Source organism: Marinihelvus fidelis (assembly GCF_008725655.1).
In the GTDB taxonomy this organism is placed as follows: Bacteria; Pseudomonadota; Gammaproteobacteria; order Xanthomonadales; family SZUA-36; genus Marinihelvus; species Marinihelvus fidelis.
The window spans coordinates 1-109858 of sequence record NZ_VYXP01000003.1; the positions used below are offsets into that span (position 1 = coordinate 1).

The window sequence follows — 109858 nt, forward strand, 5'->3', positions numbered from 1 at the left end:
GGGGCGTTATCAATCTGGTCGTAAGCCTTGAACTCACCGCCACGCGCCTCGGCGCACACCTTGGTCAGCGCCGCCGTCAGCGTCGTCTTGCCGTGGTCCACGTGACCGATCGTGCCGACGTTCACGTGGGGCTTGTTACGTTCAAACTTTTCCTTGGACATGGGTGTCTCCGCTAATACCTTTCAGTATCGAATGAAATCTGGTGCCCACAACTGGAATCGAACCAGTGACCTCTCCCTTACCAAGGGAGTGCTCTACCGCCTGAGCTATGCGGGCATAAAAACTGTCTGTCACTTCGCCAGGCGCGTATCACGCCATCCAGGCAATGGAGCGGGTGATGGGGATCGAACCCACATCATCAGCTTGGAAGGCTGAGGTTCTACCATTGAACTACACCCGCAAGCGTCGCCTTCCACACTTGCCTGCGGGTCAACTACCGCCATCAATAGATGGTGGAGGGGGGAGGATTCGAACCTCCGAAGGCATAGCCAGCAGATTTACAGTCTGCCCTCGTTGACCGCTTGAGTACCCCTCCCGCAAGCAAGCCGCCTATTTTGTCTCAGCACCCTGGCCGAGTCAATACAGATGGCGAAAAATCAGCGCGAGATTGTAATGGTGAAACGACCTGCAGGCAAGGCCGAAAACCGGCCTGGTCGCAATTAATTTCAACCCGTGCCAGCCGGGACCCGACCGCACTCAGTCTTCGTCGAATTCCTCGTCGACGTAGTCATCGTCTTCGAGTTCGCCGGATGACAACTCGTCGCCGGTGACGGGCGGCACGTAGAGCTCTTCATCCTCTTCCGCGCCGAACACCTCGCCGTCGAAATCGAAGTCAAAATCATCACCGCCGAAATCGTCCAGCATGTCGCGTAGCGCCTGGCGCTCGCGCATGATCTCGATCTGGCGCCAGCGCGGCGTCTGCCGCAACGACGAATGCCCCCGGCTTTCGCCGTCACGGGACCTGTCCCGCTCACGACGCGAATGTTCCGGCGCTGACGCGTCGGACTGCGACGACTTCCGTGAACCCTGATGTGAACCAGACACCACGACAACCACCTCGCTCTGCGTAGGCAGGAAATTCGGCGCCTTTATACCCCAAAAACCGGGGTGATAAAACCTTTTTTTAACCTGTGACGGAACCGTTACACGTTGAAGCGGAACAGGATGACATCACCCTCACAGACGCGGTATTCCTTGCCCTCGGCACGCAGCCGCCCGGCATCCTTCGCGCCCTGCTCGCCGCCGAATTCGACATAGTCATCGAAGGCGATGACCTGTGCGCGGATAAACCCACGCTCGAAGTCGGTATGGATTCGACCCGCCGCCTGCGGCGCACTGGCGCCACGCCGCACGGTCCAGGCGCGAACCTCTTTCGGCCCGGCGGTAAAGAACGTCTGCAGGTTGAGCAGGTCGTAGCCCGCGCGAATCACGCGATTCAGGCCCGGCTCATCCTGGCCAAGCTCGGCCAGGAACTCGTCGCGCTCTTCCGGTTCCAGGCCGGCCAGCTCCGACTCGACGGCGGCACACACCGGCACCACTTCGGCGCCTTCGCTGGCCACGTGCTCGCGCAGGCGATCCAGCAGCGGGTTGTTTTCCAGCCCGGATTCGTCAACGTTGGCGATATACATGGTGGGTTTGGCGGTCAGCAGGTTCAGGCTCCTGACCAGCGGCGCATCGGCATCGCTGAGCTCCAGCGCACGGATGCCACCGGGTGCATCCAGCGCCTCTTTCAGGCGATCCATCAGCGCAACCGCGCGGGTGGCGTCCTTGTCGCCGGAACGGGCCTTCTTGGCCGCGCGATCCTGGGCGCGCTCGATGGCTTCCAGGTCAGCAAGCTGCAGTTCCGTGCGGATGACATCCAGGTCGGCCACCGGGTCAACCCGGCCGCCCACGTGGACAACATCATCATCTTCGAAACAGCGCACCACGTGCGCGATGGCGTCGGTCTCCCGAATGTTGCCCAGGAACTGGTTACCCAGGCCCTCGCCTTTCGAGGCGCCTTCCACCAGCCCAGCGATATCGACAAACTCCATGGTGGTCGGGACCACGCGCTCGGGAGTCACTATCGATGCCAGCTGCTGCAGGCGCGGATCCGGAACCGGGACGATACCGACATTGGGGTCGATAGTGCAGAACGGGTAGTTCTGCGCGTCGATGCCCGCCTCGGTCAGCGCGTTGAAAAGAGTCGACTTGCCCACGTTGGGCAGGCCAACGATACCACATTTAAAACCCATCAGGATGCTCCCCGAGCAGGCGGAGCCGGCTCCGCCGAGGTATGTAATGCCGTCATGGCGTTCTGCAATCGACCGTCCAGCACCAGGGGCAGGACATCGATCGATCGGCTTATCGCGTTATCAATGGCGCAGCGGTCATCACGACCGGGCCGCCCGAGCACGTAGCCGGTCACCGCGTCACGGTGGCCCGGATGGCCAATGCCCAGGCGCAACCGGGTAAACCCCGGATCACCCAGGTGCCTGCAGATATCCCGCAGACCGTTGTGACCACCATGGCCGCCGCCGGACTTCAGTCGCGCCACGCCGGGATCAAGGTCGAGCTCGTCGTACGCCACCAGCAGGCGCGTCACCGGGATATCGTAATAATCCAGCAGCGCGCGCACGGGCTGGCCGCTGTGATTCATGAAGGTGGTTGGCCGCGCAAGGATCAGGTCGTGCTCACGCCAGCGCGTGCGCAGCACCTCGGCCTGTAGTCGCGAGACCGTACGCAGGCCGGCCGCGGAGCCACCCAGCAACTCGTCCAAAAACCAAAACCCGGCATTGTGCCGGGTTTCGGTGTACTTGGGGCCCGGGTTACCGAGCCCAACGACCAGATGCATGAACGGTGCTCCGTCCGTGAACCGGCCTTACTCTTTGTCGTCGCCGGCTTCAGCTTCGCCGTCTTCGGCATCAGCATCGCCCGCGTCTTCAGCGGTGGCCTCTTCACCAGCCGCCTCGAGCGCTTCGGCTTCTTCGGCTTCGGCAGCAGCGGCCGCACCAGTACCCTGCGACTCACTGATGTGGATCGCGTTGGCCACCATCACGTTGCTGTCCTCGTCATCGGTCAGCGACGGAACTTCAACGCCTTCCGGCAGCTTGATGTCGGCCAGCATGACCGCGGAGCCCGGCTCCAGGCCGGACAGGTCGACTTCCAGGAACTCCGGCAGGTTTGACGGCAGCGCCTCGACTTCGATTTCCGTCATCTGGTGCTGGATGACCACACCGGCGGACTTGCCCGCCTCGGATTCTTCTTCGCCGATGAAGTGCAGCGGCAGGGAGATACGCAGCTTTTCCTTGTCGGAAACGCGCATGAAATCCAGGTGCATGATCAACTGCTTGTACGGGTGACGGTGCATATCACGCACGACAACCTTCTGCGTGCGACCGTCAGCCACCTTGATCTCCAGGATGCTGGAGAAGAAGGACTCGTTCTCCGTAGCGTGCAGGATCTCGCGATGCTCAAGCGTCAGGGTAACGGCGTCTTTCTCGCCGCCGTAGATGACCGCGGGGATTTTACCCGCGCGACGCAGGCGGCGGCTCGCACCTTTCCCCACGTCCTCACGGATTTCCGCGCTGATATAAGTGTTATCAGACATTGCCTATTCCTCAAAAATAAAGAAACCGCTCTAAGCGGCTTGTTCACCCGCCCCCGCGACCAGGGACGGCATTAAAATGCAAGCCGCCTATTATGACCCAGGACATTGCGCCCTGGCAAGATGGCTCTTTTCAGTTTCAGTCGACGTAAAGCGAGCTGACCGACTCCCCCTGGGACATGCGGCGAATGGTCTCGGCCAGGATCTGGGCGACGCTTAGCACGCGGATACGGTCACACTTGCGCGCGGCCTTGGCCAACGGGATCGTGTCGGTCACCACCAGTTCGTCCAGCGACGACGCCTCGATGTTCTTGATGGCCGGGCCGGACAGCACGGGGTGCACGCAGTAGGCGACGACCCGCTTGGCACCCTGCTCTTTCAGTGCGCCCGCTGCGGAACACAGCGTTCCGGCGGTATCGACCATGTCATCCACCAGCACACAGGTCTTACCCTCGACCTCGCCGATGATGTTCATGACTGTTGCCACGTTCGCGCGGGGGCGACGTTTGTCAATGATGGCCAGGTCGGCCTCCAGGCGCTTGGCGATGGCGCGGGCCCTGACGACGCCACCCACATCAGGCGACACCACGACCAGCGGCTGGGCCTGCCGCTGCCAGATATCCGCCAGCGTCAACGGCGAGGCATAAACGTTATCCACGGGGATATCGAAGAAACCCTGGATCTGGTCGGCGTGCAGGTCGATGGTCACGACCCGGTCGGTGCCGACGGCGCTGATCATCGTTGCCGCCACCTTGGCCGTGATCGGCACACGCGCAGAGCGCGGCCGGCGGTCCTGGCGTGCGTAACCGAAATACGGCATGACCGCGGTCACACGGCTGGCGGACGCCCGCTTCAGCGCATCGACCATGACCAGCATCTCGATAAAGTTATCGGCGGTTGGTGCGCAGGTGGGCTGGATCAGGTAGACGTCGCGACCACGGATGTTCTCCATGATCTCGACCATGACTTCTCCGTCGGAAAACCGACCGACGTTGGCTTTCCCCATGGGAACGCCGAGTTCATGTGCGATGTCCTGGGCCAGCGTGGGATGCGCGTTACCCGTAAACACCATGAGGGAAGGACTGGCCAATGTTCTGTTCCCCATTGAGTTTGGCTGGGACGGCAGGATTCGAACCTGCGAATGCGGGGATCAAAACCCCGTGCCTTAACCAGCTTGGCGACGTCCCAATCGTGATTTTTTATCGGCCGCCAGCGGCAACCATTTCGAGCCGGTCAAGCAAAGCGGAGCGATCCACCCCTCTCGCGGCGCGTGCATTATATCGGGTTTCCAACCGCGTTGTGACCCGCAAAGCGGCTTCTTCGTCGTCAAACGGGATAAAAAACGCACTGCCGGTGCCGGTCATGCGGGCGGGGCCCAGCTCACCCAGTTCGCGCGCCAGTTCGTCGAGTGCGGGAAGCTGCCGGCGCACGACCGCCTCGCAGTCGTTGCGGGTACCTGACATCCATGCGCGGGCATCCTGGTCACAGGTAACAGGCGCCAGGCGGGGCGTCGATCGCGACAGCGCCGGCTCGGCGAAAACCTGCGCGGTCGACACGTGAACGCCCGGCGTGACAACGACGAAATGCGCGTTTCCCAGCCGTACAGGCCTTAGCACTTCGCCCACGCCCTCGGCCCAGGCCGAGTACCCGCGAACGAAGACCGGCACATCCGCTCCGAGGCACAGGCCCAGTTGCGCCAGATCATCGTTCGGCAGGTGGCAGCCCCAGAGCCGGTTCAGCGCCACCAGCACCGTGGCCGCGTCACTGCTGGCGCCGCCCAGGCCGGAACCCATGGGAATGCGCTTTTCGATGCCAATCCGGGCACCGGCGCGGACCCCGCATTCTGATTGCAGCAAGCGGGCGGCACGCAGCGAAAGGTCCTGTTCCTCGCTGACCCCGGGCAGGTCGCGGGCACGGGTGACGTAGCCGTCTTCACGGACTTCGATGTGCACATCGTCACCCCAGTCCAGCAACTGGAAGACGGTCTGGAGCTCATGATAGCCATCGGCGCGCCGGCCGGTGACGTGCAGGAACAGGTTGAGCTTGGCCGGGGCCGGCCAGGGTCGCTCAGTGTCCGGCACCCGGCTCACCGCTGGAGAACCGCCACCGGCTGATGGCCAGGCGTACCCGGTTGTCACCCCGGGAGGCTTCGACCTTGCGGGGCAGCCAGGCGCCCGATTCTTCGCTGTAGCGTTCGAAAAGGACCTGCCAGTCACCCTGGTCCAATGAGACCGGCAGCCCCCGCACATCAAGCGCCACGCCGACGGGCAGGCGGCTGACGTCATCACCCTGGTGGACCAGCCCCCTGACCCAGCGGGACAGTTCCGCCACGGGTACAGGCCAGCCGACTTCGGCCATCGCCAGGGCGTCGGCCGTGGGCGCACGCAGGACACTACCATCGGACCGCGTCAGTTCTGCGCCATCGTCACTGGTGACGAGCTGCCACGCACCCTGCCCCAGGGCACCACGAAAACTGAGCACCGCGCGGTCCGGCGTTTCCTCCCACTCGATCTGGCCGCTACCGCCATCGCCATCGATGCGCAGCCCCAGCCTGCCGGTGAATGACCACTCCGTCCAGGCCGCCAGTTCGGCCGCCCGTTCGACATAAAGCTGCCGGGCCTGCCCGTCATCCACTGGCGTGGGCGTCGGTGCCCTGCCCGCACAGCCGGCAAGTAGCGCGCAGGCTGCTACCAGCGCCCACCGCAGTTTCACTGCGGCGGGTCCAGCCGCTTCCGGGTTTCGATCAGGGCGGCATCCTCGGGGTCAATGACCGCGCCTTCGCCCCACACTGCACGTGCGTCATCCTTGCGACCCTGCGCCCACAGCACTTCGCCCAGGTGGGCCGCGATCTCCGCATTCTGTTCCATCGCGAAAGCCCTGCGCAGGTACTGTTCGGCCTGCTCAAGTCGTCCGCGTCGGAAGGCGATCCAGCCCATCGAGTCGATAATCGCAGCCTCCTCGGGCGCCAGCGCATAGGCCGCGTTAATCAGCGTCTCGGCTTCGTCCAGGCGATCCGTCCTGTCGGCCAGGGTGTAACCCAGCGCGTTCAGTGCGTTGGGGTTGTTCGGGTCCATGTCCAGTACGAACCGCAGGTCCGCCTCGGCGGTCTCGATATCGCCCGCCTGGACCGAGATCAGTGCGCGCGTGTAATGCAGTGGGACGCTGTCAGGGGCCATGTCGATGCCCTGCCCGAGCAGGTCGATGGCCTCCTGGTACTGTTTCGCGTCGGACAGTAACTGCGCTTCCAGCAGGGTTGTCTCCAGGCGCACGTCAACACGCCCGGAATTGCGGGCCGACTGCAGCAAGGCACGTGCCTCGTCCAGCCGCCCGTCCTGGGCCATCAATACGGCGCGCCGTCGGGTCGCCACGGCATCATGCTCGGTACCGGCTAACTGCGTATACCAGTCGATGGCGTCCTGGTTCAGCCCCAGCAACTCGGCCGACTGCGCACCCGCGACCGCCCTTGCGGTGGCGTCCGCATCCGCCATGGTGGCGAATCCGCCATAGAGTTCCATGGCTGCCGCCCTGTCCATGTTCTTGCTGGCAAACACCACGCGGTTGAAGCGGTTGGCGGGCGTGTCTGGCAGGGCCGCCAGCACCTCCGCCGCTTCATCCACCTCACCCTGTTGCGCCAGCAGTTCTGCCAGTGCGAATCCGGTGCCCGCGTTGTCCGGGTCCAGCTTCGCGGCGGCCCGGAATGCCTCCAGGGCTTCCGCCTGCTGGCCCTGTGTTAATGCCAGGCGGCCCATCCATACATGCAGCGGTAATTCGTCGGCCCCCGCATCGACGGCCTGTTGCGCCAACGTGGTTGCCCGGGCCATGTCGCCCGAGCGCGCGACCGCCTGGCTCTGTGCCAGCAAGGCGTAGGGGTTTCCGGACGCGCCCTGCTCTTCCACCAGCCGTTGCAACAGGTGCTCCGCCTTTTCCGCGTTGTTGGCGCGCTCCACCAGGTTCGCCACCTGTGGCCAGCCCTGCCAGGCGGTATCAGCGGTGAGCTCTAGCAGCCTGGACAGCTGCCACGCGGCCTGCTCGTAATCACCCGCAATCAGGAACGTCCGAACCGCGGTCTGGCGCGCATCGATCCGGAAGGGCGCCAGCTGGGTCCAGCGGTCGGCCGCCATGCCGGCGTACTGCCAGGCCTGGGCCTCGAGCGCGACGCGGGTGGCGCGTTCCGCGATTCCCGGCTCTTCCGACATCAGCGCAGCCTGCAGGTAGTGCTTCGCGGCTTCCTGGCCATCGCCGTCGGACGCCGCAAGCTCTGCGGCCAGCACATGGGTCATGACCGGGTCGCCCTGCACTTCTGGCGTGTCATCAGCTGCGCAAAGGGTCGGCGAGGCGCCAATCAGAAATAGCAGGGACGCAAGCCACCAGCCCATCCGCGAACGGGTCGTCAAATTCATGAAACAATATCCGCTGGAATCACCAGGACACAGGATACGCTGTTGACCCGCCCGAACCAATCCACGGGGCCAAACACGAGACCCGCCAAGCTTGATATCGGCGCCCCGCGACCCCAGAATTCATCCGCGTCGCGTTCCTGAGTCTTTCCATGCCCCTGCTCGCCGTCGGCATCAGCCACCACACTGCGCCCCTGGACATCCGTGAGCGCCTGGCCATAGGCGAGGCGGAGCACGAGGCAGGTTTGCGTGAGCTGTCTTCGCAGCCCGGCGTGGCCGAAGCCGTCATTGTCAGCACCTGCAACAGGACGGAGATCTACGCCGTGGTCGCCGAGGACGCGTTGTCACGGCCCGCGCAATGGCTGACCACCCGTGGCGGCCTGTCCATGGACGACGACCATCTTTATGTCTACCGGGGCGACGACGCCGTCCGTCACCTGTTTCGTGTCGCCAGCGGGCTCGATTCCATGGTCCTGGGTGAGCCGCAGATCCTGGGGCAGCTGAAGAAATCATGGCAACTGTCCCGGGACATCGGCGCCGCCGGCCGCTTGACCGATCGACTGTTCCAGAATGCCTTTGCCATCGGCAAGAATGTCCGCACCCATACCGGAATCGGTGAACACCCGGTCTCGGTCGCCTATATCGCCACGGTGCTGGCCCGGCAGATTTTTGGCGCCCTCGGCGACAAGACCGTCCTGCTGGTGGGGGCCGGCGAAATGATCGAGCTGTGCGGGCGGCATTTTCGTGAGCACGGCATGGGCCGGTTGCTGATCGCCAATCGCACCGTGTCCCGTGCCGAGCGTGTCGGCGCCGGCTTCGGTGCCCAGGCGCTGACGCTGGACGACCTGCCGGGGCGACTCCACGAGGCCGATATCGTCATCAGCAGCACGGCGGCCACCGAGCCGGTACTCACCACGCCGATGGTCCAGGCCGCGCTCCGCGCGCGCCGCCGCGAGCCGGTATTCATGATTGACCTGGGCGTGCCCCGGGACGTGGCCCCTGATGTCGCCGACCTGAATGATGTCTACCTCTACACCATCGACGACCTGCGCCAGGTCGCCGACGAAAGCCAGTCACGCCGCCAGCAGGCGGCCGACGAGGCCACGGACCTGGTCAGCCAGGCCGTGGACGAGTTCCGTCGCTGGCGCCTGGGCAGGCGCGCGGCCAGCGGCCTTCGACGCATGCGCCAGGGCGCCGAGGACCATGGCACCCGCTTGGCCGAGCGCGCCATCAACCAGGTCGAGGCCGGCGCCGACCCCGCAGAGGCCATCCGGCAACTTAGCCACGCGCTGACACGAAATATCCTGCACGGCCCCAGCACGCGCCTGCGCCAGGCCGCGGAAGAAGGCCAGGACGATGTCCTGAAAGCCGCCGACTGGCTCTTCGGCCACCACGACGATAATGACGACGGAAGCAGCGAGACATGAAAGACAGCATTCGCACACGCCTGGCCCAGGTGGCCGGCCGGTTCGAGGAAATCGGCCTGCTGCTGTCACAGCCCGAGGTGATGGCCGACCAGTCCCGTTTCCGTGAACTGTCGCGTGAGTACGCGAGCCTGGAGGAACTGGTGCGCGCCTGGGAGCAATGGAATGACTGCCGCCAGCGCATGGCCGAGGCCAGCGACATGGTCGACGAAGCCGGAGAAGACCGGGAGATGCGCTCAATGGCCGAAGACGAGCTGGCACTGGCCAGCGATGAAGCCGAGGAACTGGAGCAAAGCCTGCAGATCCTGATGCTGCCGAAAGACCCGGACGATGAGCGCAACCTGTTTATCGAGATTCGCGCCGGCACCGGCGGCGACGAGGCGGCACTGTTTTCCGCCGACCTGTTCCGCATGTACAGCCGCTACGCGGAACAGCGCGGCTGGCAGGTCGAGCCGTTGGCCCGCAACGCCAGCGACCTGGGCGGCTACCGGGAAGTGGTCGCGCGGATCGTCGGCCAGGGCGCCTATTCGCGGCTGAAGTTTGAATCGGGCACCCATCGCGTCCAGCGCGTACCCGAAACCGAATCTCAGGGCCGCATCCATACTTCCGCCTGCACCGTCGCCATCCTGCCGGAGCATGATGAGATCGAGGATGTGTCCATCGACCCCGGCGACCTGAGAATCGACACCTTCCGCTCCTCAGGCGCAGGCGGCCAGCACGTCAACACCACGGATTCGGCCATCCGAATCACCCACCTGCCGACCGGCATCGTGGTCGAGTGCCAGGACGAGCGCTCGCAACACAAGAACCGCGCGCGCGCCATGTCGCTGTTGCACGCGCGACTACTGGAGCAGGAACGAGCCCGCCAGTCGGCTGCGGAAGCCGCCTCGCGCAAATTGCAGGTGGGTAGCGGCGACCGCTCGCAGCGCATTCGCACGTATAACTTTCCGCAGGGACGTGTCACCGACCACCGCGTGGGCCTGACGCTGTACAAACTCGATGAAATCCTGGCCGGCGAACTCGACCTGGTGGTTGAGCCGTTACTGCAGGAGCACCAGGCGGAACTGCTGGCGGAAGTGGAGCGCTAAGTCCCCGGAACCGTTGCCGGTCTCGATTCGCCGCCGGCCCGCCGCGGCGCCCGCCACACGATGGCTGCCGCGACCAGGCTGACCGGCGCAACCAGGGCCAGGACGTCGACGACATACTGGCCGCCCGGCCAGGCCGCGATCGCGGTCACGGCGATCACGCCGAAAACCACCACCATTACGGCGAATCGGCGCCAGGCCGGGATCAGCGCCAGCACCCACGCCGGGTTCAGCAACAACGGATTGATATTCGGGCGCGTGATCGCGTGGTCCGTGGCCAGCATCAACGCGAGCAGGCCCAGCCCCGCTGTCGCCAGCACCAATCCCCAGGCCAGCGCCACACCGGTCCCAAGCGCCGTCGGTGCGAACCTCGCCAGCAAGATCAGCAGCACGGCCAGCAACAGGCCTACGCCGAGATAACGCGGCCAGACCACTGCCGGCTCGGCCGGCATGGCCGGTAGACGGCCCTCGGACAATACCCGGTCGCTGCTGACCAGCGGCGCCAGCCCCTGCCCTTTCAGGCGCGTGACTTCGAGCAGGCTATCCGCCAGCACGGACGGCAGGAACATCTCGTCCCAGCGCGTGGCATGGCGGTCGACCGGCTCACCCAGGCCGATTTCCAACCCCAGGTAATACACCGGGTCCACCTGGGTGGCGCGCCGGGTATGTTCGCGCAGGGTCTGGACCTCGGCCTGGTCCTGGAACTGTTGCGCCAGCAAACCGTCCAGGGCCATGTTCAGCACGTCCCGTAACCGCGTGGAGCAGTTGTCGTAGTAATAGTCGTACAGGTAGTCGCGGTTGGCCGCATCGACCTGCGCCAGCAGGATGTCGCGCAGGTGCGCGTACTCCAGGGGCCCCAGGTCAATGGACTGCACCCGGACCGAGCGCCCGGCCTGTCGATACCAGTCCAGTTCCTGCGCGGTGGGCACCGCGGCGGCAAAATACAGCATCCGGCCCTGCACGAAACGACGCAGGAAGTTGGGTTGCTCGAAATCGAAGAAACCGAAGTTGAAGGCGTGGTCCAGGCCGCGGGCGGGCTCACGCAACCACAAGGCGTTGTGGCCGAAGCGCTCCCATATTTCGGCGCCGGGACCGTAAGTCACCAGTAGGACTTCGTAATCCCCCTCCGGAGGTGCCGGGGGCAGTGACTGGGCCTGTACCGGCGCGGTCACCAGGCCGGCCATGCACAGGAGTGCCGCCAGCCAGGCCCGCTTAAGAAGCCAGCGGCGTCCGTTCCAGGACATTCATTTCCATGGAGATGATGCGGCGCGAATCGGAGTCCGTCACCCGGAACTCGAAGCGGTCGTCGAGGATCATGCTTTCACCGTCCTCAGGCACCCGGCCAAACTCGGCCAGCAGCAGGCCGCCGACGGTATCGAATTCCTCGTCCGGCAACTGGCAGTGGAACACCTCGTTGAACTCGTCGATGGGCGTGAGCGCGTTGACGCGGTAGCGGTTATCGCCCAGCGTGGTCACCGGCGCCGCCTCTTCCTCGTCATGCTCGTCGTCGATCTCGCCGACGATTTCCTCGAGCACGTCTTCCATCGTGATCAGGCCGGACACGCCGCCGTACTCATCGACAACAATAGCCAGGTGGTTTCGCGACAGGCGGAAGTCACGCAGCAGCAGGTTCAGGTGTTTGCTCTCGGGCACCACGAGCGCCGGGCGGATGAACTCGCCCAGTTCGAAGGGCTTGTCGCTGTCGGCGAAATAGCGCAGCAGGTCCTTGGCCAGCAACACGCCCTCGACCTCGTCGCGGTCTTCGCCGATGACGGGAAAACGCGAGTGGCCGGATTCCAGGATGCGCGGCAGGAAAGCCTGCAGAGGCATGTCACGCGGCACCACCACCATGTGGGAGCGCGGCACCATGGCGTCGCGGACCTGGGTCTCGGCGACTTCCAGCGCGCCTTCCATCATGGCCAGCGAGTCGGGGTCCAGCACACCGCGCTGGAGGGATTCGTTCAGTACTTCCTTCAGTTCGACGCGGTCCCGTGGCTCGGCCTGGAAAGCCCTGGAGAGACGCTCCAGGAATCCGACGCGCCCGGAACCGCTACTCGATTGGTCATCACTCATTTGCGTATGGCAGGCAGCGCTTATCGCGCTGTCCGGATATGGGGCCGTTTTATCCCCGTCCCAAGGTTTTACCAGAATGACGGAGTGATTTCAGCCCTGTTGAGGTGGAACGGCCGGTCAGCTTCGCCGGTCGATGTAAGGGTCGTCGATGCCCTGCCCCGCCAGGATGGCGATTTCCTCGGCCTCCATGCGCGCGGCGTCGGCCTCTTCGATGTGGTCATAGCCCAGCAGGTGCAGGGTGCCATGCGTGACCAGGTGGGCCCAGTGATGCGCCGGCGAAATGGCGCGCTCGGCCGCCTCTTCGCCCACCAGCGGCACGCAGATCACCAGGTCGCCCAGCGGCCGGCAGTCGAGCTCCGCGGCCACCGCTTCCGGCAGTTCGGCCGGGAAGGACAGCACGTTGGTCGGTTTGTCGCGATCCCGGTAACGCAGGTTGAAATCCCGACTTTCCTCCGCGCCGACCAGCGCGATGGCGACTTCAGCATGGTCAGTACGGCCCGCCAGCGCGGCCTCGACCCAGGCGACAAACGCGCCGTCGTCCGGCGTCTCTCCCAGGCCCTCGCTGCGGGAAACGAACACGTTATGGCCCATCAGCTGCCGGCCTGCTCGCGCGACGCCGGTGCGACACCGGTGGCGGCATCCATGTCGGCGCCGGCCGCGTCGTAGGCCTCGACGATTTTCTGCACCATCGGGTGGCGCACCACGTCGACCGACTTGAACCAGGTGAAGCTGACACCCTCGACATCACGCAGCACCTCGATGGCCTGCTTGATGCCTGACTGCTGCCGCGACGGCAGGTCGATCTGGGTGATATCACCGGTGATGACCGCCGTCGACCCGAAGCCGATGCGGGTCAGGAACATCTTCATCTGCTCGCGGGTGGTGTTCTGGGCTTCATCCAGGATCACGAAAGCATCGTTGAGCGTACGCCCGCGCATGAACGCAAGCGGCGCGACCTCGATGACATTGCGATCCTGCAGGCGCGCGACATGCTCGAAACCGAGCATTTCGTAAAGCGCGTCGTAGAGCGGGCGCAGGTAGGGGTCGACCTTTTGCGCCATGTCGCCGGGCAGGAAGCCCAGGCGCTCACCGGCCTCGACCGCGGGCCGCACCAGCACGATCCGCTGCACCTCGTCGCGCTTGAGCGCGGCCACGGCGCAGGCGACCGCCAGGTAAGTCTTGCCGGTACCGGCCGGGCCGATGCCGAAGTTGACCGCGTGCGCGGCAATGCGCTGCAGGTAGGCCTTCTGGTTCGGCCCGCGACCGCGGATCCGGCCACGACGGGTGTCGATGACGACCTCGCCCTGGCCCTTGCGGTCGGCGTCGTTCTCATCCGCCAGTTCGGCCACGCGCGAAGCCTGCAGGCTCAGGTTGATGGCCTCCGGCGTCAGCACCTCGCTGGCAGACTGCTCGTACAGGTCCTCCAGCAGCCGGGTGGCGGCACGGGCCGTCTTCTCGTCCTCGGCCTCGACGGTGAAAATATTGCCGCGGCAGAACAGGTCGACGCCCAGGCGCTGCTCGATCTGGCGCAGGTGCTGGTCGAACTGGCCACACAGGTTGGCCAGCCGCGCGGTATCCGCCGGTTCCAGCACCAGGGTCTGGTGATCGGCCATCAGGCCACCTGCTTCGCGGCGTCGTCACCGCCGGCCAGGCGGCCGCGAAGGGAATGGCTCAAGGCCTCGGTGATGACCACGTCGACGAAGTGCCCCACCAGGCGCGGGTGACCATCAAAATTGACCACGCGGTTGTTCTCGGTACGACCGGCCAGCACGTTCGGGTCCCTCTTGCTGGGGCCTTCCACCAGCACGCGCTCAACGGTGCCGACCATGGCGGCACTGATTTCCGCGGCCTGCTCGTTGACCAGCGCCTGTAAGCGAGCCAGCCGATCCTTCTTCACGGCCATCGGTGTGTCATCCGGGAACGACGACGCCGGCGTACCCGGGCGGGCGCTGTAGATAAAGCTGAAACTCATGTCGAAGCCGACGTCGCGGATCAGCTTCATGGTCTGCTCGAAATCGGCGTCGGTCTCGCCAGGGAAACCAACGATGAAGTCGGACGACAGGCAGATACCCGGGCGCGCTTCGCGCAGGCGACGGATCTTCTGCTTGTACTCAATGGCCGTGTGGCCGCGTTTCATCATCGACAACACGCGGTCGGAACCTGCCTGCACGGGCAGGTGCACGAAGCTGGCCAGTTCGGGGACTTCGGCAAAGGCGTCGATCAGGCTGTCGGAGAACTCCACCGGATGCGAAGTGGTAAAGCGGATACGGTCGATGCCGTCGATCGCGGCCACGTAGTGAATCAACAGCGCCAGGTCGGCGCGGCCGCCGTCATGCATAGGGCCCAGGTAGGCGTTGACATTCTGGCCCAGCAGGTTGATCTCGCGAACACCCTGCTCCGCCAGCAGCGCGCACTCGGCGACCACGTCATCCAGCGGGCGCGAGACTTCCTCGCCGCGGGTGTACGGCACCACGCAGAACGTGCAGTACTTGCTGCAGCCTTCCATGATGGACACGAACGCGGTCGGGCCCTGCGCGCCCGGCGACGGCAGCGCGTCAAACTTCTCGATTTCCGGGAAGGAAATATCGACACTGGGCTTGCCCTTGCCACGCGTCTCCTCGATCAGCTGCGGCAGCCGGTGCAGGGTCTGCGGGCCAAACACGATATCGACCTGCGGCGCGCGCTTGACCAGCGCCTCGCCTTCCTGGCTGGCCACGCAACCACCCACGCCAATCACCAGGTTGGGCTTGTCGGCCTTCAGCTGCTTCCAGCGCCCCAGCTGGGAAAACACTTTTTCCTGCGCCTTCTCGCGGATCGAACAGGTGTTGAGCAGGATCACGTCCGCCTCGGACTCATCGTCCGTCAACTCCAGGCCATGCGACGCCGCCAGCACGTCCGCCATCTTGTCGGAATCGTACTCGTTCATCTGGCAACCGTGGGTCTTGATAAACAGCTTGCCGGCCATGGTGTTCGCTCGTGTCCTCGCCCAACCGGGCGCTCTGAAAAGGCGCAATAGGATACACTCCCCGGCGCTTATAAGCTATTGGAATTGATTGAAATGAACGGGGAAAGCGCACCCGGATGGCCGAACGATGCCGTGCGCCGGATTGCCGCGGCAAACAACGTGCTGGTGCTGACCGGCGCAGGCATGTCGGCCGAGAGCGGCATCGCCACCTTCCGTGACGCGCAGACCGGGCTGTGGGCGAAGTTCAGGCCGGAGGACCTGGCCACACCGCAGGCGTTTCATGAACATCCGCGCCGGGTCTGGCAGTGGTACGACGGGCGTCGGCAACAGGTCGCCGCGGCCGAGCCACATGCCGGCTACCGCGTTCTGGTCGAACTTGAGAAACGTTTCCGGCACTTCGCCATCGCCACGCAAAACGTCGATGGCCTGCATCAGCGCGCCGGAAGTCAGCGCGTGTTTGAACTGCACGGGAATATCATGCGCACGGTGTGCGCGCAAACAGGCCGACCCATTGACGACGAGTGGCTGTGTGAGCATCCCGGCGAACCGCCACCCTCCCCTTACCAACCCGGCGTATTGGCCCGCCCGGACGTGGTCTGGTTTGGTGAAACCCTGCCCGAAGGCGCCCACCGGGCGGCCGTGCGGAGTGCGGCGCAGGCCGACATCTGCCTGGTGATCGGCACATCGTCGCTGGTCTACCCGGCCGCGGGCCTGCCGGCGATCGCCGCGGAGCGCGGCGCGATGGTGATCGAGGTGAATCCCGATGAGACGCCATTAACTGCCAGCGCCGATGTCATCATTCGAGCGCCAGCCAGCGCCGCGCTGGTGGCCCTGGCAAGTCACCTGGGCCACTAACGCGGCTAAGCGTCCGGGTGCTTCAGCGGTTGGGAGCGGGCGCTAACGCGTAGCCGGCCATGTTCACCGGTGGCCCCGGGTTGACCAGGCTCGTGTCGCGCAGGTTGTCGACCAGCAGGACCAGGTCGTCATCACCGGACTGCTCCGGAAACACCAGGGTCACAGACTGGCTGCTCCAGCCCTGGAAGGCAAAGCTGCCGTCACTTTCCCAGGCGCCGCTCTTGACGCGAATGTCCTCCAGCGCGGTCACGTCATAATGCTGTTCGTTCAGCCAATCGGTGACCACGACGCGCGAGTCCCAGCGGCCGAAGCGGTCGTCGTATAGGTAGGTCACCGACCAGGCGCCGTCATCCCGACGCTCGGTCAGAGTGACCTTCTTGCCCTTCAGTGCACGGTCGTCAATGCTGACTGCCTTCAATTCCACCGCCGTATCCGCCACTGGCCCAGCGACCGGTGTCGTGGTGCAACCGGTCGCGGCCACCATCACCATCACGCCCGCGAACATCATCCCTTTCATTCCTGCCTGCATCGTCCACACCCTCCTTTGCCAACCCAGCGAAACCATTCTTCCCGAGTATAATAGCCCCCCCTGTTTTTGCGAGTTGCCCCATGCCCCGTACCATGCGCGCACTGGTCAAGAGAGACCCCACCGAAGGCATCTGGATGGAGGATGTCCCCGTGCCGTCACCCGGCACCAACGAGGTGCTGGTCAAGCTGGAAAAGACCGCCATTTGCGGCACCGACCTGCACATCTACAAGTGGGATGACTGGTCGCAGCGCACCATCAAGCCGGGCCTGGTCATCGGTCACGAGTTTGTCGGGCGCATCGTGGAACTGGGTGACGGCGTGACCGGCTACGAGGAAGGCCAACGCGTGTCGGCGGAGGGCCATATCGTCTGCGGTCACTGCCGCAACTGCCGCGCCGGGCGTCCGCACCTGTGCCCCAACACCATTGGCATTGGCGTAAACCGCGACGGTGCGTTTGCCGAGTACGTGGTGGTGCCGGCCAGCAACCTGTGGCCCATCCCCGACCGCATTGCGCCGGAACTGGCGGCGTTCTTCGACCCCTTCGGCAACGCCGCGCATTGCGCGCTGCAGTTCGACCTGGTGGGCGAAGATGTGCTGATCACCGGCGCGGGCCCCATCGGCATCATCGCCGCGGGCATCTGTCGGCACGTGGGCGCTCGCCACGTGATGATCACGGACGTCAATGATTACCGCCTGAAGCTGGCCGCAGACATGGGCGCGGATGTGACCGTCAACGTGGCCCGTGAATCGCTGACTGACCGCGTGAAGGCCATGGGCCTCGAAGGCTTCGATATCGGCCTGGAAATGTCCGGCCACCCGGCGGCCTTCAACGAGCTGCTGCGCAACATGTACCACGGCGGCAAGGTCGCGCTACTGGGCCTGCTGCCGAACGACACGCCGACGGACTGGGACCAGGTGATCTTCAAGGGCCTGGAACTGCACGGCATCTACGGCCGGCGCATGTACGAAACCTGGTACAAGATGACCCAGATGGTGCTGACCGGCTTCCCGCTGGAACGCGCCCTGACGCACCACATCCCCATCGAGGACTTTGAGCACGGCTTCTCGCTGATGGCCGCCGGCAACTGCGGCAAGGTGGTCTGTGACTGGACCGGCGAGATTAAAACGGAGGCGGCCTGATGACCGACCTGAAACGCCTGGACGACACCCTGGACGAGATCCGCGCGGCGGGCCTGTACAAGGACGAGCGCATCATCACCACACCGCAGGGCGTTGAGATCGCGGTCGCCGACGGCACCGAGGTACTGAACTTCTGCGCCAACAACTACCTGGGCCTGGCCGACCACCCGGACGTGATTGCCGCCGCCAAGCAGGCGCTGGACGACCACGGCTTTGGCCTGGCCTCGGTGCGCTTTATCTGCGGCACGCAGGACCTGCACAAGCAGCTGGAAGCCACGATCTCGGACTTCTTCGGCACTGACGACACGATTCTCTACACGTCGTGTTTCGACGCCAACGGCGGCCTGTTCGAAACGTTGCTGGGCCCGGAAGACGCGGTGATTTCCGACGCGCTGAACCACGCCTCCATCATCGACGGCATCCGCCTGTGCAAGGCGCAGCGCCATCGCTTCCCGAATTCCGACATGGCCGCGCTGGAAAAGGCGCTGCAGGACACGCAGGACTGCCGCACGAGGCTGATCGCCACCGACGGCGTGTTTTCCATGGACGGCTTCGTGGCGAAACTGGACGAGATCACCGCGCTGGCGGAAAAGTACGACGCGCTGCTGATGGTCGACGACAGCCATGCCACCGGCTTCATGGGCGCGACCGGCCGCGGTTCGGCCGAGCACCACGGCGTCATGGACAAGGTTGATATCTTCACCTCGACGCTGGGCAAGGCGCTGGGCGGCGGTTCCGGCGGCTTTACCACCGGCCGGCGCGAGGTCATCGAGCTGTTACGCCAACGCTCACGCCCCTACCTGTTCTCCAACACCCTGCCCCCGCCGCTGGTGGCGGCCTCAATCAAGGTGTTCGAGATGCTGTCGGCCACCACCGAACTGCGCGACCGCCTGGAGGACAACGCCCGCTACTTCCGCCAGGCCATGACCGAAGCCGGTTTCGACATCAAGCCCGGCATCCACCCCATCGTGCCGGTGATGCTCTACGACGCGCCACTGGCGCAGGAATTCGCCTCGGCACTGCTGGCCCAGGGCATCTACGTGATCGGCTTTTTCTACCCCGTGGTGCCCCAGGGCGAGGCACGCATCCGCGTGCAACTGTCTGCGGCGCATGAGCGGCGTCACCTGGACCAGGCGGTCGAGGCGTTCACCCGGGTTGGGCGCGACCTCGGCGTGATCGACTGACGGACTAATCCAGTTTGCCGGCACCGCGTAGCAACGCGTCGAGGCCCTGGCGGTCGAAGACCGTCAGGCTGTCGCGATCGAACAACCCGGACTGGTTGTTATCCAGTCCACCGGTATCCCAGTAGAACGGCACCAGGCCGTTGGCCAGTGACTGGCGAGTGACGTATTCCAGCCAGTCCGCACGCGACTTCAGGTTGCGCTCGCGTTGCTCACCGGCCAGGTTATCGCGCCGCTGGGCGCCATACTCACCGATGATCACCGGTATACCCTGTTCGACGAACTGCCGTCCCGCAACGGCCAGCAACTCATCAATGGTGTCTTCCTCGCCCCAGGTCGGGTTGCGGTCCGGCTCCGTGGGGGAATGGTTGCCCTGCCCCCAGTAATAGAATTGCTTGCCCCAGTCCTGGTCCTCGGTCATCAGCGTAAAGTTGTACGGCGTGTAGAAATGCAGTTCTGCCATCAGGCGGTTGGGGACGGTATCCACCGGCATGCGGGTAAACAGCGCATCGGTCAGCTCGATATCCGTCTTCGGCCCCTGGATGACCAGCGTGCGGTAGGCGTTGCGGCCGCCGGTGCAACGCACGGCATCGACGAAGGCCTGGTGGTAGGCCATCAGCACGGCCATCTGCTCGCCGTTCTCCACGTGCGGCTCATTGGCGCTGGCAAACAGCACGCGATCATCGAATTCGCGGAGGTGGGTGGCGATCTGCTGCCAGTAGGCACGCTGGCGCGCCTGTACCTCGGCGCGCTTGTCCGGGGTGACGTTGTTCTCCAGCCAGCCGCCGTCCCAATGGATGTTGACGACCACGTCCAGGTCGTTGTCGACGCCGTACTGAACCACGGTCCTGACGCGGTCCAGCCAGTCACGGTCGATACGCGCGGTGTCGGCATCGGCGTACTGGTCCCAGGCCGCGGGAATGCGGATGGCATCGAAGCCACTGGCCTTTACCAGCGCCAGCAACTCGCTTGTGACCGGCGGGTTGCCCCAGGCCGTCTCGCCGCCGATGGCCTCCATCGTGTTGCCGATGTTCCAGCCCAGTGTCATGTCGGCCGCCGCCTGGCGGGCGTCCCGTTCCATGCCGCTGACATCCGGCGCCAGCGGCGTGGTGTCGTAGTCGGGAAACGGTGACTGCGGGTCGGCGGCGCAGACCTGGCTGGCCGGTTGGCCAAACACCCGCGGCGCGGGAATACCGAACACCTTGCTGATTGCCAGGCTCTCGACCGGGCCATGCCCCCAGGCCTGGCGGGTAAAGTCTGATGGCGTGTAGCTGAATATGCCGGTTTCGTTGTCGCTGAACTCGAACACGCCACGCCCCCCGGGGTCGCGGGCCACGCTGGCCGCGTCAAACTCACCAAACAGCATACCCGTGGGCGACGTGAATTCGATGTCGACGCGGTTGCCCTGCGGCACACCGGTACCGGTGAGGAACAGGGGTTGTCCCTGGTCATCGTAGATGTACCAGTAGACGACGGCCAGGGGGTCGCCCCCGCCGGTGACCCCGAACTCGATGGAAAAGCCATGCCCGTTCTGTGGCGGGTTGTACCAGGAGCCCGAATGGGCCGGGCCGATGTCAGCCACGGCAGTCTGTGCCTGGGGCGCGGCGGCCGGCATGGCCAGGGTGAAGATAAGCGTGATCAGGCAGAGCCAGGGCGTGATTGTTTTCATGCCCTGATGTTAAACGTTTCAGGCGTTAACCGGCACCTGTTTTGTACTCACCTTTCATCAGCCGCTCGGCCGCTTCACTGCAGGCGCTGGCCAGGTCTTCCTGGTCCTGGTCGTCATCGTCGGAATGGCGGCTGTCACTGATCTCGTAGGTAAACGTGTTAGCGGTGAAGACCCGGCGCCCTTCCGGATAGGCCTCGGAGGGCTCGTAACGAAACTGCTCGGCGGCGCGCCGGGCCGAATGCTCAAATCCACGATTGCCCGCCAGCGCCTTGTGATGGCTGGTGGTGCCGTCGAGCTCGATGATGTATCCGAGCGTCAGGCAGCCGGTGATGCCCTTCTGCAGAGCCTCGACGGGGTATTTCGGGGCGACCTTGGTCGGGTTGCCCCAGTAGGGATTGTCCTCACCCGGCATAATGATGACGACATCGGCGAACTCATCCGCCGTCGCCACGGCAGCGCATGCCAGGGTAAGTAACAGCAAAACCGGAAAAACGCGACTCATCACCCACTCCTTTGGCTGTCGACCCGGGCCAATATAGCACCCCGCGGCACGCGCGCTCAGGCGAGTTCTTCGCGCACTACCGATGCCAGCCGCTCGGCCAGGCGATTGATCAGGGTTTCGTCGTCGCCTTCCAGCGTGACGCGGATCAGGGGTTCCGTACCCGAAGGCCGCAGGATGACACGGCCGCGACCGTTCAGCTCCGCCTCCACGCGGCTGACTTCGCCGCGGATGCGCTCGGAGTTGTCCAGTTGCGCGCGCGCCGTGGCCGCGATGGGCACATTGATCATCGTTTGCGGCATTTTTTCCACGCCAGCGCAGAGGTCGGCCAGTGAACGACCGCTGTCGGCCATGACCTCGAGCACCTGCAGGGCGCTGACGATGCCGTCGCCGGTGCTGGTCCGGTCCAGGCAAAGAATATGACCGGAGGCCTCCCCACCCAGCTTCCAGCCTTTCTCAACCAGGGCGCGGTGGATAAAGCGGTCACCCACCGGCGTGCGCATGAACGGTATGCCGCGTTCGGCAAGGGCGAGCTCAAGCCCCAGGTTGGTCATGACCGTTCCCGCGACCCCGCCCACCAGGCGGTCGTCGTCCTGGCGGGCCGTGGCGAGCACGAACAGGATGTCGTCACCATCGACCAGGGCGCCCTGGCCATCAACCATGACCACGCGGTCGCCATCGCCGTCGAAGGCGATGCCGGCGTCGGCCCCGTGCTCCAGCACCGCGGCCTGCAGCGCCTGCGGATGGGTCGAGCCGTAGCCATCATTGATGTTCAGGCCGTCCGGCTCGTCGCCGATCACGGTGACGCGGGCACCCAGTTCGCGCAATACCGAAGGCCCAACCCGGTAGGTTGCACCATGGGCGCAGTCGACCACCAGGTGCAGGCCGGTCAGTTGGGTCCCGAACGGCACCGTGCCCTTGCAGAACTCGATGTAGCGCCCGGCCGCGTCGTCAATGCGGCGCGCCTTGCCCATGGCGCTGGAGTCCACGGTACTGAACGGGCGGTCGATCTCGGCCTCGATGGCGTGCTCGACCTCGTCCGGGAGTTTCTCGCCATCGGCAGAGAAAAACTTGATGCCGTTATCGTGATACGGGTTATGCGAGGCGCTGATGACGATGCCCGCGCAGGCATACAGCGTGCGGGTCAGGTAAGCCACCGCGGGCGTGGGCATCGGGCCTAACAGGGCGATGTTCGCACCGGCGGCGGCCAGGCCGGCCTCCAGCGCGGATTCAAACATGTAGCCGGAGATCCGGGTGTCCTTGCCGATCACCACCGCGCGGCGGTCACCTGCCGCCAGCACGGTCCCGGCGGCGCGCCCGAGCCTGAGCATGAAGTCCGCGGTGATCGGCTGTTCGCCAACGCGTCCACGGATACCGTCGGTACCAAAATATTGTTTATTCATGGACGCGGATTCTACTCCCTCGGGCTATCCGGCGGCGAGGTCGCCGCCAGCACCCGCAGCACATCGCGGGTCTCGCCGACGTCATGCACGCGTATGACGGCTGCGCCGCCCTGCGCTGCCAGCAATGCCAGCGCCAGGGAGCCAGCCAGCCGCTGGTCGACATCCCGGCCCGTGATCGTGCCCAGCATGGATTTCCGTGACAGCCCGGCGAGCACCGGGTAACCGTGCGCAGCCAGGCGCGGCAGCGCGTTCAGCAGGGCAAGGTTATGCGCCAGTGTCTTGCCGAAACCGAACCCCGGGTCGAGGAGAATATCCTGGCGGGCAATGCCCGCGCCCTCGGCCACGGCCGCGCGTTCCAGCAGGTAGGCCTCGACTTCGCCGACCACATCGTCGTAGGCGGGGGCCTGCTGCATGCTGTCCGGCTGGCCCTGCATGTGCATCAGGCAGACCGGCAGGCCCGTCGCCGCGGCAGCCTCGAGCGCGCCGGGCCGTTGCAGGGCGCGGACATCGTTGATCAGCCCGGCGCCCGCCGCCGCGGCAGCGGTCATGACCTCAGGCGTACTGGTATCCACGGAGAGCGTGACGGACAACTCGGCCGCGATGGCCTCGACCACCGGGATGACCCGACGGCATTCTTCGGCGACAGACACCGGGGCGGCGCCGGGCCGCGTCGACTCACCGCCGACGTCAATGATGTCGGCGCCCTCGGCCACCATGACACGCGCCCGGTCCAGGGCGCTGTCGATACCGGCGTGAAGGCCGCCGTCGGAAAAGGAATCGGGCGTGACATTCAGCACGCCCATGATTCTGGGGGTATGCCTCAGGGCAGCGTCACAGCTGTTCGGCAGGCCCGCCAATGGGCGAGGCTCCGGTGTCCGGCTCGGCCTGCGGCTTGCCACCGCCACCGTCGCCACCACCGTTGGAACCCTCGCTCCAGCCTTCCGGCGGATCGGGCTCCTTGCCTTCCATGATCTGGTCGATCTGCTTCGTGTCGATGGTCTCGTAGCGCATCAGCGCGTCAGCCATCAGTTCGAGCAGGTCGCGGTTCTCGTCCAGCAGTTTCACCGCCACCTGGTGGGCGTTGTCGATGATCTCGCGCACTTCCAGGTCGATGCGACGCGCGGTCTCGTCGGACATGTGTTTGTGTTGCGTGACCTGGCGGCCCAGGAATACTTCGTCCTCGTCCTCGGAGTACGTCAGCGGGCCCAGGGCATCGGTGAGGCCCCACTTGGTGACCATGTTGCGGGCAATCGCCGTGGCGCGCTCGATATCGTTGGAAGCGCCCGTGGTGACGTGATCGGCGCCGAAGATCAGTTCTTCGGCCACGCGGCCACCGAACAGGCTGGCCAGCTGGCTCTGCAACTGGATCTTGGACACGCTGTATTTGTCCTGTTCCGGCAGGAACATGGTCACACCCAGCGCGCGGCCACGCGGGATGATCGTCACCTTGTACACCGGGTCATGCTCCGGCACCAGGCGACCGACAATGGCATGCCCGGCCTCGTGGTAGGCGGTCAGGCTCTTTTCCTTTTCCGACATGACCATGGAACGGCGCTCGGCGCCCATCATGATCTTGTCCTTGGCTTTCTCCATGTGCTGCTGGGTCACCTCCGAGGCGTTCTCGCGCGCGGCAAACAGCGCCGCCTCGTTGACCAGGTTAGCCAGGTCCGCACCGGAGAAGCCCGGGGTACCACGGGCGATAACCTTGGGGTCGACCGAGTCGTCGACCGGCACCTTGCGCATGTGCACCTTCAGGATCGCCTCGCGGCCCTGGATGTCCGGCAGCGGCACCACCACCTGCCGGTCGAAACGGCCGGGGCGCAACAGCGCCGGATCCAGCACATCGGGACGGTTTGTGGCGGCGATGACAATCACGCCTTCCCCACCCTCGAAGCCGTCCATTTCCACCAGCAACTGGTTGAGGGTCTGCTCGCGCTCGTCGTGACCGCCGCCCAGGCCGGCGCCGCGATGGCGGCCGACGGCGTCGATCTCGTCGATAAAGATGATGCACGGCGCATGCTTCTTGGCCGTCTCGAACATGTCGCGAACACGGCTGGCGCCGACGCCAACGAACATCTCGACGAAGTCAGAGCCGGAAATCGAGAAGAACGGCACCTTGGCCTCACCGGCGATGGCGCGCGCCAACAGGGTCTTACCGGTACCCGGCGAACCGACCATCAATACGCCGCGCGGAATGTGACCACCGAGCTTCTGGAACTTGCCGGGGTTGCGCAGGAATTCGACCAGTTCGCCGACTTCCTCTTTCGCTTCTTCAACACCGGCCACGTCAGCGAAGGTCACGTTGACCTGGTCCTCGCCCTGCAGCTTGGCGCGGCTCTTGCCGAAGGACATGGCGCCTCGGCCACCCGCGCCGCCCTGCATCTGGCGCATGAAATACACCCACAGGCCGATCAGCAGCAGCACCGGGATGATGTTGATCAGCAGTTCCATCAGCACTGACGGCTCCGGAGGTGGCGCCGCGGTAATCTCGACGTCGTTCTCCAGCAGTTCGTCGACCAGCTTCGGGTCATCCGGCGCGGTCAGGCTGAATTCCTCGCCGTTGGCATAGCGCCCGCTGATCCGGGGGCTGTCCTTGTCGTTTTCGATGCGGACTTCGGTCACCCGGCCGCTGCGCACCTGCTCAAGGAAGTCCGAGTAGGACAACTCGTTGTTGGGCGCACTGACGCTGGCGTAGTGATTGAAAATCGACATCAGCACCACGGCGATAATCGCCCAGGTGATGATGTTCTTCACCAGGTCATTCATGGGGGGTTTTTCGTCTTTCTTGCCGGCCATCGGTCATCCTGTGTCCATTGCACACTACGCGGCGGGTCGTCCAGTTTACTGCACGCGGCGACCCTGTCCCAGCACGTAGACTTCGCGACTGCGCGGCCGCGACGACTTCGGTTTTCGCACCAGGACCCTGTCAAAAGCCTGGCGACAGTCTGCAAGGAAGGCATCTGAGCCTTCCCCCTGGAACATCTTCACCAGGAAATCGCCGCCGGGCTTCAGCCATTCGACGGCAAACTGCAGCGCAAGTTCAGCCAGGTACATGGCGCGCGGCTGGTCCACCGCGGTCATACCACTCATATTGGGGGCCATGTCAGACAACACAAGATCGATGGGGCGCCCGTCGAGCAGGGCTTCGAGTTGCTGCAGCGGTTCATCTTCGGTGAAATCGCCCTCGATAATATGCGCGCCTTCCAGGGGCTCCATCGGCAGGATATCCAGCGCGAACAGCTGTCCGCCGGCGCCGATCCGCTTCAGTACCACCTGTGACCAGGCGCCCGGTGCGGCGCCCAGGTCGGCCACGCGCATGCCCGGTTTCACCAGCCGGTACTTGTCGTCCAGCTCGATCAGCTTGTAGGCCGCGCGGCCCCGCCAGCCTTCCTTCTGCGCCTGCTGTACGTAGGGGTCGTCGAAGTGTTCATTGAGCCAGCGCCGGCTGCTCTTGCTACGCGCCATATCGATCTTCCATCAGCATGTTAAAATGTACCCTTCCTTCCGGACGTTCCGTCACTATGGATCTCAACAACGCACAAAAGCGCTACCTGCGCGGACTCACCCATGATATCAACCCCGTGGTCATGGTGGCGTCAAATGGCCTGACGGAAAACGTCATGACCGAAATCGAACAGGCGCTGGAACGCCACGAGCTGATCAAGGTGAAGCTTCGCGGAGACCGCGAGCAACGCACCGCCTGGGCCGCCGGGATCAGCGAGGCGACCGGCGCGACACCCGTTCACCAGATCGGCCAGGTCGCCAGCTTCTATCGACGCAATCCTAAGAAGCCGGTCATCGAACTGCCACGCCGCTGATTACACATGTCCAGCCTGAGCTTCGACGCACCGGGAGACCACGTCTATGTCCACTCCGCCAGCGCGGATGGCGTTCGCGTGGGCGAGCGCGTGTTCACGTCCACGGTCGTGCTGGCGCGCCAGGAGATCATCGAGGACTGGGGCCCGCAGCGGCTGGAGGACATCTCCGAGGCCGACTTCGAAGCGCTTTTGCAGCGCCGGCCGGAAATGGTCCTGCTGGGTACCGGCACCGAGCAGCAGTTCCTGGAACCGCAGCGCCAGGCACCGTTCTACCGGCACCAGGTGGGCGTCGAGGTGATGACCACGCAGGCAGCATGCCGCACGTTCAACGTGCTGGCGCTGGAAAACCGTGATGTGCTGGCGATCCTGCTGCCAATGACAGGGGACTGAATCCGGCAGCTATTCCATGAACGGCATTTCTGAAATGCCTTCGCGCCGGGATATCTCGCGCAAACGCACCAGTGCGGCGATCTGAACCTGCCGCACCCGCTCCCGGGTCACGCCCAGGAGCTGGCCGACCTCTTCCAGCGTCCGCCGACCCTTGCCGTGCAGGCCGAACCGGTGCTCAACCACGGTGCGCTGCTGTTTGGGCAACAGGTCCAGCCAATGATCCAGAAGCTGCCCGGCCGCACCATCAGCATAGGTCGATTCCGGGTCATGACCATTTTCGTCGGCGATGGAGTCGAGCAGCGACCGGTCAGCACCGTTGGCCACCGGCTCATCCGCCGAGGCGGTCGGTTCATTGAAACGGAACAGGCGGTGCATGTCCTCGGCCGGGATGCCAATCTCATCGGACACCTCGTCCACCGTGGGCCGCCGGCCCAGGCGCTGCTCCATCTCGCGCGCGACGCGCAGGTAGGTGGTGAGCTCGCGGATCACGTGGATTGGCAGCCGAACCGTGCGGCACTGGTTCATGATGGCGCGCTCGACTGACTGGCGGATCCACCACGTTGCGTAGGTCGAAAACCGGCAACCGCGCTCCGGGTCGAACTTCTCGACCGCACGGATCAGCCCCAGGTTGCCTTCTTCAATCAGGTCCAGCAGCGGCAATCCCCGGTTCATGTAGGCCCGGGCGACCTTGACGACCAGGCGCAGGTTGGCCTGGATCATCCGTTGCCGGCTGGCCTCACAACCCTCATGCAGGGCGCGCGACAGCTCGCACTCTTCTTCGGCAGTCAGCAGCCGCGTGCGGCCAATTTCACTGAGATAGATACGGGTGACATCGCCGTGATGGGCACGACTCGAGGGACGGTGCCCGGTGTGCACCGCTGAAACTTTCAACCCGGTGCCGGCTGCACCGCGCTTGGCGGCAAACGCCGCCTCGATTACTTCGCCAGTCTTTCGGCCCACAGCTCCCTCCCCTTGGAATTGCCGGGCATTCATTACCCCGTATTACGTGCCACAACGAAGGAAGTTGGTGCACCGTGACGGGGCTAACCAAGCTATCACAGATTTACCGGCTAAAGATAGTCTGCCGGCAGGCGCCCATTCAGCGCGACGGGAGGTATTGCAGGGGGTCAACCGGCTGGCCGGCACGCCTGATTTCGAAATGCAGGACCGTCTTGCCCTGGTCATTGCTGCCCATTTCGGCCAGCACCTGCCCCTGGCTGACGCGATCGCCTTCCTGGACGATGCGGCGGCGGTTATGCGCGTAGGCGCTGAGCATCATGTCGCTGTGCTTGACGATCACCAGTTCGCCGTAGCCGATCAGCCCGTTGCCGCTGTAAACCACGTCGCCGGCCGCCGTCGCCCGCACCGGGTCGCCGGACTTGCCAACGATATCGATGCCCTTGCGCGTGGGATCCCCGGCCTTGAAGGTGCGGTACAACGGGCCATTCGCGGGCCAGGCCCACTCGGTGGGTGTCTGCCTGGACGAGGTTGCGGGCGGCGGCTTCGAGGTTGTTGTGCTCGCAGGTGGCGGCGGCTTTGGCGCTGGCTTCGAAGCGGGTTTTGACGGCTGCGGCGCCGTGGCGACCGCGGGCGCCGGCGACGATGACGCGGGGGGCTCGGCCGACCGTGTCGTGGCCCTGGGTTGGCTGACGGCGCGTGTCTGCACCGTCGTGGATGAGGCCTGCCGTGCCGGTGGCTCGTTCAGCCGCAGCACCTGGTCTGGAAAGATGGTGTAAGGCGCTGAAATCGCGTTCCAGCGGGCGATCTCGCGCCAGTCCAGGCCGTACTTGAAAGCGATACCGTGCAGCGTGTCCCCACGATGAACGCTGTAAAGGCCATCGACCGGCAATTCGGCCCTGGGCTCATAGGAGCGGTCGACCACCGGCGCCGGCGGGTTGGATCCACAGGCCGTGAGCACCAGCACGGCAACCAGGATGAGGGCAGGCCTGGTCACACCGCGGATGTTCATGCGCCCTGCCCCGTGAAATGCCATGCCAGTGCCCCGATGGCGACCAGCGCCACCGTCGCCCAGCCGATCCAGTCGACCCAGTCGCGCAGCCGCACGGCCAGTTTTTCCCCGCCCAGCCGGATCAGGCCGGCGACCAGGAAGAAGCGTCCGCCGCGCCCGACAATGGAACCCAGCACAAACGGCAGCACCGGCATCTGCAGCATGCCGGCACTGATGGTGAAGACCTTGTAGGGGATAGGCGAGAAGCCGGCCAGCAGTACGTACCAGAAGCCCCACGTATCGAAGGCGCTCACCGCGCGCTCGAAAGCCGGCGCCCAGGACGAGGCCATCAGCCAGCCCTCGATGGCCTCGAAGGCCAGGCGGCCGACCAGGTAGCCGGCGATACCTCCGGCCACGGACGCCAGGGTGCACAGCGTGGCGTAGTACCAGGCCCGCTGCGGTCGCGCCAGGCACATGGGCCCCAGCATGACATCCGGGGGCACCGGGAAAAACGACGATTCGGCGAAACTGAGCGCACCCAGGTAAGCCGGCGCGTGACGGTGCGCCGACCATGACAGGACCTTGTCGTACAGGGGCCTGAACATCGTCCTCAGGACAGCCCGGCAAGCATGGGCACGAAAACCACCGCGCCCAGGTCAGCGGTTTCGCAGCCGTCCTCGCCGCGCTGGATCATCAGCAGGCGCTGTTCACCATCACGCTCCAGCGGCATGACCAGCCGCCCGCCAATCGCCAGCTGGGCGACCAGGTCTTCGGGAATGGTGCGCGCCGCGGCAGTGACGATGATGCCGTCGAACGGCGCCTGGCCCGGCCAGCCCAGATGGCCGTCGGCATGGCGCGTGCGCACATTGAAAATCTTCAGCCGGTGAAATAACTGTCGCGAGGAACGCAGCAGTTCCTTGATGCGCTCGACGGTGTACACCTCGCTGACCAGCTGGGCCAGCACGGCGGCCTGGTAGCCGGAGCCCGTGCCCACCTCCAGTACCTTGGCCAGTGTTCCGCCGGCCAGCAGCGCCTCGGTCATGCGGGCGACGATATAGGGCTGCGAGATGGTCTGGCTCTGCCCGATCGGCAGGGCCGTGTCCTCGTAGGCGCGACTGGACAGCGCCTCGTCGACGAACTCGTGCCGGGGCACGTTCATGATCGCGGACAGCACGCGCTCGTCGCGAATGCCATGTTCGCGCAGCCGCCCGACCAGGCGGTCACGGGTGCCGCGCGAAGTCATGCCGATGCCGGACGCGCCGGCGGACAGGCGCTGGCGATGAATCACGCTGCCCCTCCGTCCCGCTCATCGTCGGCGGCGGTCGAAATGGACGAAATCCACCCCGCAACCTGCTCCAGCGCCTGGTAGCGCGTCAGGTCCACGTGGATGGGCGTCACCGACACGTAGCCCCTGCGGATGGCATCGAAATCGGTGCCGGGGCCCGCGTCCTGCTCGCCACCGGCAGGGCCCACCCAGTACATCGGCTGGCCGCGCGGATCGACGGTCTCGATGCAGGGCTCTGCTCGATGCCGGTGACCCAGGCGCGTGACCTCGAAACCCTGGATTTCGCTCCAGGGCAGATCCGGCACGTTCACGTTCAGGATGGTGTCCGCCGGCAGCGGATCGCGCGCCAGTTGCCGGACCAGGCGGCTTGTGGCCTCGGCGGCGGTTTCAAAATGCCGCGGCTTGTCTTCGAACACCAGCGATACCGCGATCGCGGGCAGGCCCAGGAAGCGCCCTTCCATCGCCGCCGCCACGGTGCCGGAGTAGATGACATCGTCACCCAGGTTGGCGCCGTGGTTGATACCGGAAATCACCATGTCCGGGTCTTCGCTGAGCAGGCCGGTCAGGGCCAGGTGGACACAGTCCGTCGGCGTGCCCGATACCCGGAACACGCCGGGATCGACTTCGCGCAGGCGAATGGGCGACTCCAGGGTCAGCGAGTTGCTCGCGCCGCTGCAGTTGCGGTCGGGCGCCACCGTAGTGATGCGCCCAAGTTCACTGATTTTCGCCGCCAGGGTCTTGATACCCCGGGCCGACAGGCCGTCATCGTTACTGATAAGAAAATGCATTCCGCTGGACTGGACCCTTGTTCTCTGGAGGTGGACCGGCCGTGTGCCGCCGCGGGCAACGAACCGTCCCGCGATGCTATTGTAAGGCCTCCACCGGCATTCTGGAACGCGGGACATGAACGGGCACGAAGATGATGACGACCACGGCGCTTTCGCGCGCGAAATGGCCGATGTCAAACCACTCGACCCGCCCGATTTCGTCGTCCATGACCTGCCCCGCCCGAAGCCGCGGCCACGCCAGCGCGAGGCCGACGAAGCCGCCGTCATGCAGGAACTGCTCGACGACCCGCTGCCGGAAGAGGGCCTGGAGACCGGCGAGGAACTCGCCTTCCTGCGCGCCGGCTACCAGAAGCGCTACCTCGACCGGTTGCGGCGCGGGCGCTACGCGGTGCTCGACCGCATTGACCTGCATGGCATGAACGAGGCGACGGCCGAGGCGGTGCTGCTGGCCTTCATCGAAGACGCACTGCGCCGTGGCCATGGTTGCGTCAAGGTGGTCCACGGAAAGGGCCTGCGCTCGAATGGGCGGCCGAAGTTGAAAGTGATGACGGCCCGCCTGCTGCGCCGCCATCCCGCCGTGGTGGCCTTTGCCTCCTGCCGGCCGCGACATGGTGGCACCGGCGCCGCGCTGGTGCTGCTGGCCCGACGGGCCTGAACACCGGGGCGCCCGGTAACGGCTTACTTGATGACCCGCAGCCTGGGCCCGGACGGGCGGCTGGGTGGTTCGTCGGATGCGGGCGGCTCCGGATCGTCGTCACCGGCGTCGGCAAACATCATGCCCTGGCCGTTCTCACGCGCGTAAATGGCCAGGATGGCGTTCATCGGCAGCCAGATGTCGCGCGATGAGCCGGCAAAACGGGCCTGGAAGCTGACAAAACCGTTGTCCAGCTTCAGGTCGCGCGTCGCCTGCGGCGAAATGTTCAGCACCAGGCGGCCATCCTGGATGGCCTGCGGAGGCACATCGACCTCCGCGGCGTTGACATCGACAATGACGTGAGGCGTCAGGTCGTTATCCAGGATCCACTCGTACAGACCGCGCAGCAGGTAAGGCTTGCTGGATGTCATGGCGCTTCGCGCGTCCCTGCCCGTACACCGCTCAGGCGGCGTTGAGCACCAGTTCGCGCTCGGCGGTGGTCAGGCTGGCCTTGAACGACGACCGCGAAATCAGCCGCTGGATGTAGCCCTGCACCGCCGGTGCGGACTTGCCCAGGTCAATCCCGTAGGCCGGCAGGCGCCAGAACAGCGGTGCCAGCGTGCAGTCCACCAGGCTGAGCTCGTCGCTGAGCAGGAAGTCCGAGTTTTCGAACAGCTCGTTGGCGGCAATGATGCCTTCCTTCAACTGCTTCCGCGGGGCGTCGGCCTTCTTGCCGGTCGCCGCCTCGATCTGCGCCGCCAGCGCGTACCAGTCACGCAGCACACGGTAATGGACCAGGCGCAGGCGCGCGCGCGACACCGGGTCGACCGGCATCAGCGGCGGATGCGGGTAACGCTCGTCGAGATACTCGTTGATCACGCCGGCGTCGTACAGCACCAGGTCGCGGTCGACCAGCGTCGGCGTTTCGTTGTAGGGGGTCAGCTCGGCCATGTCCTCGGCGGACGCCGCATCGGACTCGACGTCGACGATCTCGACATTGATGCCCTTCTCGGCAAGCACGAAGCGAACACGGTGACACTGGATGCAGGAAGCGGATGAATACAACGCCATGGTAGAGCGGCCTTTCACAGAAATTGACACGTTAGATCTCCAACAGGAAACGGCCGGGGCGGTCACCCCGGCCGGTGACGTCCTTAGTGAACGTCCCGCCAGTACTCCGCTTTGAGCAGGTAGGCGATAAGGGCGAACAGGGCCAGGTAAAGCATGACCCAGACGCCGACAGTCTTGCGCTTGAGCTTGGCCGGCTCCGACGCGTAGTCGAGGAAGGCAGCCAGGTCACGCGCGGCATCCTTGTACTCGGCCGGCGACAGCGTACCCGGTTCCTCGAGTTCGAGATGGGTGATCGTGCGCACCTCGATCCCGTCTTCAACATGGGTCTCGTACACCGGTTTCTGGATGCCCTGAAGTTTCCACATCACGTGGGGCATTGCCGCGTTCTGCAACACCGTGTTGTTCCACGCACCGTGCTCGTCGCGGTAAAACGACAGCAGGTAATTGTAGACCCAGTCGGCACCGCGTGAGCGGCCGATCAGGGACAGGTCCGGCGGCGCCTTGCCGAACCAGCGCTCGGCGTCGTCGGCTTCCATGGCGATGCTCATGGGGTCGCCGATCTTGGCGTCGGTGAAGACCAGGTTCTGCATGACCAGGTCTTCGCCCAGGTCGAGGTCTTCAGCCAGGCGGTTGTAACGGACGTAGTCCGCGCTGTGGCAGCCCATGCAGTAGTTCACGTACAGTTTGGCGCCGCGCTGCAGCGAGCCGACATCATTGATGTTGATACCCGAAGGCGGCAATGCGCCGGCGGCGCCCGCCGCGCTGGCGGTCAGGGGCAGCGCCAGCATGGCCGCTACCAGCAGAGTCTGGAACATCGTCTTCATCAGTGCGTCACCCTTTCCGGAACCGGCTTGGTCTTGCCGTTCTTGCTGAGGAAGAACAACAACACGAAGAACGCGAAGTAGACAAAGGTCCACACCCGCATCTCGATGGTCTGCGCCGGCGTGCCCTCGGCCATGCCCAGCATGCCCAGGCGCACAAAGGCGATGGTGAACATGAACACCAGCACCTTGTACCACGCGCCCTTGTAGCGAATGGAACGAACCGGCGAGCGGTCCAGCCACGGCAGCAGGAACAGCACCATCACCGACACGCCCATCAGGATCACGCCCATGAGCTTGTCGGGCACGGCCTTCAGAATGGCGTAGAACGGTGTGAAGTACCACACCGGCTTGATGTGCTCCGGCGTCACCAGCGGGTTCGCGGGCACGAAATTGTCATGCTCCAGGAACAGGCCGCCGGCATCCGGCCAGAAGAAGATCACGAAGGCGAACACCATCAGGAACATGGCGACACCGAACAGGTCCTTCACCGTGTAGTACGGGTGGAAGGGAATGCCGTCTTTCGGCACGCCGTTCTCGTCTTTCACCTTCTTGATGTCGATGCCGTCCGGGTTGTTCGAACCCACCTCGTGCAGCGCCGTCAGGTGCAGCACCACCAGCGCGCACAGCGCCAGCGGCAGCGCGATGACATGCAGCGCGAAGAAGCGGTTCAGCGTGGCATCGGAGATGAAGAAGTCACCACGGATCCACTCGGTCAGCGGCTCGCCGATGGCCGGTATCGCGCCGAACAGGTTGATGATCACCTGCGCGCCCCAGTAGGACATCTGGCCCCAGGGCAGCACGTAGCCGAAGAAGGCTTCGGCCATCAGCAGCAGGTACAGCAGCATGCCGAACACCCAGATCATCTCGCGCGGCTTGCGGTGCGAACCGTACAGCAGGCTGCGGAACATGTGCAGGTAGATGACGATAAAGAAGAACGAGGCACCGGTGGAGTGCATGTAGCGGATCAGCCAGCCCCAGTCGACATCACGCATGATGTACTCGACCGATGCGAAGGCTTCCGCTGCCGACGGCTTGTAATGCATCGTCAGGAAGATACCCGTGACGATCTGGTTGACCAGCACGACCAGGGCCAGCGAGCCCATGAAGTACCAGAAATTGAAATTCTTGGGCGCGTAGTACTTGGCCAGGTGGTCATCCCAGAACTTGGAAACGGGCAGACGCTCGTCCATCCAGTTCATGAATGCGGTCGCCTGTCGCGCCAGGCCGCTCGCCGGTTTGGACATCAGGCCGCTCCCTCGGGGTTAACGCCGATGATGATGGTGTTGTCATCGGCAAAGCTGTAAGGCGGAATGGTCAGGTTGGTCGGCGCCGGCACACCCTGGTAGACGCGACCGGCCATGTCGAACTTCGACTTGTGGCACGGGCAGTAGAAACCGCCCTTCCAGTCCGCCTCGAACGGCTGCGGGCCAACCTGCGGCACCAGCGTGGGCACACAGCCCAGGTGGGTGCAGTGCATGTTCACCACGAGGAACTCGGGGCGTAGCGCGCGCGGCTCACCGGTGATGTATTCCGGCTGGATCGAGTCTTCCGACATCGGGTCGCGCAGCTTGGCGTCGACCTGCGGCAGGTCGTCCAGGTTGGCCTTGCTGCGACGCAGCACGCCGATGGTCTGGCCGCGCCACTGCACCTTCAGCAACTGGCCTTCTCCCAGCTTGGCGATGTTGACCTGCACCGGCGCGCCCACGGCCTGGGCCTTCGCGCTGGGTTTCCAGGAAGAGATGAACGGTACGGCCGCCAGGCCCGCACCTACGGCGCCCACCGCCGATGTCGTGGCGACCAGAAACCGGCGCCTTTCCTTGTTCACGCCATCAGCTGACATGTGCTACTCCAGGTAATTCGGCAAGAATGTTCCGAGTGCCTGACGGACTCGCCGCAGGCAAAACGGGGATTTTATCCGATATGGCATATGCGCCACAATTGCCACGCGGCTAGAATTGCCCGAATTGGACCCTTTAATGGGTCGCAAACGGCCGAACGGCGACACCACGACCACGGGAAACATGAGCAAAACACTTCAATGGGCAGGTTTCGTCTTCCGCTCGGCCATCGCCGGGCTGGCGCTCGCGTTCCTGGTGATCATTGCCCTGCCGCAGTTGCGTGAACGCCTGCTGGCGGCGCCGGAGCCCGGCCAGGCCGCGCCACCGGCGATGACCAGCTTCGCCGGCGCCGTCGACCGTGCCGCACCTTCCGTGGTGAGCCTGTACACACAGAGCGTGGAACTGCAGGCCGTCAATCCACAGGCGCAGCGGCCCCAGTACCTGGCCCGCTACCGGCGAGACATGGGTTCCGGCGTGCTCATGAGCGAGGACGGCCTGATCCTGACCAATAACCATGTCATCAACCAGGTGCAGAGCATCGGCGTCGCGCTGTGGGACGGCCGCATCGCCAGCGCCGAGGTGGTCGGCTCCGATCCGGCAACCGATCTCGCGGTGCTGCGCATCAATTTCACGGGGCTGCCGGCGGCGCCCCTGGCCGAGGGCAATGTCCGCGTCGGCGATGTCGTGCTGGCGATTGGTAACGCGCTGGGGCTGAGCCACACGGTGACGATGGGGATTGTCAGCGCCACCGGCCGCAATGACCTGCGTTCGCCGCTGTACGAGGACTTCATCCAGACCGACGCGGCGATCAACGCCGGCAACAGCGGCGGCGCGCTGGTCAATGTCGAGGGCGAGGTGGTGGGTATCAACACCCGCAACCTGGGCCGCGCCGTGGGCGGCCAGAATATCGGCTTCGCGATACCCATTTCGCTGGCCCGCGACGTGATGGCGCAGATTATCGAGTACGGCTCGGTCCGCCGCGGCTGGCTGGGCGCAACCTTCCTGGACCTGCCGCTGGCCACGCTGGCGGACGGCAGCGCCGGTCGCCAGGGGGTTCGCATTCTCGAAGTCGAACCGGGCGGCCCGGCCTGGAACGCCGGCATCCGCAGTGGCGACATCCTGGTTTCGATCAACGGCACCGCAGTCGAGGACGCCCGCGCTGCACAGCTGGATATCGCCGAGCGTGACCCTGGCGACGAGGTCGAACTGGTCATCCAGCGTGAGGGCGACCGCTTCGAAACACACGCCTTCCTGATCCAGCAGCCGCCCGTACGCTAGGCGGCGCCGCGCTCAGGTCTTGGGCAGCGTGACCCCGCGCTGGCCCTGGTATTTGCCACCGCGGTCGCGGTACGAGGTCTCGCAGGCCTCGTCAGACTCGAAGAACAGGAACTGCGCCACGCCCTCGTTAGCGTAGATGCGCGCCGGCAGCGGCGTGGTGTTGGAAAACTCCAGAGTTACGTGCCCTTCCCACTCGGGCTCCAGCGGCGTCACGTTGACGATGATGCCGCAGCGCGCGTAGGTCGACTTGCCCAGGCAGATGGTCAATACGTTTCGCGGAATGCGGAAATATTCCACCGTGTGTGCCAGCGCGAACGAGTTCGGCGGGATGATGCAGGCGTCGCCATGGAAGTCGACGAAGCTGTTCTCGTCGAAGTTTTTCGGGTCGACCACCGCCGAGTTGATGTTGGTGAAAATCTTGAAGTGGCTGCTGCAGCGGCCGTCGTAGCCATAGCTGGAGGTGCCGTACGACACCAGCCGGTCGCCGGCGTCATTGCGGCGCACCTGGCCGGGCTCGAAGGGGTCGATCATGCCGTGCTCTTCGGCCATGCGGCGAATCCAGCGGTCTGACTTGATACTCAATGGGGCGTTCCTCTCGTTGTTATCACCGGCGCTGCGCCGGAGGCTTACGCGTTGTGGACCATGATTTCCGGCAGGTCCGGCTTCAGGTTCTGTGGCTGCGCCGCCAACTGCGCGCCGGTGCGGCGGGCCAGGTCGACATACGATGCAGTGATCGGGCCGACGGGTTCGGCGACCACGGTGGGCCGGCCGTCGTCCAGGGCCTCGCGGATGCGCAGGTCCAGCGGCAACTGGCCCAGCAGCGGAAGTTCGAAATCGCTGGCCATGCGTTCGCCACCACCGGCACCGAAAATCGCTTCCTCGTGTCCGCACTGGCTGCACACATGCGTGGACATGTTCTCCACCACGCCCAGCACCGCGACATCGAGCTTGCGGAACATGGCCAGCGCGCGGCGCGCGTCCAGCAGGGCGATATCCTGCGGCGTGGTGACAATGACCGCGCCGGCCACCGGGATCTTCTGCACCAGGGTCAGCTGGATATCGCCGGTCCCCGGCGGCAGGTCGATGACCAGCACGTCCAGCTCGCCCCACTCGCTTTCGCCCAGCATCTGTTGCAGCGCGGAGGTCACCATAGGGCCGCGCCAGATCATCGGCGACTCTTCTTCCACCAGGAAGCCCATGGACATGACCTTCAGGCCGTGGGCCTGGTGCGGGATGATGCGCTTGCCGTCGGTTTTCGGCTGGCCGCTCACGCCCATCATCCGTGGAATGCTGGGGCCGTAAATGTCGGCATCCAGCAGCCCCACTCGCGCGCCGTCGGCCGCCAGCGCCAGGGCCAGGTTGACCGCGGTGGTGGACTTGCCGACCCCACCCTTGCCCGAGGCCACGGCAATAATGTTGCGGATGCCGGGGTGCGGCTTCAGGTCGTTCTGGACCTTGCGCGACAGCACCCGCCAGTCGACCCGCGCGATCGCGGAACTGATCTCCGGGCTGGTCTCGAGCCGGGCCTTCACACGGGCCGCCAGTTCATCGCGCAGGCCGGCCGCCGGGTACTCGAGCCGCAGGTCAACGGCCACACGGTCGCCATCGATCCCCACGCCGCGCAGCGCGCCGGATGACACCAGGTCGCGGCCGCTGTAGCCGTCTTCCACTTCGGTGAGCAGGGCGCGCACGCCGTCTTCTGTCAGTTCAGCCATGAATCGTATCTGGAGGGTGGTTTCACAAAGGACAAATTGTACAACGCCGACCCGCCATGAGTCCGTTTCAGGTCTACGCCGGGCATGCGATAATGACCGATTCCGCACCGACAAGACCAACGAACCGCCCGCATGGACGACAACAAGCGACGCATCCTGCTCACCAGCGCCCTGCCCTACGCCAACGGCGCCATCCATATCGGCCACATGCTGGAGTTTATCCAGACCGACATCTGGGCCCGTTTCCAGCGCGCCCAGGGCCATGAGTGCCATTTTGCCTGGGCCGACGACGCCCACGGCACGCCGATCATGCTCAGCGCCCAGCGCCAGGGCATCACGCCGGAGCAGCTGATCGAGCGCATGAACGAGGAGCACCAGGCGGATTTCCGTGATTTCGGCCTGAGCTACGACCATTTCTCGTCCACGCACGGCGACGCCAACCGCGAACTGGTGGAAACCATCTACACCCGCCTGCGCGACGCCGGGCACGTGACCACGAAGACGATTTCGCAGTTCTACGATGAATCCGAGGGCATGTTCCTGCCCGACCGGTTCATCAAGGGCACCTGCCCGCGCTGCAAGACCGAGGACCAGTACGGCGACAGCTGCGAGGCCTGCGGCAGCACCTACGCGCCCACGGACCTGGTCAACCCGCGCTCGGCCGTCAGCGGCACCACCCCGGTGATGCGCGACTCGGAACATTACTTTGTGCGCCTGGCCGATTTTGAAGAACGGCTGCGTGAGTGGCTGCCCACGGGCGTGCCGCAGAGCGAGGTTGCCAACAAGCTGGGCGAGTGGTTCGAGGACGGCCTGCGCGACTGGGATATTTCCCGCGACGCGCCGTATTTCGGCTTCCGCATCCCGGGCACGGATAACAAGTACTTTTACGTGTGGGTGGACGCGCCGGTAGGCTACATGGCCAGCTTCCGCGAACTCTGCGCGGAGAAAGGCATGGATTTCGACGCCTGGTGGGGGCCGGATTCCGACGCCGAGGTCTACCACTTCATCGGCAAGGACATCGTCTACTTCCATACGCTGTTCTGGCCGGCCATGCTGATGGGCTCGGGCTTCCGCACGCCGACATCGGTGTTCGCGCACGGCTTCCTCACCGTCGACGGCACCAAGATGTCGAAGTCGCGCGGCACCTTCATCAAGGCCCGCACCTACCTGGACCACCTGGCCCCGGACGCGCTGCGCTACTACTTCTGCGCCAAGCTGGGCCCGGGCACGGCCGACATCGACCTGAACCTGGACGATTTTATCGCTCGCGTGAATGCCGACCTGGTGGGCAAGGTGGTGAACATCGCCAGCCGCTGCGCCGGCTTCATTCACCGCCAGCACGACGGCCAGCTGGCCGACGTACTGCCCGACCCGGCGCTGTACCAGGCCTTTATCGACGAGCGCGAAGGCATCGCCGCGGAGTTCGAGGCACGCAATTACCAGGCCGCGATCCGCCGCATCATGGCGCTCGCCGACCGTGCCAACCAGTACATCGACGAGCACAAGCCGTGGCAGATGGTGAAGGACCCGGAACAGGCCGGCGATGTGCAGGGCGTGTGCACCCAGGGCCTGAACCTGTTCCGCGTGCTGGTCACGCTTCTGGCGCCGGCCATTCCGTTCACGGCGGAGAAGTCCGCCCAGTTCCTGGGCCAGCCGGTCGCGCTGTGGTCCGACCTCGACCAGCCGCTGACCGGCGTGGCGCTGAACCCGTTCCAGCCGCTGCTGATGCGCGTCGACCCTGACAAGGTGGCCGCGATGGTGGAGGACTCGAAGGAATCCCTGCAGGCCACCGACGGCGCTGCCGACGCGCCCACAGCGGCGCCGGCACTGGACCTGGCAGACGAGATCGGCATCGAGGACTTCCTCAAGGTCGACCTGCGCGTGGCCCGCATTGTCCGCGCCGAGGCCATCCCCGAGGCCGAGAAACTGCTGAAGCTGACCCTCGACCTGGGCGCCGAGCAACGGACCGTGTTCGCGGGCATCAAGTCGGCCTATGAACCGGCCCAGCTGGAGGGCCGCCTGACGGTCATGGTGGCGAACCTGAAGCCGCGCAAGATGCGCTTCGGCGTGTCCGAGGGCATGGTGCTGGCGGCCGGCGGCGACGACGGCCCGTTCATCCTGGAGCCTGACGACGGCGCGGTGCCCGGCACACGGGTGACCTGAGTTCGCGATGGCGGAGACCGTGGGCAACGCCTGGACCGGCTACCTGCTCATCCTGGTCAGCACTGTGCTGGCCAACAATTTCGTGCTGGTGCGTTTCCTGGGGCTGTGCCCGTTCATGGGCGTGTCAACCAAGCTCGAGGGCGCAATCGGCATGTCGGCGGCCACCGCCTTCGTGCTGACCCTGAGCTCGGTGTCGTCCTACGTGGTTCACCGCTACCTGCTGCTACCGTTCGGGCTGGAATACCTGTCCACGCTCAGCTTTATCCTGGTCATTGCCGTGACCGTGCAGGCCACGGAAATGGTCATGCGCCGGGTCAGCCCCTTGCTGTACCGGGTGCTGGGCATTTTCCTGCCGCTGATCACCAGCAACTGCGCGGTGCTGGGCGTGGCGCTGCTGAACGTGCAGGAGCAGCACAACCTGCTCGAGTCCGCGTTGTACGGTTTCGGCGCCGCCTGCGGCTTCGCGCTGGTGCTGGTGCTGTTCACCGCCATGCGCGAGCGACTGGCGCATACCGATGTGCCGCTGGCGTTCCGCGGCGCGCCGGTCGGACTGGTCACCGCCGGCCTGATGGCGCTGGCATTCATGGGCTTCACCGGCCTGGCCAACCAGTAGCGCTGCCGCCATGCTCATACCTATCCTGATTTTCCTCGCCCTCGGCCTGGCCTTCGGCCTGGCGCTGGGCTGGACGGCCCGGCGCTTCAAAGTCGAGTCGGACCCGGTGGTCGACCAGATCGACGCCCTGTTGCCACAAACCCAGTGCGCCCAGTGCGGCTTTCCCGGCTGCCGCCCCTACGCCGAGGCCATCGCCGCCGACCAGGCCGATATCAACCAGTGCCCGCCCGGTGGCGAAGCCGGCATCCGTGCGCTGGCCGAGTTGCTGGGGCGCGAGCCCAAGCCGCTTAACCCGGAAAATGGCGAAGAGCAGCCCAAGCGGGTCGCCGTCATCGACGAGTCGGTCTGCATCGGTTGCACGCTGTGTATCCAGGCCTGCCCCGTCGACGCCATAGTCGGCGCCGCCAAGCTGATGCATACCGTGATCGCCGACGAATGCACCGGCTGCGACCTGTGCCTGCCACCCTGCCCCGTTGACTGCATCGCCATGGTCGAGCCGGAGCCGGACTTTACCGAGTGGCGCCGCCCATCGCCTGCGGGAACGGCGACATGATTCTCGACGAAGTGAACGCCGTGGGCGAGCGCCTGCACCGCTTTCCGGGCGGGTTGCGGCTTCGCCATCACAAGCAGGTCGCTTGCCAGCAACCGGTCGAGCGGCCGCCGCTGCCGGCCGTGCTGGTGGTGCCGATGCGCCAGCAGGCCGGGCCCGAGGCGACGCCGGTGGTCAGCGTAGGTGACCCGGTGCTGAAAGGGCAGCTCATTGGCGGCGACCCATCCGGCCTGGGCGCGCGCGTGCATGCGCCCTCCTCGGGGCGGGTCACGGCGGTCGAGCAGCGGCGTATCGGCCACCCCACGGGGCAGACGGGTACCTGCGTGGTGATCAAAACCGACGGCCTCGATGAATGGCCCCCCACCGAGCCGGTCCCGGACTGGCGCGAAGCCTGTGCCGTCGACCTGCAGGCACAGATCCAGGCCGCCGGCGTGGTCGGCCTGGGGGGCGCGGTCTTTCCCACCGATCGCAAACTGGACGGCGGCCGCGCCGCCGGCATCCACACGGTCATCATCAACGGCGCGGAGTGTGAGCCGTGGATCGCCTGCGACGAGATGCTGATGCGCGAGCATCCGCGCCGGGTCGTAACCGGCACGCTGGTGCTGATGCGCGCCGCGGGCGCCGAACACGGCGTCATCGCCATCGAGGACCAGATGGGCGCGGTGGGCGCCGCGCTGGAACGGGCGGCCGTTGAACTGGGCGATGACCGTGTCCGCGTGGTGCGTATTCCGACCATCTACCCCGAAGGGGGTGAGCGACAACTGATACAGACCCTGACCGGGCTGGAAGTCCCGGCCGGCGGCCTGCCGCAGGACCTGGGCATTCTCTGCCAGAACGTGGCCACCGCCGACGCGGCCCGCGCTGCGGTCATTGATGGCCAGCCACTGCTGGAGCGCAATGTCACGGTGACCGGCAACGGCGTGGCCCGGCCCCGTGTCCTGCGCGCCCTGCTGGGCACGCCCGTGGGCGAGCTGGTGACCGCCGCGGGTGGCTACACGCCGGGTGCCGCGCGCCTGGTGATCGGCGGCCCGATGATGGGCTACGCCCTGCACGATGACAGCGAGCCGGTGGTCAAGGCCACGAACTGCGTGCTGGTCCTGGACCAGGCCGAGATCCGGCCGACACAGCCGGAAATGCCGTGTATCCGCTGTGGCGAATGCGCCCGCGTGTGCCCGGCGCGGCTGATGCCGCAGGACCTGCAGTTCTTCATCCGCTCCGGGCAACTGGACAGCGCCACCGATATCGGCCTTGAAGCCTGTATCGAGTGCGGTTGCTGTGATGCGGTCTGCCCCAGCCACATCCCGCTGGCCGAGTGGTTCCGTCATGGCAAGGCCGAGAGCCGTCACCAGGCCCGTGAGCGCGCGTTTGCCGACCGCGCACGGGAACGACACCAGGCCCGCGAGGCCCGGCTTGAGCAGGCGAAAGCGGAGAAGGCCGCCCGCATGGCGCGGCGCAAGCTGAAACTCGTCAGCGATGACGAGCGCAAGCGCCAGGTTGCCCGCGCCATCGAACGCGCCAAGGCCGCGCGTGAGAAACAGGCCGGCGCGCCACCATCCACGCCGCGCGACGGGGAGCCGGACGAATGACGCGCGCGTTTTCCAGCGGGCCCGCACCGCATATGCCCGCACCGCCGACGGTGGCCGGAGTCATGACCCAGGTGCTGATTGCACTGGTGCCCGGGATCATCGCCAGCGCCTGGTTCTTCGGGCCCGGCGTGCTGGTGCAGATCGTGCTGGCGTCGGGTTTCGCGCTGGCCTTCGAGGCGCTGTTTCTGCGCTGTCGCGGCCGCGCGCTGCAGCCGTTCATCAGCGACGGCTCGGCAGTGGTCACCGCGGTGCTGTTCGCGCTCTGTGTGCCGCCCCTCGCGCCCTGGTGGGTCGCGGCCATCGGCATGGCCGCGGCGATCGGCCTGGCCAAGCACCTGTATGGCGGCCTGGGCCAGAACCCTTTCAACCCGGCGATGGTCGGCTACGTTGTTGCCCTGGTCTGCTTTCCCGCGGCGATGACACAGTGGCTGTCACCGCGCGAGATCGCCACTGCCGTCCCCGACCTGGCGGCGGTGCTACAGGCCATTTTCACCGGCACCCTGCCTGGAACGCTCAGCATTGATGCGGTGACCCGCGCCACGCCGCTGGACAGCCTGAAAACCGGCGTCGAGGCCGGCCGTTTTGTCAGCGAAATCCGCCAGTCGCCGGTGTTTGGCGATTTCGGTGGCCGTGGCTGGGAATGGATCGCCAATGCCTACGCGCTCGGCGGCCTGTGGTTGATGTACCGCCGCATCATCAGCTGGCACGTGCCGGTGGCGGTCATCGGCAGCGTCCTGCTGATCAGCCTGCCGGCCTGGCTGCTGGACCCGGGCGCCAACCCGGAACCGTTGCAACACGTGTTTTCCGGGGGGCTGGTGCTGGGCGCGTTCTTTATCGCCACCGACCCCGTGAGTGGTTGCGCCAGCCCGCGCGGGCGACTCATCTTTGGCGCCGGCGTCGGCATCATCACGCTGGTGATCCGCCGCTGGGGCGGCTACCCGGACGGCGTGGCTTTCGGAGTTTTGCTGATGAACATGGCGGCGCCGCTGATCGACCGCTACACGCGGCCGCGGGTGTACGGACGATGAGTGAAGACAGCGCCCTGCGCAGCGGCCTGACCCTGGCGCTGATTGCCGTGGCCGGCGTCGCGCTGCTGACCGCCGTGCACATGCTGACCGATGACCGCATCGCGGCGCAGCAGCGTGATGCCGTGGCCCGCCGCCTGGCCCAGGTGCTGGCGCCGGACCGCTACGACAACGACCTGCTACACGATGTGATCGAGGTCACCGACCCGGAGACCTTCGGCCACCCGGGCCCGGCGCGCGTCTTTCGCGCCCGCCGGAACGGCGAGCCGGTCGCCGTAATCATGGAGGTCACGGCCCCGAACGGCTATAACGGCGCCATCGACCTGCTGGTCGGGGTGCTGGCCGATGGCACGGTCAGCGGCGTACGCGTGGTCAGGCACCGCGAAACCCCGGGGCTGGGTGACCCCATCGAAGCGCGCCGCAGCGACTGGATTACGCGCTTCAACGGCCGCGCCCTGGGCGATCCACCGGCCGAGGGCTGGGCAGTGCACCGCGACGGCGGCGAGTTCGACCAGTTCACCGGCGCGACCATCACACCGCGCGCGGTGGTCGCCGCCATCCGCCGCGCACTGGTCTACGAACAGCAGCACCGACAGGCGCTTTACCAGGGGGACGAGGGCAATGAATGACAACGGGCCATCCATGGGCACCCTGTTCACCGACGCGGCATGGCGGCAAAACACCGGCCTGGTGGTGTTGCTGGGCCTGTGCCCCTTGCTGGCCGTGTCCGGCACCGTCATCAACGGACTGGGCCTGGGCCTGGCGACCACGTTCGTGTTGTTGGTCTCCAACCTGTCGGTGTCGCTACTACGCGGCTGGCTGCGCCCGGAGATCCGCATTCCCGCATTCGTGCTGATCATCGCCTCGGCAGTCACCGCCATCGACCTGCTGATGCAGGCCTGGTTCCACGACCTCTACAGCGTACTGGGCATCTTCATTCCATTGATCGTCACCAACTGCGCCATCATCGGACGCGCCGAGGCATTCGCGGCACGCAACCGCCCGCTGGCCGCCGCCGTCGACGGCATTGGCACCGGGCTGGGTTTCTGTCTGACCCTGGTGGCGCTGGGTGCGCTGCGCGAACTGGCCGGGCACGGCACGCTGTTCGCCGGCGCGGAGATGATGTTTGGCGACTGGGCCCGGCATATCGAGATTCCGGTCATCCCCAATCACCCGGGCTTCCTGCTGGCGATCCTGCCGCCGGGCGCGTTTATCGGCCTGGGCCTGCTGATCGCCGCGCGCAACGCCCTGCTGGCGCGACGCGAGCGGCGGCAGGCCGAACCCCTGTCCACTGAACGGCCGACGCTGGGAGAACAGGCATGAACGCCGCCGACCGCCACGAGTTTTTCCGCCGCCTGCGTGAGCACGACCCGAAACCGACCACGGAATTGAACTACGACTCCGCGTTCGAGTTGCTGATCGCCGTGATCCTGTCCGCGCAGGCCACCGATGTCGGCGTCAACAAGGCCACCGCGCGCCTGTTCCCGGTGGCCAACACGCCGCAGGCGATTCTCGACCTGGGCCTGGACGGGCTGAAGTCCTATGTCCGCACCATCGGGCTGTATAACGCCAAGGCCACCAATATCATCGCCACCTGTGAAATCCTGCTGCGCGAGCATGGCGGCGAAGTGCCACAGACCCGCGAAGCGCTACAGGCCCTGCCCGGCGTCGGCCGAAAGACCGCCAACGTGGTCCTGAACACGGCCTTCGGGCAGCCCACCATGGCTGTCGACACGCATATCTTCCGCGTCTCCAACCGCACCGGCCTGGCGCCCGGCAAGACCCCGCTGGCCGTGGAAAAGAAGCTGCTGAAGAACGTGCCCGCCGAGTTTCTCCAGGACGCCCATCACTGGCTGATCCTGCACGGGCGCTACACCTGCATCGCCCGCAAGCCCAAATGCGGCGAATGCCTGGTGGCCGACCTGTGCCGCCACGCAAAGGCCGAGGCGCGCAAGGCCGCGCGGGCCCAATAGCCCCCGACCTTCGTCCTGTCGCCGAAATGGCTCCGCCCAGCCCTTCGGTGCCGAACATTCGGCAATCAATGTAATCATCTTCCATGGATGCCGGTCTGTTGACCTGACCGACCCCGGCGCGTACCCAGGCCCCTGGTTCTGCTAGGCTTGGGCGAACGGCGCGGTCGATTTTCGCGAACAGATCGCGCCCAGGCGCATGGCGCCGTACCCGGGGGTTGCCCCCGACAACCTGAAATGGAGGTTCTACCCATGACCAAGAAAACCAACCTGATCAAGCCCGTTTCCACCATTGCCGGTTTCGCACTGGTGTCTACCCTGGCCCTGGGCGGCAACGCCATGGCCGCTGAAGCCGATTTTGAACTGGCCGACCTCGAGCAGGGCTACATGGTCGCCGGCGAAGACAAGGACAAGGAAGGCAAGTGCGGCGAAGGCAAATGCGGTGACAAGGAAGGCAAGGACAAGGACGGCAAGTGCGGTGAAGGCAAGTGCGGCGACAAGGAAGGCAAGGACAAGGACGGCAAGTGTGGTGAAGGCAAGTGCGGCGACAAGGAAGACAAGGGTGAAGAAGGCAGCTGCGGCGCCTGATTACCCGGCCTGGCCCGATTCCTGAAATGAACCGTAAGACCTACCCTGTTTCCGGAACGGGACTGGGACTGAGGCGGGCCCTGCTGGGCCCGCTTCAGGCCTTGCCGCCCGGCCAGCTGGAGCGCGCCATCGACTTCATGGAAGTGGCGCCCGAGAACTGGATCGGCGTGGGTGGCCGCCGTGGCAAGGCGCTGCGTGCGTTCACCGAACGTTTTCCGTTTGTCTGCCATGGCCTGTCGCTGTCGCTGGGTGGCCCCGCGCCGCTGGACGAGACCCTGCTGCGGCGCATCCGTGACTTCCTCGACGAGCACGACATCCGCTGCTACACCGAGCATCTGAGCTACTGCAGCGACGCCGGCCAGCTCTATGACCTGATGCCGATTCCGTTCACGGCCGAGGCGGTTGAATGGGTGGCCGCGCGCATCCGCCGCGCGCAGGACATCCTGGGCCGGCGCATTGGCATCGAAAACGTCTCGTACTATGCCGCGCCCGGCGCGGAAATGAGTGAATCCGAATTCATCAACGCGGTGGTCCGCGAGGCCGACTGCGACCTGTTGCTGGACGTCAACAATATCTACGTCAACGCCATTAACCACGGCTACGACGCGGCGGCGTTCCTGCGCAGCATGCCCGGGGACCGCGTGGTCTACGGCCATATCGCTGGGCACTTCGAGGAAGCCGAAGACCTGCGCGTGGATACCCACGGCGCTGCCGTCATCGACGGCGTCTGGTCGTTGCTGGACCAGGCCTACGAGGCCTTCGGCGTCTACCCTACCCTGCTGGAGCGCGACTTCAACTTTCCGGATATCGACGAACTGCTGGCGGAAACCGCGATGATCCGCGCCGCGCAGTCACGTGCTCAGCCTGCTCATGTTGCCGCAACGGGGGCAGAACGCGCCCATGGCTGAGCGCCTGGCCCAGCAACTCAACGACTTTGCGGCCCACGTGCGCAGCCCACACCTGCACCCGCCGCCGGATGACGTCGAAGACCGGCGCATGGCCATCTACCGCGACCTGTACCGGCGCAACCTGGCGTCGTTTATCGAGGGCAGCTTTCCGGTGCTTTACCGGCTCCTGGATGAGGACAAGTGGCGAACTTTAATTCGCGATTTTTCAGACACCCATCGTTGCCAGACACCGCTGTTTCCGGAGATTCCCCGGGAGTTCCTGCGCTACCTTCAGGACGAACGGGGCGAGCAACCGGATGATCCGCCATTCCTGCTGGAACTGGCCCATTACGAGTGGGTGGAACTGGCCCTGGACCTGGACCCGCAGGACCTTGAAGCCATCCCCGCCCAAGCCGACGGCGACCTGGTCGACGGCGTCCCCGTGCTTTCGCCGCTGGCCTGGCCCCTGGCCTACCGCTACCCGGTGCACGAGATCCGCCCCGAGTTCCAGCCCGACAGCCCCCCGGCCGAACCAACGCTGCTATTGGTTTACCGTGACCGCGGCGACCGGGTGCGTTTCACCCGGCTCAACCCGCTGACCGCGGGCCTGCTGGCCGAACTGCAGGCCAACCCCGACCACACCGGCCGCCAGGCCATCACGGCCGTGGCCAGGGCCAACGGTCACCCCGATCCCGACGCGATGGTCGAGGCCGGCACCCGGTTGCTGGGCGGCCTGCGCGAGCGCGATGTCATTCTTGGCGCGCGCCCCGACCCTTAAACCACCAGGAGAACCCCATGGCCCTCTTCGACCTTTATGACGGGTTGACCGCCCGCCTGCGCACCGCCGGCGAGGCCGTCTGGCCACTGGCCCTGCGCGCCATCCTGTTCTGGGAGTTCTGGGAAGCCGGCATCACCAAGTATCGCGGTGAGAACTGGTTTGCGGACATCCCCTGGGCCGACTGGCAGAAGGGTTTCCCGGCGCCATTCGAATGGCTGCCGGTGAGCCTGAACTGGACCCTGGCGACCTGGGGCGAGATCGTGTTCTCGGTGATGCTGCTGCTGGGTTTGTTCACGCGCTTCGCCGCGGTGTCCTTGCTGGTCATCACCGCGGTCGCGACGGCCGCCGTGCACTGGCCGGCCGAATGGGATGGACTGGCCGGGCTCTGGCAGGGCTATGTCATCAGCGCCGATGGCGCAGGCAACTACAAGCTGCCCCTGCTGTTCACGGTCATGCTGTTGCCACTGGTGTTCCACGGCGCTGGCACGCTGAGCCTGGACCGGCTGCTGGTCGCCCTAACCCACCGCACCGACCGGTTGGACGACCGCACGGCCGACCTGCAGGCCACCGGCCTGGCGCTGGCCGTGATCGGGCTGGTGCTGGTATGGGTGGTGCCGGCCTGGGGCGGCGTAGCGCTGGGCCTGGCGGCGCTGGCGCTGATTTTCCCCCAGTTCATGGGCAACCCGTTACGGCCGAATTTCTGACGCCTCATCGAGCCCATTCAATGGCAGTGCGAGCGGTTTGAGTTCGAAGCCCGCGCGGCCTAGCCCTTGCACCAGTCCGGTCTCGCCGGGCAGGTGCAACGCGCCGACGGCGATAAACGTGCAACCCTCCCGCAGCAGCGGTACGGCGTTGTTAACCATGCGCTCATTACGCCGGTCAATGCCCTCGGCCTGGAAGTAGGCCTGGGTTTCCGCGCTCAGCGTGGCCATCTGCTCGTCGGATTCGGCCAGCAGGCTGGCCATCGAGCCTTCCAGGTAGGTGTCCACAAGCCCGGTATGAATCTCGGCTACGCGGTCGACCTCGGCGACGGCCTGGTCAAGCATCTCGATCTGGGCCTCCACGGTCAGCTCTTCCATGAACGCGAGCTGCTGCTCCAGCGTCTCCAGGCCGACGACGTCCAGGCCTGCGCCTGCGGCGCGCAGCGACAGCGAGAAGTCCATGAACAACCCGGAGCGCGGCGGCGGCATGCTCAGCATCATCATCACCGCCCAGGGCTTCAGGCGTCGCGCCGCGAACTCCGGCACGCCATATCCGGCCAGCGCCGCCGTGACCTGCTCGAACCGTTGCTGGCCGAGCATGGCGGCCAGGTCCTGGCCCTCGGGCAACTGCATCGTCCGGGTCAGCTCGGCCATGGTCGGCAGGTCGGGTACCAGTTCCATGGCGAAGGTTTCACAGCTTCCCAGCGTGTCCAGGAAGGACTCTGTGTAATCGAGCACGCGCGGGTCCTCGCTATGCACGGTCCCCAGCAGGTAGCCCGCCGTCTCTCCATCACGCTCGACGGCCCAGTACAGCGCGTCCGCCCGGGCCGTGCCGGCGCCCACGCATAGCCCCAGCACCAGGGCGAGCCCGACTACGGCATGTTTCCGTATGCTGATCATGGCAAACTATGCACTCCGCACGTTTTCACGCTTTCCATCCGACAAGGATTCATTATGCCGCTCATCTCCGAACGATTCAGGGGTTTCCTGCCCGTTGTCGTCGACATTGAAACCGGGGGCTTCAACGCCGCCACCGACGCCGTGCTCGAAATCGCCGCCTGCATCATCGCGATGGATGATTTCGGCCGCCTGAAAATCGCGGATACCATCAGCGTGGACGTGGCCCCGTTCGACGGCGCCAACATCGACCCGCGCGCGCTGGACTTCACCGGCATCGACCTGGATGACCCGAAACGCGAACCGCTGCCCGAACGCGAAGCCTTGCAGCGCATTTCCCAGCCGGTGCGCAAGGAAGTCCGCGCCACCGGCTGCCAGCGCGCCATCCTGGTGGGCCATAACCCGGCGTTCGACCTGGGTTTCCTCAACGCAGCCATCGCCCGAACCGACTTCAAGCGCAGCCCGTTCCACCCCTTCAGCAGCTTCGACACCGCCACCCTGGGCGGCCTGGCGTTCGGCCAGACCGTACTCGCCCGTGCCGCCGAAGCCGCCGGCCTGGACTGGGACGCCTCCGCAGCCCACTCCGCCGAGTACGACGCCACCCGCACCGCCGAACTGTTCTGCAAAATCGTCAACATGTGGAAGCTGAAGGGTGACGCGTGACAGGCTGCCACCCATCCCGCCTGGCAGCAACAATCACTTCTTTCGCGCCTTTTGCGCCCTTCGCGAAATTTGCGTCCCGCTTTTGACAACCTCCCCACCACACAACCCACGCCACACCAAAGCGACTCGCCCCCCCAACCAATGACCTTCGGAATATGTAAAACGATTAATTACCCGATATGATCCCCCCACAAAGAGGGAGGATCGTTCCATGTCAGACAACAATTACACCGTATTCAACGCGATGGTCGACATCGTCGCGTCCCCCGGCAAGGCGCTGGACGCCGCCAAGGCCAATCCACGCTGGTTCTGGTGGCCGCTGCTGGTCAGCATCGTGGTGTCGACCGCCGCGTTCGTCTATTACTTCACCTGGGTGGACTACGAATGGTTGATCGAGGAGACCATTCGCAGCGTGCCCGCTGCCGACCGGGCCGCGGCTGAACCGGCCATTCGCAGCTTCATGAGCCCCGGCACCAGCATCCTGTCGACCGTGGCCGTCATCGTCATCATTACCTTCGCGATCTACGCCATCCAGGCGGTCTACCTGCACCTGGCCAACAAGCTGTCCACCGGCGCCGAGGTCAGCTACGGCCAGTGGTTCGGTTTCAGTGCGTGGACGGCGTTTGTCATGGTGCTGGGCAGTGTCGCCGCGTTCGTGGTGATGTTCCTGGCCGACTCCAACCAGCTGGCGCAGCATGACCTGACACCCTTGTCGCTGAATGCCCTGCTGATTCACGCCAAGCCGGGTGACCCCTGGTTCGCCTGGGGCAATTCGCTGACGCTGTTCAACATCTGGACGCTGGTACTGATGACCATCGGCTATCACCGCTGGACCGGTGCCGGCATGGTGAAGTCAGCAATCATCGCCTGCCTGCCGTGGGTGCTGATTTTCGGAACCTGGGCCGCGCTGATCTGAGCGGGACCCAACGATGAAAAAACTGCTGATTTTTGCGGGGCTGGCCGTGCTGCTGGTCGGCCTGCCGCTGATCTCGAAAATGAACCGCGGCGGTGACGCCGAGACGGTCGAGGTGCACGCGGTGGGCGTGGAGGCCATCAAGAGCTCCATTCTGGCCTCGGGCACCCTGGCCTTTCGCGAGCAGGTCCAGTTGCGCTCGGAAGTGATCGCCCGGGCGACCGCCGTGCTGGTCGAGGAATCTGACCCGGTCGGCCGCGGCGAACTGGTCATCACCCTGGACACGGAGTCCTACGACGCCCAGGTCGAGCAGGCCGAGGCCAGCGTCCGCATCCAGCAACTGGGGATTGAGCGCCAGCGCCATGTCGTCACCGACCTGGAGCGTCAGTACCGCAACGCCGAGCGGCTGGTGGGCCAGAAACTCATCGACCAGGACAGCTTCGATGCCCTGGGCAACCGCCTGGAAGTGGCGCGCGTGGAACTGCGCTCACAGCAGGAAGCCCTGTCACAGGCCCGCGCCGCGCTGGCCCAGTCGCAGGACCTGCTGGCCAAGACGCAGATCGTCTCACCCATTGACGGCATCGTGATTGCTGTCGACATCAAGCCAGGTGAGACGGTCATCGCGGGCACGACCAACATTCCCGGCTCCACGTTGATGACCATTGCCGACCCGTCGGAGATGCTGGTGGAGGTGCTGGTCGACGAGGCCAATATCGCCTCGGTGCGCGAAGGCCAGGGTGCGTCGATATTCGCCGCCGCGTGGCCGGATACCGCGCTCACCGGCACGGTGGAGTCCATCGCGCCGACGGCGCGGCAGAACGCCGGCCAGCAGGGACTGACCTTCCTGGTCAAGATCCTGCTTGATGAGCAGGACGAGATCGAGGTGCGCTCGGGCATGAGCGCGCGCGCCGAGATCCACACCGAGTCCAGTGATTCCGCGCTGTCCGTACCCATCCAGGCCGTGCGCTACGACGACGAGGCCGACAGCGAAACGGAATCCGGCACGACTGAAGAGTCGACCACCTACGTGTTCGTGTTCGAAGACGGCGTCGCTCGCCGGCGCGAGGTCGATACCGGCATTTCCAGCGACAGCAGCCAGGAGATCCTCGCCGGGCTGGAGGAAGGTGAGCTGGTCATCACCGGCCCATTCCGTACCCTGCGCACGCTGGATGACGGTGACCCGGTCGAGCGCGCCGAGGACGATGGCGAAGACGCCGGCGACAGTGACGATGACGGCGACACCGACGACTGATGCCGGACACCGCAACTGACATCGCCATTCGCTTCCGCGGCGTGGCGCGGCGCTACGAGATGGGCGACCAGGTGGTCAACGCGCTGGACGGCGTCGACCTGGACATCCATCGCAACGAGTACGTCGCCATTGTCGGTGCGTCCGGCTCCGGCAAGTCGACGATGATGAACATCATCGGCTGCCTGGACCGGCCCACCGAGGGCGAGTACCGGCTCGAGGACCAGGACGTCGGCGCGATGAACGAGATGGACCTGGCGCGGGTGCGCAACCGCGAAATCGGCTTCGTGTTCCAGAGCTTTAACCTGCTGCCGCGCGCCAACGCGCTGAAGAACGTCATGCAGCCGCTGGTGTTTCGCGGCGTGAAGATGGACGAGCGTAAACAAATGGCGCGACAGTCACTGGAGCGGGTTGGCCTGGGCGACCGCGTCGATCACCTGCCGAACCAGCTGTCCGGCGGCCAGCGCCAGCGCGTCGCCATTGCCCGCGCCCTGGTTGGCGAGCCGGCCATCCTGCTCGCCGATGAGCCCACCGGCAACCTCGACAGCCGCACCACCATCGAGATCATGCGCCTGTTCGACGCCCTGCACGTGGCCGGACAGACCATCATCATGGTCACCCACGAAACCGATATCGCCGAGCACTGCGAGCGCGTGGTTCGCCTGGAAGACGGCCGCGTGGCCGAGGACTACCGCAACGCGCAGCGCCGCCGCGCATTGCCGGAGGGCGCGGCCTGATGAGGTGCCCGGGCTGATGTTCATGCTGCTGGAAAGCCTGCGCTCGGCGCTCGATTCCATTCGCGCCCATGGCTTCAGGTCCGTGCTGACCTCGCTGGGCATCATCATCGGCGTCATGTCGGTGATCGCCGTGGTGTCGATCGTGCAGGGCCTGTCACACACCGTGAACCAGCAGTTCGAGGGCCTGGGCAGCAACACGCTGACGGTGCGCTCCTACACCCCCTTCCGCAAGGCGCTGCAGGGCCAGATCGCCAAGCTCCGACACGAGGACATGGAGATCATCGAACAGCGGGTCGACGGCATCTCCCATGTCACGCCCATCCTGTTCACCCAGAGCGGCAGCCAGGGCCAGGTGTCCTACCGCTCGCAGGACACCTTCTCGCAGGTGTTCGGCGTGGGCCCCGCCTATCTCGAGGTGAACGGCGTGTATCCCGAATCCGGCCGCGGCTTCGCCCGTGACGACGACCTGCGCCGGCGGCTGGTCTGCCTGCTCGGCCAGGACGTCGTCGAAGAGCTGGAGATGCCCGAGGACCCGGTGGGCGCGTATTTCCGCGTCAACAGCGAATGGTGCAAGGTCATCGGCGTCATGGAACGGCGCGGCGAGCTGCTGGGCTTTTCCCAGGACAACTACGTGCTGATGCCCTATGGCACCGCGCGGCGCATCCAGGGCACCACGCGCGATCTCGATATCCAGGTGCAACTGCAGGTGAACGACCTGGAGCAGATGGACGAGATCACGGCGCGGATCCGCCGGCTGCTGCGCGACGCGCACGGCCTGAAGAAAGGCGATGACGACGATTTCCGCGTTCAGACCTCCGAGCAGCTGACGGAGTCGTTCAACCAGATCATCTCGACGATTACCGCGGCGGTTGGCGGCATCGTCGGCGTATCGCTGCTGGTGGGCGGCATCGGCATCATGAACATCATGCTGGTGTCGGTCACCGAGCGCACGCGCGAAATCGGCATTCTCAAGGCGCTGGGCGCGACGCGCCGGGACATCATGCTGCAGTTCCTGATCGAGGCCGTGCTGCTGTGCCTGGTGGGCGGGGTCATCGGTATCGCGCTGGGATATGGCATCGGCGCCTTCGCCTCGGCAATGCTGCCCGGGTTCCCGCCGGCGCATGTGCCGGCCTGGGCCATCGCCCTGAGTTTCGGCTTCAGTGCCGGGGTCGGCATCATCTTCGGCATTATCCCGGCTGCCAAGGCCTCGCAGCTCGACCCGATCGACGCGCTGCGTTACGAGTAACGCGGGCTATTCGGGGCCGTAGCCGCCACCACCCGGCGTACAAACAGTCAGCACCTGGCCGCGCCTGACCCCGCGGCTGGTCTTGCCGGGCAGCTGCTCCCCATCCAGGCGGTTCTCGCCGGGCTGGCCCGGTTGCCCGCCGGCCAGGCCCCACGGTGCGTGCAGGCGCCGTTCGCTGATGATCGACAGCTGCGCATCATCCAGAAACTCGTACTCGCGCACCAGGCCGTCGCCACCGTGCCACTGGCCGCCGCCGCCGGAACCCTGCCGCTGCGCGTAGCGCCGCACCCGCAAGGGGTAATGGCGCTCCAGCACCTCCACCGGGGTGTTCAGCGTGTTGGTCATGTGACTGTGACGCGCGCTGAGCCCATCCCAGCCGGGCCCCGCACCGTGTCCGCCGGCCAGGGTCTCGTAGTAGTCCCAGCCATCCGCACCGGCACGCCCCATGGCCAGGTTGTTCATGCTGCCCTGGCTGGCGGCGGGAATGCGCCCCGGCAATGCCTGCGCCAGTGCGCCGCAGACCACGTCGACAATGCGGGTGCTGGTCTCGACGTTACCGGCAGCCACCGCGGCGGGTGCGCGCGCATTGACGACGGACCCTTCCGGCGCCACCAGGCGCACGGCGCGGAAAGCGCCGGCACAGGACGGCACCTGCGCAGGCATCAGGCAGCGCAAGACATAGACAACGGCCGCCGCCGTCACCGCCAGCGGGCAGTTCAGGTTGCCGCTGACCTGCGCCGAAGTGCCGTCGAAATCAACTTCGACCCCGCCTTCGCCGGCGCGAATCCGCACGGCGATGGTGATCGCCCGGGTGCCGGCGCCATCATCATCGAGGACATCGGAAAATGTGTATTCCCCGGCTGGTATGTCGGCCAGGGCCGCGCGGGCGACCCGCTCGGCATAGTCATTGAGCGCATCGACACGGGCCTGGAAGGCAGCCAGGCCGGCTTCCATGACCAACGCACGCAATCGGCCCACGCCCAGCTGGCAGGCACCCAGTTGGGCATCGAAGTCACCGCCGGCGCCGCGTGCGCCACCGCCCGGCAGCGCGCGCCAGGTCGCCGCCTGGCGCTCACCCGCCCGGAACAGCAGCGAAGGCGGGATCAGCACGCCCTCCTCTTCCAGCCGCGTACTGACCGGCATGGAACCCGGTGCGTCGGCGCCAATATCGGCATGGTGTGCGCGGTTGGCGCTGAAACCGCATAACTCATCGTCAGCGAACACGGGTGCGACCAGGGTGATGTCGGGCAGGTGGGTACCGCCGTTGAAGGGGTCGTTCAGCACCAGCACATCGCCATCGGACCAGGTCCGGGAGGCGGCCAGCGCCGTCATGGCCTGCGCCATGCTGCCCAGGTGGACGGGAATATGGGTGGCCTGGCCAAGCAGCCCACCGTGGCGGTCGAACAACGCGCAGGAATAGTCCTTGCGGTCGCGTATATTGGGCGAAAGCGCGACGCGCCCGAGCAGCGCGCCCATTTCCTCGCAGATCGCGGCGACGCGGCTGGCGAACAGCCCCAGCTCGATGCTGTCGTGGGCGTCCACCAGCCGCGACCGCGCGGGATCAGGCCTGTTTCGGGTCGACCGCGGCCAGGATGGCGTCGCGCTTCTCGGCGCGTGCTTCCTCGATGGCGCGACGGATCTCCGGGTAACGCAGGCCCAGGATGGCGGCGGCGAAGAAGGCCGCGTTGATGGCGCCCGGCTTGCCGATGGCCAGCGTACCCACCGGAATACCCGGCGGCATCTGCACGATGGAGTACAGCGCGTCCTGGCCACCCAGCGGGCCGGACACCAGCGGCACACCCAGCACCGGCAACGTGGTCTTGGCGGCCAGCACACCCGGCAGCGCCGCGGCCATGCCGGCGCCGGCGATCAGCACCTCGATGCCACGCTCAGGGGCGGTGGCGGCGTATTCGAACGCCTGTTCCGGCGTACGGTGTGCCGACAGCACACGGGCCTCGTTGGCGATGCCCAGGCTGTCCAGGGTCTTCGCGGCGTGCTGCATGACTTCCCAGTCTGAATGGGAGCCCATGATGATGCCTACAAGGTTGTTGTCACTCACGGTCGTTCCTCTCATGGAGTTAAAAATCGTAAACCGCCATTGTACCAATCACGGCGCCCGGACGGCACTCCAACCGGCCACGTACCGTGATGCATTGCGTACAATAGGCACATCGAATTCAATGGAATGTGTCATGCCCATCGACGCCAAGTTGCTGGAAATTCTGTGCTGCCCCGTCTCCCATTCGCCGCTGGGGCGACTGCCCGAAGAGGCACTGCGCAAACTCAATGCCGACATCGCGGCCGGCAGCGTGCTGCGCACCGATGGCCAGCCCGTGTCCGACACACTGGACGAGGCCCTGCTCACCGAGGATCGCAAGGTCATCTACCCGGTGCGTGACGGTATTCCCATCCTGCTCGAAGAAGAAGCCATCGGCACGACCCAGTTCAAGGCCTTCTGAGCATGACGGGGCCCACGGTGCCGGGTTGTGTCGACGATGATGTGCTGCGCGCGCTGGCCGAGGACATCGGCGACGGCGACCTGACCGCCGCCCTGGTCCCCACCGGTACGCGGCTGCGCACCCGTGTCATCATCCGTGAACCCGCCGTGCTGGCCGGACGGCCCTGGTTCGATGCCGTATTCCGCCACCTTGACGGCGATGTGGCCATTGACTGGCGCGTTGATGATGGCGATGCCCTGTCCCCGGACCAGGTGCTGTGCGAGCTCGACGGCGACGCCCGCACACTGCTCAGCGGCGAACGCACCGCACTGAACTTCATCCAGACCCTCTCGTCCGCGGCCACGCTGACGCGCGCCTACGTGGAACGCGTCGCCGGCACCGGCGCGGTGATCCTGGACACCCGCAAGACTGTGCCCGGCCTGCGCCTGGCGCAGAAGTACGCGGTCCGCTGCGGCGGTGGGCAGAATCACCGCATCGGGCTGTTCGACGCCATCCTGGTGAAGGAAAACCACATCAGCGCGGCCGGCTCAATCACCGCCGCGGTGGAGCGTGCCCGCGCCACCACCCGCGATGTGCTGGTCGAAGTGGAAGTCGAGACCCTGGCGCAACTCGACGAGGCCTGCCGTGGCGGCGCCGACCGCGCCTTGCTCGACAATTTCGGTTTGGACAACCTGTCCGCGGCGGTCGCCGCCCACGGCGGCGATATCCAGCTCGAGGCGTCCGGCAACATCACCCTGGACAGCATCCGCGAGGTCGCCGAAACCGGCGTGGATTTCATCTCCACCGGCGCCATCACCAAGCACGTCCGGGCCATCGACTTTTCCATGCGATACATCGGGGAAACGCCATGATCAAGCACGCCCTGGCCGCCATTGCGCCGGCCCTCGCCCTGCTGGCCGTCACCACGGCGGCGACCACCCAGGATGACGCGCCGAAACCGGCGAAGATTTTCACCACTGACAACGTGCTCGCGGTGACCATCAAGGGCCCCTGGCGCACCATTGGCCGCAACAAGAATTCCGGCGAGGAATGGCAGGGTGAGTTCAGTTACAGTGCCGATGGCGCCACGGTTACCCTCCCGGTGTCACTGCGGGCCCGGGGCCTGACCCGGCTGGATGTCTGCGACTTTCCGCCGCTACGGATCGGCTTCGACAAGCAGGCCTCGAAAGGCACGACGTTTCGTGGCGCCGGTAACCTGAAGCTGGTCACCCACTGCCTGAAGCAGGAAAAGTACCAGGCCTACCCGGTCAAGGAATACCTGGCCTACCGCATCTACAACCAGGTCACCGAGCTGAGCTACCGGGTCCAGGGCATGGACATCCGCTACATCGACACGGAAACCGGCCGCGAGACCGAGCGTTTCGGCTTCCTGATCGAGGACCCGGACGACGTCGCCAAGCGCAATGGGCTGCTCAAGCTGGATATTGAGGGCACCATCCCACCGGCGCTGGATGCCGATGAGACCTCGCTGTTCATGGTCTTCCAGTACCTGATTTCCAACCTCGACTGGTCAGTACTGGGCGGCCCGGACGAATACTGCTGTCACAACGCCAGGCTGGCCGGCAAGGCGATCGATGAGCGGCCGGTCTACGCCCTGCCCTATGATTTCGATTCCTCGGGTTTTGTCGACGCGCACTACGCCTCGCCGCCGGACGGCCTGCGGGTCCGCAACCTGCGCCAGCGCCTGTTCCGTGGTTTTTGCATGCATAACGACGCGGTGCCCGGCGCGGTGCAGGCCATTCGCGAGCAGCGCGAGGCCATCATGGCCATGGTGAACAACGAGCCACGGCTGGACGGCCGCAGCATGGACAGCGCCGTGCGCTTCCTGGACAGTTTCTTTGAGCGCGTCGACAGCGCCGACGGCATCGCCTCGCTTACCGACAGTTGTCGGGGCTGAGCCAGGCCTCGAGCTGCACCGCCTCGGCATCTTCGGGGTCGACCGCCGGCGCCGCCGCGGCCTCGCCGCTACTGCTGGACGCGGCCGATTGCAACTTCTGCAGCCTGGATTGCAGGTGCGCGTTGGCCGGGTTCATGGCCACGACGCGTTGCAGGTACCCCAACCGTTCGTCGTTGCCCACAGGTAACGGCAATTCGCCCCCCGGGTAATGCGCGATGGCGCCGCCATCGACCAGTTCCAGGAACGCCACGTGGCCCCCGTAATGGTCGGCGATGCCGGTGTCATTCAGAACCACCCGGCCATCGAAGCGCGGCCAGACCACCCCCTGGGTCGGCGTGTGGCCAACGACGATACGGGCCACGCCATAGCGTTCAAGAATGGCGTCCAGCATGGGCCCGCGCTGTACTTCCGAATCCGTGGCCAGCCCGCGGTACCACAGCGGCCCCAGCTCATCGGTGGCGATGCCCGGCTTGCTGTAATCGAAATCGGCGAGTTCCGCGTGCACATCGCGCGTGTAGTCCGCCAGTTCCAGCTGGCAGTACTTGGCGCTGAGGCCGCCGTGCAGGAACAGCGTGTCATTCACCCGCAGCACCACCGGCGCCGCCAGCACGCGCTGGCCGTACTCACCCTGCGCGGACCAGGCCTGGCGATGCTCCACCCAGCCCAAAGGATGCTCCTTCTCCCAGTCCTTGCGGAACGCCTTCAGGTCCAGGCCTTCCACCGACGACGGGTCGCGCGCGGCCATGGTCTCGACATGATGCTCGAACTGCAGGTCCTGGTAGCGCTTCGAGTTGCGCGTTTCGAACTCGGCGTACTCGCCGGGCGTGACGTAGCGCAGGTCGCCATAAACATTCATGGCCTCGTGGTTACCGATCAGCAAGTGCACGCGGCCGCCGTCATCGGCCGCCTGGCCCTGCAATTCGACCAGGTGATCGATAATTCGCCGCGTGTCGGGGCCCCGGTCCGGAATATCGCCGGTCTGGACCAGGTGGGTGGCGCCGCCTGTCCAGCGGTCCCGGCGGTCGACCAGTCCGGCCAGTTGCATGACCCGCATGTACTGGTCGTAGTCGCCGTGCAGGTCACCGATGGCGACGACACGCTCGACCCCTTCCCAGTGATAGTCACCCACCTTGCGTGCCTCGGCGAACGCCGCGGCAGACAACAGGCCGGCGAGCGCCGCGAAGGCCAGCATCGCCGTGACTGCGCCAAATGGTGATCGTTTCATGCCTGCCTCCGTGTTATTCGAAGATGCCCGGGTCCTGCTCTTCCTCGCTGCGCGAGCGCCGCATATAGGTCTTGGCCTCGTCGTAGCCGCCGTAGTTCACCGTCCACAGCACCAGGAAGACGTAATTGAAAATCAGGGTCATGATGGCGGCGATCATGAGCATGCCGATGCCGGCCGCCAGGCCGACACCCACGCTGAGGAAAATGAACACCGAGTCCGCCGTTGACTTCATCGTATTGCGGAACCGCACGCCGGCCACAACGCCGGTCAGGCTGAAGGCCAGCGCCAGGCTGTTGTGTACCATCAGCACGATGCCGGTGATCGCGATTGGCAGCACGATCATGGTCTCGAGCAGGGACTGGTCGAGCTTAGAGCGCCGCCGCACCGCCATGTAGACCCAGGACACCGGCAGCATGATGGCGATCGCCCCGAGGATGGCCACCGTCAGCCACAGCAGGCCACCGAACTCCGTGTTGACGTTGGAGGCGTGAATCTGCACGCCGATAAAGCCGGTCGGGTCATCCTCCTGGCTGATCAGGTTCTCGATCACGCCCAGCGGCAGGTGGTCATGCAGGTCGGGGACGAAGTAATACCCGACCAGCAGCAGCACGGCCCAGAAGGCATAGTAGGCGGTCAGGCGGATGAACAGGTTGATGTCGCGCAATTCACGCATGGGCGCTCCCCTTTTGTCCTAGCATAGCCGAACGCGCCGGCCGGTGTGATGCCGCCGGACGACGCACGCTCAAGCCAGCAGCGCCCAGGGCAGGAACTGCAACGGCGTGCCCGGCTCGATGGCCAGGCCAGGCGGCTGGATCGCCAGGCCGTCCGCCCAGCTCGCGCCCAACAGGATGCCGCTGGACTGGTTGGTATAGGCCTCCAGCCCCCGCCCGGTATGGCGCACACGGAGGTAGCACTGGCGGTCCGGCGCGGGCGCGGTAAATGCCGCATCCACCATTAGCGGCGCGGTCTCCGCCGGCAGCGCCCCCTGGCAGGCCGCCAGGAACGGCCGGGCTATAATCATCGCGGTCACCAGCGCCGAGGCGGGGTTGCCGGGCAAGCCCAGGAACGGCGTCTCGCCGATGCGGCCATAGGCCAGCGGCTTGCCCGGTTTCATGGCGATTCTCCACAACGACAGCTGGCCAATGGTTTCCAGCACGGCCTTGACGTGATCCTCCTCGCCCACGGAAACGCCGCCACAGGACAGCACCACGTCGGCCTGGTCGGCCGCGTGCGAGAAGCGCTCGGCAATCACTTCAGGCCGGTCGGGCGCGACGCCCATATCGACCACGTCGAACCCCCACTGCCCGAGCAACGCGCCCAGCAGGTAACGGTTGGAGTTGAAAATCTTGCCGGGTCCGGCCTCGGCGCCGGGTTCGACCAGTTCGTCCCCGTTGGCGACAACCGCCACCCGCAGGCGCCGGCGCACCGGCAGCGCCGCGCAGCCGACCGATGCCGCCACGCCGATGTCCTGGGCCAGCAGGCGGCGCCCCGCGGGCAACACGTTCGCGCCCCTGGCGGTATCCTGGCCGCGCGCACGGACGTGATCGCCGGCGACCGGCTGCTTCAGAACCCGCACGCCGTCATCATCGACGCGGCAGTTTTCCTGCATGGCCACGGCGTCGGCACCGTTGGGCAACTCGGCGCCGGTAAAGATTCGTGTCACGGTGTGGGGCGTGTGATCCCCACCCACCTGCCCGGCGGCCACCCGCCCACCCAGCGGTAACGGTTGGTCCGCCCCGCGCCAGTCCGCCGCGGCCAGGGCGTAGCCGTCCATGGCCGAATTGTCGGCCGGCGGCACGTCCACTGTTGCGACCAGCGGCACGGCCAGGACACGACCGCGCGCGGCGGCCAGCGGCACAGGCTCCGAAGCGGGCGGCCCTGGTGCATCCGCCAGCAGGCGGGCGATGGCCTGCTCGACGCTCAGCATCCCACGGCGGCGCCCGTGTGGCAGACGAAATTACAGGGGCGATGCCGCGCATCCAGCTGCTCGGCAAGGATGCGGTTCCAGGCCGTGCGGCAAGCGCCGGTCGAGCCCGGCACGCAGAACACCAGCGTGCGGTTGGCCAGCCCGGCGATGGCGCGCGACTGGATTGTCGAGGTACCGATTTCCTCGAAAGACAGTTGCCTGAACAGTTCGCCAAAGCCTTCGATGGGGCGGTCGAACAGCGGCGCCAGCGCCTCCGGCGTGGAGTCCCGGTCACTCATGCCGGTACCGCCGGTGGTGATCACCACGTCGACCACCGGGTCGGCGATCCACGCGGACACGATCGCGCGCATGGCGTAGATGTCATCGCGGCAGAGCTGGCGGTCGGCCAGCCGGTGCCCGGCGGCCGTCGCCAGCGATTCCAGCGCCGCGCCGGACGTGTCGGTTTCGAAATTGCGGCTGTCGGACACCGTCAGTATCGCGACCCGCAGGGGAATGAATGCCTTCGCATTGTCGGCCATGTCGGCAGTCCTCGGGGAAAGTCAAAAATCTTCAGGCCTGCGGGTGACCCGGGTCAAGCCACTGCCGCGCCTGTGCCAGGTCTTCCGGTGTATTGACGTTGAAGAACGGCGGTGGCGAGGCCGGCGGCCAGGTGACGCGGACATGCGGCTGGGCATCGGCCACGCCCATCAGGCCCAGCCCACCGGGGTCGGCCAGGGCCTCGTCCACAGCCGGCGCCAGGTCGGTGTGCCACAGGGAAAAGGTCGGCTGCGGGTGGCCGTCGTCCTCGGCCATGGACAGGCGGACGCCGTCGCGCCGGGCTGCCTCCAGCAGTCGCGATGCCAGGTCCGGCGGCAGGAATGGCGCGTCGCAGGGGACCAGCAGCAGCCACTCGCAGCCGGTGTCCTGCTGCAGCCAGTGCAGCCCTGCCTGCAGGCCGGCCAGCGGCCCGCGGTGATGAGGCTCCAGGTCCGCCAGGCAGGCGCTGATCCGCTCCTGCGCCCTGCCCGCCGTGGCCGCGGCGTCTTGTGCCTGGCCGCCAGGCCCGGCCGCCAGCGCCAGCGGCCCGACCTGTGGCGACAGGCGCCGGATCACGTGCCCCGCCAGGGTGTCATCATTCAGCGACAGGCCCGCCTTGGCGGCCTGCCCCAGCCGCCGTGCCTGGCCACCAGCCAGAATCAGCCCGGCGACAGGCGCATCGTTCACGACGCGGCCGTCTTTTCTGTGAGCTGCCGCACGCCAAGCAACGCAGTTTCCACGAGCTCGTCGCCGCCGCTATCCGCGTGCGCCACCAGCCGTTGGCGCATGGCCGGCGCCCAGAACCGTCGCATGTGGTCGGCCACGCGCACCGGCGCGTCGTCATAGGCCGCCAGGTTGCGGGCGATGTCGTTGGCCATGGTAACCAGGTGACGGAGTTCGGCATCCATGCGCCCGAGTCTACCCGTTTACGACGCGTCCGGGCGCGGTGTAAATGTTGTGCCGCCCCGGGCGCGCAAAGCCGACCAGGGACAGGCCGCAGTGTTCGGCATAGGCAATCGCCAGCGCGGTGGGCGCGGACACGGCCAGCAGCAGTTCCACGCCGGCCATCGCGCACTTGTGCACCATTTCGTAACTGGCGCGGCTGGACACGACCACGAACCCGCCACCGGGGCCCGCGGACGCACGCCAGCCCAGCAATTTGTCGAGCGCGTTATGCCGCCCCACGTCCTCGCGCGCCGTGACCACCCGGCCTCCGGCATCACACCAGGCGGCGCAGTGCACCGCGCCGGTGGCCGCCTGCAGCGGCTGGTTCGCCTCCAGGCTGGCCAATGCGGACTGCAAGGCCTGGTGGCTGACCTGTAATTGCTCACCGACCTTCGGCGGCACCGCCATCGCCTGCTCCAGCGTCTCGGCCCCGCACAGGCCGCAGCCGGTGCGCCCGGACAGGTTGCGGCGCTGACCATCCAGCCGGGCCAGGGCGGTTTCCGCCACGGTCAGTGCCAGCTCGACGCCCTGGTCGCGCTCGATCACCCGGCTCGCCAGCAACTCACCGGCATCGTCCAGCAGGCCCTCGGTCAGGCAAAACCCCAGCCCCAGTTCTTCCAGGTTCGCGGGCGTCGCCATCATCACCACGTAGGGCCGCCGGTTGAAACTGATCGCCACCGGGCACTCCCCGGCGACCAGGTCTTCACCCGGCTCCAATCGCCCGTCCTGCCAGCGCGACAGGGTAGTGACCGCGGAAGGCATCACTGGCCCGGCTCCCCATCGGCCGATGGCACCAGCGCCAGCCAGGCCGGTGACGACCAGCTGCGCCACGGCCCGGCATTGGCTTCGCGGTACTGCAGGTGCACGGCCAGGTCCAGGCCCAGGGCCAGTTCACGGGCCCGCTCGGGCCCCTGTACCATCATCGTCGTCGCCCAGGCGTCAGCCAGCATGGCCTCGTCGGCGATCACGCTCGCGGCCGCCATCTCGTGCGTGACGGGGTGCTTGTGCCAGGGGTCCAGGATATGCGAGTAGGCCTGTCCGTCGGTTTCGAAGAAATTCCTGTAGGTTCCTGATGTCGCAACCGAATGACCCTGCAACGGGATGACCGGGCCGACCCCGGCTGGCGTGCCGGGCGGGGTTTCCAGAGCCACCCGCCAGGGCCCGCCGGCGGTGCGCGAACCGACCGCGCGCACCTCGCCACCGATCTCGACCAGGAAGCCCCTGAAGCCGTAAGCGCTCAGCAGTTCGGCGACCTGGTCGACGGCATAGCCCTTGGCAATACCACCCAGGTCCAGCCCGAGGCCGCGAACGGATTTCATCAGCGCCGGCGGCTCTTCGCGAAACGACAGCCGGGTCATGCCGGCCAGGGACCCCGCCCCGCTGACCAGGTTGTCCGGCGGCGGTTCTTCGCGGCGGCCCCCGGGGCCAAAACCCCAGGTATCGATCAACGGCCCCAGCGTGATGTCGAAACTGCCGCCGCTCTGGGCGGACACGTCCATGGCGGCCAGGACCACGGCCAGCGTATCGTCCGATACCGGCACCCACGTCGACGGCTGCGCGCGGTTAAAGCGGCTCACCTCCGAGTTGTCGATCCAGTTGGACAGGCGACTGTCGAGGTCGGCGAGCAGCGCGGCAATGGACTCGCTCACGGCCTTCGGGTCCACACCATGGCGCGGCGAGTGGGCGATGACCGACCACGAGGTCCCCATGGTCTGGCCGACGAAGCGCAGTTCCTCGCCCGGAGGCTCTTCGCAGCCCGCCAGCAATAGCGTTGCGAGCAGCAACAGGAGCACCTGGAGCCGCATAGATTTATTGCAATAAACAACTTTAGACATTTATCTTAATATGCTGTTATACATGTATATTTTAGTCTACTTAATCGCGCGCTCGGCCAGGTGGCTCTGTTGCCGTTCACTGAAGGCGCGGTACCTCCGCTGCCATTCCGAAGGCTGCGTGACCCGGGTCACCTGCACCGCCGTGACCTTGTACTCCGGGCAGTTGGTGGCCCAGTCGGAGTTGTCGGTCGTCACCACGTTGGCGCCGGTGAGCGGAAAGTGGAACGTGGTGTAGACCACGCCGGGCTGGACCCGTTCGCTGACCACCGCGCGCAGCACGGTGTCGCCGGCGCGGGACTCGATGCCCACCCAGTCGCCATCACGCACCCCGCGGAACTCGGCATCGTGCGGGTGGATCTCCAGCACATCCTCGCCATGCCAGCGGCTGTTCTCGGTCCGCCGGGTCTGCGCGCCGACGTTGTACTGGCTCAGGATCCGGCCGGTGGTCAGCAGTAGCGGAAACCGCCGCGTGGAGCGCTCCCCGGTGGGCACGAATTCGGTCACGGCGAAGAAACCCTTGCCGCGCACCATGGCCTCTGCGTGCATGGTCGGCGTACCGGCCGGCGCCGCCTCGTTGCACGGCCACTGGATGCTGCCCAGGTGGTCCAGCTTGTCGTAGCTGACGCCCTGGAAAGTGGGCGTCAGGCGCGCGATTTCATCCATGATTTCGGATGGATGCGCGTAATTCATCGCAAACCCCATCGCGTTGGCCAGCATCTGCGTCACTTCCCAGTCCTCGTACCCCGCCAGCGGCTCGATCACCTTGCGCACCGGCGAGATGCGCCGCTCGGCATTGGTGTATGTGCCGTTCTTCTCCAGGAAGGACGAACCCGGCAGGAAGACATGCGCGTAGCGCGCGGTCTCATTCAGGAACAAATCCTGCACGACCAGCAGGTCCAGGGCCCGAAGGGCGGCATCCACGTGATGCGTGTTCGGGTCCGACTGGGCCACGTCCTCGCCCTGGCAGTACAGCGCGCGGAAGCGACCGGCAATGGCCGCGTCGAACATGTTGGGAATGCGCAGGCCCGGTTCAGGTTGCACCGGCACGCCCCACTCGGTCTCGAACAGCGCCCGCACCGAGGCATCGCTGACATGCCTGTAGCCCGGCAACTCATGAGGGAACGAGCCCATGTCGCAGGACCCCTGCACGTTGTTCTGGCCCCGCAACGGGTTCACGCCCACGCCTTCCCGGCCCAGGTTGCCGGTCAGCATGGCCAGGTTGGCGATCGCCATGACCATGGTCGAGCCCTGGCTGTGCTCGGAAACGCCCAGTCCGTAGTAGATCGCGCCGTTGCCGGCGGTGGCGTACAGTCGCGCCGCGGCGCGCAGCGTGTCGGCCTCGATGCCCGTCACATCGGCGACTGCCTCCGGCGACTGTGCCTGGTCCTCGATAAACGCACGCCAGCGCACGAACGACGGCATCTCGCAGCGCTGCTCAATAAACGCCATGTCCGCCAGGCCCTCGGTGACGATCACGTGCGCCATGGCGTTGGCGAAGGCGACGTTGGTGCCGGGCCGCAACGGCAGGTGAACATCGGCACGCACGTGCGGGCCGGCCACCAGGTCGATGGAGCGCGGATCGACCACGATCAGCTTCGCGCCCTCGCGCAGGCGGCGCTTGAGCCTGGAGCCGAACACCGGGTGGGCATCGGTGGGGTTCGCGCCGATGACCATGATCACGTCGGCCTGCGCCACCGAACGGAAGGCCTGCGTGCCGGCCGACTCGCCCAGCGTGGTCTTCAGGCCATAGCCGGTGGGCGAATGGCAAACGCGGGCGCAGGTATCGACGTTGTTGTTGCCAAAACCGGCACGGACCAGCTTCTGCACCAGGTAGGTCTCCTCGTTGGTGCAGCGTGAAGAGGTGATCCCACCCACCGAGTCCACGCCATGCTCGGCCTGGATCTCGCGCAGGCGGCGCGCGGTGTAGGTAATCGCCTCGTCCCAGTCGACTTCACGCCATGGCTGGTCGATCGAATTGCGGATCATCGGCCGGGTGATGCGGTCGGCGTGCGTGGCATAGCCCCAGGCAAACCGCCCCTTGATGCAGGCATGCCCCTCGTTGGCCTGGCCTTCTTTCCACGGCGTCATGCGCACGACCTCGCCGTCACGGGTCTCGGCACGGAAACCACAGCCGACGCCGCAGTAAGCACAGGTGGTGACCTGGAAGGCATCGGGCTGCCCCTGGCGAATCACGGAGGTGTCTTCCAGCGCCGTGGTCGGGCAGGCATCGACACAGGCGCCGCAGGATACGCACTCGGAGTCCATGAACCCCTCGCCCTGGCTGGCCATGACCTGGGAGTCGAAGCCGCGCCCGTCGACCGTCAGTGCGAACGTGCCCTGGGTTTCCTCGCAGGCGCGCACGCAGCGATAGCAGACGATGCAGGCCGCGGGGTCAAAACGGAAATACGGGTTGCTGCTGTCGCAGGCGGCGTCCTGGTGCTCCGCCCCGCCGGCATAACGGCTTTCACTGACCCCCATCGACGCCGACATGTCATGCAGCTCACAGGCACCGTCACATTCGGCCGGGTGATCCGACAGGTACAGTTCAATGACGTTGCGACGCAACCGCTCAACCCGCGGCGTCACCGTGCGCACCACCATGCCCGGCTCGACCGGCGTGGTGCACGACGCCGGCGTCCCCCGTCGCCCCTCGATTTCCACCAGGCAGACCCGGCAGGAGCCGAAGGCCTCCAGGCTGTCGGTCGCACACAGTTTCGGTATGTCGATACCGGCCAGCGTCGCCGCGCGCATCACCGAGCTGCCGGCCGCGACCTCGACCTCGCGACCATCCACGGTCAGGCGGATGGTCTCCGCCCCTGGGCCGGGTGCCGGCGTCCCCAGGTCGGATTGCGGGCGATACGGCTGAAGCTCAATCGGCTTACTCATGCGCACACCTATTCATGAATATCATTTCGTATTTAACGGTCACGAAAATCTTCGGGAAAGTGCGACAGCGCGCTGCGTACCGGGTGCGGCGTCAGCCCGCCCATGGCGCATAGCGACCCGTCGACCAGGGTGTCACAAAGATCATTTAATACTTTAATATTATTCTCTATATCATTGTTGCCTATTATTTTATCCAGAACCTCAACACCACGAACCGAGCCCACACGGCAGGGCGTGCATTTGCCACAGGACTCCAGCGCGCAGAAGGCCATGGCGAAGCGCGCCTGCCGGGCCATGTCGACGGTGTCGTCGAACACCACCACGCCGCCATGCCCGAGCATGCCGCCCACGTCGGCGAAGGATGCGTAGTCCAATGGCGTATCCCACAGCGATTCGGGCAGGTAGGTGCCCAGCGGCCCACCCACCATCACCGCGCGCATCGCGCGGCCACTGGCGGTGCCGCCACCGTATTCGCGCAACAGCGTCGACAGCGGCGTGCCGAACGGCACCTCGACCAGGCCACCGCGGGCAATGTTGCCCGACAGTTGCACGGTAAGCGTACCTTTCGAGTCCCCCGCCCCCAGCCCGGCATAGGCCCCGGCGCCGTCGGACAGAATCGTCGAGGCCGCCGCCAGCGTCAGCACGTTATTGATCACGGTCGGCTGGCCGAACAGCCCCTTGATGGCCGGTAATGGCGGCTTGAAACGCACCAGCCCGCGACGGCCTTCCAGGCTGTTGAGCATGGACGTCTCTTCACCGCAGATATACGCGTTCGCGCCCAGCCGCAACTCGATGTCGAAGGCCTTGCCGGAGCCCAGCAGGTCATCACCCAGGTAGCCGCCGGCCCGCGCCAGCGCGATGGCCTGCTCCAGCACATCCCGTGCCCGCGGGTACTCCGAGCGCAGGTAGATCAAGCCCAGGGTCGCACCGGTCGCCAGGCCGGCAATCGCCATGCCCTCCAGCAACTGGTACGGGTCCGCCTCCATCAGCAGGCGGTCGGCAAAGGTGCCGGAATCGCCTTCGTCGGCATTGCAGGCGATGTACTTCTGCGCCGCCGGCGTATCCAGCACGGTCTGCCACTTGATGCCGGTGGGAAAAGCCGCCCCACCCCGTCCACGCAGCCCGGAGGCCTTGATCACGTCGACGATCGCCTGCGGCGCCATGCCGAGCGCCGCCTCTAATCCTTTGAAACCGCCATGCGCCATGTAGTCCCGGATCGAGACCGGGTCGATGACCCCGGCCCGCGCGAAGGTCACCCGCTGCTGCGTGGCCAGCCATTCGACATCGTCCGGCGCGCCCTGCGCCAGCGGGTGATCGCAGTCAAATGGAAAGCCCGAGGCGAACAGGCCGGGCACATCCTCGACATTTACTGGCCCGAACAGCCGCCGGCCACGCCCGTCCTCGACCTCCACCAGTGGCTCCAGCCAGAACGCCCCGCGCGAGCCGTTGCGGACCAGTTCGATGGGGATGCCGCTGCGCGCCGCTTCGGCAACGATGGCCGCGGCCACCCGGTCGGCACCCAGCGCCGCCGCGGTAGTGTCACGCGGCACGAAGACGCGGATCATTCGCCACCCTCCCGCTGCGCCAGGATGGCGTCGAAGCGCTCGGGGGTCACGCGCGCATAGACATCGTCTCCAATCCGGATCGACGGCGTGCAGGCGCAGTTGCCCAGGCAATACACGGGCTCGAGCGTGAAGCGCCCGTCCGCGGTGGTGCCATGCCAGTCCACGTCCAGGCGCTGGCGCACATGCGCCTCCAGCCGATCGGCGCCCATGGCCTGGCAGGCCTCGGCACGACACACCCAGAGGGTTTCCGAGCCACCGGGCTGCTGGCGGAAATCATGGTAAAACCCGATGACGCCCTGAACCTCGGCCCGCGAGCGGTCGATTGCACGGGCGATGGCGGGCACTGCCGCGGGCGGTATCCAGCCCAACTCGGCCTGCACCGTGCGCAGGATCTCCAGCAGGCGGTCGGCCCGGGCACCATGGGTCGCCAGCGCGGCATCGACTGCCACCAGGATGTCCTCTTCAGCACCTGCCATCTGCCCACCCAACCGCAACAATGAGAGCGCCAGTCTATCGCTCCAAATACCGGTTTGGCCAACGCGCCGCGTTGGGTAGAATGGTGCGGTCTTTGAAGGGGGGACCCCATGACACTGTCGATTCTCGGCTACCTGCTGGCCGGGCTGGTGCTGCTTGTTGCCGGCGGCGAGGGCGTCGTGCGCGGCGCGGCCGCGCTGGGCATGCGCCTGGGCCTGTCATCGCTGGCCACCGGCCTGACCATCGTCGCCTTCGGCACCAGTGCACCGGAACTGGTGGTCAATATCGAGGCGGCCACGCTGGGCGAAGGCGGCCTGGCCGTGGGCAACGTGGTCGGCTCCAATATTGCCAACATCGGCCTGGTGCTTGGTGTGGCCGTGCTGGTGCGGCCGATGGGCCTGGATGTCCGCGCTGTTCGCAACGATATCTACGTCATGCTGGGTGTTTCCGCGCTGGCCTGGTTCTTCCTGGTCAACGGCAACATCGGCCAGGCCGAGGGTGGCATCCTGGCGCTCGGCATCATCATCTATGTCTGGGTCAACGTACTGGCCGCCAGGCGCGAAACCGAACCCGCCCAGGCCAGCTTCGAAGGCGCGATTCATGGCCGCGACCGGCCGGTCTGGCTGGACCTGCTGATGCTGGGCATCGGCCTGGTCGCCCTGCTCGCGGGCGGTCGTCTTTTCGTCCACGGCGCACTCGACCTGTCCGGCAACATCGGCCTGTCGCCCACCGTGATCGGCCTGACCGTGGTCGCCGTCGGCACCTGCCTGCCCGAGCTGGCCACCACCGCCATCGCCGCCTGGCGCGGCTATGGCGACATGGCCATTGGCAACGTCGTCGGCTCAAACATTTTCAACGTCCTGTCGGTCCTGGGTATTACCGCGCTGATCCACCCGCTGGAGCGCGGCGACGTGAACCTGGTGGACCTGCTGGTGTTCCTGCTCTCCGGCGCCGTGCTGCTGCGGCTGATCGTTACCGGCTCACGGCTGGCGCGCTGGGAAGGCGCGGTGCTGCTGGCCGGATTCTGTATTTACACGGGCTGGCGCGTCACCGCCTGACACTCCCCTTCGGTCAAACGACTGTCCTAATTGCGCAAGCGCACTCCCGTGCACGGGCGTAACCTTCGTTTCGTAATTCGGCGACGGGGTGAGTGGAACGGCTGCCGGGAGTCGAAGCAGGTGCGTGTGCCCGTCGCGGACTCCTCCTTTGGCGCGCATCGGCGCCCCGGCAAAACCACCAGTGTGTGCGTGTGTGTGTGTGAGCCTTAATACTGACTGGTGGATCTTCAGCCCTGGCACCCTCCCCCGGTGCCAGGGCTTTTTTCATGGTGAACGCCAGAACACGTCCCCTGGCACCGGCTCGGCCGGCAGGCTCGACAGGAACGCATAGAGGTCGTCCAGTTCCTGCTCGTTGAAATGGGCGAAGCGGTCACGCGCGATCATCGCCATCAGCGGGTGTGTTTCCCGCCCACCCAAGGCAACCCCTTCACGCATCAGGGTCCGAAAATCGGGCTCCAGGTACCCCGCGACGATGGCCAGGTCCGGCGGCCCGATGCCGCGCGATTGCGAACCACGCACATCCAGGCCGTGGCATTCATTGCACGTGGTCATGGCGAGATACTCACCACGCCTCAACTGCTCGTCTGCCAGCCCTTCTCGCAGTGGCGGAACAGCATCGGCCCAGGCGGCCATGTGCTTTTCCTCGCCAGTGGCCAGCCACCAGCGCGCGCGCCAGCCCAGTCGCGGAGCCGGCAATGCCGACTCGACCACTGGCGCTGAACGCAGGAAGGCAAACATGGCCACCAGGTCATCATCCCGCAGGTGAACCCAGTTGTAGGACGGCATCGACCACAGCGCACGACCGTCGCTGCCAACGCCATGACGGATCACCGCCTCGAACGTCGCCAGGTCATGTTGCCTGGCCCACTGCGCCAGGTTCGGCGGCACGGCCCGAGCCACCCAGTCCCACTCATCGTCGAACACCTGCCCTTGCAACTGCTGGCCATGGCAGCCGAAGCAGCCGCGTGTACGGGCCACGTGCCGGCCATGTTCAAGGGCGGCGGCGCCAGAAGGAACCATATGCTTGAACGCTGCCGGGGTCTGGACGTCCCTGAGGGCACGCTCACTCAGCACATAGACCGCAGCTAAAACCATTGCCACCAGCGCGACAATCGTGACAGCAACACCAGGCAGCGTTTTCATGGTCTCCCCCACACCATCCAGGCCAGGCAAGGGCGGCGTGGCCAGCCGCGCCGCCCTCTGTCAGTCTAGCGCACGCAGCACGTTTTCGAGCCCACGCCGGTCGGCCGGGTCGATACGCGACAGCACCTGTGCCGCGACCTCTGCAAACGTGCCGTCAGACTCTTCGAACACGCGCCGCCCCGATTCGGTCAATGACACCAGGCTGACCCGCGCGTCACGCGCGGAAGACGCTTTCGCCACCAGGCCGATTTTCTCCATCGGGTTCAGCAACCGCGTGACGCCCGACGCCGTCAGCCCCACCCGCTCGGCCAGGTCAATCCGGCGCAGCCGATTGTCAGTGGCGTCATGCAACTGGCGCAGGACCAGGTACTCGGAAAGCCCGACACCATGGATGGACAGCGCCACCCCCAACTGCTTCTGGATCTTGCCGACGGCGCGGTCCAGCCGGACCACCAGGTCGCGATCATCATGAGCTTTCACTTGCGTACTCCTTAATAATTCATTGATGCCGCAATTATATAATGCATTGCTTGCGCACTCAAGTTTCTGCAAACACTCAGATCGGCGTACAACTGCTAGTCAGCACTGTCCTCGCCTTCCCAGTAGTCCCGGCCTTCCGATTTCCGCCCGATGTACTCAAATCGTCGTTCAAACCCCAGTGATTTTCGGCTGGCGACCAGGAATTTTCCCGAATCCGGGTACTCACAGACATCCGTATCCGACCGGGAAGAGATCGCCAGGTACCGCAGGGTCGTATCACCGGTATTGGTTAACTTGTGCGCATAGGCCGGACCGCCCCGGGGTGCACCGAGAACATCGCCAGCGGCAACCGCGTAGCGCGTATCGCCAAAGCGATAAGTGCCGCTGCCTTCCAGGATCACGAACATTTCATCCTCGACATGATGGACATGAAACGGACACGCCGCCTTACCCGGGGGCACTTCGCAATAACTCGCGCCGAGTTGAGTCAACCGTAGCGCCTCACTCACGCCCGCATCGCTTGAAGCGTAATGCGCACCCTGGCTGAACGGCTCCAGGTCGAGGTCGCCCATGCTGACGACCGGCTTAAACCCTTTTGACATGGCTCCCCCGCTTCCTTATTTCAGTGAGTGCAAACCGAAAATGGTGCCCTCGGTATCGATGGCCAGGGAGATAAACCCGTATTCACCAATGGAGAACTTGGTCTTCTCAACCTTGCCACCGGCTGCCGCCACGCGGGATTCTTCAATGGCACAGTCTTCGCAGGAAAAATAGACCAGGACGCTGTTGTTACCCACCGGGAACCCCTCCATTTTGACCAGCGCGCCGCCTGCGCCGTAGCGCTCCATGTCTGATGGAAACGCCATCATCAGGATGCCTGGGTCATTGGGGTCACCCAGGGCCTCCAGTTTGACGCCCAGGACTGTTTCGTAAAACCCCCGCGCCCGATCCATGTCAGACACGTAAATCTCAAACCAACCTACTGGATTACCCATCGTCAATCGCTCCTGTGTGAACGGTAAATGGTGTTTGCTGACGGTGTTCAATTCCCAGTTTAGTCCCGGGCCTGCCCGGAATCCAAAATGCCGGAATCCAAAAGGCTTGTGCGCTGGCCGAGCACCGCGGACCCACCCTCCCAGGCCAGCGCGATCTCGTTGGCCTGCATGGCCGCCAGCGCCGCGTGGATGCCGTCTTCGGTCAGCGCAGGCGCTTCGCCGTTGATCGCCGTCAGTACCAGGCCCGGCGCCAGGCCCGCACGGGCGGCGGGCGACCCTTCCCATACCATGGCCACGGATACCGCATCGTCGAAAGCCAGGGTGAAGCCGAACGCGGCATGGGCGAACGGCTTGCCGGCATACTCATGGAACCACGCCGAACCGCCCGTGGCGTCCAGCGTGATGATGAAATGCTCGAGCCAGCGCGCCCCCAGCAGGCTGGGTGACCGTTCGCGCCGGATGGCTTCCACCCGGGCGGGCGCCAGGCCTGCCAACGAAAACGTCGGCATCTCACCCATCCATTGCTCGGCATCCGGCGCCTGGCCGCCCAGCGATGCGCCGGGTGAGCCGTAACCCTGAATTTCCCGCCCGATACCGCCGGCCTTCGCCGCGCCTTCCAGGTCAGGCGGAGAAATGGCGAAATAACCGGGCGAGCCGGTGTCGAGCATGGCCTTGCTGCGCGCCTGCTCGGCAAAACGCACGTCGAAGATCGGCGCATGCGGATAGCCAAAATCATGCAATGGCGTTTTCCGCGACGTGTCCACGTGCGGCAGGTTTTCCGCCTGCGCGTCGAACCGGAGCACACCGCTGCGCAGGTCGAACTGCCACCCCCCAAGCGCCAGCAATTCCGAGCCGAGCACCCCGTCCCCGACAATGGCGCGCGTGGCGGCATTGTCTGCAAACGGAGCCACGAACATCGGCACCCGCGTGAAACCCACCCCACCCACGCGGATGTCCGCCTGGACGATGCGACTGCGGATCACCGTGCCGTGCGCGTCCGTGCCCTGGCTTTCGCCCACCACCGGCAGCCCCAGCGCGTCGACCAGCGCCGAATCGATCATCGAAGGGGAACCGGTATCGACCACGAAACGAACCGTCTGTCCGCCGATCTCCACGTCCGCATAGAGCTTGGTGGCGATGACCTGCAACGGCACCTCGAATGCCGCAGGCCCTTCAGCCAGGCGCGGACCTTCAGTGACCCAGCGCGGCGGCCCATTCTCCGGCTGCGCCATCGCGGCCGAAGAAAACAGGACCAACAAGCCAACCATCATTCGCCAGCATGGTGCGTTCATGATTCATCCCGAGTGAGCCTGGTGGGGCAAGCATAGAACACCCGTGTGTCATTCGTGCATGCCAGGGCCGTTTATGGCCGGCACGGCAATCCCATGGGCCACACAATCACCCCATCATGAACAACGACGGTTGGACCAACGGAATGAATACACTGGAAAACAGGGTGGCGATTGTCACCGGCGCCAGCAGTGGCATCGGCCGCGCCACGGCGCTGGCGTTTGCGCGCGAAGGTGCCGCAGTGGTGGTTTCGGCCCGCCGGCAGCCCGAACTGGACCAACTGGCCGAGGAGATCAAGCACTCGGGCGGCCGCGCCGTCGCCGTGGCGGGTGACATCTGCGAGGATTCGACGGCCAGGGCACTGGTGGAGACCGCGGAATCGCGGTTCGGCGGGCTCGACATCGCCTTCAACAACGCCGGCACCATGGGTGAAATGGGCCCCACAACCGATATCTCGCTGGCCGGCTGGCAGCGCACGCTGGATATCAACCTGACCAGCGCGTTCCTGTGCGCGCGTTACCAGCTGCCTGCCCTGCTCAGGCGCGGCACGGGCTCACTGATCTTTACCTCGACATTCGTCGGCCACACCGTGGGCTTTCCCGGTGTTGCGGCCTATGCCGCCAGCAAGGCCGGCCTCACCGGGCTGGTGAAGGCCCTGGCGGCGGAATTCGGCCCCCAGGGCATCCGCGTCAACGCGCTGCTACCCGGCGGTACCGACACCCCAATGGCCGCTGAAATGAATGACACGCCGGAAGCGCTGGCACAGGTCGCCAACCTGCACGCGCTGAAACGTATCGCCCGCCCCGAGGAACTGGCCGAAGCGGCGCTGTTCCTGGCCTCACCCGCCGCATCGTTCATGACCGGGAGTGCGATGCTGGTCGATGGCGGCGTCTCGATCAACCGCACCTAGGGCCGCTTTCAGAACCGCTGCCGCAGCGCACTGGCAACCCGCTGCGCCGCCTCCACCGGCTCGACCCGCCCCACCGAAACCGTGTCGCACCCCTGGAAGGCCATGAACGCCTCCAGCGCCTCGCAGAACGCCGCCATCAGCGCTTCGTCATCGACACCCTGCGGTTCGAAGTGCAGGGTCCTGATCTCCAGCCGCCGCGCCTTGCGATGGACCTTGCAGTCCATGCGGCCGACAAAGCGGTCGCGGTACAATAGCGGCAACGAGAAATAGCCATATCGGCGCCGGCCCTCGGGCAGGTAGCATTCGAGCTGGTACTGGAAGCCGAATAGCGCCTCCAGCCGCTCCCGCTGGATCACGCCATGGTCGAACGGCGACAGGATGGAGAGCCGCTGGGCGGCGCGCGGCATGGGGCGCTGCAGCAGGCCGGCCTGGCACAGGAACACGGTGCCGTCGACGCGCACCTGCTCAAGCTCGCCGGCCGCCAGGCGCGCGTCAACCAGCGCCTTTACCGCCGCCCGCAGGGGCGCGCCCTTGCGCAGGTAGGTCACTCCCTTCAGGGTGACGAAGGCGTGGGAGCGTAGCTGTTGGTCGAGCAGGTAAGCGGCCTGCTCCTCAAGGCTGGGCATCGAGCAGTCAACGTCGGCTGGCAACACCCGCTCGGCCAGGTCATAGGTCTTCTGGAAGCCCTCGCGGTCGCTGACCATCAGGTCGCCGCGCATGTACAACTGCTCCAGGGCCTTCTTGGCCGGCTTCCAATCCCACCAGCCTTCGCGCCGGGTGGACGGATTGTCCAGGTCGCGCGATTTCAGCGGGCCTTCGCTACGAACCCGCGCCAGCAGCTCGTTCATCAGCTTCGTGTCAGGGTTGCGGTTCCAGTGCACCTGGCCGCGGTTGATGGCGTCCTTGTACGGCAGGGAATACCGGAAGTCACTCATCGGCAGGAACGCCGCCGCGTGTGACCAGTACTCGAAAATCTCGCGGCGATGCAGCAGGCGGTCAATCATCGAGGGCTCGAAGCCCGGCACGCGAGAATGCAGCACGTGATGATGCGCCCGTTCGACCACGGAGATCGAGTCGATCTGCACGTAGCCCAGGTGCCCAAACGCCTTGGCAGTGCCCCCGAGCCCGCGCCCGAACGGCTGCCGGTGCAGCAAACCCAGCGCGGCCAGGGCGTGCCGGCGGACCGCCCGTCGATCCCTCTGGCGCGTGATATCGATGACCGCCGACGTCATTGGCGATGGCTCTTGCGGACCACCAGCTTCAACGCCGACCAGGTCTCATCCACGGCACACACCTTGATGTCGACCAGCGTCATCGGCAACGCGACCTCCCGGATCACGTCCTCGGTAACTTGCGAGGCCACACCGGATGACTTCTTCGGCCATGACACCCAGATGGCGCCGTCCTGCGGGATCTCGCCCAGCCCCTGCCGCAGCAAACGCCGCAGCCGGGCCCGCGAAGTGGTGAACAGGTGAAAGATATCCACCGGCGCGCGCAGCCGGGAAGACACGACGGCGCCTTCCGGCAACGGGGCCAGCAGTCCGGGGAAATGCGCCGGCGCACCGAGCACCTTCACCCGAGAACCCGCCTTGATGCCCAGCTTGGTCGCCAGTGGCGTGCCGGAGTAGCCTGCCCCCTGTGAACTCATTCGGGGCTCATTTCAGGCCACTTTACGCCCGCGAATGCTGTAGACCATCGGCACATCATGCCCCCTGTGTTCGAGATAGAACCGCCCGGGCTCGCGTTCCACCAGGCCATCAAAACAGTCATAGGGGCTGTAGGGAAATTCATTGACACACTCTACACCGATACCCGCGCCAACCAGCGCGTTGATCACGCTGGACACGGGGTGGGCCCAGGTCGCCAGAGGTGCGACAACATCGGCGCCGTTCTCCGTGTACGAGCCCTCTTCCTCGATGTCGGGCTCCGGCCGTGTGAAGTAGGCGTACCCCGCCAGCAGGTCATGAATGGGGTGGAACTCGACCATGTAGAACGTACCGTCCACGGCCAGGTTGCGCGCCACCACCTGCGCCCAGCGCGCCAGGTCCGGCAACCAGCAGATGGCGCCATAGGACGTGAACACGGTGTCGAACGCGCCGGGGGCATCGGCCTGGTAGCCATAGACATCAGCACAGATGAACTGCGCCTCGACCCCGGCAAGAACGGCCAACTCACGGGCCTTGCCAATCGCCACCGGCGAAATGTCCACGCCGGTGCAAACCGCGCCCATCCGCGCCCAGGACAGCGTGTCCAGGCCGAAATGACACTGCAGGTGCAACAGCCGCCGCCCCGCCACGTCCGGCATCTCGGCCAGCTCGATCTCGCGCAGCGACGTGCGCCCCGCCAGGAAACCATCGACATCGTAGAATCGGGAGCCGAAGTGAGCCTCCGCCCGCCGGTCCCAGCCGGCGCGGTTCATTTCGAAATAGCGTTGCTCAGACTTCGACATGCCCGCTGGGCCTAACGCGCCACGATGTTGGAGAAACCGCCGTAGATCATGCGCTTGCCATCGAACGGCATCTTGCTGATGTCCCAATCCTGCATGCGGGGGTCTTCCATCACAGCCTTGTTGCCCGCATCCCGGGCTTCCCGCGACGGCCAGGTGATCCAGGAAAACACCACTACCTCGCCAGGCTCACATTTCACCGCCATCGGCAGCGAGGTCAACTCGCCATCGGGCACGTCATCCGCCCAGTTCTCCACCACGGACAACGCGCCATGGTCCTTAAACACGACAGCCGATTCTTCAGCCAGCCGGATGTACTCGGCCTTGTTTTCAATCGGAACTGCAAGCACGTAACCGTCTACATATGCCATGGTTGAACCTCGTCTACGTTTTAGCCCTGCTCACTCATGCCCCACGGGATCTCCGCCGGTGCACGATCCAGAAAACCATCGTCAGCGACACGAAAATCACCAGGTAACTGATGGTGCCCACCATTTGCGTCCGCGCCAGCGCGTCGTCGTCAATGACCATGCTCAGCAGGCCCGCTTCGGACCGGTTGCCGGCGGACCACCCCGCAAAATTCCAGGCGGCATGAAGGCCGATGGGCATGGCGATGCCCCGCGTGGCCACCGCACTCATCCCCCATAGCAGGCCGCCCGGAATCACACCCAGCAGAATCGTCTGCAGGCTCCAGCCATAGAGCAGGTGACTCAGGCCGAAAACCACGGCGGTGACGATCACCGCCCACCACGTCCCCATGCCCTCTTCCAGGCGCTGCAGTGCATAGCCGCGAAAACCGATCTCTTCCATGCAGGATGTCGCCAGGAACCGGGCGAAAAAGATGATGACGACCATGGCGCCCACACCCGGCACCACCTCGAAACGGACGGGGCCGGCAAACAGTGAGACGATCAGCACGTGGACGCCGAAGGAAACGACGCCAATCAGCAGCCCCAGCGAGAGGTTGCCCCATGCCGCCCGGCTCACCGCCAGGCCGGGGTCTTTGCCGCCTGGCGCGTCTTTCTTTATGAAGAACCTCGTCAACACGATGAGGCCGGCGCTGCTGATGAAGCCCCAGGCCGTCAGCTGCCAGACTTCAGAGCGAATCAGCAGCGCAGTGGCGAAACCCACCGCCAGGGTAATGGCGACATACCCGGCCCAGAACAGCAAAACGGGGAGAAGGCCGGATGTTCGATTTGAACGGGTAATGCCTTCGTTGGGTGACGTCATGCGTGCGGTCAGACCAGCGTGACGGCGCACAAACCCAGCAGACCGATATTGGCCAGCGAGCCGAGCATGAAGAAATACGACCTGGGACTGGGGTTTTTCTCCGTCGCAATGGCGTAGTACAGCGCCATGTGGGCGATTCTCGCCGCGGCGAAGACCCAGATGAATACACCGGTCCACAACGCGCTTGCGCCCACCAGGATGGCCAGAAAAGACGCACCCAGCATCGCCGGTAAATTCTCCAGCGAATTCATAAAGGTACGGTGGGCCCTGAAGACAAAGGACGAGTGACTGAGGGACGGATCAATCTTCCCGGGGATGGCGCCCTCCCGCAACGCCTTCGAGCCACTGGCCACGAGCCATTGGACCAGCAGGACGAGGAGCACGACGAACAGCCCCCAGAATGCACTTGTGTATTGGTCGAGGTTGATCATGGTGGTGCTCCAGTTTCAGAAAAAGAAAACGTACCCCAGGTCGACACATCGGTGTCGAGATCGATAACCGTGTAATCCTCGGTTTTACCCCTGGCGCAGGCAAACAGGGAATCTTCATCGTGCATCAGGTAAAGGGAAACCTGTGCCGGCAGTTCAAACTTTGTGGCTGCTTGCCATTCATCTTTGTCACAACGGCCGTCGAACAGGGGGGATTTGTTGGTCTGGTTTATGGCGATGGTTTCGGCAGCATTGGCATCGGCCGCAGCGGTTAACAGGGCGGCACTCAACAAAAGCAATGGCGATAACGTTTTCAATGGATTACTCCGTAGATTCAGAGCCCAGTCATACAAACCTCAGCGGACGTTTTCTACCCAGTGAATCGGGCAAGAAAGATCCAGGCAATGTTGACGATGCAGAACCAGAGCGCATACAGCCGATCGAACCATGCTTTTCGCAGATAGATGCCCAGTCCAGCTAACACGCCGAAGTGAACCATCATGGGCAGGTACCACCAGGGGGCTAATTCGCCATCGCGCAGATAAATGACCACCGGCTCTACAGCGCAGTAGAGAATCATCACGGCAAAAAACTTGCCTCGTATTTCATCAAATGAAGGCAGCTCAGAAGCCCTCAAGGGGCTGAGAATCACCGCTTTGACGTAAAACAGAGAGATGTAAAAGCACAGCAGAAGAAACTCGATGACTGTCCACGGCTCGTACGTTTGCCAGCGAAACGTCGACCACCAAATCGTAATGAGAAGCACGGTAACGCCAAAGGAGAATGCGACGTGAGCAACATCAAGCCGGCCGTTCGGATCTTTCGGCGGACGCGTCATGCCAGCCAGAAGCTGGGCCAGTGCGAGACCCGCGATAATGGAAATCAGGACGAATATGAATTCAAACTGGGACAAGAAGGGCTCGCTTGTTGCTCATAACTGACCGCGTTGGTACAAAAGTCGACTTTGGGTGCCAGCAGCCATGCCGACTAAAGTCTGAATTAAACAGCGGCCGCGAAGTTGACGTCTTAGCAGCCCCTGGCTGCGTTTCACATGGATTGTTACGCCGCAAACTCAACTTGCCGCACACCATCAAGTTTTGCGTGACGCTTTGCCTGCCACAGATCATAGGCGTCCTGCATGGCCAACCAACTTTCCGGCGAGCGCCCGAGAGACTTGGACAGCCGCAGCGCCATCTCCGGACTCACCCCGCTCTTTCCGGTGATGATGCGGTTGAGCGTGGATGGTGAGACAGCCAACTTGTCCGCCAATGCACGGGCGCTGAGTTCAAACGGCTCCAGGTAAACCGAGCGGATAAACTCTCCAGGATGTGGTGGGTTGTGCATGGCCATCAGTGATAATCCTTGTAGTCCAAAACGTAAGCATTTCCGTCACGAAACTCGAACGTGATACGCCAATTGCCGCTTACAGACACCGACCAACGCCCTTTCAACCGGCCTTTTAGCGGATGCAGTTTGAAGCCCGGAACATCCATATCTCCGATTTCCAGACTGGTTTCCAATGCCGAAAGAATCATTCGGAGCCGGATTTTGTGACCGGACTGAACGCCCGCCACGCTGCCCGTTTCATAGAACTTCCTAAGGCCCTTGTGCCGGAATGACTTGATCACATGCTCATGATAGCGCGTTGCGCATCACGCAACAACTTGCTGCATAACCTTCTGAACTAACCGGCGCCAGCGTCGCTGGCATTAGGGTCCAGTGGCTTTCTATGCCGTTGCAGCAGCAACACTCCCAGAGGCAACAATGTGACGACGACCAAGGTGTTGAAGTCCAATAGCACGCTCAATATGTCGCGCGCCTGGGAGCCCGTGAGCGAATACAGAAGCGATAGCACAGCCCCAAATACTGCCGCTTCAAACGCAGCGCCGCGTACAAACCTAATGAGTGCGAAGCCGATGGCCAACGCTAAAAGCAAGCAAGGCAGCCACACGACCCCGGCGTTCCAAAGGAACAAGGCGGTTCGCTCGTTACCCTCTGCAAACCCGGCGTACCATTCAGGCCAGGCAAACGCGAGACTTCGTTCCAGCGTGACAGTGACGAGCCAGGAATACAGGGCGCCCGCAAACAGGCCTCCAATGATCCAATGTAGTTTCTTCATGACTGCATGATAACGGACAAGCGCCATCCGGCTGAAATGGGCAAACCGGAGATCGAGGCGTTTTGACTTAACTGGCTGTTAAGCGCGGGGTGCGCTGGGCGCGCGATCGCCGCTGGACTGAAGGACTTGGGGAAAAATGGTGCCGGATAGGTGATTCGAACACCTGACCTACGCATTACGAATGCGCCGCTCTACCAACTGAGCTAATCCGGCTCCGGGAAGGGCGCAGAGTATAGGCAAATCAGGGCCTTCAGACAACATCGGCGCGGCAATTTCCTACACTTTTTTGAGGTGGTTTGCGGTATCGGTGGCGGCCGGGCCTGGGGACACTGTCTACACGCGGGATGGTCCCGCGTCTGAGCATTCAACAGGGGACGTGTCATGACTGGCCATCGGGGATTCAGCCTGGTCGAAGTGTTGATCGCCATCACGGTGATGTCGGTTGGCCTGGCCGCACTGGCGCGTCTTTCCCTGGTGGGCATTGCCGATACCGGTGGCGCCCGGGCGCATTCACAGGCGGTTGGCCTGGCGTCCGAGGCTGCCGAATTGCTGCGGTTTGGTGCCGCCGGCTACGACGACTGGAACGGCGGCGGAACAGCGCCTTCCTCCTGTGGCCTGGGATCGCCCTGCCCGCCTGCGTCCTTCACCCGTAATTTCGCCGCCGACTGGGCACTGCGCGTTGCGGATCGGCTTCCAGGCGGCCTGGGGGCCGTCTGCCGTGACGCCAGCCCGGGCGACGGGGATCCGTCCGATGCCGCCTGTGATGGCACCGGCCGCTACGTGGTCAAGGTGCTGTGGCGCTCTCCGGCCGGCACGCCGATGCGACACGTGGTGGTGCTGCCATGACGGCGCGCGGCTTCACCCTGGTCGAGTTGTTGGTGGCAATGGCCATTGGTGCGCTGGTCACCACCAGCCTGGTGCGGGTCACCCAATCCGTGGGCGGGGCCTGGCGGGTGCAGGACGAAACCGCCCGGTTGCACGAGCACGCGCGGCTCGCGGTGCGGACGCTGCTCGGCCCTGTCGGCGGCGCCGGCTACCAGCCGGACCCCTGGTCCGGACCGTTACCGGCGGTCACGGCGGGCAGTGCCGACGAGTTCAATGCCCATGGTGACCGTCTCGAGGTCCAGCGGCGTTCTCCGCGCAACTGCTACGGCAGCGATAACCCGGTGGCGGGCCCGGGTGGCGGGCCGGCGCACTATCTCGAAATCAACCGCTTTCATGTCAGGGACGGGAGCCTGGTGCGGCAGTGCCGTTACGGCGCGGACTCATCGTCGCTGACGACACAGATCAACAACCTCGGCGTGGTCGAGCACGTGGACAACTTCCAGGTGCTGTACGCCGAGGACACGGATGCGGATGGCGTTGCCAACCGCTGGGTCAGGGCTGGCCAATGGCAGGAAGAAAGCCGGATATTGGGGGTGCGGTTTGCCTTCCTGCTGGCCAGCCCCGGTCCTTTATTCGCGGACCACGGTGGTGCCCACGACCTTTTGGGCACCACGGTCAACGCGGCTGATGACGGGCACGCCCGTGTCGTCAGCCATGCGGCGGTTGCCATCGCCGGGCGGGTGCAGTGATGCGGCGGCCGGGTCATGCGCTGCCGCGGCAATCGGGTGTAGCCTTGGTGCTCTGCGTGCTGTTGCTGGCGTCTCTGTCATTGGTCGCCATGGCGGGGGCCGGTGACAGCCAGGTTCAGGTGCGGGTCGCGGCCAACCTGTCTGCCGAGCGGGCCGCGTTGCGGGCCGCGAAATCCGCGCTCAGCTGGGCAGAGCAATGGCTGCACGGCCTGGACGGGACGAGCCGGCCGCCGGCCTGCGGCTCGAACTGCGCCGGCGGCCCGCCAGTTCATCCGGCCAATGATCTGCCACCCTTGCTGGAGTACCAGCCGGAAAGCTGGTGGCTGAGTCATGCGCGGGCCGATGGCAGCGATCCCATCACCGGTGGCACGCTGGCTGACCGCGCGCCGGACCGGGGGCCGGTCGGGCGCTGGCTAGTGGAGGAACTGCACCATGCCGCCGCCGGCACCACCGCGGGGCAGCCCGAGATCACCTACTACCGTGTCACCGCCCGTGCCACGCCCTACCCTTCAGGCACGCCGGTGGTCATCGAAAGCATCATCGCGCGTCCATGGGGTGACGCCAGCTGGCGGGACGCGTTTCCGGATACGTGGCCCGCACCGGGTTACTGCCTGGGGCTGGCGCAGCCCACCCATTGCGGCCGTATGGCCTGGCGACGACGGTTGTGAAACGCCCTGGCCGTGCGCGTGGCTTCACCCTGGTCGAAGTGATCATCGCGGTGGCGATCGTGGCCATCCTGCTTTCACTGGCAGCGCCCAGCTACCTTCGTCACGGCCTGCGCGCGCACCGCGCCGATGCGCTGGGCGTGCTGATGGTAACGGCGGCTTGCCAGGAGCGGCTGCGGGCGATTGACGGCCACTACGACACCGGGCAGTGCCAGCCGGCATCCAGCGCCCGCTACCAGTTCAACTACGCGGGCGCGTCGGCCGGGGCCAGCGATGGCTACACGCTGCGGGCGACCCCGCAGGGCGCGCAGCGCCGCGATAGCTGTGGGGCCCTGTCACTCTCGCATGATGGCGCACGCAGTGCAGATGGTCGCCTGGGGACAGTGAAATGCTGGAACGCGCTTTAGCGCGCGTGATTCGGCTGCGCTCAGGCGCGCAGTTGCAGGCGCAGTTCCCTTGGTAGGGCAAATTCCAGGTTTTCCGGGATCCCATCGATTTCCTCGGCGGCGCCGGCACCGGCTTCACGCAGGCGCGCGATCACGCCCTGTACCAGGCCCTCGGGCGCCGAGGCACCGGCGGTAACGCCAACGGCCTTTACACCGTCCAGCCACTCGTCGCGGACATCATCAGCGCCGTCAACCAGGTAGGCCGGGATGCCCTGCTTCTCCGCCAGTTCGCGCAGGCGGTTGGAGTTCGAACTGTTAACCGAACCCACCACCAGCACCAGGTCAACCTGCTGCGCCAACGTGCGAACGGCGTCTTGGCGGTTCTGCGTGGCGTAGCAGATGTCGTCACGGCGGGGCCCGACGATCTGCGGAAACGTGTCGCGCAAGGCGGCGATAATCGCCTGGGTGTCGTCCACTGACAGCGTGGTCTGGGTCACGTAGGCCACGTTGTCCGGGTGGGCGATCTCCAGCGTGGCCACGTCCTCTACGGATTCCACCAGGTAGATCTGGTTGTCGCCGGCGGCGTCGTCGGACCACTGGCCCATGGTGCCTTCCACCTCGGGGTGGCCGGCGTGGCCGATCAGCACCACGCCCAGGCCGGCGCGGCAGTGGCGGGCCACCTCCATGTGCACCTTGGTGACCAGCGGACAGGTGGCATCGAATACCTTCAGGCCACGGGAGGCGGCGTTCTCACGCACGCGCTGGCTGACGCCGTGGGCGCTGAAAATCACGGTCTGGTCATCCGGCACGGCGCTGAGTTCATCGACGAAGACGGCGCCCTTGGCGCGCAGGTCGTCGACGACGAAACGGTTGTGTACCACTTCGTGGCGCACGTAAATGGGCGGGCCAAACAGTTCCAGCGCGCGCTCGACGATCTCGATGGCGCGGTCGACGCCGGCGCAGAATCCGCGCGGGTTGGCGAGTAGCAGTTTCATCGTGTTCGGCTCATTTCTCGCGGCTGAAGAAGGCATCCAGGAGCAGGATAATAATACCGCAGGTGATGGCCGAATCGGCCAGGTTGAATGCTGGCCAGTGCCAGCCGGCCACGTGGACATCAATAAAATCAACCACGTAGCCCAGTCGGACCCGGTCAACCAGGTTGCCGATAGCACCGCCCATGACCAGGCCCAGGGCCAGGCCCAGGCGCCATTCGCCGCGTTGCAGGCGCAGCATCCAGACCAGCAACACCACGGTAATCACCACGGCCAGGCCGGTGAACAACCAGCGCTGCCAGCCGCCGGCATTGGCCAGCAGGCTGAATGCGGCGCCGGTGTTGTGCGCCAGCGTCATGTTCAGCCACGAGAACACTTCCACCGGCCGGTACATGTCCAGCGACTGCACGGCGATGTGCTTGGTCCACAGGTCCAGCACCACGATCACGGCCGCCAGCGCCAGCCAGCCGAACACGGCCGGGTTACGGTTCTGCTTCGCCATCAGCCGACCCGGCGAACCTCGCCCTCACCGTCAACGTTCTCGACGCAGCGGCCGCACAGCTCCGGGTGTTCGGCATGGCTGCCGACATCCGCGCGCTGGTGCCAGCAGCGTACGCACTTGGCGTTGCCGGAGGCACTCACGGCAACCGCGACCTTGCCGCCGTCCAGCGACACGCGCTCCAGGTCGGCCGGCGCGTCGGCCAGCGGCGCCAGTTCGGCACCGGAGGTGATCAGGACGAAGCGCAGTTCGTCACCCAGCGAGGCCAGCGCGTCGTAGGCGTCGCCCTCGGCATACACGGTGACCTCGCTGGCCAGCGAGGAACCTACGTCGCCGGCCTTGCGCAGGGCCTCGATTCCCCGGCTGACCACTTCGCGCGCGGCGATCACGTGGCGCCAGCGCTCACGGTCGTCGTCGTCGTCCAGCGTGAACAGGCCGTCGTACCAGGTGGCCAGGAACACGCTGTCCTCGCGTACGCCCGGCAGTTCCGCCCAGATCTCGGACGCGGTGAAACTGACCACCGGCGCAATCCAGCGGACCAGCGCTTCGAGAATGTGCTGCATGGCCGTCTGCGCCGAACGGCGCGGCAGGCTGTCGCGGCCGGTGGTGTACAGGCGGTCCTTGATGATGTCCAGGTAGAACGCGCCCAGGTCGACGGCGCAGAAGTGATGCACCTTCTGGTAAATCTGCAGGAACTCGTAGTCCTCGTAGGCCTGTTCGATCTCGGCCTGCAGCCTTGCGGCACGGTCGACCGCCCAGCGGTCCAGCGGCAGCATGTCTTCCGGCGCCAGCGCCAGGCGCGGCTCGAAGCCGTCCAGGTTGCCCAGCAGGAAGCGCGCCGTGTTGCGCGTGCGGCGATAGGCATCGGCCACGCGGTTCAGGATCTCGTTGGAGACCGACATTTCCTGCCGGTAATCGGCCGCGGCCACCCACAGGCGCAGGATGTCCGCGCCCAGCGTGTTGATCACGTCCTGCGGCGCCACCACGTTGCCGACGGACTTGGACATCTTGCGGCCGTCGGCATCCACGGTGAAACCGTGGGTCAGTACCTGGCGGTACGGCGCCTCGCCGTGCATGGCTACCGAGGTCAACAGCGACGAATGGAACCAGCCGCGATGCTGGTCGGAGCCTTCCAGGTACAGGTCGGCCGGCCGGCTCAGCGCCGGGTTCTCGTCCAGCACACAGCGGTGGGTGACGCCCGAATCAAACCAGACATCCAGGATGTCCGTGACCTTCTGGTAGCGCGCGGGGTCGACACCCAGGCGCTCGAAAATATCGTCTTCGTACCAGCAGTCGACGCCTTCGGCCTCGATCATGTCCGCGGCGGCCGCCATCAGCGCCGGGGTATCCGGGTGCAGCGCGCCATCTTTCGCGTCCACGAACAGTGTGATCGGCACGCCCCAGGTCCGCTGGCGCGAGATGCACCAGTCCGGGCGGCCGGCAATCATGTTGTGGATGCGGTCCCTGCCCCAGCCGGGCACCCAGCGCACGGTGTCGATGGCCGCCAGCGCGTCGTCGCGCAGGCCTTCCTTCTCCATCGACACGAACCACTGCGGCGTAACCCGGAACGCGGTCGGCGACTTGTGCCGCCAGCAGTGCGGATAGCTGTGGTGGAAGGCCTCGTGGTGCAGCAGCACGCCGTTGGTCTCGAGCAGGTCGATGATGAACGCGTTGGCCTTCCAGACGAACTGCCCGCCCACCAGCGGCGTGTCCTCGCCATAGACGCCGTTCGGCCCCACCGGGTTGGTGACCGGCAGGTCGTATTCACGGCCAACCGCGAAGTCCTCCTCACCATGGCCGGGCGCCGTATGCACAGCGCCGGTACCGGCGTCGGTGGTCACGTGCTCGCCCAGTACCACGGGCACATCGCGGTCGTAGAACGGGTGGGCCAGGCGCTGGTGCTCCAGCGCGGCACCGGCCGCCTCGCCCAGGACCTGCATGTTGTCCAGGCCCACCCGCTCCGCCACGGTGGCCGCAAGGTCCGCGGCCAGCACCAGCGCCACGCGACGTCCGCGCCAGTCGCCGGCGACCAGCTGGTAGGCCAGTTCGGCATTCAGCGCCACGGCCTGGTTGGCCGGCAGCGTCCACGGCGTGGTGGTCCAGATGGGGATGCCGACATCGCCGTCGAAAGCTTCGACGCCAAAAGCGCCCAGCACAGCGGTCGGGTCGTCAGCCGTGAACAGCACGTCGATGGCCGGGGACTCACGGTCCTGGTACTCGATCTCGGCCTCGGCCAGCGCCGAACCGCAGTCGAAACACCAGTTGACCGGCTTGGCGCCCTGGGTGACGTGGCCGCGGGCGACGATCTCCGCCAGCGCGCGCACCATGTCGGCCTCGAATTTGAAATCCAGCGTCAGGTACGGGTTGTCCCAGTCGCCCAGCACGCCCAGGCGCTTGAACCCTTCGCGCTGGCGATCAACCTGCCGGGTCGCGTACTTGCGGCATTCGGCGCGGAATGTGCGCGCGTCGACCTTCTGGCCGACCTTGCCCACCTTCTTCTCCACCTGCAGTTCGATCGGCAGGCCATGACAATCCCAGCCCGGCACATACGGCGAGTGAAAGCCGGCCAGCAGGCGCGACTTGACGACGATGTCCTTCAACACCTTGTTGACCGCGTGGCCAATGTGGATGTCGCCGTTGGCGTACGGCGGTCCGTCGTGCAGGATCCACGTCGGACGATCGGCGGTGGCGGCCTGGATGCGCTCGTACAGGCCCGCCTGCTGCTCCAGCATCTTCGGCTCGCGCTGCGCCAGGTTGGCCTTCATCGGGAACGCCGTGCGCGGTAGGTTGATCGTCGCTTTGTAATCCATCGTCTCAGTCTTCCGGGGTCGCCGCCGCCAGGATGGCGCGCGCCCTGTCTTCATCGTTGTTCATCTGCGCCGTCAACGCGGCCAGGTCATCAAAATTCCGTTCTTCGCGGATCCATTCCACGAAACGTGTCTCCAGGCGCTGCCCGTAGAGGTCACCGTCGAAATCAAACAGGTGCACCTCCAGCAGCGCCTCGCCACCACCCACCGCCGGCCGGTGGCCCAGGCTCGCGACGCCGGGCCGCCACGGACCGCCAGCAACGCGCGCGTGGACGGCGTAAATACCCGCCAGTGGGCTGCCGCCGCGGGGCGGCCGCACATTGGCGGTCGGGTAGCCCAGCTTGCGGCCCAGTTGCCGGCCGCGAATGACGCGACCACACAGCGTGTACCGACGCCCCAGCGCGGCTGCGGCCTGGTCGAACCGGCCCGCGGTCAACGCGGCGCGGACGACGGTGCTCGACACGGTCTGGCCGTCGACCTGTACCGGCGCCAGTGCCTCGACGCCAAAACCGTGCGCCCGGCCCAGTTCACGCAGGCGATCGAAATCGCCTTCACGGCCGCAGCCGAAGCGGAAGTCATGGCCGATCACCACGTGGGTGGCGGCCAGGCCCTGCACCAGCACCCGGGTGACAAAATCATCCGCGCCCAGCGCGGCCGATCGACCATTAAAACGCATCACCCAGGCCAGGTCCACGCCCGCGGACTGCAGCAGCGCCAGCTTCTGCGCGGGGCCGGCCAGGCGCGGCGGCGCCGTGTCCGGGCTGAACCACGCACGTGGCAGCGGCTCGAAGGTCACCACCGCCACCCGGCCGCTTTCACCGGCCACCTGTCGGCAACGGCGGATCAGCGCCTGGTGCCCCAGGTGGACGCCGTCAAAGTTGCCGATGGTGACGACCGTCGGGCCGTCGGGCCCGGGGTCGGGCGGGTCCCGGAAGAAGCGCATACTGTGGGTGTCCCGCTGGGTTTCCAAGGTTGCGGATTATAGCAATGTCGTCAATGGCTGCCGCGGCTGAAATGCCCGGGCCGCAGGCCGCAGGCCAGGGCCGCAAGCCCATAGGCCGCGGCACCGGCCAGGATCACCCACGCCAGCTGTCCGGCCCGCGCCGGCGCCTTCAACGTGGCCCAGCTGTCCACCGGCGGCGCCAGCCAGGCCAGCACGGCGACCATCGCCGCGCAGGCGAGCACCACGCCCAGCAACACGCGCGTCCAGCCCGGCACCGGCGTGTACACCCCGGCCCGGCGCAGGCCGCGGAACAGCAGGCTGGCGTTCAGTACCGCCGAGGCCGAACTGGCCGCCGCCAGGCCGGCATGCGGGCCGACGAACCCCCACCACAGCAAGCCGCCGACGAAGGCCAGGTTGAGCACCACGTTTACGCCCATGGACAGCAGGCTGTAACGCACCGGCGTGCGGGTGTCCTGGCGCGCGTAAAAACCGGGCGCAAGTACCTTTACGGCGATGAAGGCCGGCAGGCCCACGGAATAGGCCACCAGGCTGATCCTCGCCATGCCGACGTCCTCGGCACTGAACGCGCCATACTGGAACAGCGTCGACAGGATCGGCCCCGCCAGCACCACCAGACCCACCGCCGCCGGCAGCGTGATCAGCATGGCCAGCCGCAGGGCCCAGTCCAGCGTGTCAGAAAACGCCTCGGCGCTCCTGGCCGCGTGCTTGCGTGACAGGTTGGGCAGGATCACGGTGGCCAGCGCCACGCCGAACACCCCCAGCGGAAACTCCAGCAGGCGATCCGAGTAGTACAGCCAGGACACGCTGCCGGTGACCAGGAAGGTGGCGATCACGCTGTCGATAAGCAGGTTTACCTGCGCGGCGGACGAGCCGATCAGCGTGGGCACCATCAGCTTCAGCACCCGGGTCACGCCCGGCTGGCCCCAGCCCCAGCGCGGCCGCGGCAGCAAGCCCAGGCGCATCAGCGCCGGCACCTGGAACAGCAACTGCAGCACGCCCGCCAGCAACACACCCCAGGCCAGCGCCATCACCGGCACGGCCAGGTGCCCGGACAGGAACACGGCGCAGCCAATCAGCGACAGGTTCAGCAAAATGGGCGTCAGCGCCGGCACCAGGAAGCGCTCGAAGCTGTTCAGGATGCCGCCCGCCAGTGCCACCAGCGACACCAGCAGGATGTATGGGAAGGTGATGCGCAGCATGTCCGCCGACAGCGCGAACTCGGGCCGGCCCTCCAGCCACCAGCCCGGCGCGAACAGCCCCAGCACCAGCGGCGCCGCCAGCACGCCGATGGCTGTGAGCACGACCAGGAACGACGCCAGCGCGCCGGTGACGTTGTCGATAAAGCGCTTCAGCTGGCGGCGGTCGCCCTGCTCTCTCAGTTCGGACAGCACCGGCACGAAGGCCAGCGAAAACGAGCCCTCGGCAAACAGCCGGCGCATGAAATTGGGAATCTTGAAGGCGAGAAAAAACGCGTCGGTCTCGCCGCTGGCGCCAAACCACCGGGCCAGCACCACGTCGCGCAGGAAACCCAGTATTCGCGAGGCGATGGTCGCGCCCCCGACCGTGGCGGTCGATCTGAGCAATTTCAAACGGTTAGGACCCCATGGTTATTTTGGCCGCGGACACAAAAAAGTTTGACCTCGCGCGTAAAAACCGTGATAATTCGCGGCTTGATTTTTACACCTGAATTCTGGAGACCACCTTGGCTAACAGTCTATCAGCACGCAAACGTGCACGTCAGGCCGAGAAGCATCGCCTGCGGAACGCCAGCCAGCGCTCCGCCATGCGTACGGCCATGAAGAAAGTTAACGCGGCCATCGAAGCTGGCGACAAGGCAGCAGCCGAGACGGCTTACAAATCCGCTGTGCCCGCTATCGACAAGGGCGTCAGCAAAGGCCTGATTCATAAGAACAAGGCCGCGCGTCACAAGTCACGCCTGAACGCCCAGATCCGGGCGCTCTGAGCGCTGCCGGGCGCCCGCCCGATTAACGCTTAAGAAGAAGAATAAGGGAAAGCCCCGCCGTGAGCGGGGCTTTTTCGTGGCTTTTTGGTGACGTGTTTCGGGTGACGCGTGACGCGTGACGCGTGACGCGTGACGCGTGACGCGTGACGCGACAGAGCTTACTCGTCGGAGAAGAGGTCATCGCTGAAACCGGGGCCTTGGTCCGCGTTGGAGGCCTGGGCGGCTTCTGCTTCGGCTTCGGCCTGGGCCCGGGCCTGGGCTTCGTCTTCGGCGATCTGCTCTAGGGTCACCATCACGCGCTGCACCAGGTCGCGGGTGCCGTGGCCGGTGGCCGATGAGATCACGGCCCACTCACCGCTGTAGTCGAGTTCTTCCATCACGAATTTCGCCAACTCTTCGGCCTCGCCCTCCGGCAGCAGGTCGGCCTTGCTGAAGACCAGCCAGCGCGGCTTGTCGGCCAGCGTGTCGTCGTAGCGCTGCAGTTCTTTTTCCAGTTCACGCACCGATTCGGCCGGGTCCTTCTGGTCCATCGGCGCCAGGTCAACCAGGTGCAGCAGCAGGCGGGTGCGACCCAGGTGCTTGAGGAACTGGATGCCCAGGCCGGCGCCGTCGGCGGCGCCCTCGATCAGGCCGGGGATGTCAGCAATGACGAAGTTCTGGTCAACACCAATCGACACCACGCCCAGGTTCGGGTGCAGCGTGGTGAAGGGGTAATCCGCCACCTTGGGCCGCGCGGCGGAGACCGCGCTGATCAGCGATGACTTGCCGGCATTGGGAAAGCCCAGCAGACCGACATCGGCCAGCACCTTCAGCTCCAGGTGCAGGTCGCGCGCCTCGCCGGCTGAGCCCGGCACGGTCTTGCGCGGCGCGCGGTTGGTCGAACTCTTGAAGTGCACGTTGCCCAGGCCGCCCTGCCCGCCCTTGGCCACCACCAGCGTTTGCTCGTGGTCAGTGACTTCGCCCAGCACCGCTTCGGCCTCGACATCGGTCACCACGGTGCCCAACGGCACCTTGATCACCAGGTCTTCACCACTCTTGCCGGTCATCTGCCGGCCGCTGCCGCCCTCACCCTTCTGGGCCCTGAACAGGCGTTTATGGCGGAAGTCCACCAGCGTGTTCAGCCCCGAATCACCCAGCAGGATGACGCTGCCGCCACGGCCGCCATCGCCGCCGTCGGGGCCGCCGAATTGCACGTACTTCTCACGCCGGAACGAGGCGGAGCCATCGCCGCCCTTGCCGGCTTCGACCCTGATGGTGGCTTCGTCTACAAACTTCATGGTGAATGTCCTACAGAAATTAACGGCGTATTGTAGTGGAGAGCGTGTCGCGGTTTAACGCAAATTACGCTAATTAAATGAGTTTTGCGAAAAAAATGGGCGGGACGCACAACACCACCAGGCTTTCCTACAACGTGATCGGAGCGGCAATGGCCGTTCACCGAGCGCTGGGCTGCGGCTTCCTGGAGTCGGTCTATGAGCACGCACTGGTGACGGAACTGCGCCACCGCGGCATCACCCATGCCCGGCAGACCTCGATGACCGTCCGCTACCGCGGCGAACTGGTCGGACGGTTCCGCGCCGACCTGGTGGCCGACAACCGCCTGGTCATCGAACTGAAGGCCGCCGCGGCCATCTCACCGGCCTGCCAGGCCCAGCTTCTCAACTACCTGCGCGCCGCCGAGATGCCGGTGGGGCTGATCCTCAACTTCGGCACACCTACGCTGCAGATCAAGCGCCTGGCCAATAGCGTGGGTCCAATCGCGACTAACGGGGCCGGGATCCGCTCGGAGATGTCGTCAAAGGCACCGCAGATTGCGCAAATGACGCAAAGGGCGCGAAATGAGTGAGGGTGGCGCCCCGGCGCTGCACGGGCACCGCACAAAACATGCCCCTTTCAGCACCCAACACGCCCCACCAAACCCATGCCCCGAAAACCCAGGCCAACCCAAGCCAGCGCCGCCCCGTACAGGCGGCATCGCCACCGAAACGCAAGGCCCAACCCTGACTTTTTTTGCGTCCTTTGCGCAATTTGCGAAATCTGCGGAAAAAAAACCCCAACCCCGCTACCCTCCACAACCAACGCTGCCAACCGTCCACCCACAAAAAACCCCGCTAAAGAGCGGGGCTTTTCGCAAATCTACCGTGTCGGTCCAGGCAATTAACCCTCGACCGGCTCCACGCTGACGTACTTGCGCTTGGGCAGACCCTTGTCTTCGAACTTGACCTTACCGTCCACCAGGGCGAACAGGGTGTGGTCACGGCCAACACCGACGTTGTCACCGGCCTTGAAGCGGGTGCCGCGCTGGCGCACAACGATGTTGCCGGCCAGGACGTTTTCGCCACCGTACTTCTTGACGCCGAGGAACTTAGGATTCGAATCGCGGCCGTTGCGTGTAGAACCGCCTGCTTTCTTATGTGCCATGGATCAATCCTCCGTCTTTTCGGCAGACTCGGCCTTCTTGGCCGCAGTCTTCTTGGCTGCCGTTTTCTTCGGCGCAGCTTTCTTGGCTGCGGCCTTCTTCGGAGCCGCCTTCTTGGCTTCGGCGGTTTCGCCGTCAGCCTTCTTGGCAGCCGCCTTCTTCGGCGCGGCCTTCTTGGCCGGCTTGGCGTCGCCCGCACCTTCAATACCGGTGATTTCCAGCGCCGTGTAGTACTGGCGATGGCCGGCGCGCTTCAGCTGGTGCTTGCGGCGCTTAAACTTGATGATCTTGACCTTGTCGCCACGGCCGTGCTCGACCACTTTGGCCAGCACTTTGCCGCCGTCGACCAGCGGGGAACCGACGGTGACGTCTTCACCTTCACCGACCAGCAGAACCTGGTCAAGCTCGACGGTCGCGCCTTTCTCGGCCTCGATCTTCTCTACCTTGATAATGTCGCCGGTGGTCGCACGGTACTGCTTGCCACCGGTTGAAAATACTGCGTACATGGAAACCGCTCCCGTCTGGAAAAGGGGCCTACAAAAGGGCGGGAATGTTAGCGGTTTTCCCCTGACGGGTCAACCGTTTGTGCACTCGAAATCAAACACGGTGTGATTTTGCCCCGTGCTTGACGAGGGGCGTATGATAACCGGTTTAACTCGACATTTTCCCATCCATGGAAAACATCCATATTCGCGGCGCCAGGACGCACAACCTGGCCAATATCGACCTGGACCTGCCCCGCAACCAGTTGATCGTATTTACCGGCCTGTCAGGGTCCGGCAAGTCATCGCTGGCGTTCGACACCATTTACGCGGAAGGTCAGCGGCGCTACGTCGAGTCGCTGTCGGCCTATGCGCGCCAGTTCCTGTCGATGATGGAAAAGCCGGACGTCGACCATATCGACGGCCTGTCGCCGGCGATCTCGATCGAGCAGAAGTCGACGTCACACAACCCGCGCTCGACCGTGGGCACGATCACCGAGATCTACGACTACCTGCGACTGCTGTTCGCGCGCGTCGGCACGCCCTGCTGCCCAGAGCACGGCCAGCCGCTGGAGGCGCAGACCATCTCGCAGATGGTCGACCACATCCTCGCGCTGCCCGAGGGCGCCAAGGTGATGCTGCTGTCGCCGGTGGTGCGCAACCGCAAAGGTGAGCACCTGCAGCTGCTGGACGAGTTGCGGGCCCAGGGCTATGTGCGTGTGCGCGTCGACGGCGTCATCTACGAGGTCGACGCCGTGCCCGCGCTGGAGTTGCGCAAGAAACACGATATTGATGTCGTCATCGACCGGTTTCGCGTGCGCGAGGACCTGAAACAGCGACTGGCCGAGTCACTGGAAACCGCGATCACGTTGTCTGACGGCCTGGCGATTGCCAGCCCCATGGATGACGACGCCGGCTTCAGCGAGAAGCTGTTCTCGGCGCGCTGGTCCTGCGTGCACTGCGACTACAGCCTGCAGGAGCTGGAGCCGCGCATGTTCTCGTTCAATAATCCCAACGGCGCCTGCCCGGGGTGTGACGGCCTGGGCGTGAGCCAGTTCTTCGACCCGGAGCGGGTGGTGGCGAATCCGCACCTGAGCCTGGCCGGCGGCGCCGTGCGCGGCTGGGACCGCCGCAATGCCTACTACTTCCAGATTATCCGCTCGCTGTCGAAGCATTACGGCTTTGACGTCGACACGCCATTCGAGGAACTGCCGGAAAACATCCGCCAGACCGTGCTGTTTGGCAGCGGCGACGAGGTGATCCAGTTCGAGTACTTCGGTGACAAGGGCACGCAGAAGCGCAAGCACCCCTTCGCCGGCGTGATTCCCAACCTGGAGCGGCGCTACCGCGAGACCGACGCCCGCATCGTCCGCGAGGAACTGGCCAAGTACATTTCCAACAAGCCCTGCCCGGAATGCGAGGGCCAGCGCCTGAACCGCGAGGCGCGCAACGTGTTTATCGGCGAGACCAACCTGCCCGATATTGCCGCCTGGACCATCGAGGACTGCCTGTCCTTCTTCGAGCAGCTGTCACTGCCGGGCCGTAAGGGCGAGATCGCCACCAAGATCGTCAAGGAAGTACACGAGCGGCTGCATTTCCTGGTCAACGTGGGCCTGGACTACCTGACGCTGGACCGCCAGGCCGACACGCTGTCGGGTGGCGAGGCCCAGCGCATCCGCCTGGCCAGCCAGATCGGTGCCGGCCTGGTGGGCGTGATGTACATTCTTGACGAGCCGTCGATCGGCCTGCACCAGCGCGACAACGCGCGCCTGCTGGCCACGCTGACGCGCCTGCGCGACCTGGGCAACACCGTGATCGTGGTCGAGCACGACGAGGACGCCATCCGCATGGCCGACTACGTGGTCGACATGGGCCCGGGTGCCGGCGTGCATGGCGGCCAGGTCGTGTTCAGCGGCACTCCGGCGGAGATGATCGCCGACCCGGACTCGCTCACCGGCCAGTACCTGTCCGGCAAGCGCGAGATCGCGGTCCCGGCCCAGCGCACCCAGGCCGACCCCGAGCGCGTGCTGCGCCTGGTGGGCGCATCCGGCAACAACCTGAAGGACGTGACGCTGGAAATTCCGGCGGGCCTGCTGGTGTGCGTGACCGGCGTGTCGGGCTCCGGCAAGTCGACGCTGATCAATGACACCCTGCACCGCCTGGCGGCCCGGCAGCTGTACGATTCCAGCGCCGCCCCCGCACCCTACAAGACGGTTGAAAACCTGGACCTGTTCGACAAGGTCGTCGATATCGACCAATCGCCCATCGGCCGCACGCCGCGTTCCAACCCGGCCACGTATACCGGCCTGTTCACGCCTATCCGCGACCTGTTCGCCGGCACCCAGGAGTCCCGCGCGCGCGGCTACAAGCCGGGGCGTTTCAGCTTCAACGTCAAGGGTGGCCGCTGCGAGGCCTGCCAGGGTGATGGCCTGATCCGCGTGGAGATGCACTTCCTGCCGGACATCTACGTGCCCTGCGATGTCTGCCACGGCAAGCGCTACAACCGCGAGACGCTTTCGGTGCTGTACAAGGGCAAGAACATCCACGAAGTGCTGGAGATGACCGTCGAGGACGCACTGGCGTTCTTCGAGGCCGTGCCGGCCGTCGCTCGCAAGCTGGAAACGCTGGACGCGGTCGGTCTCAGCTACATCACCCTGGGCCAGAGCGCGACCACGCTGTCGGGCGGTGAAGCCCAGCGCATCAAGCTGGCCAAGGAACTGTCCAAGCGCGATACCGGCAAGACGCTGTACATCCTGGACGAGCCGACCACCGGCCTGCATTTCCAGGACATCGTGCAGTTGCTGGCGGTGCTGCACCGGCTGCGTGACCACGGCAACACCGTGGTGGTGATCGAGCACAACCTGGATGTCATCAAGACGGCCGACTGGATCGTCGACCTGGGCCCCGAGGGCGGCAACAAGGGCGGTGAGATTATCGCCACGGGCACCCCGGAAGAACTGGCCGGCATGGCACATTCCCACACCGGCCAGTTCCTGGCCGAACTGCTCGACCGCCAGGCCGAGGCGCGCAAGCGGGCCTGACCGGCCCGCCGGCGCGACACGAGCGCCTAGTGACCGCGGATGGCCAGGAAGAAGTCATCCGTGCCAATGGTGACCGAGGCGCCGTAATACGGCCTGGGCGGTGGAGGAATCACCGCGACCGCGGGGTAATGCACCGGGTGACGGCAACCACGCGCGTGGTAATGGCGCGGCGGTGGCGGGCGGTGGCCGTGGTAAGGGTACCGTTTGCCGTAGCCCCTGGCGTAGTACCTGTCGCCATGTCTGTGGTGCTTGCCGTGGCGCCCGCCACGATGATCGTAACGGTCACCGTGACCACGTTTTCCGTGGTTGTACCCGTGCGAAGGGCCGTGGCCCTTGCCATGGTGCCGCCCATCGGCGTGCGAGGTCTCCGGCAGGGCCAGGGCCAGCCCGGCCAGGGCAATGGTCATTGCAATCATGCGTTTCATCGTTGGCTCCTTTTGCCAGAAATGCGGCGCCAGTCTATGCTGGCCCGCCTGAACCCTTTCTGAATGGAGCCGCACGCATGCTGAACGTCACCGACCATGGCCCCGTCCGCGAAATCCGCCTCGAGCGGCCGCCCGTCAATGCGCTCAACCCGGCGCTGGTGGACACCCTGCAGGCCGCGCTGGAAGCCGCCGGCGGCGAGGCTGACGGCGTGGTGCTGAGCGGGCGCGAGGGCCTGTTCTCCGCGGGCCTGGATGTCCCCGCCCTGCTGGTGCTCGACCGCTCACAGATGGGTGCGTTCTGGCGTTCCTTTGAAGCGTTGCTGAAGACGATCGCGTGCATGCCCGTTCCCACCGCGGTCGCCATTACCGGGCACTCACCGGCCGGTGGCGCCGTCATGAGCCTGTTCGCCGACTACCGCGTCATGTCCCGAGGCCCGTTCAAGATCGGCCTGAACGAGACCCAGGTGGGGCTCACCCTGCCCGGCTTCATTCACGATGCGCTGGTTCGGCTGGTGGGCGCCCACCGGGCGGAACGCCTGATCGTGGCCGGCGCCCTGGTGTCGCCCGAACACGCACTCTCGCTGGGGCTGGTGGATGACCTGGCCGACAGCGCCGATGCCGCCGTGGAGGCCGCCGTCGAATGGTGCCGCAGCCTGATGAAGCTGCCGCGCAAGACCATGCTGACCAACCGCGGCGTCATGCGGCATTCACTGACGCGGCTGTTTGACCAGCCCAATGACGAAGAGGAGTTCCTGGCGGTCTGGTTCAGCGAGGAAACCCAGGCCACGCTAAAGGCGCTGGTGGCTAGCCTGGGGAAGAAGTAACCGCGACCGGCCGTTGCGGATCGCGAATCCACTCGCTCCAGGACCCGGGATACAGGCGCGAGCCGGCCAGGCCGGCGTATTCCATGGCATAGAGGTTGTGGCAGGCGGTCACACCTGACCCGCACATATGCACCACCTCGGCCGGAGCGCGGCCATCCAGCAATGCGGTAAATCGCGCGGCCAGGTCGGCGGGTGAGAGAAACACGCCCTCCGCCAGGTTGCCAGTAAACGGCGCGCTGTGCGCGCCTGGAACATGCCCCGCCACCGGGTCGATGGCCTCGTTCCGCCCCTCGAAACGGTCCGCGCCACGCGCATCCAGCAGCCGCACGGCTTTGCTTTCGAGATCCTCGGCCAGTCCGTCGACATTGACCACCATCGACGGGTCGGGGACCAGCGCCGTCCCCGCGGAGGGCTCGACCGCGGCCGGCTCACCCTGCTCTATCGGCAATGCCGCCCTTACCCAGGCCGACCAGCCGCCATCAAGCAACCGCACCGTGTCATGCCCGAAATACCGCATCAGCCACCACAGCCGCGCCGCGAAGGCACCGCCCTGGGCGTCATAAGCCACCATGTGGCGGCCAGGCTGCCAGCCTGAACGCGACAGGAAGCTCGCGAAACGCTCCGGACCCGGCAGGGGATGGCGGCCGCTTTGCGCGGTCACCGGCCCGGCCAGGTCGTCGTCCAGGTGAGCGTAGACGGCGCCCGGGATACGGGCCTGGCGCCACTCGCGTTGACCCGCGTCCGGGTCCGCCAGGTTGAACCGGCAGTCGACCACCAGCGGGGCGTCAGGCCCGGCCTGGCCGGCGAGTTCGCGCGCCGTGATCAACATCAGGTGCTCCCCGGTACCCCTGACACCTTCGCCATGCGGCGGGCCAGGTCGTAGAGAATGTGGGCGGTGATGCCCCAAATGTCCTCGCCCTGCCAGTCCAGGCGGTAAACCCGCCGACGAACACCATCCCGCTCGATCATGTCTTCATGGTACTTATCGACATCGAGCGCAACAGCGAGTGGCACGGTGAACATGGATTCGACTTCATTCGGATCGAGCACGAACGGCGCCTGCGGGCGCGCCAGCCCGACCACCGGTAATACGCGAAAGTCAGAAACGGTATCCACGCGGTCGAGAAAGCCAATGGGCTCAACGGCATCGGTCGCCAGGCCGATTTCTTCCTCGGCTTCTCGAAGGGCCGTCAATACACCACTGGCGTCGGTGTCCATGGCTGAACCACCGGGAAAACTGACCTGCCCGGGATGATGGGCAAGGTGGCGCGCACGGACGGTCAGGATGAGTTGTGGATCGGGCTGATCCAGTACCGCGACCAGGACGGCGGCGGTGCGGTTGGGCCTGACCGGGTCCTCGTCGGGACGGGTCCAGGCCTGGATATTCAGGTGCCGGGCGCCGCGGTCGAGCGGCGAGACGGCGCGCCGCAGGGCGGCGCGCCAGTCCCGGACTTTCGATTCAGCAGTGACCGCGCTCAGGGCTCGACAATTTCGACGAGCTTGAGGTCGAACTGCAGGGCCTCGTTCGGGCCCACGGCCGGCGGGTTGCCACGCTGGCCGAAGGCCAGTTCGGGCGGCACGAAGACCTGCCAGGTGGCGCCGGTCTTCATCAGCGGCAGCACTTCCTGCCAACCCTTCAGCACGTTGCTGACCACGAACTCTTCAGGCGTGCCGCGGGCGAACGAGCTGTCCATTTCGCGGCCGTCGATCTTCGAGGAGCGGTAGTGAACGCGCACGGTGCTGGTCAGCGCCGGGCGAGAGCCCTCACCTTCTTCGATAATGCGGTACTGGATGCCGGACGGCAGCGCGACGATGCCGGTCTTGGAACGGTTGGCCGCCAGGAACTCGTCGGCCTTGGTCTGGTTGTCAGCAGCCAGCTGCTGCAGCATAGCCAGCTGCTCCTGCTGAACCTGCTGCTGGAACGCCTGCAGGAGGGCCTGCATCTCGGCGACTTCCAGCTGCGGCTCGCCACCAGCCATGGCGTCGCTGATGGCGGACGTCACGGACGCCGAGTCAAACGTGTCGGGGCGGCTCTTCAGCTCGGTGCCAAAGTTCCAACCCATGGCATAGCTCAGCTTGCCTTTGTCGGTGCTCAGGTCCTGTGCAACGGCGGTGCCGCTTGCGAGAACCATCAGGAAAGCCAGCGCGAATCTGGATCGCATCTCGATAAACCTCCGGGTTTTATTTATCGTCGGCCGGGGGCCGGCCGCTTGGAAAAGGGCGCCATTCTACCGTAGCACCCGAATAAAATCATGCGTTTGACCGCGAACGCGACGTGGCGTTCAGCCAAGTAATGGTGGAATTGACCAAATATCCCGTGGCGTAAACAGCCAACTGCCGCATCACGGGGGAAAAATCGTTTATTGACAGCAGGTTACATCACCACCCTCTTTTGGCACGTATTTCGCATAACACTACCCGTCAATTGTATTTTCAGGAGCCACCCATGAGTGTTTTTTCTCGCCTTGGCGACATTATCAACGCCAACATCAACGCCCTTCTGGAAAAAGCCGAGGATCCTGAAAAGATCATCCGGCTGATGATCCAGGAGATGGAAGACACCCTGGTCGAGATCCGGTCATCGGCGGCCAAGTGCATCGCCGATAAAAAGGAACACCGTCGCCACATCACCCACCTGGAGAAAGAAATGGGTGAATGGGCCGACCGCGCCGAACTGGCGATCCGCCGTGACCGCGAAGACCTGGCCCGTGCCGCACTGGCCGAGAAGCAGGCCATCGCCGACCGCGTGAGCCAGCTGAACGAAGAGCTGGACCTGCTCGACGGCCAACTGGAGAAGTTCAACCAGGACATCACCAAGCTGCAGGCCAAGCTCGACGATGCCAAGAAGCGCCAGCGCAGCATCGTCATGCGCCACAAGGCGGCCACCAGCCAGCTCGCGGCCCGTCGCCATATACACGACGACCGCATCGACGAGATGCTGCATCGCTTTGAGAGCGCCGAGCGCCGGATCGACCGGGTCGAGTCCGAGGGCGAGGCCATGGACATCGGCCACCGCAAGACCCTGGCCGAGGAAATTGCCGGACTGCAAGACGACGACCGCGTCGAGGCCGAACTCGCCAGCCTGAAGCGCCAGTTCAGTGACGCCGACGCCAAGGGTAAGGCCGAGGCCAAGGGCAAGAAGGAGAGCCAGTAATGGAAGAGCTTTTCGTCATACTGCTGCTGACGGTCTGTTTTCCGCTGTGGATCATCTTCCACTACCTGACCAAGTGGAAGATGGCCAAGGGCATGTCACCGGAAGACGAGAAGATGCTCAGCGACGTGTGGGAGTCCGCGAACCGCATGGAAGACCGCATTCGCACGCTGGAGCGGATTCTGGACATCGAGGCGCCGACCTGGAGACAGCGCCATGACTAAGTACGGCACGCGGCCCAATCCGCATCGGCTCTATCGCGATACGGACCGGGGCATGATCGCCGGCGTCTGCGCCGGTATCTCCGACTACCTGGGCTTCAACCTGCTCGCACTGCGGCTGGTGACCCTGGTAGGTGGCATCGTGTTCATGCCGGTGGTGGTGGTCGGCTACCTGCTGCTGGCGATCCTGATCAAGCGCCGCCCACCGGAACGCACGCCGATGGACGAGGCCCACGAGCAGTTCTGGCGTGGCGTCAGCAACGCACCCGGCGATGTCTTCAGCAACGTTCGCCACCGCGTGCGCGAACTGGACCTGCGCCTGCAACGCATGGAAGCCTTCGTGACATCGCGTGAATTCACCATCGACCGCGAGCTGAACCGGCCCTCGAGGACTGATCACAACCGCTGATTGCGACAGGACGAAGCCACGGCCCGACGGGTTGTAACCTTTTGCAACGAAACTGCGTCAACTATTTAACGGTTCGACAGTCTTTATAGGTAACGGAACGGGAGACCGGTCGGACCAGCAACCCTGGGAGGCAATCATGAGTTCGCTTGAGCCCGGCGCGAGTAGCGCCTCGACAACACATACACCGCTGTTTGCTTCGAGCTGGATGGCGCTTTACACGTTGATTCGTGATGGTCTTGATGGCGGCCGCGAGGCCGGCAACGACGCGTCCCTGGACGACGTGCCGCAGGACCTGGCCGAGACGTCGGAATCCTGAGCGCGCCGTCAGGCGCGCCCGTAGATATCCTCGAACCGCTCGATATCGTCTTCACCAAAGTACGCCCCGGTCTGCACCTCGATCAGGTGTACGTCCTCGGTACCGGGGTTTTCCAGCCGGTGCAGTGTTTCCACCGGGATATACGTTGACTGGTTGGCCTCGAGCAGAAATTCCTCATCCCCCAACCTGACTTTCGCCGTACCCTGCACCACCGTCCAGTGCTCGGCGCGCTGGTGGTGCAACTGCAGTGACAGCACCTGCCCGGGCTTGACCACCAGGCGTTTGACCTTGCAGTCCTCGGCATCTTCCAGAATGGTGTAACTGCCCCAGGGCCGGTGAACGGTCTGGTGATAGATCGCCGCCTCGTCTTCCAGCTCGGTCAGCTGGCGAACCACCTGGCCAACATCCTGGGCCTGGTCACGATGAGCCACCAGCACGGCATCACCGGTATCAACAATCACCACGTCTTCCAGGCCGACGGCCGCTACCAGCCGCTGGTCGCCCTGCACGAAACAGCCCCGCGAGTCCACCAGCACGGCCTTGCCACGAACCCGGTTGCCGGCGTCATCGGACTGGTAGAGCTCCGAAATCGCCTTCCAGGAACCGATATCGCTCCAGCCAAAATCACCGGGCACCACGGCGGCATTGCCCGCGTTTTCCATCACCGCGTAGTCAATCGAAATCGACGGACACCGGGAGAACGGCTCCGCGGGCAGTTCCACCGGAGTCGCCTCGGTCGCAGTGGCCTGCCAGGTGACCTCGGCAGCGGCCAGCACCTCGGGCGCGTGTTCAGCCATGGCCGCCAGCAGCACCTCGGCGGTGAAACAGAACATGCCCGAGTTCCAGAAGTAGTCGCCGGAGGCGAGATAGGCTTTCGCCGTGTCCAGGTCGGGCTTCTCGACGAAGGCATCGACCTGGTAGCCCTGGGTGCCCTCAATGGCCGGGCCCTGGCGGATGTAGCCGAAACCGGTTTCCGGGTGGGTGGGGTGCATGCCGAAGGTCGCCAGCTGTCCCTGCCCGGCCAGTTCGTGCGCGGCGCGGACGGCCTCTTCAAAGGCCGCCGTATCACGGATCAGGTGATCGGCCGGCATGACCAGCATGCTGGCCCCGGGGCCGACATGGTCGCGTACCCACAGCGCCGCCAGCGCGATGGCCGGCGCCGTGTTGCGCCCCATCGGCTCCAGCAGGAACCGGGACTGGTCCGGACCGGCGCCCAGCTTTTCATACAGGTCGCGGGTGTAGAAATAGTAGTCGCGGCTGGTGACCGTCAGGATCGGCGCGTCTCCGGCCACCGAACGGGCCCTGAGCCAGGTCTTTTCGGCCAGCGACTGGCCGTCCGCCAGCTGCATAAACGGCTTCGGGTGCGCCCGCCGCGACACCGGCCACAGCCGTGTACCGGCGCCGCCGGACAAGATCAGGGGTACCAGTTGGTCAGCACTACTGTTGTTCAAGTTCTTTCAACTCCTTCAGGCAGGCCGACAGGGAGGCCTGCAGCCTGGGCATGACCAGGCCGGAAGCCTGCTCGAACCGGGTGTTGTCGAGTGGTGAATACGCCGGGCGCGTGGCTTTCTGCGGAAAGCCTGCCGAATCGGTCGGTGCAAGGCCGGGCCGTTTGTCCAGCAGCCCCAGCTCAATGGCCTGGTCGAAAACCATGCCGGCAAACGTGTACCAACTGACCGCGCCACGGTCGACGCAATGATACAGGTTGCCACCGGGCGCCTGCTGCGCGGGCAGGTCCGCGTCCAGCGCCGCAATGGTCGCGCGGGCCAGGCTGGCTGCGGACGTGGGGCTGCCCACCTGGTCGTCGACCACGCTCAAGTCACGACCCTGTCGCGCCAGGCGCAACATGGTCAGCACAAAGTTCTTGCCGGTGGGCGCGTAAATCCAGGAACTGCGCAGCACCACGTGCCGGGCACCGGAGCGCAATACGGCCTGCTCACCTTCAAGTTTGCTCCGGCCGTATACATTGAGCGGGCCGGTCGTGTCCGTTTCCACGTACTCGGCGCCCTTGCGGCCATCGAACACGTAGTCGGTCGAGTAGTGAACCAGTGCCGCGCCTGATTCCGCCGCCCACTCGGCCATGCGCGCGGGCGACTCGGCATTGGCGGCCATGGCGCCGTCGACATCGTCTTCGGCGTCGTCTACGGCAGTCCAGGCGGCGGGGTTGATGATGACATCGGGCTGTACCGTCGAAAGGTATTCGGTAACACTGCCAGGTACAGTCAGGTCCATGTCCGCCCGCGTGGCGGTGATAACGTCACCGCGGCCCTGCAGATGCGGCAACAGTGCACCGCCCAGCTGCCCGCTGACACCCGTCAGGAGAATTTTCACAACGACTCAGGTTCCGCGATCAGAACGGAATATCGTCGTCCTTGAAGTCGGCGCCGCCTTCGGCGACCGCACCAGCCGGCTCCGGCGAAGACTGCGGTTGCTGGGCCGGTTTGTCGCGGAAACTGGAATTGCCGGCCGGCGCATCGTCGCCACGCCCGCCCAGCATCTGCATTTCATCGGCGATAATCTCGGTGGTGTAACGATCCTGCCCGTCCTGGCCCTGCCACTTGCTGGTCCGCAGGCTGCCCTCGACGTAGACCTGGCGGCCCTTGCGCAGGTACTCGCCGGCGATCTCCGCGAGCTTGCCGAAGAACACCACGCGGTGCCACTCGGTACGCTCCTGGTTCTCACCGGAATTCTTGTCCCGCCACGTTTCGGAGGTCGCCAGCCGGATGTTGGTCACGGCAGAGCCGCTCGCGGTGTACCGGGTTTCCGGGTCCGCGCCAAGGTTGCCGACCAGGATGACCTTGTTGATACCTCTTGCCATTGTTTCCTCTCCTTATGTGTTTTCGTGCTCCGACCTGGGCAAAAAGCCATCACCGGCGGGGCCGTCGGGAAGGCATCGGAGTTTAGCATAGTGCCCTTCCCGCGAATCAGGCCTGCCATTGAAGGATGGCAGCTGCTGGCGCGCCTGTCTGCCGGTCAAAGCCGGACGTTTTTGTGCGAAAATCGCTCGCATGACACAGGAACAGGCCATCCGTCCGGCCGCCAGCGGCGCCATGGACACCCTCGATGACATTCTGCAGCTCAGCGCCGACGACATGGCGCGCGTCAACGGCTGCATCCGCGAGGCGCTGGCCTCGGACGTGGTCCTGATCGACCAGGTCATGCATTACATCGTCGGCAGCGGCGGCAAACGCCTGCGGCCACTGTTGCTGGTGATCAGCGCGCGGGCCTGTGGCTACACCGGCGAGCAGCACTACCCGTTGGCGGCTATCGTCGAGTTCATTCACACCGCCACCCTGCTGCACGACGATGTCGTCGACGAATCCGACAGCCGACGTGGCAAGAAGACGGCGCACGCGGTCTGGGGCAACGCCGCCGCCGTGCTTGTGGGCGATTTCCTCTACTCGCGCAGCTTCCAGATGATGGTGCGACTGGACTCGATGCGGATCATGCAGATCCTGGCTGACACCACCAACACCATCGCCGAGGGCGAGGTGCTGCAACTGCTGAACATGGGCGACCCGGAGGTGAATGAGGCCGCCTACCTGAAGGTCATCGATGACAAGACCGCGCGGCTGTTCGAAGCCGCCTGCCGCCTGGGCGCGGTGGTCTCCGGCCAGCCGGAGCCGGTCGAGGAGGCCCTGGCCCGTTACGGCCAACACCTGGGCCGGGCGTTCCAGCTGGCTGATGACCTGCTTGACTACACCGGTGATGCCCAGGCGCTGGGCAAGAACGTGGGCGATGACCTGGCGGAAGGCAAGCCAACCCTGCCGTTGATCTACGCGCGCACGCGCTGCGAGCCGGAAGAACGCGAGCTGATCGACACGGCCATCCGCGACGGTGGCCTGGACCAGCTCGACCAGATCCTGGCAATCACCCGGCGCACGGGAGCGCTGGAGGCGACGGCCGAACGGGCCCGCGCCGAGGCCGACACGGCCACCGCTGCACTGGACGGCCTGGCCGATTCAGACTGGAAGCGGGCCCTGGTGACCCTGGCCCGCCTCAGTTACGACCGCGATCGCTGATCAGGCCGATCCCAGCGTCTTGTTCCAGCCCTCGATCCGGGCCGCCTGGGACTCGAGCAGGTCATCCACGCCACTGACCGTCACGCGGTCGATGCTGTCGTCCTGGGCGATTGAATCGACCACCGCCTGGCTGGCGGCATCCACCACTTCACCGAACACGGTATGGCGGCCGTCCAGCCACGGGGTTTCAACGTGGGTGATAAAGAACTGGCTGCCATTGGTGCCGGGGCCGGCATTGGCCATCGACAGCTTGCCGGGCGCGTCGTGGCGGGCCTCCGGGCTGCACTCGTCCTCGAAACGGTAACCCGGTCCGCCGGTGCCACTGCCATTGGGGCAGCCGCCCTGGACCATGAAGTCCGGGATCACGCGGTGAAAGTTCAGGCCATCGTAAAACCCACGGCCCGCCAGGTTGGCAAAATTGGCCACGGTCACGGGGGCGATGTCAGGGAAAAGGCGCAGTTCGATCACGCCCTTTGATGTCTCGATACGGGCCGTCACGGCGCCTGCGGAGTCGCTCATGGATGTATTCCTGTAGAAAACGTCGAAAAGAGCGCGACATTCTATCCGTATTTGAAACTTTTTGACGCCGCCGACGTCATATCAGTACGGGCCGCGGGGCCCTTGGTCTCTCCCTCATACCAGACAGGGTACTTTGCACTCCTCAACCCTGGTCCCGCGGCCTTTTTCATGCTTCCGCGCGGTGGATGGCGCGGCTACAATGCGCGCCAATGACTGTCCGCCGCACACATTCCCGTGCCAGGCACTGGGGCTGGTGCATCGCACTGGCCTGCCTGCTGGTACGCGCCATGGTCCCGGCCGGGTTCATGCCCGGCGACCTGCTTGCCGGGCAGTTCGCGGCACCCTGCCCAACCGGTTTTCCTGCAGCATTCTTTACCGATGAGCCGGGCCAGCCTGCGCAGGCACATCACCATGATCACGGGCAAGCCCAGGACCGGGGTGACGGCGATGATACCCCGCTGGACGCGCAGTCGCTCGACAATGCCTGCCCCCTGGGCTCGGCACTGCAGGCCGCAGCGGCGCTACCCGAAGTCTTGCCGCTCATTGCCCACGTTGAGCCGGTCCGGCCGCTTTTTTCGTATCACACAAAGGTCATTCCACTTCGCCGGAACTCCGGCCATCGCTCCCGCGCGCCTCCCCTGGCGTCCTGATTCACCTCACCCGCAAGACCTGACGCGCCCCAATGGCGGGGCGCGACCGTGAATCATGGACTACAGAGGACTTCACCATGAACAGAACCACGCTTGTGGCCATGCTGGCCGCAACCGCACTGGCCGGCCCGATTCCGGCCATCGCCGACCATTCCGAAGAAGGAAAGGAAGCCGCTTTTGCTGACCGCCACGCCCCCATCGGCGTGATGGGTGACCACCTGCACGCCAGGGGTGAATGGATGGTCTCCTATCGTTACATGCACATGGGCATGGGCGGCAACCTGCTGGGCGACCAGCCCATCTCCGACGATGACATCGTCACCACCATTCCTAATCGCTTTTTCGGCATGCCCGGGCAGCCACCGACTCTGCGCATTGTGCCGGACACCATGGACATGGACATGCACATGGTCGGCATGATGTACGCACCCAGCGACCGTGTCACGCTGATGGCCATGCTGAACTGGGTCGAAAAGGACATGGACCTGACCACTTACCAGGGCGGCATGGGCACCAACGTACTCGGTCGGTTCAGTACCCATACGTCCGGGCTGGCCGACAGCTCAGTGTCGGCGCTCATCGGACTGGTAGACACGCCGGACAACAAGGTGCACGCCATACTGGGTGTCTCCATCCCCACGGGTGACCTGGACGAGACGGGCCAGATCCTGACGCCGATGAACATGACGCCAACGGTACGCCTGCCCTACCCCATGCAACTGTCGTCAGGAACATGGGACC

General features: G+C 65.3%; 124 protein-coding genes, 5 tRNA genes and 1 pseudogene (1 of these 130 cut by a window edge). 46 read left to right on the forward strand and 84 right to left on the reverse strand.

Annotation, left to right across the window (positions count from 1 at the left end; all coding sequences use genetic code 11):
• From F3N42_RS04280 to F3N42_RS04340, 13 genes are all read right to left on the reverse strand, one after another.
• Nucleotides 1-161 (reverse strand): GTP-binding protein (locus F3N42_RS04280; RefSeq protein ID WP_263595890.1); only part of this gene is annotated, 161 nt, incomplete at its 3' end.
• A gap of 39 nt (nt 162-200) precedes the next feature.
• Nucleotides 201-276: transfer RNA gene (locus F3N42_RS04285), tRNA-Thr, on the reverse strand.
• 50 nt (nt 277-326) lie between these two features.
• Nucleotides 327-400: transfer RNA gene (locus F3N42_RS04290), tRNA-Gly, on the reverse strand.
• Nucleotides 401-450: 50 nt separating this feature from the next.
• Nucleotides 451-535, reverse strand: a tRNA-Tyr gene (locus F3N42_RS04295).
• 161 nt (nt 536-696) lie between these two features.
• Complete coding sequence (locus F3N42_RS04300) at nt 697-927, reverse strand: hypothetical protein (protein ID WP_150863168.1); 231 nt, start codon at nt 925-927, stop codon at nt 697-699.
• 215 nt (nt 928-1142) lie between these two features.
• Entirely contained in the window at nt 1143-2234 is a 1092-nt protein-coding gene (gene ychF, locus F3N42_RS04305; protein WP_150863169.1) for a redox-regulated ATPase YchF, read from the reverse strand.
• Nucleotides 2234-2833 carry an aminoacyl-tRNA hydrolase gene (gene pth / locus F3N42_RS04310; protein ID WP_150863170.1) on the reverse strand — a complete coding sequence of 200 codons (600 nt, stop codon included), beginning with the start codon at nt 2831-2833 and terminating at the stop codon, nt 2234-2236. The genes ychF and pth overlap by 1 nt, the downstream gene beginning before the upstream one ends.
• 27 nt (nt 2834-2860) lie before the next feature.
• Nucleotides 2861-3589, reverse strand: a complete 729-nt coding sequence (locus tag F3N42_RS04315) for a 50S ribosomal protein L25/general stress protein Ctc (RefSeq protein WP_150863171.1) — start codon at nt 3587-3589, stop codon at nt 2861-2863.
• Between the two features lie 136 nt (nt 3590-3725).
• Nucleotides 3726-4676: a ribose-phosphate diphosphokinase gene (locus F3N42_RS04320; protein WP_318190946.1), complete on the reverse strand. Its 951-nt coding sequence runs from the start codon at nt 4674-4676 to the stop codon at nt 3726-3728.
• A 21-nt stretch (nt 4677-4697) separates the two neighbouring features.
• A tRNA-Gln gene (locus F3N42_RS04325) sits at nt 4698-4774 on the reverse strand.
• 11 nt (nt 4775-4785) lie between these two features.
• Entirely contained in the window at nt 4786-5676 is an 891-nt protein-coding gene (gene ispE / locus F3N42_RS04330) for a 4-(cytidine 5'-diphospho)-2-C-methyl-D-erythritol kinase (protein WP_150863172.1), read from the reverse strand.
• The gene (gene lolB, locus F3N42_RS04335; RefSeq protein WP_150863173.1) at nt 5654-6298 is read right to left on the reverse strand and encodes a lipoprotein insertase outer membrane protein LolB; all 645 of its coding nucleotides are present in this window, start codon (nt 6296-6298) and stop codon (nt 5654-5656) included. Before lolB ends, ispE begins: the two co-directional genes overlap by 23 nt.
• Nucleotides 6295-7986 carry a tetratricopeptide repeat protein gene (locus F3N42_RS04340; protein ID WP_150863174.1) on the reverse strand — a complete coding sequence of 564 codons (1692 nt, stop codon included), beginning with the start codon at nt 7984-7986 and terminating at the stop codon, nt 6295-6297. Before F3N42_RS04340 ends, lolB begins: the two co-directional genes overlap by 4 nt.
• Nucleotides 7987-8135: 149 nt before the next feature.
• Between F3N42_RS04340 and hemA the strand changes: the two genes are divergently transcribed.
• Both hemA and prfA read left to right on the forward strand, forming a co-directional pair.
• Nucleotides 8136-9410, forward strand: coding sequence for a glutamyl-tRNA reductase (gene hemA, locus F3N42_RS04345; protein ID WP_150863175.1), 1275 nt, complete (start codon nt 8136-8138; stop codon nt 9408-9410).
• Nucleotides 9407-10495, forward strand: coding sequence for a peptide chain release factor 1 (prfA, locus tag F3N42_RS04350; RefSeq protein WP_150863176.1), 1089 nt, complete (start codon nt 9407-9409; stop codon nt 10493-10495). The genes hemA and prfA overlap by 4 nt, the downstream gene beginning before the upstream one ends.
• On the opposite strand, the gene F3N42_RS04355 is transcribed toward prfA, so the two are convergent.
• From F3N42_RS04355 to miaB, 5 genes are all read right to left on the reverse strand, one after another.
• Nucleotides 10492-11736, reverse strand: a complete 1245-nt coding sequence (locus F3N42_RS04355; protein ID WP_150863177.1) for a lipoprotein N-acyltransferase Lnb domain-containing protein — start codon at nt 11734-11736, stop codon at nt 10492-10494. The two genes, prfA and F3N42_RS04355, sit on opposite strands and share 4 nt — an antisense overlap.
• Nucleotides 11705-12565 carry an HlyC/CorC family transporter gene (locus F3N42_RS04360; RefSeq protein WP_150863178.1) on the reverse strand — a complete coding sequence of 287 codons (861 nt, stop codon included), beginning with the start codon at nt 12563-12565 and terminating at the stop codon, nt 11705-11707. The genes F3N42_RS04355 and F3N42_RS04360 overlap by 32 nt, the downstream gene beginning before the upstream one ends.
• A gap of 117 nt (nt 12566-12682) precedes the next feature.
• Nucleotides 12683-13144: an rRNA maturation RNase YbeY gene (gene ybeY / locus F3N42_RS04365; RefSeq protein WP_224784701.1), complete on the reverse strand. Its 462-nt coding sequence runs from the start codon at nt 13142-13144 to the stop codon at nt 12683-12685.
• 11 nt (nt 13145-13155) lie between these two features.
• Nucleotides 13156-14178, reverse strand: coding sequence for a PhoH family protein (locus F3N42_RS04370; protein WP_150863180.1), 1023 nt, complete (start codon nt 14176-14178; stop codon nt 13156-13158).
• On the reverse strand, nt 14178-15530 hold the full coding sequence (miaB, locus tag F3N42_RS04375) for a tRNA (N6-isopentenyl adenosine(37)-C2)-methylthiotransferase MiaB (protein WP_150863181.1): 1353 nt from the start codon (nt 15528-15530) through the stop codon (nt 14178-14180). Before miaB ends, F3N42_RS04370 begins: the two co-directional genes overlap by 1 nt.
• A 93-nt stretch (nt 15531-15623) precedes the next feature.
• Between miaB and F3N42_RS04380 the strand changes: the two genes are divergently transcribed.
• Nucleotides 15624-16385, forward strand: coding sequence for an SIR2 family NAD-dependent protein deacylase (locus F3N42_RS04380; RefSeq protein WP_150863182.1), 762 nt, complete (start codon nt 15624-15626; stop codon nt 16383-16385).
• 22 nt (nt 16386-16407) lie between these two features.
• Here the strand turns inward: F3N42_RS04380 and F3N42_RS04385 are convergent, their stop codons facing one another.
• Nucleotides 16408-16902 (reverse strand): hypothetical protein, encoded by a 495-nt coding sequence (locus F3N42_RS04385; protein WP_191621232.1) that lies wholly within the window; start codon nt 16900-16902, stop codon nt 16408-16410.
• Nucleotides 16903-16994: 92 nt separating this feature from the next.
• Here F3N42_RS04385 and tdh point away from each other — a divergent pair, with 92 nt between their 5' ends.
• Both tdh and kbl read left to right on the forward strand, forming a co-directional pair.
• Nucleotides 16995-18053 carry an L-threonine 3-dehydrogenase gene (tdh, locus tag F3N42_RS04390; RefSeq protein ID WP_191621233.1) on the forward strand — a complete coding sequence of 353 codons (1059 nt, stop codon included), beginning with the start codon at nt 16995-16997 and terminating at the stop codon, nt 18051-18053.
• The gene (gene kbl / locus F3N42_RS04395; protein ID WP_150863184.1) at nt 18053-19237 is read left to right on the forward strand and encodes a glycine C-acetyltransferase; all 1185 of its coding nucleotides are present in this window, start codon (nt 18053-18055) and stop codon (nt 19235-19237) included. The genes tdh and kbl overlap by 1 nt, the downstream gene beginning before the upstream one ends.
• A 4-nt stretch (nt 19238-19241) precedes the next feature.
• On the opposite strand, the gene F3N42_RS15725 is transcribed toward kbl, so the two are convergent.
• From F3N42_RS15725 to F3N42_RS04425, 6 genes are all read right to left on the reverse strand, one after another.
• Entirely contained in the window at nt 19242-20903 is a 1662-nt protein-coding gene (locus F3N42_RS15725; protein ID WP_224784702.1) for a glycoside hydrolase family 5 protein, read from the reverse strand.
• A gap of 25 nt (nt 20904-20928) precedes the next feature.
• Nucleotides 20929-21405, reverse strand: coding sequence for an energy transducer TonB (locus F3N42_RS04405; RefSeq protein ID WP_150863185.1), 477 nt, complete (start codon nt 21403-21405; stop codon nt 20929-20931).
• 56 nt (nt 21406-21461) lie between these two features.
• Nucleotides 21462-22805 carry a phosphoglucosamine mutase gene (gene glmM, locus F3N42_RS04410; protein WP_150863186.1) on the reverse strand — a complete coding sequence of 448 codons (1344 nt, stop codon included), beginning with the start codon at nt 22803-22805 and terminating at the stop codon, nt 21462-21464.
• 11 nt (nt 22806-22816) lie between these two features.
• Nucleotides 22817-23608, reverse strand: a complete 792-nt coding sequence (gene folP, locus F3N42_RS04415; protein WP_150863187.1) for a dihydropteroate synthase — start codon at nt 23606-23608, stop codon at nt 22817-22819.
• A gap of 28 nt (nt 23609-23636) precedes the next feature.
• A complete protein-coding gene (gene ftsH / locus F3N42_RS04420) occupies nt 23637-25571 on the reverse strand; it encodes an ATP-dependent zinc metalloprotease FtsH (RefSeq protein ID WP_150863534.1) in 1935 nt (644 codons plus the stop codon).
• A 75-nt stretch (nt 25572-25646) separates the two neighbouring features.
• Nucleotides 25647-26270, reverse strand: coding sequence for an RlmE family RNA methyltransferase (locus F3N42_RS04425; protein ID WP_150863188.1), 624 nt, complete (start codon nt 26268-26270; stop codon nt 25647-25649).
• A 56-nt stretch (nt 26271-26326) separates the two neighbouring features.
• Here F3N42_RS04425 and yhbY point away from each other — a divergent pair, with 56 nt between their 5' ends.
• Nucleotides 26327-26623, forward strand: a complete 297-nt coding sequence (gene yhbY, locus F3N42_RS04430; RefSeq protein WP_150863189.1) for a ribosome assembly RNA-binding protein YhbY — start codon at nt 26327-26329, stop codon at nt 26621-26623.
• A 6-nt stretch (nt 26624-26629) separates the two neighbouring features.
• Entirely contained in the window at nt 26630-27013 is a 384-nt protein-coding gene (locus tag F3N42_RS04435) for an Mth938-like domain-containing protein (protein WP_150863190.1), read from the forward strand.
• A gap of 9 nt (nt 27014-27022) precedes the next feature.
• On the opposite strand, the gene F3N42_RS04440 is transcribed toward F3N42_RS04435, so the two are convergent.
• The 5 genes from F3N42_RS04440 to surE form a co-directional block, all read right to left on the reverse strand.
• Nucleotides 27023-27973, reverse strand: coding sequence for a sigma-70 family RNA polymerase sigma factor (locus F3N42_RS04440; RefSeq protein ID WP_224784703.1), 951 nt, complete (start codon nt 27971-27973; stop codon nt 27023-27025).
• A 139-nt stretch (nt 27974-28112) separates the two neighbouring features.
• Nucleotides 28113-28982 carry a peptidoglycan DD-metalloendopeptidase family protein gene (locus F3N42_RS04445; protein ID WP_150863192.1) on the reverse strand — a complete coding sequence of 290 codons (870 nt, stop codon included), beginning with the start codon at nt 28980-28982 and terminating at the stop codon, nt 28113-28115.
• Nucleotides 28979-29566 (reverse strand): YqaA family protein, encoded by a 588-nt coding sequence (locus tag F3N42_RS04450; RefSeq protein ID WP_150863193.1) that lies wholly within the window; start codon nt 29564-29566, stop codon nt 28979-28981. Before F3N42_RS04450 ends, F3N42_RS04445 begins: the two co-directional genes overlap by 4 nt.
• A gap of 5 nt (nt 29567-29571) precedes the next feature.
• Complete coding sequence (locus F3N42_RS04455; RefSeq protein WP_455024230.1) at nt 29572-30210, reverse strand: protein-L-isoaspartate(D-aspartate) O-methyltransferase; 639 nt, start codon at nt 30208-30210, stop codon at nt 29572-29574.
• A gap of 35 nt (nt 30211-30245) precedes the next feature.
• Nucleotides 30246-31034: a 5'/3'-nucleotidase SurE gene (surE, locus tag F3N42_RS04460; RefSeq protein ID WP_150863194.1), complete on the reverse strand. Its 789-nt coding sequence runs from the start codon at nt 31032-31034 to the stop codon at nt 30246-30248.
• Between the two features lie 115 nt (nt 31035-31149).
• Between surE and F3N42_RS04465 the strand changes: the two genes are divergently transcribed.
• On the forward strand, nt 31150-31689 hold the full coding sequence (locus tag F3N42_RS04465; RefSeq protein ID WP_150863195.1) for a Smr/MutS family protein: 540 nt from the start codon (nt 31150-31152) through the stop codon (nt 31687-31689).
• A gap of 23 nt (nt 31690-31712) precedes the next feature.
• Here F3N42_RS04465 and F3N42_RS04470 read toward each other — a convergent pair whose 3' ends face one another.
• From F3N42_RS04470 to petA, 5 genes are read right to left on the reverse strand one after another with little or no spacing between them, the layout of a single operon-like run.
• Nucleotides 31713-32099, reverse strand: a complete 387-nt coding sequence (locus tag F3N42_RS04470) for a ClpXP protease specificity-enhancing factor (RefSeq protein WP_150863196.1) — start codon at nt 32097-32099, stop codon at nt 31713-31715.
• A gap of 31 nt (nt 32100-32130) precedes the next feature.
• Nucleotides 32131-32769: a glutathione S-transferase N-terminal domain-containing protein gene (locus F3N42_RS04475; RefSeq protein ID WP_406600457.1), complete on the reverse strand. Its 639-nt coding sequence runs from the start codon at nt 32767-32769 to the stop codon at nt 32131-32133.
• A 53-nt stretch (nt 32770-32822) separates the two neighbouring features.
• Nucleotides 32823-33563, reverse strand: coding sequence for a cytochrome c1 (locus tag F3N42_RS04480; RefSeq protein ID WP_150863197.1), 741 nt, complete (start codon nt 33561-33563; stop codon nt 32823-32825).
• The gene (locus F3N42_RS04485) at nt 33563-34807 is read right to left on the reverse strand and encodes a cytochrome b (protein WP_150863198.1); all 1245 of its coding nucleotides are present in this window, start codon (nt 34805-34807) and stop codon (nt 33563-33565) included. The genes F3N42_RS04480 and F3N42_RS04485 overlap by 1 nt, the downstream gene beginning before the upstream one ends.
• On the reverse strand, nt 34807-35403 hold the full coding sequence (gene petA, locus F3N42_RS04490) for a ubiquinol-cytochrome c reductase iron-sulfur subunit (protein WP_150863199.1): 597 nt from the start codon (nt 35401-35403) through the stop codon (nt 34807-34809). Before petA ends, F3N42_RS04485 begins: the two co-directional genes overlap by 1 nt.
• Before the next feature lie 181 nt (nt 35404-35584).
• Here petA and F3N42_RS04495 point away from each other — a divergent pair, with 181 nt between their 5' ends.
• Entirely contained in the window at nt 35585-36679 is a 1095-nt protein-coding gene (locus tag F3N42_RS04495; protein WP_191621234.1) for a S1C family serine protease, read from the forward strand.
• A gap of 12 nt (nt 36680-36691) precedes the next feature.
• On the opposite strand, the gene dcd is transcribed toward F3N42_RS04495, so the two are convergent.
• Both dcd and apbC read right to left on the reverse strand, forming a co-directional pair.
• On the reverse strand, nt 36692-37261 hold the full coding sequence (dcd, locus tag F3N42_RS04500) for a dCTP deaminase (RefSeq protein ID WP_150863201.1): 570 nt from the start codon (nt 37259-37261) through the stop codon (nt 36692-36694).
• A 44-nt stretch (nt 37262-37305) separates the two neighbouring features.
• Entirely contained in the window at nt 37306-38394 is a 1089-nt protein-coding gene (gene apbC, locus F3N42_RS04505; protein WP_150863202.1) for an iron-sulfur cluster carrier protein ApbC, read from the reverse strand.
• Nucleotides 38395-38526: 132 nt separating this feature from the next.
• Between apbC and metG the strand changes: the two genes are divergently transcribed.
• The 12 genes from metG to F3N42_RS04565 all read left to right on the forward strand — a co-directional run bounded on the left by metG (nt 38527) and on the right by F3N42_RS04565 (nt 49258).
• Nucleotides 38527-40557 carry a methionine--tRNA ligase gene (gene metG, locus F3N42_RS04510; RefSeq protein ID WP_150863203.1) on the forward strand — a complete coding sequence of 677 codons (2031 nt, stop codon included), beginning with the start codon at nt 38527-38529 and terminating at the stop codon, nt 40555-40557.
• A gap of 7 nt (nt 40558-40564) precedes the next feature.
• A complete protein-coding gene (gene rsxA / locus F3N42_RS04515; RefSeq protein WP_150863204.1) occupies nt 40565-41170 on the forward strand; it encodes an electron transport complex subunit RsxA in 606 nt (201 codons plus the stop codon).
• Between the two features lie 10 nt (nt 41171-41180).
• On the forward strand, nt 41181-41723 hold the full coding sequence (rsxB, locus tag F3N42_RS04520) for an electron transport complex subunit RsxB (protein WP_150863205.1): 543 nt from the start codon (nt 41181-41183) through the stop codon (nt 41721-41723).
• The gene (rsxC, locus tag F3N42_RS04525) at nt 41720-43306 is read left to right on the forward strand and encodes an electron transport complex subunit RsxC (RefSeq protein ID WP_150863206.1); all 1587 of its coding nucleotides are present in this window, start codon (nt 41720-41722) and stop codon (nt 43304-43306) included. Before rsxB ends, rsxC begins: the two co-directional genes overlap by 4 nt.
• Nucleotides 43303-44334 (forward strand): electron transport complex subunit RsxD, encoded by a 1032-nt coding sequence (rsxD, locus tag F3N42_RS04530; protein ID WP_150863207.1) that lies wholly within the window; start codon nt 43303-43305, stop codon nt 44332-44334. Before rsxC ends, rsxD begins: the two co-directional genes overlap by 4 nt.
• Complete coding sequence (rsxG, locus tag F3N42_RS04535; protein WP_150863208.1) at nt 44331-44960, forward strand: electron transport complex subunit RsxG; 630 nt, start codon at nt 44331-44333, stop codon at nt 44958-44960. The genes rsxD and rsxG overlap by 4 nt, the downstream gene beginning before the upstream one ends.
• Nucleotides 44953-45654: an electron transport complex subunit E gene (locus F3N42_RS04540; protein WP_318190947.1), complete on the forward strand. Its 702-nt coding sequence runs from the start codon at nt 44953-44955 to the stop codon at nt 45652-45654. Before rsxG ends, F3N42_RS04540 begins: the two co-directional genes overlap by 8 nt.
• A complete protein-coding gene (gene nth / locus F3N42_RS04545; protein WP_150863209.1) occupies nt 45651-46304 on the forward strand; it encodes an endonuclease III in 654 nt (217 codons plus the stop codon). The genes F3N42_RS04540 and nth overlap by 4 nt, the downstream gene beginning before the upstream one ends.
• 249 nt (nt 46305-46553) lie before the next feature.
• A complete protein-coding gene (locus F3N42_RS04550) occupies nt 46554-46889 on the forward strand; it encodes an HvfA family oxazolone/thioamide-modified RiPP metallophore (RefSeq protein ID WP_150863210.1) in 336 nt (111 codons plus the stop codon).
• Nucleotides 46890-46915: 26 nt separating this feature from the next.
• Nucleotides 46916-47797, forward strand: coding sequence for an HvfB family MNIO-type RiPP peptide maturase (locus tag F3N42_RS04555; protein ID WP_150863211.1), 882 nt, complete (start codon nt 46916-46918; stop codon nt 47795-47797).
• Nucleotides 47790-48554 carry an HvfC family RiPP maturation protein gene (locus F3N42_RS04560; protein WP_150863212.1) on the forward strand — a complete coding sequence of 255 codons (765 nt, stop codon included), beginning with the start codon at nt 47790-47792 and terminating at the stop codon, nt 48552-48554. Before F3N42_RS04555 ends, F3N42_RS04560 begins: the two co-directional genes overlap by 8 nt.
• Nucleotides 48555-48571: 17 nt before the next feature.
• The gene (locus F3N42_RS04565; protein ID WP_150863213.1) at nt 48572-49258 is read left to right on the forward strand and encodes an HvfX family Cu-binding RiPP maturation protein; all 687 of its coding nucleotides are present in this window, start codon (nt 48572-48574) and stop codon (nt 49256-49258) included.
• On the opposite strand, the gene F3N42_RS04570 is transcribed toward F3N42_RS04565, so the two are convergent.
• Nucleotides 49241-50155, reverse strand: coding sequence for a TraB/GumN family protein (locus F3N42_RS04570; protein ID WP_150863214.1), 915 nt, complete (start codon nt 50153-50155; stop codon nt 49241-49243). The genes F3N42_RS04565 and F3N42_RS04570 overlap by 18 nt on opposite strands.
• Before the next feature lie 54 nt (nt 50156-50209).
• Between F3N42_RS04570 and rnt the strand changes: the two genes are divergently transcribed.
• The 5 genes from rnt (at nt 50210) to F3N42_RS04595 (ending at nt 54960) form a co-directional block, all read left to right on the forward strand.
• Nucleotides 50210-50815 (forward strand): ribonuclease T, encoded by a 606-nt coding sequence (rnt, locus tag F3N42_RS04575; protein ID WP_150863215.1) that lies wholly within the window; start codon nt 50210-50212, stop codon nt 50813-50815.
• 211 nt (nt 50816-51026) lie between these two features.
• The gene (locus tag F3N42_RS04580) at nt 51027-51731 is read left to right on the forward strand and encodes a Yip1 family protein (RefSeq protein WP_150863216.1); all 705 of its coding nucleotides are present in this window, start codon (nt 51027-51029) and stop codon (nt 51729-51731) included.
• Nucleotides 51732-51744: 13 nt separating this feature from the next.
• The gene (locus F3N42_RS04585) at nt 51745-52980 is read left to right on the forward strand and encodes an efflux RND transporter periplasmic adaptor subunit (protein WP_150863217.1); all 1236 of its coding nucleotides are present in this window, start codon (nt 51745-51747) and stop codon (nt 52978-52980) included.
• Entirely contained in the window at nt 52980-53714 is a 735-nt protein-coding gene (locus tag F3N42_RS04590; protein ID WP_150863218.1) for an ABC transporter ATP-binding protein, read from the forward strand. The genes F3N42_RS04585 and F3N42_RS04590 overlap by 1 nt, the downstream gene beginning before the upstream one ends.
• 16 nt (nt 53715-53730) lie before the next feature.
• On the forward strand, nt 53731-54960 hold the full coding sequence (locus F3N42_RS04595) for an ABC transporter permease (RefSeq protein WP_224784705.1): 1230 nt from the start codon (nt 53731-53733) through the stop codon (nt 54958-54960).
• Nucleotides 54961-54966: 6 nt separating this feature from the next.
• Here the strand turns inward: F3N42_RS04595 and F3N42_RS04600 are convergent, their stop codons facing one another.
• Both F3N42_RS04600 and purE read right to left on the reverse strand, forming a co-directional pair.
• Entirely contained in the window at nt 54967-56502 is a 1536-nt protein-coding gene (locus F3N42_RS04600; protein ID WP_224784707.1) for a hydantoinase B/oxoprolinase family protein, read from the reverse strand.
• Between the two features lie 19 nt (nt 56503-56521).
• A complete protein-coding gene (purE, locus tag F3N42_RS04605) occupies nt 56522-57034 on the reverse strand; it encodes a 5-(carboxyamino)imidazole ribonucleotide mutase (protein WP_150863220.1) in 513 nt (170 codons plus the stop codon).
• A 118-nt stretch (nt 57035-57152) separates the two neighbouring features.
• On the opposite strand from purE, the gene F3N42_RS04610 reads away from it, so the two are divergent.
• The 3 genes from F3N42_RS04610 to F3N42_RS04620 are packed head-to-tail and all read left to right on the forward strand — an operon-like array spanning nt 57153 to nt 59316.
• Complete coding sequence (locus tag F3N42_RS04610) at nt 57153-57419, forward strand: Trm112 family protein (RefSeq protein WP_224784709.1); 267 nt, start codon at nt 57153-57155, stop codon at nt 57417-57419.
• Nucleotides 57420-57421: 2 nt separating this feature from the next.
• Nucleotides 57422-58270: a carboxylating nicotinate-nucleotide diphosphorylase gene (gene nadC, locus F3N42_RS04615; protein WP_150863221.1), complete on the forward strand. Its 849-nt coding sequence runs from the start codon at nt 57422-57424 to the stop codon at nt 58268-58270.
• Nucleotides 58267-59316: a hypothetical protein gene (locus F3N42_RS04620; RefSeq protein ID WP_150863222.1), complete on the forward strand. Its 1050-nt coding sequence runs from the start codon at nt 58267-58269 to the stop codon at nt 59314-59316. Before nadC ends, F3N42_RS04620 begins: the two co-directional genes overlap by 4 nt.
• On the opposite strand, the gene F3N42_RS04625 is transcribed toward F3N42_RS04620, so the two are convergent.
• The 11 genes from F3N42_RS04625 to F3N42_RS04675 all read right to left on the reverse strand — a co-directional run bounded on the left by F3N42_RS04625 (nt 59294) and on the right by F3N42_RS04675 (nt 70691).
• Entirely contained in the window at nt 59294-60541 is a 1248-nt protein-coding gene (locus tag F3N42_RS04625) for a metallophosphoesterase (protein WP_150863223.1), read from the reverse strand. The genes F3N42_RS04620 and F3N42_RS04625 overlap by 23 nt on opposite strands.
• Nucleotides 60542-60554: 13 nt before the next feature.
• Nucleotides 60555-61214, reverse strand: coding sequence for a DUF4956 domain-containing protein (locus F3N42_RS04630; protein ID WP_150863224.1), 660 nt, complete (start codon nt 61212-61214; stop codon nt 60555-60557).
• A gap of 69 nt (nt 61215-61283) precedes the next feature.
• A complete protein-coding gene (locus tag F3N42_RS04635; protein ID WP_150863225.1) occupies nt 61284-62468 on the reverse strand; it encodes a molybdopterin molybdotransferase MoeA in 1185 nt (394 codons plus the stop codon).
• Nucleotides 62462-62986, reverse strand: coding sequence for a molybdenum cofactor biosynthesis protein B (moaB, locus tag F3N42_RS04640; RefSeq protein WP_150863226.1), 525 nt, complete (start codon nt 62984-62986; stop codon nt 62462-62464). Before moaB ends, F3N42_RS04635 begins: the two co-directional genes overlap by 7 nt.
• A 31-nt stretch (nt 62987-63017) precedes the next feature.
• Nucleotides 63018-63671, reverse strand: coding sequence for a molybdenum cofactor guanylyltransferase (gene mobA / locus F3N42_RS04645; protein WP_150863227.1), 654 nt, complete (start codon nt 63669-63671; stop codon nt 63018-63020).
• The gene (locus F3N42_RS04650; RefSeq protein ID WP_150863228.1) at nt 63668-63892 is read right to left on the reverse strand and encodes a formate dehydrogenase subunit delta; all 225 of its coding nucleotides are present in this window, start codon (nt 63890-63892) and stop codon (nt 63668-63670) included. Before F3N42_RS04650 ends, mobA begins: the two co-directional genes overlap by 4 nt.
• 10 nt (nt 63893-63902) lie before the next feature.
• Nucleotides 63903-64691: a formate dehydrogenase accessory sulfurtransferase FdhD gene (gene fdhD / locus F3N42_RS04655; protein WP_150863540.1), complete on the reverse strand. Its 789-nt coding sequence runs from the start codon at nt 64689-64691 to the stop codon at nt 63903-63905.
• Nucleotides 64691-65734, reverse strand: coding sequence for an FAD:protein FMN transferase (locus tag F3N42_RS04660; protein WP_191621235.1), 1044 nt, complete (start codon nt 65732-65734; stop codon nt 64691-64693). The genes fdhD and F3N42_RS04660 overlap by 1 nt, the downstream gene beginning before the upstream one ends.
• A 66-nt stretch (nt 65735-65800) precedes the next feature.
• Nucleotides 65801-68650 (reverse strand): formate dehydrogenase subunit alpha, encoded by a 2850-nt coding sequence (gene fdhF, locus F3N42_RS04665; protein WP_150863230.1) that lies wholly within the window; start codon nt 68648-68650, stop codon nt 65801-65803.
• A gap of 32 nt (nt 68651-68682) precedes the next feature.
• Nucleotides 68683-70215: a formate dehydrogenase beta subunit gene (locus F3N42_RS04670; protein ID WP_150863231.1), complete on the reverse strand. Its 1533-nt coding sequence runs from the start codon at nt 70213-70215 to the stop codon at nt 68683-68685.
• Complete coding sequence (locus F3N42_RS04675; protein ID WP_150863232.1) at nt 70212-70691, reverse strand: formate dehydrogenase subunit gamma; 480 nt, start codon at nt 70689-70691, stop codon at nt 70212-70214. The genes F3N42_RS04670 and F3N42_RS04675 overlap by 4 nt, the downstream gene beginning before the upstream one ends.
• Before the next feature lie 108 nt (nt 70692-70799).
• On the opposite strand from F3N42_RS04675, the gene F3N42_RS04680 reads away from it, so the two are divergent.
• Nucleotides 70800-71747, forward strand: a complete 948-nt coding sequence (locus F3N42_RS04680; protein ID WP_150863233.1) for a calcium/sodium antiporter — start codon at nt 70800-70802, stop codon at nt 71745-71747.
• Between the two features lie 264 nt (nt 71748-72011).
• Here F3N42_RS04680 and F3N42_RS04685 read toward each other — a convergent pair whose 3' ends face one another.
• From F3N42_RS04685 to F3N42_RS04705, 5 genes are all read right to left on the reverse strand, one after another.
• Entirely contained in the window at nt 72012-72890 is an 879-nt protein-coding gene (locus tag F3N42_RS04685) for a c-type cytochrome (RefSeq protein WP_150863234.1), read from the reverse strand.
• Between the two features lie 60 nt (nt 72891-72950).
• Complete coding sequence (locus F3N42_RS04690) at nt 72951-73370, reverse strand: MarR family winged helix-turn-helix transcriptional regulator (protein WP_150863235.1); 420 nt, start codon at nt 73368-73370, stop codon at nt 72951-72953.
• Nucleotides 73371-73465: 95 nt separating this feature from the next.
• Nucleotides 73466-73942, reverse strand: a complete 477-nt coding sequence (locus F3N42_RS04695) for a cupin domain-containing protein (protein ID WP_224784710.1) — start codon at nt 73940-73942, stop codon at nt 73466-73468.
• 45 nt (nt 73943-73987) lie between these two features.
• Entirely contained in the window at nt 73988-74365 is a 378-nt protein-coding gene (locus F3N42_RS04700; RefSeq protein WP_150863237.1) for a VOC family protein, read from the reverse strand.
• A gap of 59 nt (nt 74366-74424) precedes the next feature.
• Nucleotides 74425-75657, reverse strand: coding sequence for a retropepsin-like aspartic protease (locus F3N42_RS04705; protein ID WP_150863238.1), 1233 nt, complete (start codon nt 75655-75657; stop codon nt 74425-74427).
• A 143-nt stretch (nt 75658-75800) separates the two neighbouring features.
• Between F3N42_RS04705 and F3N42_RS04710 the strand changes: the two genes are divergently transcribed.
• On the forward strand, nt 75801-76565 hold the full coding sequence (locus F3N42_RS04710) for an SDR family oxidoreductase (protein ID WP_150863239.1): 765 nt from the start codon (nt 75801-75803) through the stop codon (nt 76563-76565).
• Nucleotides 76566-76573: 8 nt separating this feature from the next.
• Here F3N42_RS04710 and F3N42_RS04715 read toward each other — a convergent pair whose 3' ends face one another.
• From F3N42_RS04715 to F3N42_RS04770, 12 genes are all read right to left on the reverse strand, one after another.
• Nucleotides 76574-77797, reverse strand: a complete 1224-nt coding sequence (locus tag F3N42_RS04715; RefSeq protein WP_150863240.1) for a winged helix-turn-helix domain-containing protein — start codon at nt 77795-77797, stop codon at nt 76574-76576.
• Nucleotides 77794-78213 (reverse strand): DUF3052 family protein, encoded by a 420-nt coding sequence (locus F3N42_RS04720; protein ID WP_150863241.1) that lies wholly within the window; start codon nt 78211-78213, stop codon nt 77794-77796. The genes F3N42_RS04715 and F3N42_RS04720 overlap by 4 nt, the downstream gene beginning before the upstream one ends.
• 12 nt (nt 78214-78225) lie before the next feature.
• Nucleotides 78226-79014 (reverse strand): class I SAM-dependent methyltransferase, encoded by a 789-nt coding sequence (locus tag F3N42_RS04725; protein ID WP_150863242.1) that lies wholly within the window; start codon nt 79012-79014, stop codon nt 78226-78228.
• 11 nt (nt 79015-79025) lie between these two features.
• Nucleotides 79026-79382, reverse strand: coding sequence for a DUF1428 domain-containing protein (locus tag F3N42_RS04730; RefSeq protein ID WP_150863243.1), 357 nt, complete (start codon nt 79380-79382; stop codon nt 79026-79028).
• 34 nt (nt 79383-79416) lie between these two features.
• Entirely contained in the window at nt 79417-80241 is an 825-nt protein-coding gene (locus F3N42_RS04735) for a CPBP family intramembrane glutamic endopeptidase (protein ID WP_150863244.1), read from the reverse strand.
• 8 nt (nt 80242-80249) lie between these two features.
• Nucleotides 80250-80672: an MAPEG family protein gene (locus tag F3N42_RS04740; protein WP_150863245.1), complete on the reverse strand. Its 423-nt coding sequence runs from the start codon at nt 80670-80672 to the stop codon at nt 80250-80252.
• On the reverse strand, nt 80669-80986 hold the full coding sequence (locus F3N42_RS04745) for a hypothetical protein (protein WP_224784712.1): 318 nt from the start codon (nt 80984-80986) through the stop codon (nt 80669-80671). The genes F3N42_RS04740 and F3N42_RS04745 overlap by 4 nt, the downstream gene beginning before the upstream one ends.
• A gap of 53 nt (nt 80987-81039) precedes the next feature.
• Nucleotides 81040-81582 carry a hypothetical protein gene (locus tag F3N42_RS04750; RefSeq protein ID WP_150863246.1) on the reverse strand — a complete coding sequence of 181 codons (543 nt, stop codon included), beginning with the start codon at nt 81580-81582 and terminating at the stop codon, nt 81040-81042.
• A 146-nt stretch (nt 81583-81728) separates the two neighbouring features.
• Nucleotides 81729-82019 carry a HigA family addiction module antitoxin gene (locus tag F3N42_RS04755; RefSeq protein WP_150863247.1) on the reverse strand — a complete coding sequence of 97 codons (291 nt, stop codon included), beginning with the start codon at nt 82017-82019 and terminating at the stop codon, nt 81729-81731.
• Entirely contained in the window at nt 82019-82297 is a 279-nt protein-coding gene (locus F3N42_RS04760) for a type II toxin-antitoxin system RelE/ParE family toxin (protein ID WP_150863248.1), read from the reverse strand. The genes F3N42_RS04755 and F3N42_RS04760 overlap by 1 nt, the downstream gene beginning before the upstream one ends.
• A gap of 56 nt (nt 82298-82353) precedes the next feature.
• Nucleotides 82354-82788 (reverse strand): hypothetical protein, encoded by a 435-nt coding sequence (locus F3N42_RS04765; RefSeq protein WP_150863249.1) that lies wholly within the window; start codon nt 82786-82788, stop codon nt 82354-82356.
• Between the two features lie 137 nt (nt 82789-82925).
• Nucleotides 82926-83001, reverse strand: a tRNA-Thr gene (locus tag F3N42_RS04770).
• Nucleotides 83002-83169: 168 nt separating this feature from the next.
• Between F3N42_RS04770 and F3N42_RS04775 the strand changes: the two genes are divergently transcribed.
• Genes F3N42_RS04775 through F3N42_RS04790 form a run of 4 tightly spaced genes read left to right on the forward strand, consistent with a single transcriptional unit; the run spans nt 83170 to nt 85434 of the window.
• Nucleotides 83170-83634 carry a prepilin-type N-terminal cleavage/methylation domain-containing protein gene (locus tag F3N42_RS04775; RefSeq protein WP_150863250.1) on the forward strand — a complete coding sequence of 155 codons (465 nt, stop codon included), beginning with the start codon at nt 83170-83172 and terminating at the stop codon, nt 83632-83634.
• Complete coding sequence (locus F3N42_RS04780) at nt 83631-84362, forward strand: PilW family protein (RefSeq protein ID WP_150863541.1); 732 nt, start codon at nt 83631-83633, stop codon at nt 84360-84362. The genes F3N42_RS04775 and F3N42_RS04780 overlap by 4 nt, the downstream gene beginning before the upstream one ends.
• A complete protein-coding gene (locus F3N42_RS04785; RefSeq protein WP_150863251.1) occupies nt 84362-85030 on the forward strand; it encodes a pilus assembly PilX family protein in 669 nt (222 codons plus the stop codon). Before F3N42_RS04780 ends, F3N42_RS04785 begins: the two co-directional genes overlap by 1 nt.
• Entirely contained in the window at nt 85027-85434 is a 408-nt protein-coding gene (locus F3N42_RS04790) for a type IV pilin protein (RefSeq protein ID WP_191621237.1), read from the forward strand. The genes F3N42_RS04785 and F3N42_RS04790 overlap by 4 nt, the downstream gene beginning before the upstream one ends.
• Before the next feature lie 20 nt (nt 85435-85454).
• On the opposite strand, the gene ispH is transcribed toward F3N42_RS04790, so the two are convergent.
• Genes ispH through murJ form a run of 5 tightly spaced genes read right to left on the reverse strand, consistent with a single transcriptional unit; the run spans nt 85455 to nt 92264 of the window.
• Nucleotides 85455-86408, reverse strand: coding sequence for a 4-hydroxy-3-methylbut-2-enyl diphosphate reductase (gene ispH, locus F3N42_RS04795; RefSeq protein WP_150863252.1), 954 nt, complete (start codon nt 86406-86408; stop codon nt 85455-85457).
• Nucleotides 86409-86418: 10 nt separating this feature from the next.
• Entirely contained in the window at nt 86419-86907 is a 489-nt protein-coding gene (lspA, locus tag F3N42_RS04800; protein WP_224784714.1) for a signal peptidase II, read from the reverse strand.
• Nucleotides 86907-89714: an isoleucine--tRNA ligase gene (gene ileS, locus F3N42_RS04805; RefSeq protein WP_150863253.1), complete on the reverse strand. Its 2808-nt coding sequence runs from the start codon at nt 89712-89714 to the stop codon at nt 86907-86909. The genes lspA and ileS overlap by 1 nt, the downstream gene beginning before the upstream one ends.
• A gap of 4 nt (nt 89715-89718) precedes the next feature.
• Nucleotides 89719-90654: a bifunctional riboflavin kinase/FAD synthetase gene (locus tag F3N42_RS04810; RefSeq protein ID WP_150863254.1), complete on the reverse strand. Its 936-nt coding sequence runs from the start codon at nt 90652-90654 to the stop codon at nt 89719-89721.
• Between the two features lie 50 nt (nt 90655-90704).
• On the reverse strand, nt 90705-92264 hold the full coding sequence (murJ, locus tag F3N42_RS04815; RefSeq protein ID WP_150863255.1) for a murein biosynthesis integral membrane protein MurJ: 1560 nt from the start codon (nt 92262-92264) through the stop codon (nt 90705-90707).
• 113 nt (nt 92265-92377) lie between these two features.
• Here murJ and rpsT point away from each other — a divergent pair, with 113 nt between their 5' ends.
• Complete coding sequence (gene rpsT / locus F3N42_RS04820; RefSeq protein ID WP_150863256.1) at nt 92378-92638, forward strand: 30S ribosomal protein S20; 261 nt, start codon at nt 92378-92380, stop codon at nt 92636-92638.
• A 158-nt stretch (nt 92639-92796) separates the two neighbouring features.
• Here the strand turns inward: rpsT and obgE are convergent, their stop codons facing one another.
• A complete protein-coding gene (obgE, locus tag F3N42_RS04825; protein ID WP_150863257.1) occupies nt 92797-93915 on the reverse strand; it encodes a GTPase ObgE in 1119 nt (372 codons plus the stop codon).
• Between the two features lie 95 nt (nt 93916-94010).
• Here obgE and F3N42_RS04830 point away from each other — a divergent pair, with 95 nt between their 5' ends.
• The gene (locus F3N42_RS04830) at nt 94011-94484 is read left to right on the forward strand and encodes a GxxExxY protein (protein ID WP_150863544.1); all 474 of its coding nucleotides are present in this window, start codon (nt 94011-94013) and stop codon (nt 94482-94484) included.
• A gap of 311 nt (nt 94485-94795) precedes the next feature.
• Here the strand turns inward: F3N42_RS04830 and rpmA are convergent, their stop codons facing one another.
• Together rpmA and rplU are read right to left on the reverse strand one after the other, a co-directional pair.
• A complete protein-coding gene (gene rpmA, locus F3N42_RS04835) occupies nt 94796-95059 on the reverse strand; it encodes a 50S ribosomal protein L27 (RefSeq protein WP_150863258.1) in 264 nt (87 codons plus the stop codon).
• Between the two features lie 195 nt (nt 95060-95254).
• Nucleotides 95255-95563: pseudogene (gene rplU, locus F3N42_RS15730) on the reverse strand (50S ribosomal protein L21); the annotation flags it as partial.
• A 167-nt stretch (nt 95564-95730) separates the two neighbouring features.
• Here rplU and uvrA point away from each other — a divergent pair.
• Nucleotides 95731-98580 (forward strand): excinuclease ABC subunit UvrA, encoded by a 2850-nt coding sequence (gene uvrA / locus F3N42_RS04845; protein ID WP_150863260.1) that lies wholly within the window; start codon nt 95731-95733, stop codon nt 98578-98580.
• Between the two features lie 26 nt (nt 98581-98606).
• On the opposite strand, the gene F3N42_RS04850 is transcribed toward uvrA, so the two are convergent.
• Nucleotides 98607-99005: a hypothetical protein gene (locus tag F3N42_RS04850; RefSeq protein WP_150863261.1), complete on the reverse strand. Its 399-nt coding sequence runs from the start codon at nt 99003-99005 to the stop codon at nt 98607-98609.
• 77 nt (nt 99006-99082) lie between these two features.
• Here F3N42_RS04850 and F3N42_RS04855 point away from each other — a divergent pair, with 77 nt between their 5' ends.
• Nucleotides 99083-99829, forward strand: a complete 747-nt coding sequence (locus tag F3N42_RS04855) for an enoyl-CoA hydratase/isomerase family protein (RefSeq protein WP_150863262.1) — start codon at nt 99083-99085, stop codon at nt 99827-99829.
• Here F3N42_RS04855 and F3N42_RS04860 read toward each other — a convergent pair.
• The 3 genes from F3N42_RS04860 to F3N42_RS04870 are packed head-to-tail and all read right to left on the reverse strand — an operon-like array spanning nt 99810 to nt 101991.
• On the reverse strand, nt 99810-100658 hold the full coding sequence (locus F3N42_RS04860; protein ID WP_150863263.1) for a sulfurtransferase: 849 nt from the start codon (nt 100656-100658) through the stop codon (nt 99810-99812). The genes F3N42_RS04855 and F3N42_RS04860 overlap by 20 nt on opposite strands.
• Entirely contained in the window at nt 100658-101422 is a 765-nt protein-coding gene (locus F3N42_RS15735; protein WP_224784769.1) for a CoA pyrophosphatase, read from the reverse strand. Before F3N42_RS15735 ends, F3N42_RS04860 begins: the two co-directional genes overlap by 1 nt.
• On the reverse strand, nt 101305-101991 hold the full coding sequence (locus tag F3N42_RS04870; RefSeq protein ID WP_150863265.1) for an FKBP-type peptidyl-prolyl cis-trans isomerase N-terminal domain-containing protein: 687 nt from the start codon (nt 101989-101991) through the stop codon (nt 101305-101307). The genes F3N42_RS15735 and F3N42_RS04870 overlap by 118 nt, the downstream gene beginning before the upstream one ends.
• A gap of 284 nt (nt 101992-102275) precedes the next feature.
• Between F3N42_RS04870 and pspA the strand changes: the two genes are divergently transcribed.
• The 4 genes from pspA (at nt 102276) to F3N42_RS04890 (ending at nt 103926) form a co-directional block, all read left to right on the forward strand.
• A complete protein-coding gene (pspA, locus tag F3N42_RS04875; protein WP_150863266.1) occupies nt 102276-102983 on the forward strand; it encodes a phage shock protein PspA in 708 nt (235 codons plus the stop codon).
• Nucleotides 102983-103204: an envelope stress response membrane protein PspB gene (pspB, locus tag F3N42_RS04880; protein WP_150863267.1), complete on the forward strand. Its 222-nt coding sequence runs from the start codon at nt 102983-102985 to the stop codon at nt 103202-103204. The genes pspA and pspB overlap by 1 nt, the downstream gene beginning before the upstream one ends.
• A complete protein-coding gene (pspC, locus tag F3N42_RS04885; RefSeq protein WP_150863268.1) occupies nt 103197-103610 on the forward strand; it encodes an envelope stress response membrane protein PspC in 414 nt (137 codons plus the stop codon). The genes pspB and pspC overlap by 8 nt, the downstream gene beginning before the upstream one ends.
• 136 nt (nt 103611-103746) lie before the next feature.
• Complete coding sequence (locus tag F3N42_RS04890) at nt 103747-103926, forward strand: hypothetical protein (RefSeq protein ID WP_150863269.1); 180 nt, start codon at nt 103747-103749, stop codon at nt 103924-103926.
• A gap of 8 nt (nt 103927-103934) precedes the next feature.
• Here the strand turns inward: F3N42_RS04890 and F3N42_RS04895 are convergent, their stop codons facing one another.
• From F3N42_RS04895 to ssb, 3 genes are read right to left on the reverse strand one after another with little or no spacing between them, the layout of a single operon-like run.
• Nucleotides 103935-105377: a mannose-1-phosphate guanylyltransferase/mannose-6-phosphate isomerase gene (locus F3N42_RS04895; protein ID WP_224784716.1), complete on the reverse strand. Its 1443-nt coding sequence runs from the start codon at nt 105375-105377 to the stop codon at nt 103935-103937.
• Nucleotides 105364-106257, reverse strand: a complete 894-nt coding sequence (rfbD, locus tag F3N42_RS04900) for a dTDP-4-dehydrorhamnose reductase (protein ID WP_150863270.1) — start codon at nt 106255-106257, stop codon at nt 105364-105366. Before rfbD ends, F3N42_RS04895 begins: the two co-directional genes overlap by 14 nt.
• Before the next feature lie 19 nt (nt 106258-106276).
• Nucleotides 106277-106744, reverse strand: a complete 468-nt coding sequence (gene ssb, locus F3N42_RS04905) for a single-stranded DNA-binding protein (RefSeq protein WP_150863271.1) — start codon at nt 106742-106744, stop codon at nt 106277-106279.
• A gap of 190 nt (nt 106745-106934) precedes the next feature.
• Here ssb and ispB point away from each other — a divergent pair, with 190 nt between their 5' ends.
• Nucleotides 106935-107948, forward strand: a complete 1014-nt coding sequence (gene ispB, locus F3N42_RS04910) for an octaprenyl diphosphate synthase (protein ID WP_150863272.1) — start codon at nt 106935-106937, stop codon at nt 107946-107948.
• Here ispB and F3N42_RS04915 read toward each other — a convergent pair whose 3' ends face one another.
• Nucleotides 107949-108467 carry a peptidylprolyl isomerase gene (locus F3N42_RS04915; protein WP_150863273.1) on the reverse strand — a complete coding sequence of 173 codons (519 nt, stop codon included), beginning with the start codon at nt 108465-108467 and terminating at the stop codon, nt 107949-107951.
• Between the two features lie 209 nt (nt 108468-108676).
• On the opposite strand from F3N42_RS04915, the gene F3N42_RS04920 reads away from it, so the two are divergent.
• Both F3N42_RS04920 and F3N42_RS04925 read left to right on the forward strand, forming a co-directional pair.
• On the forward strand, nt 108677-109117 hold the full coding sequence (locus F3N42_RS04920) for a hypothetical protein (protein WP_150863274.1): 441 nt from the start codon (nt 108677-108679) through the stop codon (nt 109115-109117).
• A 77-nt stretch (nt 109118-109194) separates the two neighbouring features.
• A protein-coding gene (locus tag F3N42_RS04925; RefSeq protein WP_150863275.1) for a transporter crosses the window boundary here: on the forward strand, nt 109195-109858 show its 5' portion. The gene runs 431 nt beyond the window's last position; 664 of the gene's 1095 nt are visible here — the first part of the coding sequence; the start codon lies at nt 109195-109197; the stop codon falls past the right edge of the window.

Coding starts and splice junctions, on each gene's coding strand:
- ychF (WP_150863169.1), bottom strand. CDS start 2,234: ATGGGTTTTAAATGTGGTATCGTTGGCCTGCCCAACGTGGGCAAGTCG.
- pth (WP_150863170.1), bottom strand. CDS start 2,833: ATGCATCTGGTCGTTGGGCTCGGTAACCCGGGCCCCAAGTACACCGAA.
- F3N42_RS04315 (WP_150863171.1), bottom strand. CDS start 3,589: ATGTCTGATAACACTTATATCAGCGCGGAAATCCGTGAGGACGTGGGG.
- F3N42_RS04340 (WP_150863174.1), bottom strand. CDS start 7,986: ATGAATTTGACGACCCGTTCGCGGATGGGCTGGTGGCTTGCGTCCCTG.
- hemA (WP_150863175.1), top strand. CDS start 8,136: ATGCCCCTGCTCGCCGTCGGCATCAGCCACCACACTGCGCCCCTGGAC.
- prfA (WP_150863176.1), top strand. CDS start 9,407: ATGAAAGACAGCATTCGCACACGCCTGGCCCAGGTGGCCGGCCGGTTC.
- F3N42_RS04355 (WP_150863177.1), bottom strand. CDS start 11,736: ATGTCCTGGAACGGACGCCGCTGGCTTCTTAAGCGGGCCTGGCTGGCG.
- F3N42_RS04360 (WP_150863178.1), bottom strand. CDS start 12,565: ATGAGTGATGACCAATCGAGTAGCGGTTCCGGGCGCGTCGGATTCCTG.
- F3N42_RS04370 (WP_150863180.1), bottom strand. CDS start 14,178: ATGGCCGATCACCAGACCCTGGTGCTGGAACCGGCGGATACCGCGCGG.
- miaB (WP_150863181.1), bottom strand. CDS start 15,530: ATGGCCGGCAAGCTGTTTATCAAGACCCACGGTTGCCAGATGAACGAG.
- F3N42_RS04380 (WP_150863182.1), top strand. CDS start 15,624: ATGAACGGGGAAAGCGCACCCGGATGGCCGAACGATGCCGTGCGCCGG.
- F3N42_RS04385 (WP_191621232.1), bottom strand. CDS start 16,902: ATGAAAGGGATGATGTTCGCGGGCGTGATGGTGATGGTGGCCGCGACC.
- tdh (WP_191621233.1), top strand. CDS start 16,995: ATGCCCCGTACCATGCGCGCACTGGTCAAGAGAGACCCCACCGAAGGC.
- kbl (WP_150863184.1), top strand. CDS start 18,053: ATGACCGACCTGAAACGCCTGGACGACACCCTGGACGAGATCCGCGCG.
- F3N42_RS15725 (WP_224784702.1), bottom strand. CDS start 20,903: ATGAAAACAATCACGCCCTGGCTCTGCCTGATCACGCTTATCTTCACC.
- F3N42_RS04405 (WP_150863185.1), bottom strand. CDS start 21,405: ATGAGTCGCGTTTTTCCGGTTTTGCTGTTACTTACCCTGGCATGCGCT.
- glmM (WP_150863186.1), bottom strand. CDS start 22,805: ATGAATAAACAATATTTTGGTACCGACGGTATCCGTGGACGCGTTGGC.
- folP (WP_150863187.1), bottom strand. CDS start 23,608: ATGGGCGTGCTGAATGTCACGCCCGATTCCTTTTCCGACGGCGGCCTT.
- ftsH (WP_150863534.1), bottom strand. CDS start 25,571: ATGAATGACCTGGTGAAGAACATCATCACCTGGGCGATTATCGCCGTG.
- F3N42_RS04425 (WP_150863188.1), bottom strand. CDS start 26,270: ATGGCGCGTAGCAAGAGCAGCCGGCGCTGGCTCAATGAACACTTCGAC.
- yhbY (WP_150863189.1), top strand. CDS start 26,327: ATGGATCTCAACAACGCACAAAAGCGCTACCTGCGCGGACTCACCCAT.
- F3N42_RS04435 (WP_150863190.1), top strand. CDS start 26,630: ATGTCCAGCCTGAGCTTCGACGCACCGGGAGACCACGTCTATGTCCAC.
- F3N42_RS04445 (WP_150863192.1), bottom strand. CDS start 28,982: ATGAACATCCGCGGTGTGACCAGGCCTGCCCTCATCCTGGTTGCCGTG.
- F3N42_RS04450 (WP_150863193.1), bottom strand. CDS start 29,566: ATGTTCAGGCCCCTGTACGACAAGGTCCTGTCATGGTCGGCGCACCGT.
- surE (WP_150863194.1), bottom strand. CDS start 31,034: ATGCATTTTCTTATCAGTAACGATGACGGCCTGTCGGCCCGGGGTATC.
- F3N42_RS04465 (WP_150863195.1), top strand. CDS start 31,150: ATGAACGGGCACGAAGATGATGACGACCACGGCGCTTTCGCGCGCGAA.
- F3N42_RS04470 (WP_150863196.1), bottom strand. CDS start 32,099: ATGACATCCAGCAAGCCTTACCTGCTGCGCGGTCTGTACGAGTGGATC.
- F3N42_RS04480 (WP_150863197.1), bottom strand. CDS start 33,563: ATGAAGACGATGTTCCAGACTCTGCTGGTAGCGGCCATGCTGGCGCTG.
- F3N42_RS04485 (WP_150863198.1), bottom strand. CDS start 34,807: ATGTCCAAACCGGCGAGCGGCCTGGCGCGACAGGCGACCGCATTCATG.
- petA (WP_150863199.1), bottom strand. CDS start 35,403: ATGTCAGCTGATGGCGTGAACAAGGAAAGGCGCCGGTTTCTGGTCGCC.
- F3N42_RS04495 (WP_191621234.1), top strand. CDS start 35,585: ATGAGCAAAACACTTCAATGGGCAGGTTTCGTCTTCCGCTCGGCCATC.
- apbC (WP_150863202.1), bottom strand. CDS start 38,394: ATGGCTGAACTGACAGAAGACGGCGTGCGCGCCCTGCTCACCGAAGTG.
- metG (WP_150863203.1), top strand. CDS start 38,527: ATGGACGACAACAAGCGACGCATCCTGCTCACCAGCGCCCTGCCCTAC.
- rsxA (WP_150863204.1), top strand. CDS start 40,565: ATGGCGGAGACCGTGGGCAACGCCTGGACCGGCTACCTGCTCATCCTG.
- rsxB (WP_150863205.1), top strand. CDS start 41,181: ATGCTCATACCTATCCTGATTTTCCTCGCCCTCGGCCTGGCCTTCGGC.
- rsxC (WP_150863206.1), top strand. CDS start 41,720: ATGATTCTCGACGAAGTGAACGCCGTGGGCGAGCGCCTGCACCGCTTT.
- rsxD (WP_150863207.1), top strand. CDS start 43,303: ATGACGCGCGCGTTTTCCAGCGGGCCCGCACCGCATATGCCCGCACCG.
- rsxG (WP_150863208.1), top strand. CDS start 44,331: ATGAGTGAAGACAGCGCCCTGCGCAGCGGCCTGACCCTGGCGCTGATT.
- F3N42_RS04540 (WP_318190947.1), top strand. CDS start 44,953: ATGAATGACAACGGGCCATCCATGGGCACCCTGTTCACCGACGCGGCA.
- nth (WP_150863209.1), top strand. CDS start 45,651: ATGAACGCCGCCGACCGCCACGAGTTTTTCCGCCGCCTGCGTGAGCAC.
- F3N42_RS04550 (WP_150863210.1), top strand. CDS start 46,554: ATGACCAAGAAAACCAACCTGATCAAGCCCGTTTCCACCATTGCCGGT.
- F3N42_RS04555 (WP_150863211.1), top strand. CDS start 46,916: ATGAACCGTAAGACCTACCCTGTTTCCGGAACGGGACTGGGACTGAGG.
- F3N42_RS04560 (WP_150863212.1), top strand. CDS start 47,790: ATGGCTGAGCGCCTGGCCCAGCAACTCAACGACTTTGCGGCCCACGTG.
- F3N42_RS04565 (WP_150863213.1), top strand. CDS start 48,572: ATGGCCCTCTTCGACCTTTATGACGGGTTGACCGCCCGCCTGCGCACC.
- F3N42_RS04570 (WP_150863214.1), bottom strand. CDS start 50,155: ATGATCAGCATACGGAAACATGCCGTAGTCGGGCTCGCCCTGGTGCTG.
- rnt (WP_150863215.1), top strand. CDS start 50,210: ATGCCGCTCATCTCCGAACGATTCAGGGGTTTCCTGCCCGTTGTCGTC.
- F3N42_RS04580 (WP_150863216.1), top strand. CDS start 51,027: ATGTCAGACAACAATTACACCGTATTCAACGCGATGGTCGACATCGTC.
- F3N42_RS04585 (WP_150863217.1), top strand. CDS start 51,745: ATGAAAAAACTGCTGATTTTTGCGGGGCTGGCCGTGCTGCTGGTCGGC.
- F3N42_RS04590 (WP_150863218.1), top strand. CDS start 52,980: ATGCCGGACACCGCAACTGACATCGCCATTCGCTTCCGCGGCGTGGCG.
- F3N42_RS04595 (WP_224784705.1), top strand. CDS start 53,731: ATGTTCATGCTGCTGGAAAGCCTGCGCTCGGCGCTCGATTCCATTCGC.
- purE (WP_150863220.1), bottom strand. CDS start 57,034: ATGAGAGGAACGACCGTGAGTGACAACAACCTTGTAGGCATCATCATG.
- F3N42_RS04610 (WP_224784709.1), top strand. CDS start 57,153: ATGCCCATCGACGCCAAGTTGCTGGAAATTCTGTGCTGCCCCGTCTCC.
- nadC (WP_150863221.1), top strand. CDS start 57,422: ATGACGGGGCCCACGGTGCCGGGTTGTGTCGACGATGATGTGCTGCGC.
- F3N42_RS04620 (WP_150863222.1), top strand. CDS start 58,267: ATGATCAAGCACGCCCTGGCCGCCATTGCGCCGGCCCTCGCCCTGCTG.
- F3N42_RS04625 (WP_150863223.1), bottom strand. CDS start 60,541: ATGAAACGATCACCATTTGGCGCAGTCACGGCGATGCTGGCCTTCGCG.
- F3N42_RS04630 (WP_150863224.1), bottom strand. CDS start 61,214: ATGCGTGAATTGCGCGACATCAACCTGTTCATCCGCCTGACCGCCTAC.
- F3N42_RS04635 (WP_150863225.1), bottom strand. CDS start 62,468: ATGCTGAGCGTCGAGCAGGCCATCGCCCGCCTGCTGGCGGATGCACCA.
- moaB (WP_150863226.1), bottom strand. CDS start 62,986: ATGGCCGACAATGCGAAGGCATTCATTCCCCTGCGGGTCGCGATACTG.
- F3N42_RS04650 (WP_150863228.1), bottom strand. CDS start 63,892: ATGGATGCCGAACTCCGTCACCTGGTTACCATGGCCAACGACATCGCC.
- fdhD (WP_150863540.1), bottom strand. CDS start 64,691: ATGCCTTCCGCGGTCACTACCCTGTCGCGCTGGCAGGACGGGCGATTG.
- F3N42_RS04660 (WP_191621235.1), bottom strand. CDS start 65,734: ATGCGGCTCCAGGTGCTCCTGTTGCTGCTCGCAACGCTATTGCTGGCG.
- fdhF (WP_150863230.1), bottom strand. CDS start 68,650: ATGAGTAAGCCGATTGAGCTTCAGCCGTATCGCCCGCAATCCGACCTG.
- F3N42_RS04670 (WP_150863231.1), bottom strand. CDS start 70,215: ATGATCCGCGTCTTCGTGCCGCGTGACACTACCGCGGCGGCGCTGGGT.
- F3N42_RS04675 (WP_150863232.1), bottom strand. CDS start 70,691: ATGGCAGGTGCTGAAGAGGACATCCTGGTGGCAGTCGATGCCGCGCTG.
- F3N42_RS04680 (WP_150863233.1), top strand. CDS start 70,800: ATGACACTGTCGATTCTCGGCTACCTGCTGGCCGGGCTGGTGCTGCTT.
- F3N42_RS04685 (WP_150863234.1), bottom strand. CDS start 72,890: ATGAAAACGCTGCCTGGTGTTGCTGTCACGATTGTCGCGCTGGTGGCA.
- F3N42_RS04695 (WP_224784710.1), bottom strand. CDS start 73,942: ATGGGCGACCTCGACCTGGAGCCGTTCAGCCAGGGTGCGCATTACGCT.
- F3N42_RS04700 (WP_150863237.1), bottom strand. CDS start 74,365: ATGGGTAATCCAGTAGGTTGGTTTGAGATTTACGTGTCTGACATGGAT.
- F3N42_RS04705 (WP_150863238.1), bottom strand. CDS start 75,657: ATGAACGCACCATGCTGGCGAATGATGGTTGGCTTGTTGGTCCTGTTT.
- F3N42_RS04710 (WP_150863239.1), top strand. CDS start 75,801: ATGAATACACTGGAAAACAGGGTGGCGATTGTCACCGGCGCCAGCAGT.
- F3N42_RS04715 (WP_150863240.1), bottom strand. CDS start 77,797: ATGACGTCGGCGGTCATCGATATCACGCGCCAGAGGGATCGACGGGCG.
- F3N42_RS04720 (WP_150863241.1), bottom strand. CDS start 78,213: ATGAGTTCACAGGGGGCAGGCTACTCCGGCACGCCACTGGCGACCAAG.
- F3N42_RS04725 (WP_150863242.1), bottom strand. CDS start 79,014: ATGTCGAAGTCTGAGCAACGCTATTTCGAAATGAACCGCGCCGGCTGG.
- F3N42_RS04730 (WP_150863243.1), bottom strand. CDS start 79,382: ATGGCATATGTAGACGGTTACGTGCTTGCAGTTCCGATTGAAAACAAG.
- F3N42_RS04735 (WP_150863244.1), bottom strand. CDS start 80,241: ATGACGTCACCCAACGAAGGCATTACCCGTTCAAATCGAACATCCGGC.
- F3N42_RS04740 (WP_150863245.1), bottom strand. CDS start 80,672: ATGATCAACCTCGACCAATACACAAGTGCATTCTGGGGGCTGTTCGTC.
- F3N42_RS04755 (WP_150863247.1), bottom strand. CDS start 82,019: ATGGCCATGCACAACCCACCACATCCTGGAGAGTTTATCCGCTCGGTT.
- F3N42_RS04765 (WP_150863249.1), bottom strand. CDS start 82,788: ATGAAGAAACTACATTGGATCATTGGAGGCCTGTTTGCGGGCGCCCTG.
- F3N42_RS04775 (WP_150863250.1), top strand. CDS start 83,170: ATGACTGGCCATCGGGGATTCAGCCTGGTCGAAGTGTTGATCGCCATC.
- F3N42_RS04780 (WP_150863541.1), top strand. CDS start 83,631: ATGACGGCGCGCGGCTTCACCCTGGTCGAGTTGTTGGTGGCAATGGCC.
- F3N42_RS04785 (WP_150863251.1), top strand. CDS start 84,362: ATGCGGCGGCCGGGTCATGCGCTGCCGCGGCAATCGGGTGTAGCCTTG.
- ispH (WP_150863252.1), bottom strand. CDS start 86,408: ATGAAACTGCTACTCGCCAACCCGCGCGGATTCTGCGCCGGCGTCGAC.
- lspA (WP_224784714.1), bottom strand. CDS start 86,907: ATGGCGAAGCAGAACCGTAACCCGGCCGTGTTCGGCTGGCTGGCGCTG.
- ileS (WP_150863253.1), bottom strand. CDS start 89,714: ATGGATTACAAAGCGACGATCAACCTACCGCGCACGGCGTTCCCGATG.
- F3N42_RS04810 (WP_150863254.1), bottom strand. CDS start 90,654: ATGCGCTTCTTCCGGGACCCGCCCGACCCCGGGCCCGACGGCCCGACG.
- obgE (WP_150863257.1), bottom strand. CDS start 93,915: ATGAAGTTTGTAGACGAAGCCACCATCAGGGTCGAAGCCGGCAAGGGC.
- F3N42_RS04830 (WP_150863544.1), top strand. CDS start 94,011: ATGGGCGGGACGCACAACACCACCAGGCTTTCCTACAACGTGATCGGA.
- rpmA (WP_150863258.1), bottom strand. CDS start 95,059: ATGGCACATAAGAAAGCAGGCGGTTCTACACGCAACGGCCGCGATTCG.
- uvrA (WP_150863260.1), top strand. CDS start 95,731: ATGGAAAACATCCATATTCGCGGCGCCAGGACGCACAACCTGGCCAAT.
- F3N42_RS04850 (WP_150863261.1), bottom strand. CDS start 99,005: ATGAAACGCATGATTGCAATGACCATTGCCCTGGCCGGGCTGGCCCTG.
- F3N42_RS04855 (WP_150863262.1), top strand. CDS start 99,083: ATGCTGAACGTCACCGACCATGGCCCCGTCCGCGAAATCCGCCTCGAG.
- F3N42_RS04860 (WP_150863263.1), bottom strand. CDS start 100,658: ATGTTGATCACGGCGCGCGAACTCGCCGGCCAGGCCGGGCCTGACGCC.
- F3N42_RS04870 (WP_150863265.1), bottom strand. CDS start 101,991: ATGCGATCCAGATTCGCGCTGGCTTTCCTGATGGTTCTCGCAAGCGGC.
- pspA (WP_150863266.1), top strand. CDS start 102,276: ATGAGTGTTTTTTCTCGCCTTGGCGACATTATCAACGCCAACATCAAC.
- pspB (WP_150863267.1), top strand. CDS start 102,983: ATGGAAGAGCTTTTCGTCATACTGCTGCTGACGGTCTGTTTTCCGCTG.
- pspC (WP_150863268.1), top strand. CDS start 103,197: ATGACTAAGTACGGCACGCGGCCCAATCCGCATCGGCTCTATCGCGAT.
- F3N42_RS04890 (WP_150863269.1), top strand. CDS start 103,747: ATGAGTTCGCTTGAGCCCGGCGCGAGTAGCGCCTCGACAACACATACA.
- ssb (WP_150863271.1), bottom strand. CDS start 106,744: ATGGCAAGAGGTATCAACAAGGTCATCCTGGTCGGCAACCTTGGCGCG.
- ispB (WP_150863272.1), top strand. CDS start 106,935: ATGACACAGGAACAGGCCATCCGTCCGGCCGCCAGCGGCGCCATGGAC.
- F3N42_RS04915 (WP_150863273.1), bottom strand. CDS start 108,467: ATGAGCGACTCCGCAGGCGCCGTGACGGCCCGTATCGAGACATCAAAG.
- F3N42_RS04920 (WP_150863274.1), top strand. CDS start 108,677: ATGACTGTCCGCCGCACACATTCCCGTGCCAGGCACTGGGGCTGGTGC.